Here is a 114933-nt window from a genome sequence, read left to right on the forward strand (position 1 = left end):
CAAGCAGCAGCACAAGCACAGGCAGCACAAGAGCAGGCACAAAAAGAACAAGAGCAAGCAGCAGCACAAGCACAGGCAGCACAAGAGCAGGCACAAAAAGAACAAGAGCAAGCAGCTCAGCAACAGCAACAAGCAGCTCAACAGCAGCAACAGCAGCAACAGCAGCAACAGCAGTCTCAACAGCAAGCTAGCGGCAAGTCTATGACTGTTGAAGCAACAGCTTATACAGCTAACTGTGCTGGATGCAGTGGTACAACAGCTACTGGAGTAAATTTAAAATCAAATCCAAATCAACGAGTAATTGCGGTTGATCCTAGCGTTATTCCATTAGGTTCAAAAGTATACGTTGAAGGTTATGGTCAAGCTGTAGCAGCAGATACAGGTGGCGCAATTAAAGGAAATCGAATTGATGTATTCGTTTCTTCAGATAGTGCTGCACAAGACTGGGGCAGAAGATCAGTTAAAATTACAGTTATCGACTAATACTAGTCTTATAGAATAGAAGTAAAGAGAGATGTCTTTTAGGAGACATCTCTTTTTTTATGCTTAAAATGAACGTTTGAAAAAATTAGGTCCGGGCATACTAAAATTTATAGTAGGAATTAGTTTGTTATATTAGTAATTATTTCTTGATTTATATACAATGTTTGAGTGTCCTAAAAAGCTGAAAATATGTCAGGAGTATAGAAATATGAAACTTTATAAAAAAATGGCTTTACTAATAGTGCTGGGTGTTATCGCAGGATTCTCGTATCTAGGCTATCAGGGATTATTTCAGCACGATGATCATTTGAATACGTCTGATCATAATCCTTTATCTTCTTCTAAACAGAAGCAGAATAGTATAGAAACTGTAGGGAACCCAGAATCCATTGCTGTGTTAGTAAACAAGCAAAATCTTCTTCCTGATCACTATGAACCCACTGACCTTGTATACCCGGACGTTCGGTTTATATTTAAAGAAAAAATTGAAAAGCGCCAAATGCGTACAGAAGCAGCAAAAGCATTAGAAAGGATGTTTTCAGCTGCTGAACGAGAAGGAATTTACTTAGCCGGTGTTTCTGCCTATCGTTCTCAAAGCCGTCAAGAATCTCTTTATCAAGCGTATATAAAACAAGATGGAGAAGCGGCAGCTAATCATTACAGCGCTCACCCAGGCAGCAGTGAACATCAGACTGGTTTAAGTATAGATGTATCAAGCAGCACCGGTAAGTGTGCAGCTCAAGATTGTTTTAAAGATACTCCAGAAGCCAAATGGATTGAAGCAAATTCATATAAATACGGATACATTGTTCGCTATCCAGAAGGAAAGCAGCAGATTACAGGTTATAAATATGAGCCGTGGCATATACGATTTGTCGGAAAAGAACTCGCCTCTAAAGTGTCTAAGAAAGGAATTACGTTAGAAGAATATTATAACGACTACATGCAAGTTGATAATCCGGTTAAATAAAAAAGAAGAGTGATATAAACTCTTCTTTTTTTGTATTGCTGAAATATATCCTTACTTTAAAAGGTGGAATGAGGGAAAGATGTAGAGATGAACCACGGGATGCTATATCCTATGCCTTACTAGTAAAAGAGTTAACGTTTATAAATTATAATGAATTTTGTGATAAAGAATACTCATGTTCGTTTTCATTTCCCTTCACATATTCTACAAAAAAGGGAGGTGAAAGAAAATGAGTTTTTACGGAGGTTATGGTTATGGGTACGGAGTAGGTCACGGAAGTAGCTTTGCGCTAATCGTTGTGCTATTTATTTTACTAATTATCATCGGTGCTTCATGGGCAGGGCACTATTAATAAGGTGTCCATAAATAAACTCCCTTGAAATAATTCAAGGGAGTTATCTGTTTTTATCTATAAGTAGGTAACTGTAAGTACGAAGTGCTTACATATCCTTTAAAGCCGTTGTATTCTACAAAAGCCCAATCAAATGAAAGCTTGTTATCTTTGGAGTAGCCCCAAGCTAAGAAGCTGACGCTTTTTCCTTTAGGAATAGTTGTTACAACTTTGTTGCTTGTGCTAGGCCCTGTGCGTAAATTAAGGTTAGCAGCTGTATGAACAGTAGTAGGGACTTTCATTAAATAGGAAGTACTGATATATCGGGTGCCGCCAATTATTTTAATGGCAGCCCAGTCTGCATTTACAAACTTGACTACTTCAATTTGATCTTTTTTTCTTAATGTATCAAGAATCTTTCCCTGAGTGCTAGGTTTTGAACGTATATTGAGTACGTTTGCGGTCACTTCATATACGCTAAACGGTGCGTTTATTTTTTCTGCTGCACTTGCTGTTTGCTCGTGAGTGAATGGCAGTGTTCCAGATAGAGATGAAAAAGTAAAGCCCGCTGCTAATGCTAAAACTGATATAGATTTTGTAATTGTCTTCATACAAATATCCAACTCCTTAGTGAAATAGGTAATAACTTTTCTATAACACTAAGAATAAGGGTTACTTGTTTCTAAGTTGTTACCAACATATATCCCAGTTGTAAATTTATAAAAGGTCTGTAAAAAAGTTTATTTCACCGACCTTTTAATAGTTTTATTGTTACTCCTCCTCGCGATCTTCCGTTGATTTGTAAAAAGAAAAATATACAAAAACAGATAATACTGTTCCATAAATGCTCCACAAAGCTAAAGCGAAAATAAATTCTTTCTGCAGGCAATAAATAATGGTTAAAGCAACTAGTGCAATAAAACTTATTAAAATGGTCTTTTTCATAAGCACCCCGCCTATTTAGTTTGATTACTCTATATGCTTTTTGATCTTGCTTTTACCCTATAATTATTCGACTATTGCGCTAAAGATGAAAGGAAAAAGTTAAATAAAGCCGAACGTATAATAAAAAGAAGAATGCAGGGGGCGTTTTATGTTAGAACAACATGTGTTAGAAGATATACAAAAGCTACAGTCTATTTGCGAACAAGAAGAGCACATAGAGCTGAAGCTGAATTTTGATATGTTACGAAGTCGAAAACAAAATGAAGTTAACGATTTTTTTCATTATGAAGATAATCAGCTTGTTGGGTTTATTGGTCTTTATGGGTTTGGGAATACAGTAGAAATATGCGGAATGGTCGCTCCTAGCTATCGCCGAAAAAGGATTTTTTCAAAGCTGTTTTCTCAAGCTTTACATATATGTAAGAAGCGTGGGTATACAGAGATTTTATTAAATGCTCCTGGCGATTCGGTTTCAGGCAGGAAGTTCTTAAAGCAAATTCCATGTTCATTTACTTTTTCAGAATATCAAATGAAGTGGACAAAAAAAGAATTGGAAGATGATAATCCCTTTGTTACACTTCGCTCTTCCCAATCAGATACCGATATGAAAATGGAAATGCAAGTTGATGTGGAATGCTTTGGTATGTCTTTAACAGAAGCAGCTGCTTATTATGAACAAACGAAAACGGAAGAACAGCAAAATCATTTTATCGTAGAGTACAATAGTCAAGCGGTTGGAAAGTTAAGGGTATCGTATGATAAAAGCGAAGCATGGATTTATGGATTTGGTATTTTACCTTCTTATCAAAAATTGGGAATAGGAAAAGCTGCTTTAAAACAAGTTGTTTTAAAGCAGCTTCGGCTAGGATATGATATATTTCTTGAGGTTGAAGCAAAAAACAAACGCGCTTTGCAACTCTACGAAACATGCGGTTTCAATTCATATCACGTGCAGGATTATTACGTATACAGCTTGTAAAAAACACGGAAATCTTAGATTTTCGTGTTTTTTATTTATATATTAGATGATATGTGCTTTTTTGAGTAAATAATGAGAAAGTAGAGAAAAAGTAGAGAAAAAGTGATATGCCCGTTGATAGAAACAGGGAAGGGCATACAAACATGATAGGAGCACTGCAAGCAAGGATACACGTAAGAATACCTCCAATAAATGCTTTTCTAAACAATTGATAAGCCGTATACCCCAGGCTAATACTGATAAATACATTGATGAGGCTAAGAAAAATAAAAGAAAAAAACAAATTATTTCCCCCCGTGTTTTTAATACACAATAATAAGAAATATTTTACACTTTTAATATAGCAAAAAATAAAAAAACAATAAAATTTGGATACTAAAGATGAAAAAGGAAGCGATCTGTGTTATGTATAGTAAAGTGAATGAAAGCGTTAAAAACGGAAATGAGTTAATAAGGCAATGCAGTAGAAAGAAAGGAGTAATAGGATGGAATTTGCCCATATCTTTACACTAAGTGTATCTGTTGTAACAGCTATTAATGTTTTATTAGCCGGTATTCTTATTTTCATCGAACGAAGAGATATAGGATCTACATGGGCGTGGCTTCTTATTTTATTTTTTATACCGATTGTCGGCTTTATTGTATATCTATTCTTTGGAAGACAGCTAAAACAGAAGAACTTTTATAAGTTATCATCTGATGAGCGGGAATATTTAAGATCTTCAGTAGATGAACAATTAAAAGAACTTAAAGCTACCCATGAATATCGAAATGATTTATTGATTCAACATAATAAACTGCTGTTTACTAATTTAAATTCTTCTAAGTCACTCGTGCGCACTGACAATGAAATTGATATCTTTAGTGATGGTAATCAGAAATTTGATGCATTGTTTGAGGACATTCGAAATGCTAAAAAAGAAATTAATATTCAATATTATATTATTCAACGAGATAATCTTGGCAAAAAATTAAGAGATGAGCTAACAAAAAAAGCAAAAGAAGGTATAAAGGTTCGTGTTCTTTATGATGAAGTAGGATCTAGAAAAATGACGCCATCATTTTTTAAGGAGCTTATTTCATATGGCGGCGAAGCACAGGCATTTTTCCCTTCAATTCTTCGCTTAATTAATTTCCGGATTAACAATCGAAATCATCGAAAGCTTTGTATTATTGATGGTGAAGTAGCATACATAGGAGGATTTAACGTAGGAGATGAATATTTAGGGTTAAATCCAAAAATGGGTTATTGGAGAGACACTCATTTTCGCATTAAAGGAGAGTCAGTGAACGATATTCAAGGGAGGTTCATTTTAGATTGGCATCAAGCAACAAAACAGCCAATTGAACTGGAACAATTTTTGCATCGTACAGAAACTCATTCTGGAACGGTTCCTGTACAAATTGTAGCAAGCGGGCCAAACTCGACTACTCAGCATCTGAAAAACATGTATATCTCATTGATTATGTCGGCCAAAGAAAGTGTGTACCTTCAAACGCCTTACTTTATTCCAGACGCAAGCTTTATGGATGCTTGTAAAATTGCTTTATTATCTGGAGTAGAGATTCATATTATGATTCCAAACAAACCCGATCATCCTTTTGTTTATTGGGCTACGTGGTCTCACGTAGGCGAGCTGCTGACGTATGGTGCGCATATTTATCTCTATGAAAAAGGCTTTTTGCATGCTAAAACGATTGTAGTAGATAATGAAGTGTCTTCTGTAGGAACGACGAATATTGATCCACGAAGTTTCAGCCTTAATTTTGAAGTGAATGCAGTTGTATATGACCAGCCTATTGCCAAAAAGTTGCAGAACCTGTTTCTTGAAGATGTGCAGTGCAGTTCAAAATTAACGCTCGAACGATATAAAGAGCGCTCTCTTCTTATAAAATTTAAAGAAGCGGTATCTCGCTTACTGTCACCAATTTTGTAATACAAATCATTGATATCATGAAACAGACTTGAATTTTTAGATTCAGGTCTGTTGTTTTATTGGTTTCTCCTTGTAAGGAGAGCTAGAGATAAAGTTAAAAAGTTTTACCAAAAAATCCAAGGGTATTAATACTATAACAAGCTAAAAAATGATAATACCTAGGAGGAATAGAAAATGACAAAAAATGTAGTAGGTACGTATGATTCAGAGGCAGCCGTTATTACAGCGATTCGAAATTTAAAAACACAGGGATATCCGGACAGTGCACTTTCTGTTTTGACAAACAGTGGCCTGCGTCATGAAAATACAGAAGCGATTGAGCATTCTGCAGGAATTGATGTGCAAACAGTTGATACAGATCAACACTCAAAACACCATCAATCCTTTATGGAGAAAATAAAAAATGCTTTTACTCCGTCTGAAGAAAAAATGGATCAAGATGTTAATCGAATCGAAAATCAATTAACCGAATATGGTGTACCTGCTGCAGAAGCTTCCTCATATGTATCTGATCTTAAAAAAGGAAAAGTTTTGCTGATGGTAGACGCAGTTGAGCATGATAAACACAATTCAGCTCTAGGACAAGCAGTGACACCTGCTGAAAAATCAGCTGACCCAATGAATGAAAAAATGTTATACGGCAATCACGAAAATAAAATAAGGTAATGTTGAAGTAACCAAATGCGATAATAAAAGACTGCGTTCTTAAATAAAAGCTAGTTAACGAAAGGAAGGGGACCGATGAGAAATCTAGAAAAAACGGAATATGAACTTGACTATTTAAAACAGCAGCAAGAAGTTAATCAGAAGCTCATCAAAGTTTCACAGTCTCTTGTTGCTACGTTAAAACAGTATGAAGAAGAACCAGAGAATACGGAAGTGTTAGCTGTTCTTGCTGACTTAGAAGGTCAGCAAGAACAGCTAAAAGCAAAGACCGAAAAGATATCTAAAGAGCTTGCACATTTATAGAGTGAGATGAAAGAAGTTCCTATAAAAGGGACTTCTTTTTATGTTTTATCATAAACAATCTATTGTGAGAGAAAGAGAACCTTATATAATGGAACGTAAACGTTATGGAGAGGTTTTGTTTTAGATACATATAGAGGAGAAGAAACGCGATAAGAGATTATGTAAAAATGGGAAAAGGAAGAACGGTCATTCGCTCTTCCTCCAGCCGTATTGCTTATGATAGTGATTTAGAAACGTCCGCCGCCAAGTTGCTGTTCAGCCATTTGCACAAGACGTTTTGTGATTTCGCCGCCTACTGAGCCGTTTGCGCGTGCAGTTGTGTCAGGACCAAGAGTTACGCCAAATTCGCTAGCGATCTCATATTTCATTTGATCGATTGCTTGTTGAGCACCGTGTACTGCTAATTCGTTGCTGCTCTTATTTCTGCTGTTTGCCATCATAATCAACTCCTTTTATAAGGTTAAGATTATGATTTGATTAATAGATAGTTTTTATACATAAAATAAAAAAATTTTTTCAGGGACTTATAGAATATGCTTACTGGAATAAAGAACCAAAAGTTTCCGCTAGGTAACGGAAAATAATTATGTGTAGAAAGAGAGAGGGGACAAGTAAAATAGAACACAAGTAAGCGATTACAAAATGATTAAGATAGAAGGAAAATTTTAATATTCCTATTCTATTTAAAAGGAGGAGATTTGCCATGTATCAAAGGTTAAAAAAGTCTGTACTATTGGCTATTACATTGAGTTTAGCAATTGGCATTGTACTCTCTTATGAGAAAGCAGCGCTGGCGAAGCAGACGCACGAAAAAGCTACATCCTATCGTACAGTGACAGAGATTTATGACTGGGGAGCGGCGATCACAAAAATTATTATTGACTTAGGTGAACCTGTTCCAACCAATTCACTTACAAAAGAAACGTTTAAGGTGCATGTGGCTCGAAGTGATAGTCGATTAGAACCGTCTTTATTGGAACAAGGAGATCGTACAGTAAAAAAAGCCTATGTATCCGATAAAGATGGACAACCAGCCGTACATACTGGAAAATATGCAGTTTTAGAAATGGAAGTTGGACCAGCTGTTTCATTAGGAGCACCACTAAATTATGATGAATATGGTACAGGATTAAATGCATGGGTAGACAGTCAATATACCATTACTCAGCAAAAAGACATGATAACAAATAAAGGAAAGTTGTCAGGGCTTGTAGTGAAAAAGTTTGCGGGAGAGAAAAAAGAACTCGTAGATGATTTTACAATTAAAAAAGGTATATATCAAAATATAGAATTAGCATACGCAAGTCATGCGCCGGCAAAGGATAAGAAAAAGAATCCATTAATCATTTGGCTACATGGTGGAGGAGAGGGAGGAACAGATGCAACAATTCCCTTATCTGCCAATAAAGCTGTTAGTTTTATCACAAAAGAAACTCAGGCTTATTTTGAAGGTGCCTACGTTTTAGTACCGCAAGCGCCAACAAAATGGATGGATGGTTATACGGGTAAAGCGGATGGAACTTCTATTTATAAAGAATCACTGATGGCCTTAATTGAAGAATATGTTTCTAAAAACCCTGATATTGATCCCAATAGAATCTATATCGGAGGAGCATCTAACGGCGGATATATGACTATGCTTATGATTCGTGATTATCCAAAATACTTTGCAGCAGCATTTCCAGTATGTGAAGGACTAAATGATAGATTAATTACGAATCAAGATATTGAAAAGATGAAAGAAACACCTATTTGGTTCGTAGCCGCTAAGAATGATACAGTCCTTCCGCCAACAATTAACACTCTTCCAACTTATAAACGTTTGGTGAAAAGCCATGCAAATAATGTTTATTTATCACTATTTGAGGATGTGCATGACACCACAGGCTTGTATAAAAATAATGATGGTTCACCCTATCAGTATAATGGACATTCATCTTGGATATATCTGTATAATAATGAACCCAACGCTAAAATAAACGGAAGCACAACAAGCATAATGGAATGGATGAGCAAACAATCGTTGAAAAATTAATCATTTTAAAAAAAGCTGTTGCACATTGAACAGCTTTTTTATTTCTCTTTTAAAACGAAAGATTGTATCTAAAATAAACGATTGAATACTTTCGTGATAAAATAAGGAAAGAGATCACGAAGAAAGGAACAGTGAAAGTGAAACCAACCATTTACGATGTTGCGAAAAAAGCAGGGGTATCAATAGCCACTGTATCCAAAGTAATCAATCAAACAGGCCGTATTAGTGAAAAAACGATAAAAAAAGTAAATGAAGTAATGATGGAATTAGATTATCAGCCTAGCAGTGTTGCAGCGGCGTTAACAGGAAAAAAGACGTACACGATCGGTGTTCTAGTTCCTGATATCTCCAATCCTTTTTTTGCGGAGGTAGCAAGAGCTTTTGAAAATAGTGCTAGAGCAGCGGGATACACGCTTTTTTTATGCAGTACAGATCATCAAACTGCGCGCGAGCATGAATATATAGATCTTTTATTTAAAAAACAAGTAGATGGAATCATTATCGCAACCGAACTAAATGATACGAAGCTCGTAAAGAAGATCGTGAAGCATGATGTACCGCTTGTATTGTTTTCAGTTGACCATCCTTCTATTTCAACGCATGTAGTGACAATTGATAACGTTCGCGGAGGATATATCGCAGGTACGTATTTAATAGAAAAAGGTCATCAATCGGTAACGATTATGACTGAAAAAGATAGGAAAAGCAGTGAAGGACGATTAGCGGGATTTAAACAAGCGCTCACAGAAGCAAATTTATCACTAGAAAATCAGTCCATTATCAGCTGTTATTCAACAGTAGAAGATAGCAGGAGAGCCAGTAAACAGCTGCTTTCCTTACCTAATAGGCCAACAGCAGTCTTTGCATGTACAGATCTAATTGGGGTATCGCTCATAAACGAGGCAAGGAAGCATGGGCTTTCGATCCCGGGAGATCTGTCGGTAATTGGATTCGATAATACGATTTATGCTGATATTGCTGAGCCGGGTTTGACAACGATTGAACAACCCATTTCTCAGATGGCTACTAGTACGTTTGAACAGCTGTTAAAGTCTATGAAAAAAGAAGAGTATGCGAAACAGCGAGTAACGATTATTCCCGAACTAGTAGAACGTGCGTCCGTAAAAAAGTTATAAAATAGAGAAGGTAAAAAAGCTGCAGGTGTTGAGACACCTGCAGCTTTTTCTTCTTAAGCATATTTATAGAGAGACCGGACTTTTGACTTCGTTTATTGTTTCGCCTTTAATAGTTGTCTCTGTTGGAATCGTAAGGAAACCAGTTAGAAAAGCACCAAAGAAGTACAAGCAAGCAAAGATCCAAATTACGCCGCCCGTGCCCAAAAGACCAATAAAAACGGTTACAATTAAAGGACCTACAAAAGCAGAAAGTCCAGATCCTAAGTTCAACACAGACATTGCAGCTCCCTTATTCTCCGGAGCTAAAGAAGGCACTAACGCTGTAAGAGGAACATAACCTGCTAGTGTTGCACCGTAACAGCATGCGACAATCATCATTACCCAATAATTATGTCCGACGAATTGCGGTACATAGTAGAGAGCAAGTGTTACAATTCCGCATCCAACTCCGCCAAACCATTTGATGGTATTTACCCAGCCAAACTTATCTCCAACAATACCAAAAATAATATTAAAAGCCATATTCACAAAAAACAATGTACCCCAGATTTGCAACCATTCACTCATCGTAAAATCATGTTTCATCATATATGTTGGCAAGAAAACAACAAATCCAAATTGAGCAGCAGAGTTAATAATCTTTACGATGCCGCCGATCCCTACTTTAGGGTTCTCAAATGCAATTGTAATCCCTTTCATTAATTCTTTTGTTTTATTATCGTTTACTTTTTGTACGGTAAACTTGTCTTTATTCATAATAATCGAAAAGATTCCACCGATCAAAACAAAAAGTAAACCACTCCATAAGGTAGCGATTTCGCCAATTTTTGGAACCATATAACTTGAGTAAAAGGCTCCGATTACGCTTAATCCGAGCTGGAAGACAAACCAAAACCAGCCTACTGCTTTTGAAAGCATTTCCTGGGGCGTGCGATAAGACACCCAGACCAAGAATGAGTAAGCAAATAAAGGGTAACCAAATCCTCTAAGAGCATAACAAATTAGTATAATTGTGTAATTCATAATATGAAGTCCTAAGCCTATAAATCCAATGGAACCAATAATAAAGGATATCAAGCCGAATGCCATTGCTTTTCTAGGACCCCACAGCTGAACCAGTACGCCGGAGAACCAGGAAGAAACTGAGACCGTAATGCCGTAAACAGTAAACAGTAAAGCAGCATGTTCAATGGTTAAACCTCGTTCTACAAGATAAGGAGATAACCATCCTTGTTCTAAACCATCGCCAATCATAAAAACAATAATACCTATGTATCCCCACGTTAAATGAGAAGGGATCCCAATCCTGTCTAAAGCCGTTTTTCTGGAAATAAATTCATTCATTTTCCACACCACCAGATCGATTATTTTGTGTAAAACATCAAACTAATTTGGTTAAGCGCTTAATCTATTTGATAAAAAGTATACGCTTACATTTTTTGAACGTCAATTAAAATTTTAAATATATATAATTTTCAATTAAATTATTTTAATCATAAAAATATTAGTATGTAAGGAAATAATCACTGAATTCATGATAAAAATACTTAAATATAGAGAATTTCTTTATGTTTCATCGATAAATAGATAAAAAATAAAAATAGTTTTTTATAGTATGTATTTAGATTGTTAAAAAACAAATATTCTAAAAAATCTATAAAAATTGTTTGCATTTCAGAAAACGTTATGTATAATTGGAATCAGGAAAGCGCTTAACCTATATAGAGGTTTGAGCGAATGTTTTCTTAACTTTTAATTAAAGGGGAAAATAAGATGGGGATTCTTACAATTGGAATAATTGGTGCTGGACGCATAGGGAAATTACACGTTGATAATTTAAAATTAATGCCGCAAATAAAAATTAAAGCGGTTTCAGATGTGGTAGTAGACCATTTACATGAATGGGCTGCAAGTAAAGAAATTTCGACGTTAACAACAAATTATCAAGATTTATTAGCTGATTCAGAAATTGATGCCGTTTTCATTTGTTCGCCAACGAATACGCACGCATCGATTATTAAAGAAGCAGCTCGAGCGAAAAAGCATATTTTCTGTGAAAAGCCCGTTAGTTTTTCGGTAGAAGAAACAATCGAAGCGTTAGAAGTAGTAAAAGAACATGGAGTGCAGCTTCAAGTTGGCTTTAACCGACGCTTTGATCCCAACTTTAAAAAAGTGCATGATCTTGTACAACAAGGAGAAGTAGGACAACCGCACATTTTAAAAATCACCTCCAGAGATCCTCAGCCTCCGAGTCCGGAATACGTTCGCGCTTCAGGAGGATTGTTCATGGATATGATGATTCATGATTTTGATATGGCTCGTTATGTAATGGACAGTGAAGTAATTGAAGTATCGGCTTACGGCACGACGCTCATCGATCCTGCTATTGAAGAAGCAGGGGATATAGATACGGCAATTGTATCATTAAAATTTGCAAATGGAGCTTTAGGTGTAATCGATAACAGTCGTCAAGCTGTCTACGGTTACGATCAGCGCCTTGAAGTTTTTGGTAAAAAAGGTGCAGCTGCTGCTGACAATTGCCGTCCTACTACAGTAGAAATATCAACAGGCGAAAGTGTAGTCAAAGAGAAGCCGCTGTATTTCTTTCTTGAGCGCTATACACAAGCGTACATAGCAGAAGTGACACAGTTTGCAAGAGCAATTATGGAAAAACAAAGCGTTATTTGTACAGGGAACGATGGGTTACAAGCAGAACGAATTGCTAAAGCAGCAAAAGAATCTTTACTATCCGGGCAGCCAGTGAAGATTGAACATAAAAAATACGCAGTGAATTAATGACGGTAAACGTGGGGATGAAAGAAGTTGGTCTTTCTACCCTTTTAGGAAAGCGCTTAACTAAGGAGGAATAAAGATGAATCCGCTTGTTTTTAAAGAAAATCGTGGGTTAGATTTCATCGCTGTTGGCCGTTTATGCATTGATTTAAATGCAAATGAAACACAGCGTCCAATGGAAGAGACTAAAACATTTACTAAATATGTAGGAGGCTCTCCGGCTAATATTGCGATTGGAGCAGCAAGGCTAGGCTTAAAAACCGGTTTTATCGGAAAAGTATCAGATGATCAAATGGGACGCTTCATTACGGATTATCTGCAAAAAAATAAGATTAATACAGATAGCATTGTTGTTGATAAAACGGGGGCCGTAACGGGGCTTGCTTTTACAGAAATCAAGAGCCCTACAGATTGCAGCATCTTAATGTATCGTGATAACGTAGCGGATTTAAAGCTAAGTCCTACAGAAGTATCCGAAGAATATATCAAACAGTCAAAGGCACTTTTAATATCTGGAACGGCTCTTGCGCAAAGTCCTTCTCGTGAAGCAGTGTTTTTAGCACTAGAACACGCACGCAAGCATGAAGTTGTAGTGTTTTTTGATATCGACTATCGTCCATATACATGGGAATCGGAAGCTGAAACGGCAGTCTATTTTAATTTAGCCGCTGAAAAATCAGATGTAATTATTGGTACGCGAGAAGAGTTTGACATGATGGAAAAACTTTTAAATTATAAAGAATCTAATGATCAAGTAACAGCAGAGCGCTGGTTTTCTCACCATGCTCAAATCGTCGTGATTAAGCACGGTGGAGAAGGGTCTATTGCCTATACAAGAGATGGTAAGTCTCACCGCGGAGGAATATTTAAAACAAAAGTTCTGAAAACGTTTGGCGCTGGTGATTCCTATGCTTCAGCCTTTATTTACGGATTGATGCAAGGGCTGGAAATTCCACAGGCAATGCGATTGGGGGGTGCCTCCGCTTCGATTGTCATTTCAAAACACAGCTGTTCAGATGCTATGCCGACAAGCGGTGAGCTCTTCAACTTTATGGAGACAGCAACGGAAGTTTTGCAGGAAGCTTAATAAACAAAGGAAAAATCTTGAGAGATTGCTTGAGAGATTAAAGGAATAGCAACTTATTAAAATTAGATAAAGGGAGAGATATTCTATGACACAGACAGCAGTAAAAACAGTGAAAAACTATATTGGTGGACAATGGATTGAATCAGCTACATCAAAAACGGAACCTATGTATAACCCAGCGACAGGTGAATTAATCGCACAGGTACCTCTTTCTACAAAAGAAGACGTAGATCAAGCGGTGCAAGCAGCAAATGAAGCGTTCAAAGGGTGGGCAAAAACAGCTGTGCCTAAACGTGCACGAATTTTATTCAAGTATCAGCAGCTATTAGTAGATAACTGGGATGAATTAGCAAAGTTAGTGACGGTTGAAAACGGAAAAAGCTTTAACGAAGCGCGAGGCGAAGTGCAGCGTGGTATTGAATGTGTAGAATTTGCGGCGGGTGCTCCTACGTTAATGATGGGGAAACAGCTTCCTGATATTGCAACAGACATTGAGTCTGGCATGTACCGCTACCCAATTGGTGTAATTGGGGGAATTACGCCGTTTAATTTCCCAATGATGGTTCCCTGCTGGATGTTCCCGCTTGCAATCGCTTGCGGCAATACATTTGTGTTAAAGCCTTCTGAGCGTACGCCGCTTTTAGCTGCAAGATTAGTAGAATTATTTGAAGAAGCTGGTTTGCCAAAAGGTGTATTAAACATTGTAAACGGCGCGCATGATGTGGTAAACGGTCTTCTTGAACATAAGTTAGTGAAAGCTATTTCGTTTGTAGGTTCCCAGCCTGTAGCTGAGTACGTGTACAAAAAAGGTACGGAAAACTTAAAGCGTGTTCAAGCTTTAGCCGGTGCTAAAAACCATTCAATTGTATTAAAGGATGCAGATTTGAACGTAGCAACAAAACAAATTATCGGAGCCGCTTTTGGTTCAGCAGGTGAACGTTGTATGGCAGCATCTGTTGTTACTGTACAAGAAGAAATTGCGGATCAGCTAATTGAAAGATTAGTAGAGGAAGCAAATGATATTGTAATTGGCGACGGCTTAGAAGAAAATGTCTTCTTAGGACCAGTTATTCGTGAAAATCATAAAGAGCGTACGCTCAGCTATATTGAATCAGGCGTGCAAGAAGGAGCAAAGCTTATTCGTGACGGTCGCACAGATGCAGCAGTAAATGGCAATGGCTACTTTGTCGGACCAACGATTTTTGATCATGTTACGCAAGAAATGAAAATTTGGGAAGATGAAATTTTTGCACCTGTGCTGTCCATTGTACGTGTGAAAACATTAGAAGAAGCTATTGAAGTAGCTAATAACTCTCGATTTGCAAACGGTGCTTGTATTTATACAGATAGCGGCGCAAGTGTACGTGAGTTCCGTGAAAATATTGAATCTGGTATGTTAGGAGTAAATGTAGGGGTACCGGCACCTATGGCATTCTTCCCATTCTCTGGCTGGAAAGATTCTTTTTATGGTGATCTTCATGCAAACGGTACGGACGGCGTGGAGTTTTATACAAGAAAGAAAATGGTAACAACGCGCTGGTAAGTAATTCATTAAAAATCGCATCTCATTTTAAAAGGAAGTATCAGGAATTAAAGATATTCCTTATGCTTCCTTTTTTAAAATCAGAATCTAGTACTAGAAGGGAGAAAGAAGCATGGAAACAGTTAGAATGACGACGGCACAAGCATTAGTGAAGTTTTTAAATCAGCAGTATGTTGAATTTGATGGAAAGCAGCATCAGTTTATTAAAGGGGTTTTTACAATTTTCGGGCACGGAAATGTGGTAGGTCTTGGGCAAGCTTTGGAAGAAGATCCAGGAAATCTAGATGTATATCAGGGACGTAATGAACAAGGAATGGCCAATGCAGCGATGGCTTTTGCAAAACAAAAACATCGAAAGCAAATTATGGCTTGCACATCTTCAGTGGGGCCAGGTTCAGCAAATATGGTTACAACGGCAGCCACTGCTTCAGCTAATAATATTCCAATTTTGCTGCTTCCTGGTGATGTATTTGCAACTAGACAGCCGGATCCCGTTTTGCAGCAAATTGAACAGTCATATGATTTATCTATTTCTACAAACGATGCTTTTCGACCAGTGAGTAAGTACTGGGATCGCATAAGCCGCCCTGAACAATTGATGACAGCTATGATTAATGCGATACGTGTGTTAACGAATCCTGCAGATACGGGAGCTGTAACTATTTGTTTGCCTCAAGATGTGCAGGGAGAAGCATGGGATTTTCCAGCTTATTTCTTCCAAAAGCGCGTTCACCGCATTGAGCGCCGCCTTCCGACTAGGGACAGTCTAGCAGATGCAATTCAATTAATGAAAACAAAGAAAAAGCCAATCATCATTTGCGGAGGAGGCGTTCGGTATTCAGAAGCTGCAAAAGAGTTAAAGCAATTTGCTAGTGAGTTCCATATTCCATTTGGAGAAACTCAAGCAGGGAAAAGTGCCGTTGAAAGTGACTATCGCTACAATCTAGGCGGAATAGGTGTAACAGGGAACTCAGCTGCTAATACAATCGCTAAAGCAGCAGATTTAGTAATTGGAGTAGGCACTCGATTTACTGATTTTACAACAGCATCTAAACAGCTTTTTCAACATCCCAACGTGCAATTTCTTACCATTAACACGTCTGAATTTCATGCAAATAAACTTGATGCTGTGAAACTTGTAGCTGATGCAAAAGAAGGGTTGCTTGCTCTTATGAAAGAGCTAAAATCAATTGGCTATCAGTCTGGTTATACAACAGAAATTGCAAATGCTAAAGACGCATGGGAAACAGAATTAGAGCGTCTGCATAGCATACGTTTTACTGGTGCAGATTTTGTTCCGGAAATACAAGGTCATTTAGATGAAAGCTTAGCTGAATATGTAGAATCACTTGGTACTCAATTAACGCAAACCGAAGTAATTGGAGAGGTGAATAAGCTCCTTGATGACAACTCCGTCATTGTTGGTGCAGCAGGAAGTCTTCCAGGCGACTTACAGAGAATGTGGAAGTCTATTAAACCTAATACCTATCATATGGAATATGGATATTCATGTATGGGATATGAAGTATCAGGCGCACTTGGAGTTAAGCTGGCAGAACCAGCTAAGGAAGTGTATGCGATGGTTGGAGATGGAAGCTATCAAATGCTTCATTCAGAGCTTATTACAAGCCTTCAAGAAAGAAAAAAGATAAACATTTTACTGTTTGATAACTCAGGCTTCGGGTGCATTAATAATCTTCAAATGTCAAACGGTATGGGGAGCTTTGGCACAGAGTTTCGTTATCGAAACGATGAAACAGGAAAACTAAACGGAAACGTGATGAAAATTGATTTTGCAGCCAGCGCCGCAGGCTACGGTGTAAAAACGTATCGCGTAAGTTCTCTTGAAGAATTAAAAATGGCGATAGAAGATGCACAAAAACAAGAGATTTCTACGCTAATTGATATTAAAGTGCTGCCAAAAACTATGACGAACGGTTATGAATCATGGTGGCATGTAGGAGTAGCAGAGGTATCTAAAAATCAGCATGTACAGGAAGCTTATGAAGATAAAGTGAAAAACCTTGAAATGGCAAGAGTTTATTAAGGAGCAGGAGAAAATGAGGTTGTTGAAGAGAAACATTCGATAAATATAAAAAGGTTTTAATTTCATATAAGGGAGAGGAAGAGATGTTCAAGGAAAATACGGTCAAACTGGGGATTGCTCCAATTGCTTGGACAAATGATGATATGCCTGAGCTGGGAGCTGAAAATACATTCGAGCAGTGTATCAGTGAGATGGCTTTAACCGGTTTTAGAGGAAGTGAGGTCGGAAACAAATATCCGCGAAATGTTTCAATCTTAAAAAAGGCATTATCGCTTCGGAATTTGGAAATTGCAAGTGCGTGGTTCAGTACATTTTTAACAACAAAGCCGCTGGAAGAAACGGTAACGCCATTTATTGAACATCGCGATTTTTTATACGAAATGGGAGCAAAAGTAATTGTTGTGTCTGAACAAGGACACAGCATTCAGGGGCTGATGGATGTTCCTTTATTTAAAGAAAAGCCTGTGTTCACGCCAACAGAGTGGAGCAGACTTGCAGAAGGCCTGCACCATCTTGGGAAACTGGCACGAGAAAAAGATATGCATATTGTCTATCATCACCATATGGGAACAGGTGTACAAACAACAGAAGAAATTGATCAGCTAATGGGGCTTACCAATCCGGAGCTTGTTTCTCTGCTATTTGATACCGGTCATCTTGTCTTTTCAGGAGAAGAACCTCTTTATATCTTAAAAAAATATCTGCACCGTATTAAGCATGTTCATTTAAAGGATATTCGTCAAGAAGTAGTTGATCGAGTCAAAGAACAAGACCTAAGTTTCTTGCAAGCGGTAAAAGAAGGAGCCTTTACTGTTCCAGGTGACGGAGCTATTGAATTTGATGAAGTATTCACTACGCTTGCCACTTCGGATTATAACGGATGGTTTGTCGTAGAAGCAGAACAGGATCCAGCCCTTGCTAATCCTTTTGAATATGCGTTAAAAGCAAGAAACTTTATTAAAGAAAAAAGCGGTCTTTAATTTCCATTGTAAAAGATTTTACGCCTTTTATGTGTTTATGAAAGGAAAGGAGGAGAGGAAATGAAGCCAACCATTTATAGTGTGGCTGAAGAAGCAGGTGTATCAATTTCTACGGTATCAAAAGTCATCAATCAAACCGGTCATATTAGTGAAAGAACAAGACAAAGAGTAATTGAGGTTATGGCGCAGTTGAATTACCATCCAAGCGTCGTAGCATCTGCTTTAACAGGAAAACCCACTAAAACGATTGGGCTTCTCGTACCTGACATCTCCAACCCTTTTTTTGCCGATTTGGCAAGAAGCATAGAAGACCGGAGTCATGAGCGAGGTTTCCATGTTGTAATGTGCAATACCGATAACGATGCGGAAAAAGAGAAAAAGTATCTATCGCTGTTAATACGTCAGAAAATCGACGGTTTAATTGTAGCTTCTGCTTTTCGCAATGCTAATCTTTTAAAAAATATGCTTAAGCAAGATATACCGATTAGCGTTATTGCTTCAGAAATTCCTCACATATCCGTTAATACAGTGACAGTGGATGACTACAAAGGGAGCTATTTAGCGACTGATTATTTGCTGTCTTTGCATCATAAAAAAATTGCGATTATTACAGAAAATGCAAAAAGCAATCACGCCCGTTTAGATGCTTTTCGAGAGGCTATGCAACAAAATGGAATCATCGTGCCGCCTCAGCACGTTATTACGACCGAAGCAAGTATTCAAAAAGGATATGAAAGTGCTAAGCAAATTTTTTCAATGAAGGAGAAAGTGACGGCTATTTTTGCTTGTAACGATTTACTGGCTATCGGAGTTATCCAAGCTGCAAAAGAATTCAAAATTGATGTACCGCAAGACTTATCAGTGATTGGCTTTGATAATACGGTTCTTTCTACTACCATTACGCCCATGTTGACGACAGTAGCACAGCCGACAAAAGAAATGGCCGTAAACGTAGTGGATTTGCTGGTTAGAGAAATGAAATATCCAGCGATGCATAAAGAACATTTGCTTCTTGAGCCAAAATTGATTGTTCGGAAATCAACGGCTCCGTTACAAAGGGAAGCCACAGCATCTATAAATAATTGAACACAATCAAGAATATTGCCGTTAATAAAAAATCCTCATAGTCACATATTTAAAAGAATTTAGAGAGTCTATGAAGAAAAATGAGTAATTAGTAAATTCTTATCGCGCTACTACATAAAGGAGGAATTCAAGGATGTTAGGTAAATTAGGTGAATTAAATAAAGGATACAACGTACTTACAGAAATGACCGGTCAGCACAAAGATATGCTGATGGATATTGGGATTTATAAAATGTCCCAAGGAAAACAGGAAACTTTACTAGACAGCAGCAGTGAAACGGCTATTCTTTTACTAGAAGGAAAGGTAAAGCTGGAGTGGGAAGGCCATTCGAAAGAACTTCAGCGCCAGTCCCTATTTGAAGAAGAGCCTTGGTGTTTGCACGTTTCAAAAAATGTGGAGGTCAAAATTACCGGGCTTGCCGATAGTGAAGTACTAGTTCAAAAAACGGATAATGAAAAAGAATTTTCATCAAAATTATACACGCCCGAAGATTGTCAAAACACAGTGGCTGGTGAAGGAGTATGGGAAGGTACTGCTCAGCGTGTAATCCGAACAATTTTTGACTACAATAACGCTCCTTACTCTAACCTTGTTATTGGAGAAGTTATTTCTTATCCAGGAAGATGGTCGAGTTATCCGCCTCATCATCATGACCAGCCCGAAGTGTATTACTATCGTTTTGACAAGCCACAAGGATTTGGCTGCGCAATGGTTGGAGAAGATGCGTATCGTGTAGTTGATAATAGTTTTATTACAATTCCTGGTGAATTGGATCATCCTCAAGCAACGGCTCCCGGCTATGCGATGTACTTCTGCTGGATGATTCGCCATCTCGACAATAATCCGTGGACAGACCGTATTATGGAAGAAGAGCATAAGTGGTTATTAGAGCCAGATGCAAAAATTTGGCCTGAAAAATAAATAAAGATCTCTATACGAAATAGGTTTCAAATGTTGAAAAACCTCGAATAAAAAATAATTATGCGTAAAATAATAGTTTATTTTTGTAAAATATGTTTTTATATGTTAAAATATAGCTTGTATTAATATTCAGGCGATGATATCGCTCTTTGCTGCAGATTCCTTTTTAGGAGTCTCTTTTTTTTGGGAAACTGAAGCAAAAGATACAGACGACTCGTATATAAATTAAAAAGAAAAGGAGATAAGCGTAAGCCGCTTATCTCCTTTTCTTTTTAGCGTTATCTAATGCTAAGTTCTTTTTCACTACTTTTTCTAAAGCAACTTCCACGTGAACATTTTTTTCATCGATGTCATTCACAAGCACGACGGTTCCTTTTCGTCCTTTAATCTTTAAATCATCACCCGTAGAAGGAATGTTTTCCCTCAGCTGGCTTAATAGAAGTTTTCTGTTTTCAAAAAAGTGGACAGCCACCATTTTATCTCACCTATTTTCATATGATATGTGTGATACAAAGATGTGTATATGAAATCCTTCCTATACATTATGTCGCCAGGGGTGGTTTTAGAACACATTGAATAGACAATTGTTGCATCGATATATGAAATAAATAGGATGGCATAGTTATAAATCTTCTATTCTTGGACATACTTATACTACTAATCTAAAAAGGGATGTGGATGAAAATGAAGGTGGCTATCGGATTAAGTGTATTTACGGTCGTTACAGGAGCAATTGCATTAGGGTCGGTTTACTTTTTAGCAGGTATCTTTTCATTTTTCTTAACGGTTTTTTCATAAAAAAATCCACCAAGAGGTGGATTTTTTATTTAGCAGCGGCTTTTGTTTCATGAGGCGAATTACCGATAAATCCAAATTTCCCGCCGACAACTTCTTTTACTTCGTGGATGACAATAAAAGAATTCGGGTCAATTTGCTGGATTTTCTTTTTAATTTTTAATAGCTCGTTCTTTTTAATAACAACGTAAATAATACGTTTATCTTTGTTGGCGTAGTAGCCGTATCCGTAAAAGATGGTGGCTGCATTTCCAAATTCACTGGTGATGACTTGCGCTATGTCTTTGTATTGATCGGACATAATCGTCATTGCTTTTTTGTTGTGGAAACCTTCGATAACGACATCTACGATTTTGGCACAAAGATAGACGAATATAAAAGTATAGAGCATGTTATTGACGCCAATAGCGAAAACTGATGCTAAAATAATGACACTGTCCATGTAGAACATGCTTTTAGAAATATTATAGCCTTTTGTGTAGTTTAATAAATAAGCTAAAAGAGTTGTTCCACCAGTCGATCCATCCGCTATAAAAATGAGCGCCAGTCCTGTTCCCATTAGTAAGGCGCCGAATACAATTCCTAAAATCATGTCGTGAACGTGAAAAGGAATATAGCTGACTAGACCGAGGAAAACAGATGTCATGACGGCTCCTAGAATCGTATAAAGAATCGTTTTTTTGGTTAGAAATTTATAGGCTAAGGCAATAAATATAAGGTTTACAAGAAATGTGCTGATACTTGTAGGGATATGAAATAAATAATATAAAACAAGGGCAATACCAACCGTACTTCCGTCACCTAATTTATTTGGAATGACGAAAAAATCAATGGATGCAGCAACTAAAAGTGCTCCAACAATAATTAAGATAATGTCTTTATAGATTGTTTTCAATATGCAAACCTCCTTGATTATTAGGATATTTTCATGTGGAATCTTGTTTTTACTAGTGTTTCACAAATGATAAAATAAAAAACGTCTTAGAAATTGTCTAGTTATAAAACTGATCAACTTCTAAGACGAAGAATTACGATACGTGTATAGGTCTTAATCCGGCTTTTCTATGCTTCGATGTCACCGATTATATAAACCTCTGACCGCTATGTCAACGCTGTGAGAGATGTTCAACTTTTCAAAAAATAGAAGGCGGTTTCCTACATAAAAAAAGAATCCTTTGCGATGGTGCAAAGGATTTTCAAATTTATTGGAATAGGGGGAATACGTTATTAGGATTACCATTTTCATAAATTAATATACCTTTATTTTTTAAAAAATTTATTTGTTAATGACGATTGAAAGTTTGTAATTCACATGCTGATTTAGCTCTGTCAAAAAATCATTTAGTTCTTCATTTGAATGAAATTTGCATTCTAGTAAGTAGCAGCCATCGCCGCTGATTTTAAAGTTGTTGATAACGTGCTCCTGCTGACTTTCTAAAAATGTAAGGTAGGGGTGATGATGAATGCTCTGCGTATAGATATTTAAAAATGCATGGATGGTGTAGCCGAGTGTTCGTTCATCAATGTTAATTGTATAGCCTTTGATAATGCCTTCATCTTCTAACTTTAATACTCTAGCAGAAGTGGCTTGTCCGGTTAAATGCACTTTTTCTCCTAATTCTTTCATCTTCATACGTCCATTTTTTGATAGCTCTTCGAGTATGCGTTTATCTGTATTATCTAACATCGCTACAAATCCTTTCGTATTTCAAATCAAAAGGGTTAACTACTTGATGTCACCTATGTATACTGATACGTCTTCTATTTTATACTAAAGGAAAGTAAGAAAAAAGAGCAGTCAATATGCAAGATATAGAAAGCAGCAGTAGTTTGTAAACAGCTAGTTTGACGAAAGCTTAAGCTTGCTGTATGATTCTTTGAGTGTTTACGTGGTTCGTAACCATCCCACGTTAAAAAACTAAGGAGAGAATAGTAAGATGAATATAAGAACACTTTGCGTCAACGGTCTTTTAGCTGCTATGTATATTGCTGTCAGCATGTTAATCCAGCCGTTTGGCTTCACCAATATCCAATTTCGTATATCGGAAATGTTCAATCACTTAATTGTGTTTAATAAAAAGTACGTGTACGGCATTGTGCTAGGAGTATTTCTGACGAATTTGTTTTTTTCACCAATGGTCGCTTATGATCTGGTGTTTGGGGTAGGACAATCCGTGCTATCATTACTCATTACCATTTTTTCTATGCGCTACATTAAAAATATGTGGGCTCGTATGCTTGTTAATACACTTGTATTTACGTTCACGATGTTTATTATTGCGTTTGAACTGCACTTGGCATTTGATTTACCATTTTTCTTTACATGGTTAACAACGGCCGTTGGTGAGTTCATTGTTATGCTTGTTGGAGCACCCATTATGGCTGCAATTAATAAACGTGTACAATTTAATAAGCTAGTTGGATAAAAAAGATGGGGCTGTGATAAATCTCACAGCCCCATCTTTTTTTCTTTGTTATTCTATAAGTGTAGTGATAAACCCCTTATTATTGAAGAGCTTTTCACGCATGGACAAATTACCCATATCTAGCATGTGAAAAGAGCAGGTCGCGTTTGCGATCTGCTCTTTTTGCGTAAGGCAATAGGAAGTATCCGGTTAGATTGTTTTGAAAGAAGGAGTGACAAATCTCACAGCGCATTCTTTTTTCTTTTGTTACGATATACATATAGTTGGCAAACTCCTTATCGAAAAGTTTTTCGCACAACAACACATTACCTATGCGTAGCAATTAAAAAAGCAGACCGATGAAGGTTTGCTTTTTTAATTGTGTTTTTTTACCATTAAATAACTTTTTTGAGTTATAGTTGTAAAATAACCTTTATTACTAGAGAGGGGATTGTTTTTTGAATAGAAAGTTAGGAATTCTTGTTTTATTAGCTCTAGCCATCTTATTTGCCGGGTGTTCAAAAGAAGAGGACAACCTTCCTTTAAGAGAACTAGAAAAGATAAGTATTAACGTAATCAAAGAACAAAAAATGAAGCAAGGAATTTCATATGAAATGGAATTAGTAAACAAGAGCGATTTGACCATCAAACAAAATAATGTATTTTTATCCTATCCTTTAAAAATGAAAAACGGTTATTCTGATAATAAATTTAAGGTGTTAGCAGAAGGAAATAAATTAAATATCAAGCCAAAACAAAAGGTGAAGTTAACGGCATTTCTTCCTTATAAAGGAACTAATAAAGAAGCGTTAGCTATTGATGAGCCTGACGTAAAGTGCATAGGGTATTGGAATAAGCTTGATGATTACCATCAATTTTCTTTTGGAGGATCCTTGAAGCAAGAATAATATATAACTATTTGTTAAATGGTGGAACTGAGCGTAAGGGATTGATAAAGGCGGTGAATGAACAGTGAGTGTAGACACGGATAGATTGATTAGCTTTTTTATTTTATGGGGAACACCCGTTGTTTTTAGTATAATAGAGTACTTTAAACTGAGTAAAACTGAAAAAAAAGAAGCGATACGAGACTTAATATCTTTAAAATCTATTGTAACAACAGGATTTATATTGGTTGGAGGAGTGATGGCGAGTTTAGGTAGAGTATTATCTCTGCTTCCTCTCCACGTTGTAGGTACTTTTATTTTAGCTATTGGTGGTATCGTGGGCGCTGTTGAAGCATGGAAGATAGAAAAAAAGAAAAGTATTGTTATCCTTGTTTTGATAGTGTCTATGATTGCTTTCACATTTGTAATATAAATTCTGCTTATAACAAGAGCTGCTCAAATTACGAGCAGCTCTTATCAGTTTCTTATTTATTGTGTTTCAAGATGCTGATCTCTTTTCTTTAACGTAAGAGCGAGCAGGAACGAAACGACGGCGAAAGCGATGGCTACATAATAGACGGTATGAACCCCGCTTGTCATACTGTTTATTTGTAACAGCGTTTTATTCGTTTCGTTTGAATGTTGAATAAAGTGCTGAGAAGCCATGGTCATAATACTTGTATACAAAGCGGGTCCAATCGCGCCTGAAACTTGGTTAATCGTATTTGAAATAGCTGAACCGTGGGCATGAAGCGGTTTTGGCACTTGATTTAAAGCAAGCGTCATCACGGGACCGATGCTTAAACCTACGCCAATTGTAAAGGCTGCGTATAAGATGGCTGCAGTCGTCGTGCTTGTTCCGCTTGAAATAGTAGTGAACAAACTTAAGATAATTGTTAAAAGGACTAAGCCTGTTAAAAGCAGCGGTTTAAATCCGATTTTGTCAAACAAACGTCCTCCCACCATAGCTGTTAGAGCCAGCGTTACGCCGCCAGGAAGCATAAGAAACCCTGTTTGCAAAGGAGACAGTCCCGCAGCCGTTTGGAAGTATAGCGGCAAAATTAACATCATTGAAAACTGAATCATCATAATAAGAAACATTAAGAAAATCGATCTTGAAAACACAGACGATCTAAAAGGCTTCATATTAATCATAGGAGAATTCAGCTTGCTTTGCTGTCTGACAAATAAAGCAAGAGCTATGACGCCAATTATGAGCGTAAGCCATACGATAGGATTACTCCATCCTGTCTCTTCACCAGCTGCGCTAAATCCATAAACAACTCCTCCAAACCCAATTGTAGAAAGAATCACAGATGGCATATGAATTGTTGGTCTAGATGTTTCAGAAACGTTACTGAGCTTAAAGAGAGCAAATAGGAAAATAAGCGCCGCTGCAATTAAAAGACCTAGAAATATAATTTGCCACGAATAATATTGAATAATTAATCCTGAAAGAACCGGTCCTATTGCCGGTGCAAATAAAATAGCTACGCTAAAAATCCCCATTACGGTGCCGCGTTTGCTAACAGGCACGAGTGTTAACATTGTGCTCATCACAAGAGGTAAAATAATGCCTGTCCCTAATGCTTGAATCATACGGCCCGCAAAAAGCAGAGAAAACCATGGAGTAATAAATCCAATGAAGGACCCAATTAAGTAAAAGCTCATAGCCGTCACAAACAGCTGTCTTAATGTGAATCGTTGAATTAAGAAAGCAGACACCGGAACAGAGATGCCGATTACAAGCATATATCCGGTAGTTAACCACTGAGCTGAGCTCGTTCTAATGTGAAAATCTGAAATGATACTTGGCAAGGCCACGTTCATTACCGTTTCACTAATTAAGCATAAAAAATTCCCTAGAATCAAAATGAAAAGGATAAGCTTACTTTGTGTACTCATTTTTTCTTCTGTTTGTGTCATAAGTGACCTCCTTTTACTAAATTAATTTTTGTTTGCAAACAGCTTGCCAATTTGGTCAGCTGCAATTTGCATAGGGACTGTACTATTTTTAGTTAATGAAAGAGTATAAGCCCCTTCAATCCAAGACTGTATAGCTGAACCTAGCTGTCTTGCTTCTTCTTGTTCATAACCTGAACAAACTAACTTATCTGCATAAACTTGCTCCCACTCGTTATACACGGCTTCACAGGCCATACGAAGCATTTCGTTTGATGACCATACTTCACTCGACATAGCAGCGAGAGAGATATCCGCTTCATTTTCCACTTGCTCAAACATTCGATCAGCCATCAGTTTTATATGATATTGAATAGCTGACGCGGCATCTTCATGAGAAGCGAGGGATTTTTCGATATAAGCTTTGACTCTTTCTCCCGTTTTTTGAATAGCTTCTTTTGCTAACTGTTGTTTTCCATCCGGAAAATAATAATAAATAGATCCTCTCGGAGCCCTGCTTTCTTTTGTAATTTGACTTAGACTGGTGGCGTGATAGCCTTTTTTGCGAAAAAGTTTAGCCGCTGCGCTTAAAATTTTTTCTTTTGAATTGGTTGGTTCCATGAAAACAGCTCCCTGATATAATTACTAGTTGATCGGTCAGTATAATGGTAGCAACTCTATACTGATCAGTCAATCCAGACGTCTAGGCCTTGTATATAAGTGAAGATTGATGCAAGTTTCACAGGTGTAAGCATTGATTGAAATGTTAAGAATAAGGTTACAAAGTATTTTGGACCTATACTTCTATTACTGTTAAAAAAATATGATTAAGTAATGAAATTAAAAGAAGACGAGAAGCGTATAGCATGTTACGATAGGGACGGTATAGAAATTGGCATATGTCTGTTTCTAATAGAAGAGACAAATTTTAAAATTTTTAAATGTAAGGTTGTGATTCACCTGAGACTGAATAAATTTATTAGCGAATCTGGAAAGGCGTCAAGACGCGGGGCAGATAAGTTAATTAGTGAAGGAAGAGTAACCGTTAATGGAAAGGTTGCAAAAGTCGGAGATCAAGTTAAGCCAGGCGATGATATTCGAGTAAGCGGCCAACAGCTTCGGATTGCTCGAAATAATGTATATATTGCACTTAATAAACCAGTCGGCATTACAAGTACGAGTGAAAAAAAAGTAAAGGGAAACATCATTGATTTAGTCAATCACCCTTTGCGTATTCACCACGTTGGACGACTTGATAAGGATTCAGACGGCTTAATTTTACTTACAAATGACGGCGATATTATTAATGAAATTTTACGTGCAGAAAACAAGCATGAAAAAGAATATATTGTGGGAGTAGATAAGCCAATTACACCAGAGTTTATCAAAAACATGTCTGAGGGAGTGAAAATTTTAGGCACAAAAACGCTTCCTTGTGAAGTGACACAGCTGTCTAAGTATGAGTTTCAAATTATTTTAACACAGGGTTTAAATCGTCAAATTCGCCGTATGTGTGAAGTGCTCGGATATGAAGTGTACCGCCTTCAGCGCACGCGTATTATGAATATCCATTTAAACAACTTACCTGTTGGGCAATGGAGAGATTTAACGAAAAAAGAGCGTACGCAGCTATTCAAAGAATTAGACTATGAACCTAAAGAGTGGTAAATCAAAAGACACCAGCCTGTTAGACTGGTGTCTTTTTTATTCGCATACAACTACTTGTCTAGAAAATACGCTTTTGCGCGCTACGCAGCGATCTGAAATAGAAAAGCCCGCTTCATGAATCATATGGTCAATCGTATCTACTGTAATCACGACTACTTTATCCGCAAAGCGGCGCGCGTGTTTTAAAATAGAAAGCTGATCTTCAGGCGTCGCGTGGGTGTAGAGATTGTAAGGCATGTCGATGATAGCTACATCATAGTGAGTTGTAACATCTGAAATCGGTCCAGTTTTGACATCACCGCTTAAGCCGAAATGCGCAATATTTTCACGAGATCCGTCGGTCACAAGTGGATTGATATCGCGTCCTACAATATCAATACCCATTGAAAGGGCTTCTACAAGGACTGTACCGATACCGCAGCATGGATCAATCGCTTTGATTCCTTCGGGGTTTGGAACGGCAATGTTAGCTACAGCTCTTGCAAGGCGGGTACTGAGTGCTGTAGAGTATTCACGCGGTTTTTTCAAATGATGCAGCCATACCGCTTCGCTTTTTTGATATTTCCCAAAATACCAGCGTCCTTCAAATGGAACAATGCCAAAAAAATGGTCAGGGTTATGCAAGTCTGCTTCTGCTACAAAATGCCAACCCACATCACGTTCAATAGCACGCTGACCTTTATAACTTATTTTTTGATCTTTTTCCAAGTCATTAATTTTCATAAAAATGAGTTTAAATGTTTTGTCTCCGAGGTCAATATCTTCTACTTGCTTACAAATATCTGCAAGGTCATCTGATTCATACATAATATCTAATCGCTCTTTGATAAAAGGGCTTCTGCTTGGATCAAGTTTAACAGCACTTTTTATGATAGGTTTCTCAGTTTCAATTTCAAAAAGAGAGCGTCTCTCTAATTGACATAGTGAGAGTTCCTCTTCGCTGCATGCGTATGTGTAGATATACTGAGGCAGCTGCGTATGGTTATTCAATATCGTATCATCCTTTATCGTATCTAATTATCCTTCTTCTCAAACAATAGCGAGAAAAGAAGAGAAAAGCAACGAATTTAAATATATTTGGCTGTGAATAATAAATTGAAGCGCTACATAGTCCACTTATTTGACAAAACATGCTAAAATAACTGGTGATAACCTGCATGTGCTGCTGTCTATACAAAAGAACTGGATCAAGGTTTCTCAAAAATCATTTACACACTGCTGACATTTTGATGAATAGGAGAGGCTACGTGATGTCTAAAAGTGATCATGAAAAGCAACAGATGAGTCGGGCTGATATGAAAAAACAAGCCAAAACATCCTCGCAAAACCTTGTGATGAACGTACTCATTGCCATTGTATCTGTATGTATTTTAGCTCTTATTATAAATGTTTTTGTACTAATGAAATGAGCCGTTATGCTGCTCATTTCTTTTTATTAGATTCAGCTTTTATTGAAGCGTTTGAGGTCAGCACATTGTGAATAGCATATCTTTTTTTTACAAATGATAGTTGTGATATGATGAGGCAATAATATATTAGACAAAAAGCTGGAGGTTACTTAGTATGCCATTACTTAGATTTGATGTAATAGAAGGAAGAGATGAAAAAGAGTTAAAAACATTACTAGACGCTGCTCACCGAGCGATGCTAGAAGCCTTTGGCGTCCCGGAGCGAGACCGTTATCAAATTGTACATCAGCATCCTGCTCATGAAATGATTATTGAAGATACAGGTCTTGGCTTTGAGAGAAGCAAGGATTTGGTTATTATAAGTGTAACGAGTAAACAGCGAACAGAAGAGCAAAAGCAAGCTCTTTACAGATTAATTGTAAAAGAGCTGGGAGAAAGCTGCGGCATTCAGCCAAACGACATTATGATTTCGATTGTTGAAAACGGTAATGCTGACTGGAGCTTTGGCATGGGAGAGGCTCAATTCTTAACTGGGAAATTATAAAACGGTTTATTATCTAGAGAAGCCCTTATTTCTAAGGGCTTTTTCTCATTTTGTCTCTAAAAATATTATTCTCTTAGTCACATCTTACTCAAAATTAAATACAGACATCTGTCAAATGAATGATACAATAAGCTTATATGCCGTTTTGAGTGGAAAAGCCATAAAAGAGTTCGGCGTACTAATTTTAGAACAACAATAAATTTACATAAAGATGTAAAGATTTAAAGGTTAAAAGAGAAATGTATAAAATCTGTAAAACAAAAGAACAGTTACGCGTTAAACATAGGAGTAAAAGGTTCTTCACGTGTTTTTTCGGATAAGAAGAGAAAGTAATTTTGATCATTGAGGAGGAACTTAGAATGTTTGGATTTGATGCAGATGTATCGCCACTAGTGCGAATTAAAGTAATTGGAGTCGGCGGTGGAGGAAATAACACCGTTAACCGTATGATTGAACACGGTGTACAAGGAGTAGAATTTATTGCCGTTAATACGGATGCTCAGGCGCTTAACTTATCTAAAGCAGATGTAAAAATGCAGATTGGTGCTGCATTAACGCGAGGATTAGGTGCAGGAGCTAATCCAGAAGTGGGAAGAGAAGCAGCCGAAGAAAGCAGAGAACAAATTCAAGAAGTACTGCAAGGCGCAGACATGGTATTCGTAACAGCTGGCATGGGTGGAGGAACCGGTACTGGAGCAGCCCCGGTTATTGCCCAAATTGCCCGTGAACTAAATGCTTTAACAATTGGAGTAGTCACTCGCCCATTCAAGTTTGAAGGAAATAAACGTACGAAGCAAGCAGTAGGCGGTATTACTGCGATGAATGAATCGGTAGATACCCTTATTGTGATTCCAAACGACCGCTTGCTTGAAATTGTCGATAAAAAGACGCCTATGCTTGAAGCATTCCGTGAAGCAGATAATGTTCTTCGCCAAGGTATTCAAGGTATTTCAGATTTAATCGCTGTTCCGGGGCTGATTAACCTTGACTTTGCTGATGTAAAAACAATCATGTCTAATCAAGGATTTGCGCTTATGGGTATCGGGCGAGCTTCTGGATCAGACCGGGCAATTGAAGCGGCGAAAAAAGCGATTTCTAGTCCGCTGCTAGATGCATCGATTGATGGAGCAAGAGGCGTGCTGTTGAACATTACGAGCGGCAGCAGCTTGAGTCTTTACGAAGTACAGGAAGCAGCAGATATTGTCACGTCTGCTTCTGATCAGGACTTAAATATGATTTTTGGGTCCGTGATTAATGAAGATTTAAAGGACGAAATGATGGTAACTGTTATTGCCACTGGATTTGATGATGAAGATGTTTCACCATCAGCTTCTACTTCTAGAGTTTCAAGAGCACGCTACTAAATTAAATAACCAGCTTTTATGGTGGCAATTGTTTTTCAATTGCCTTAAAAGGGAATCCGGTGCAAATCCGGAGCGGTCCCGCCACTGTAACAAGGAGCCTTATGTCAAAAAGCCACTGTCTATTCAGGGACGGGAAGGCGGTATAAGGCAATGACTTGAAGCCAGGAGACCTGCCATAAATCGCAGCACACAATAACCTACGAGGATAGGGAGGTGTTTTGGCAGAATCAAAAATAAGATAAACAAGGGATACGTTTATCTGAATTTGTATTGAAGACAAGCACTTCTTTTTAGAAGTGCTTTTTTTGTGTATTAAAATAGAAGGTGGAAAAATCAATGATAAATAATAAAAAACTCGTATCTATGATATTTCTTGTGTTACTTTGCCTCACTGCTTGTGCTCCTAATGAAGAGAGCATAAGTATAAAAGAAAAAAAGAAAACGGATAAAAGTGTGACGTTTTTATTTAATTTTACATCTGCAACGCTTGATCCTCATACGGATGATAATTATACAGCAGTTCGTGCGGGAGTAGGGGAGACGCTTGTTAAAATCAGCAATGATTTAAAAATAAAGCCCTGGCTTGCTGAAAAGTGGAAAACGGAAGATAACGGTCTTACGTGGACATTTACGATAAGAAAGAATATTACGTTTCAAAATGGTAAAGCACTAGATGCAAATGCCGTTAAGTCTTCTCTTCAAAGAACGATAGATCAAAGTTATGCGATGAAAAACGCTTTAAATATTAAAGAAATGAAAGCGAACGGTCATGCGCTGACAATTGCATTAAAAGAACCAATGCCTAAATTTCCTTCTGAGTTAGTACATCCAAACACAGCTATTATAGATGTTGATGTTTCTAATATAGCTAAGAAGCCTATTGGCACAGGTCCATTTCAAGTTTTGACTTTCGATCAAGGAAATCAAGTGAAGTTAGAAAGATATGAACATTATTGGAATGGGAAAGTAAAATTAAAAAATGCGATCTTTGCATTTAACGAAGATGCTAATGCGCGCGTTGCGGCTCTTCAGTCCGGAACAGCGGATATTATTTATCGCCCGCCTTTAGAAAGTTTGGGCACTTTACAAACAGATCCGTCTTTTAAGGTAAGTGGAGTACCCAGTGTGCGTACACATTTATTACTTTATAATCAAACCAATGACGCATTAAAAGACGAAAATGTAAGAAAAGCTATCGATACCTTACTGAACCGAAAAGAAATTGTCAGCAGCATCATGAACAATCAAGCGGCAGCAGCTCGAGGTCCATTTTTACCTCAATTTCCTTTTGCTGATAATAATGCTAATGAGCAAAGAGGTATGCCATCTGCTAAAAAATATTTAGAGAAAGCAGGCTATCAAATCAAAAATGACAAACCAATGAAAAATGGAAAGCCACTATCGCTCTCTCTTGTCACATACAGCTCTCTACCAGAACTTCCTTTGATTGCTCAGCTTATACAGTCTAATGCCAAAGAGTTAGGAATTACTATTAAGATTCATCTCGTTGAGGACAGCGATGAATATGTAATGGCAAAAGACGATTGGGATTTAGCACTGTACAGTCTTATCACTGCACCTAGAGGAGATGCAAGCTATTATTTAAGTACGAACTATTTGCCGGGCGGTGGTTTAAATGCCAGCCGAATTGATGACGATAAGCTAACAAAAATGATAGAACAGTTAAATTCAACAGTAGATGACGCAAAGCGAGATCAGTTAGCTAAGCAAGCAACCGCTTTGATTAATGAGGAAATGCTGACGTCATCGATTGTACATCCAAACATTGTTGTTGCTTATAATCAAAAAGTGAAAAACTGGACCACAAATCCAAGCGAGTATTATATGCTGACTCAGCATTTAGACGTAACGCCATAGTCAATATTGTGTTGTTCCTATAGGAAAACGAGAAAGTATACAATGATAGATAAAAGGATGTGACAGTAAACGTGCAAGAAGTACAAACGTATCAAATTAAAGAAGTAAAAGAAAAGAATGCGGAAGTGATTCAGTTTGTCATGAATATGCGGAATGAGCTATTTCCTATGATGGAAAAAAATCAGCTTCCTGTGGATTTGCTTCATTTTAATAAATATTATGTTCAAGCGAAAGGCGCTGCTTTTTTTGCAGCTGTTACGGAAAATCAACAAGTAATTGGAACAATTGGTTTATACGCTTACGATGGAAGGTTTCATGCATTAAAAAAGCGATATGAACATAAAACTGCAGCCGAGATTGTAAAATGCTATGTCGATCCAGCATATCGGCGTCTAGGCATTGGACAGCAGCTGTTAAAGGCAGTAGAACAATTTGCTCAAAGTCATTTTTATGACACGTTGTATCTGCATACTCATCCTTTTTTACCGGGGGCTATTCCATTCTGGACTTCACAAGATTTTATCGAAAGGCTTGCTGAACAGGATGAGCCATGGAATACGCTGCACATGGACAGAAAAATACAACCGGTCGTAATGTAACGATATTATACAGTAATTACCATAGAATCTAGATAAGAGCTCATGCTATAATGAGCTTACTTACATTTATAGCCTGTAGGGCAAGTCCTTACAGAAAAGAACCACGTTTCGAATTGGCTGAAACGTGGTTTTTTTCTATGAAAAACAAATAACAAAATATTTTTAAAAATATATATGAAATCGCTTTCAAAATAATGAAATATATTATATAATTACTAGTGTTGTGTTGTACTTTGTTAGTGTTAAATCAATATCCTACATGTGTGAGCCGATTGCCTTATGGTAGTCGGCTTCCTTTTTTATGGTAGAGTCTAAAGGGAGATAGCATTCGTTAAAATGGCTGTAATTGTCATCACAATAGTTGTCCCAAAGGCCCACTTGAAAAGAAACTTTTGATGCTCCCCGAAATCTACTTCAACCAGCCCAATCAGAATGAAAGTAGCAGGTACTAAAGGAGATAGGGGAAACCCAGTTGTGGAATGTCCCAATAAAGCTGCTCGTCCTATTTCTACAGGGTCTACACCAAAATTAGCTGCTGTATGGCTAATAACAGGTAAAATGCCAAAATAATAAGCATCAGGTGAAAATACAAAGCTAAGAGGAAGGCTCGTTATTGCTACAACTAAGGGAAGGTGAGAGCCCAGCCATTCAGGAGTGAGGCTGACAATGGTATTAGCCATGGCATCCATCATTTTTGTTTCTGTAAAAACGCCTGTAAAGATTCCGGCTGCAAAAACCAACGTACTAACCATTACAAAGCTGTTTGCATGACTTAAGATTCTTTCCTGCTGTTCTTTTGGATGAGGGAAATTAACAAATAAAGCAATGGCAAAAGCAATAGCAAATAAAATTGGAATAGGGAGTATGTCTATGATCAAGAGAGTCATTAAGCACAGTGTCAATAAGGCATTAAACCAAAAGAGTCTAGGTGGCTTCCCAGGGGTCTCATGAACTGAAAGCTGTTCAGCAAATGCCATTGATGCACCTTTTAAATGAATAGTTCCTAAGCGCGCTTTTTCTCTCTTTCCTAGTAGATATGCTGAAAATAAAGTCCACATCAATCCTGCTGCCATAGCTGGAATAAGAGGATTAAATAGATCTGATACTTCTAATTGCAAACTTGCTGCGGCTCTTACGAGAGGACCTCCCCAAGGAATCATATTCATAACACCTGCGCTTAAACTAATAACACAAGCCAGTATTAGTCGGTTCATTCCCAGTTTTGTGTACAAAGGAAGCAAGGCGGAAACTGTAATTAAAAATGTAGAAGAGCCGTCTCCGTCCAAGCCAACAAGCATTGTAATAACGGCAGTTGCCATTACGACTTTTAAAGGATCGCCTTTCACAATGTTTAGGATACGAGAAATCATAGGATCAAATAAACCGACGTCAATCATTAGTCCAAAATATAAAATAGCAAAAACGATCATAATGGCCGTAGGAGCTACTTTTAAAATACCATTCATCATCATATCGCCCATATCAGCACTAAAACCTCCAATTATACCAAAGAGGATAGCGACAAAAATAAAAGCAACAACCACGGACAAGCGTTTACTGATGACAAGAAATAGAAAAGTCGCAATCATTCCAAACCCTAACAAAGAAAGCATTATCCATCACCTCTTAAAAGAGTTAGAAAATTCTATTAATTTTCATTATAGCATTAGAATTACTGTTAAAGTTTGGTATTTTTAAATAAGATAGCTTCAAACTAAAACTAAAAGCTAAAAAAGCCGCCTTATAGGCGACTGGTTTAAGCTAGGTCAGCTGTTATGGACTGCTTTTGAAGGTGATCAGACAGCAGGCTGTAAGCAATAATTTTCTTTTTATACTGTTTTACGACATCGACATGATCATCATAACTGTATACGCATAATCGAACATCTTTTTTTCCTTTTTTCGTATCGATAACCAGTGGAGTTTCACTGTCTTCTAGGTGTTTATAATAGTCCTTATTTCCTTCATGGACATAATATTGTTTTAAAAATGTTGCTTTATTAAAATAATCAATCACTTGCATTTTGTCTTTGCCTTCTAAATGTTTCCCATCAACTGTGACAGTAACGTTGTGGTCATCAAGTGTTGGGTGTAATTGAAATTTAGTCATAAGCCATTTGACCACTGGAGTTGGAAGACACGTTATTAATATTTTGAGTGCACTTACAAGAATGATGGAAAGTAATACAATCCATGTCATAGTTAATCATCTCCGCTATAGTTTAAATGAAATAAGATTACATACTTATTTTACCACAGAGAACATGATTGCTTTTTGTACATTATGTGAACCTTCCTCAGTGAAAAGATGTATATGAAATGCGTTTATTTATGCACATTTAGGGAAATATAAAATTATAACAAATACTACATATAAAAAAGGAGAAAAAATTATGTTGTGGACGATTATTGGACTTTTATTTATTTTTTGGTTATTAGGATTAGTTTTTCATATTGGCGGCGGCATCATTCACATTCTTCTTGTCATTGCAGTGATTGTGCTAATCGTAAAACTTGTGAAACGAATTTAGATATAAAAGGCCTTTCCTTAGGGAAAGGCCTTTTATGTGGAGAGATTATAAAAACAAGACGTATTTTGATATAAAAAATCATATGCTTCCGTTCCAGAAACTCCTTTGAGACGTGCTATTTCCTCAACGGACTGATGTATCATTGATGGAACCGTTATCTGGTTTTGAAAAGGTCCTTCAAATGGCCACGGACCATCTGTTTCGACCATCAAGTAATCAAGAGGGTATTCCATGGCAAGCGCTTGGATTTTAGGCTTATATACAATATCAGGTGTAACTGAAATATAGTAACCGTTGTTTTTCATTCGTTCAACGGTTTTTTTAGCTCCTTTGAACCAGTGGAAGTGAGCTTTAGACACGGAATGTTTTTCTAGTAAGTCACACACAATTTCAGCGTCTTCATATACAGCGTGAAGAATTAACGGTTTTTCCCATTTTTTTGAATGAATAATAAAAGCTTCAAGCAGCTCCAAATAGGGCTCTAGAGAAAGAGTATAGGTCTGACTTAAGTAATAAGGTAGACCTACCTCACCAACAGCTATCATTTCTTCATTGTTTTGATCAATCCAGGCAAACAGCTCCGCTAATTCATTTGAAGAAGGCAGCATTTGTTCAGGATGAAATCCGTAGGCGGGTTTCACACAAGAATACAATTGGCTGATTTTTTGATTAAGTTGGCAAGACTGTAATGTGGAAGATACAGAAATAAGCGCTTGTAACGAAGGATCCTTCTCTACTATGTCTTTCCAGCTTTTCGGTTCATATTGATCGAGGTGAATATGAGCGTCAATGATTTGTTTCATAAATATCGCTCGCTCCTTTCAGCCCAATTTGTTTAGAAATAATACGTAAGAGAATGTATGATTCTGTTAGGCCTCCATTTTATTTCTTATTTGTTTTTTGTTCCCCCATTTAGCAATAGATGAAAACGTATAAACAATAAGAGCTAACCAAATAAAACTAAAAGCAATAACATGAGCTTTTGTTAGCGATTCATGGTACAGAATCACTCCTGCTAGCAGAGATAATGTTGGTGAAATATATTGAAGAATACCAAGCATTGATAATGATACTTTTTTAGCACTTTTTGTGAATAATAAGAGTGGTAAAGCTGTGACCATTCCACTTCCCATTAATAAAAGACTTGTTGAAAAAGAATCAAAAAACTGCAAGTGTGATTGAAACGTGAGGTAGCTTATATATGCTAATGCAATAGGGGAGATGACCATCGTTTCAAGAGTTAATCCGATTGTTGAGTCAGCTTTAATCTTTTTCTTTGCCAAACCATATAATCCGAAAGTAAGAGCTAAACTAAGCGAAATCCAAGGAACCACACCATAATGAAGACTGAGTGTTAATACCCCGATCGCTGCTAGTATAAATGCAAAAATTTGAGCCCCGCTTAATCTCTCTTTTAAGACAATAACACCTAATAAAACACTTGTTAGGGGGTTAATATATTGTCCAAGGCTCGCTTCTACTATTTTTCCATCAATGACAGCCCACATAAAAATGCCCCAATTTGCACTAATAAGTACAGACGCAGTAAAAAGGGACCAGAATAAGGATGGTTTTTTCATTATTTCTTTTACAAACGCAATGTATGTACGCCATTTCTTTGTGATCAATAAAAGAATAAGCATAAAAATAAAAGACCAAAAAACGCGCTGAGCTAAAATCTCCCCTGGTGCTACGTGGTGAACCAGCTTCCAATAAATTGGCGTGAGCCCCCACATAAGATAAGAAAGGACTGCATACGTTACACCATCTTTGTCATGATTTAAGTTCATTTAAAACCTTCCTTCTAACATGAGATAAATTTGGTAATAAGAGTCATAGATTAACATAAAAAAGCAGCATAAACGATTATATCACAGAGAAAAACGATTCTTCACATGTTGAATGGCTCAAAAAAGCGCTATGCGCAAGGTTATTGCTTTTCCATGTCTAAAATAAAGTCAAATTGTGTGTTTCTAACAAGGTAAGTGCTTACACAAGTGTGCATGATAAGCGCTCCTTCAGCTTTTATTCAAGTGGTTATGAAAAACAGTTGATTTCCCTATTAGAAACTGTCAAGCTTAAGGAAGAAAAAAATCTTAGAGGAAAGAATATATAGGTGACGAATATGATCGAAATAAAAGCGTCTGCGATAAGCGACGGAGAATTTAATAGAGGTGTATTTGCTAAGCAAGATATTAAAAAAGGAACGCTTATTCACGAAGCTCCTGTTATCGCTTATCCTAATAAAGAGCATGATTTTATTGAGAAAACAACACTAGCGGATTATGCTTTTGAATATGGAGTGAATCATACGGCTATTCTTTTGGGATACGGTATGCTGTTTAATCACTCGTATACACCCAATGCTACGTATGAAATTAATTTTGACAATCATACCTTTGATTTTTATGCATATACGGATATCCAAGCAGGAGAAGAAATTCTCATCAACTATAATGGAGATGAAGATGATCAAGAGCTCCTTTGGTTTGATCGTGAAGATGAAGAAGAACAAAAGTAAAAAGGTAAGCCCATCGAAAATCGATGGGCTTTTTATTATGCTTTTTTATCTGGATACATAGTCGAATTCAAACGGATGAATTGGTAAATATGCGTAATAATAACTTTTAAAACGGCATATCCAGGGACGGCTAAAATAATACCGATGATTCCGAATAAGTTTCCGGCGGTTAGAATGACAAAAATGACTGTAATCGGGTGAATGTCTAGGCTTCTTCCCATAATTTGCGGAGATATTACTTTACCTTCAAGCAATTGAACAACTGCCCAGACAATGGCTAGTTTTACAAGCATGAAAGGAGAGGTAATAAACGCAATAATAATGGCTGGGATAATGGCGATAATAGGACCAAGGTAAGGCACAACGTTGGTTACCATGGCGATAATCGCTAGAAGTAATGCATAATCTAACCCAATAATCAGATAGCCAATGAAAAGCAGTACACCTATACAAATCGCAACAAAAATTTGCCCGCGAATATATGCGCTTAATGCGTGGTTCATGTCGGCTAAAATGAATTTAGCCTCAGAACGAGAGCGGTTTGGAAGCAGTTTTACAATGTAATTAGGTAAATTTTTCCCATCTTTTAATAAGTAAAAAAGAATAAAGGGTAAAACGGCAACCGATAATATAATTTCTGTAATGGTGCCGACAAAATTCACAATACCGCTTGAAAATCCAGAAACATATTTACTCAAGTGTTTTGATGCATCTTTTGAAATCTTATCTAGGTCCGTGTTAGCCGACTGAAGACCTTGTTCGACATATCGGTTATTCGAAAGGTTCGTCACCGCATGCTGAACGTCATGCGTCAGCTCTGGGATATTATCAATAAGACGGTCAACTTGATTTTTTAGAGGCGGAATAACCGATGAAATAATAATGGCTAATGCGCCGATAATCACTATGTATAAAACAAGAATGGAAATAATTCGTTTTACACCTTTTCGTTCTAAAAAGTCAACAAGCGGATTAAATAAATAAAAGCAAATTCCTGCTAAGATAATCGGCAGTGCGATTGTTTTAATAAAAATAGAGATAGGAATTAAAATAAATCCGATTTTTGATAACGAAAAAATAGTCATGCTGAGAATAAAAATAATAATTGTATATACAACAAATTTATTATTTAAGATTTTTTCTCGGAAAAAAGTTCCTTTCTGAGGTCTAGGTTCCAAGCTGTTCAACTCCTTTTAAAAATAAATGTATAGTTATCATACCCTGATTTAGACTAATTTAAGAGGGTTTTTTACAAAGAAGTGTGCATACTAGTAGAAAATCTTCTAGAAAGAAGGGGTGAAATCATTGAAAAAAGACAAACAACCATCGTATGATGATTTCTCTACAGTAGAAAAAAGCCATGAGTATATAACCGCTGAAGAATTTCCAGACGGTCCTTTCGGTTCTCCTGTTAATCAAAAACTGGGGAAATCTACTTCATGGGAAGAAGGGCAGCGAACGTATAGCGCATTTAATTATGAAAACAAAAATCTTCATGAAAAAGCGCAAAGATTATTTCCGGGCGCTCATCCTGTACATGATAACCCAGAGGAACATGAACAAAATCCAAGTTAATGTCTTTATTATGCTCTGAATATATTGCCCTATCTTTTTGCTGAATTTTGTTGACAATAAGCAATTTAGCCTGTAATATAAAACGTAACTTATCACTGTTTCTACAGGATTCGACAAAATTTGATTTACTTAAACTTGTGATCTCAACTTCTATTTACAGCTATTAGAGCGCTGTAAGTAGAAGTTTTATTTATGTTATCGATAAAAAAAGAAAAAAGCAGGTCTGCTCAAGCAGGCCTGCTTTTTTTATTATTGAACAGCGTCAAATTTATTTACTTTCCACTGAGAATTAGATTTATAGAATGTGACAGTGCGTTTTACGCTGCCGCCATCTACAGTTGGAACTGTGAATTCATAAGAGCGAACTGTTGCTGTTTGATACACAAGCTTTGTTTTTGCTTTTGACCACTCTAACATGCTGAATCCGTCGCCGATTGGATGTGCAAGTTTGCCGTTATATGTGATATAGCCGTAATTTGTTAATCCTTTTTCTACTGCACTATTTGTAAATGTCTCAGATAAGTAGCTTGATAGCTCAGCTTTTGTATCAAATTCAGGGCAAAGATACACGTAATCAGTTCCTTTATATTCAAATGTACGTTCTGTACATGGTTTGTTTTTATAACCGTGCAGAGCACTCCAGAAATGATTGCTGGCACTAGCTGCAATTTTGACAGCATTTGCATCCGTTAGTGTTGTAGATGTTGTTTGTGCTGTAACTCCAGTGCTTAGTGTAAAGAAAATAGCGATTGATGATAAAACTAGTCCAATTTTTTTCATTTCTAACTCACTCCTAATTAATTAACCTTATTTATGTAACGATTATGTGTTTTATATTTCTTTTGTTACATTTATATTACAATAAATCTGTAATAAAAGAAAGTGTTTTGTCTTTTTTTCTTAAATTTTTTTAGTTTTTTACTAGTTTCTAAACTAGATATAGTAAGAGAATTACCAGTTAAATGTTGATTTATCAACGTTTTCAGGCGTTTCTCTCTACTTTTTAATCTTTTTGTTACAAAAAGATTGTTTGTAACAAAAATGTAATAAAAGAAGCTTAATACCTTTACGATACAGAAAAATAAAGATAAAACGGTGAAAAAGTGAATATGAAAACTGTTTTTTTTCCTTTTTTTAGGCATATTTCTTTTTCCATTTACAGCTTTTTAGTAGGGTAGATTAAGAGGAGGCGAAATGATGAAAGGCATTATACATAGTGAAAAAAGTGGAATAGCAGGCATGAAGTACAGAGATCTTCAGGAGGTGCACCCTCAAAGAGGAGAAGTAAAAGTAAGACTAAAAACAGCAGGTTTAAACCGGAGAGATTTATTCGTTATGAATAATCGAGGCAAAGGAGATAAGCCGTTTATCCCCGGTTCAGACGGTGCAGGCATTATAGAAGAATTGGGAGAAAGCGTAAAAGGTTTAAAAAAAGGAATGGAAGTAATTATTAATCCAAGTCTAGAGTGGGATTGTGTAGAACACGTTCCACTTACACCTGAAATTTTAGGCGGTCCATCACATGGAACATTTGCAGAGTATGTAATCATACAAGCGAATAACGTTGTACAAAAGCCATCTTATCTATCTTGGAAACAGGCGGGAGTTCTTTCATTATCCGCTTTAACTGCTTATAGAGCTCTATTTACAAAAGGCCAATTAAAAAAAGGAGAGCACCTCCTTATTCCCGGTATAGGAAGCGGAGTCGCGACCTATGGATTGTTATTCGCAAAAGCTATCGGAGCTAACGTAACAGTCACTTCTAGAAGTGGTGAAAAAAGAAAGCAAGCTCTAAAGCATGGAGCGAATTATGCATTAGATAGCGGAAGCAACCTAAAAGAAGAAACCAACAATAGAAAAGTAGATATCATACTTGATAGTGTGGGGGCAGCTTTATTTCCTGCTTATTTTGAAATATTAAAGCCAAATGGAAGAATTGTTAACTTTGGTGCAAGTTCTGGAAATGAAGTTGAATTACCTCTAAGAACCATTTTTTATCCTCAATTCAACATACTTGGTACGTCTATGGGAAGTCGGGAAGAATTCGTGGACATGATGGATTTTATAGAGAAATATCAAATTAAACCAATCGTCGATCGATTCTATCCGCTGTCAGAGGCAGTTGCAGCTTGCGAACGATTAGATAAAGGGAAACAATTTGGCAACATAGGTTTACTTATTTCGGAATAAAAAAACCCCCAGCGCTAACTGGGGACTTTTTTATATAATCAAACGTTTGTTTAAATGAAAGAAACACGGTAATAACAGCTTTTTAGCGCTTTTTTATCATAACCACCAAGCCAATAAAAAAGTAACAAACCCTCCTAGTATCAAAAATCCCATGCTGTATTTGAGCGTGTATTTAAACAGTTCACCTTCTTTTCCAGCCAGTCCCACTGCTCCGGCAGCGACGGCAATTGATTGAGGAGAAAGCATTTTAGCCATCACGCCGCCGGCAGTATTGGCCGCTACGAGAATAACTGGCAAGACATTAATTTGCTGAGCTGTAGTTAGCTGCAAGTTGCCGAACAGCGCATTATTTGATACGACAGACCCCGTTAGAAATACGCCGATCCAGCCAAGAAATGGAGATAAAAATGGAAAATAAGCAGCTGATGTAGCAAGCGCCAATCCAAGTGTAGAAGACTGTCCTGAATAATTTGAAATAAAAGCAAAAGCAATGACCATCATAATAGTAATAATAGGTCTTGATAATTCTTTTACGGTTTCTAAAAGAGTGGTCCATGCCACTTTTGGCGATACGTTAAGCAAGAAAACTGAAAGGATACAAGCAATAAGAATTGCTGTACCTGTTGCTGCAAATACGTCTATTTTTAAGACAGCAGCGTAAGGCGTAGGATCTTTTACTAAAGGCGCTGCTTTAATTACGTGATTGTGTAAAAATGGGACGTTAATAAGCAGGTTCATATGTTCAAGCATTATTTTGACAAAAGAAATGCTCCAAGCCGTAACGAGTATCGTTAATAGAATAAAAGGAGACCAAGCCTTTAAAATCTGTTTTGGTGACAGGCTGAAGCTTTTAGCTGCTGCCGGGCTTGTTCGTTTAATATAAAAAGCAAGAGCAAGCAAACTCACAATAGAAGATGTGATATTTGGAAGTTCAGGGCCGATGTATGTAACAGTTAAATACTGTGTCAGTGCATAGGAAACGGCTGTGATGCTCGTTGCTTTCCATACGTCTTTTAATCCTTTTATCCCATCCATAATAAAGACAAGTAAAAAAGGGATAAGAAAAGAAATAATCGGAAGCTGCGTCCCAAGAAAATGAGCAATTTCTTTTGGATCTATGCCAGATACTTGTCCTGCGACAATAACAGGAATCCCCATGGCACCAAACGCTCCTGAAGCTGTATTAGCAATTAAACATAGCGCCGCTGCTTTTAACGGTTTGAACCCAAGTCCAACTAAAAGCGCTGCTGTAATGGCAATTGGAGCCCCAAATCCCGCTGCCCCTTCTAAAAAAGCATTAAAGGAAAAAGCAACAAGCAGCATTTGCAAGCGGGGGTCATCGGTTATTGAAATAATAGATTGTCTGATGGTAGTAAACTGTCCGCTTTTGACAGTTAGCTTGTATAAGAACACCGCTCCGATAATAATATAGCTGATGGGCCAAAGTGCATACAGAAACCCATAGCCTGTGGCTCCTAAAACCATTGAGGCAGGCATATCATAAAAATAAATAGCAATAATCATAGAAAGAAGCACCGTAATACCGGCAGCAATATGTCCTTTTAATTTCAAAAGAGTTAAAGCAATAAAGAAAAAGATAATGGGGATGAGTGCAATTAGTGCAGAAAGCCAAATATTATCTAACGGATTATATACCTGAGTCCACGTCATATTCATACACCTCTACTACATATTTAAAACAAGGGAGCGGGGGAGTCCCCCGCAAAAATCTTTAGATGTTACACAAAAGCTCTGTCGCGAGTTTGCTTAAGAATGCTAGCAGAGTGCTCGAGCTGTTGCTGTTCGTGAGGAGTTAAATTCAATTCAATAATTTGACGTACGCCGTTTTTATTAATGATAGCTGGTACGCCGATATACACATCAGAAATACCGTATTGTCCTTCTAATAAAGCAGATACTGTTAAAATAGAATTTTCATCATCTAAAATAGCCTTGGTAATGCGTACAAGCCCCATTGCAATTCCGTAATAAGTCGCTCCTTTTCGATTAATAATATGGTAAGCCGCATCGCGGGTTTGTTCGAATAGATGCTGCATATCGGGTTCTTTTTCAATAGCGGCAGTATTGATAAAATGTTCGAGCTTCACACCGCCAATTTGCGCGTGGCTCCAAACAGGAAATTCCGTATCTCCATGTTCCCCCATAATATAAGCGTGGACGTTGCGAGAATCTACTTCGAAATAGTCGCTTAACAAGTAGCGGAAGCGAGCTGTGTCAAGGATCGTTCCTGAACCAATTACCCGTTCGTTTGGTAATCCTGATACTTTTTGTGTAACGTGTGCGAGAATATCAACTGGATTTGTTGCCACTAAAATGATGCCGTCAAATCCGCTGTTCATAATATCTTTTACGATGCATTCAAAAATTTTAACGTTTTTTTCAACTAGATCTAAGCGTGTTTCCCCTGGAGCTTGATTAGCGCCCGCTGTAATAACTACTAAATCAGCATCAGCACAGTCTTTATAATCTCCAGCCCAGATTTTCATCGGTGTGGCAAATGGCATTCCATGATTGATATCGCGTGCTTCACCTTCTGCTTTTTCTTTGTTCATATCGATTAACACTAATTCATTGGCAATACCTTGATTCACCATTGAAAAAGCGTAGCTTGAGCCAACAAAACCAGTTCCGATAACGGCAACTTTTCGTGTTTTTGGTGTAAATTGTGTTTTCATTTGTATCATCCTTTGAATTTTATTTTGTGATGTTTTTCACAATGTTAGTGTAACAAGAATAAATACCCTCGGCTGTGATAAAAATCACACCCTTAAAAAATAGTAAACAATTTTACAGGGCGATTTAAAAAAATGTCCTTCTACATGAAGTGCCACATTTAGAAAGATCTTAAACGTTTAAAGTGTTGAGTAAAGGCAACTTGTTTTGCAGAAAGCTAAAGAGTTTAACATTCTCTATTTGTATGTTAGCAGCCAATAATGTTTCTATAGACCCACACGAAATCCATTTGTTACACTAAGTTTGCTTATTTTGAATAAAGGAGTGGAAGGGATGGAGAATTACTATGAGCAAGCCCAAAAAGGCGCTTGGGTTAGTATCTTATCATATATCTTTTTATCGACATGTAAACTTATCATTGCGGGTATCACCGCTTCCTCTGCATTAAAAGCCGACGGTCTTAATAATGTTACAGATATTATTGCATCAATTGCCGTCTTAATCGGCTTAAAGATTTCTAAAAAACCTCGCGATAATGATCACCCCTATGGACATTCCAGAGCGGAACATATCTCTTCACTTATTGCTTCTTTTATCATGATGGTCATCGGACTAGAAGTATTGGTCGATGCGGGTCAGTCATTATTTATGGACAAATCTGAAGCGCCTAATTTACTGGCTGCTTGGGTAGGTCTTGGAGCGGCTGCTGTTATGGGTGGTGTCTACCGATATAATATTAAGCTTGCTAAAAAACTTGATAGCCAGTCTTTATATGCGGTTGCTAAAGATAATTTGTCTGATGCACTTGTGAGTATAGGGGCTGTTGTGGGAATTTTTGGCTCACAGTTCGGTCTGCCCTGGCTGGACGTGGTAGCTGCTTTTGCTGTGGGAATTATTATTTGTAAAACAGCCATCGAAATTTTTAAAGAAGCGGCTCATTCCTTAACGGACGGATTTGATGAAGAAAAGTTAGGGCACTACAAAGAAAGCATCGAGCTTGTAGAAGGTGTAAAAGAAGTAGAAGATGTGAAAGCGCGTAAGCTTGGTAACCAAGTCGTGATCGATGTAACTGTTAAAGTAGATCCCCATTTAAATGTTATCAAAAGCCATGAAATTGCTGATCAAATTGAACATATGATGAACGATGAGCATCAAATTAAAGATACGCTTGTTCATATTGAACCTGATGCATACGAAAAGCAAAAATAAAACCAGCACGTTCTTTCGTTATGAAAGGATGCGCTGGTTTTATTTTGCGGGAATTTGAAATAAATCACAAAAACTTCTTCAAAAATGAAAATAAAAAGCCGTTATTAGTAATATAAAGATTTTTGTAGAAGGGTGAGGGAATGAAGAGGTTAAGTGCAAAGCTCGTAGTATTTTTTAGTATTTTTATAGCTATTTTATTATTAGTTGTTTCAGGGGCTGTTTATCAATTTACCAAAACACAAATAGAAAAAGATGTAGAAATTCAGTCTCAAAGTCAAGTGAAAGAGTTAAAAGAAACGATTCATACGTACTTAGACATGTATAGTCGTTCTTTGCTGACGTATAGTGAAAACGATGTAATTGTTAACTTTGTTAAGCAGGAAGGAGATCAAACAAACCAAGAGAAAAATCCGTATTTTACATGGAACACAGTTCAAAAAGAGTTTACACAGTTTAAAGAAAAGTATCCAAATCTGGCACTTGAATACATAGGCACTAAAAATAAAGGAATGTATTCTGTTCCTAAACAAGAGTTTGGTTCAAACTATGATCCGACTTCAAGGGTGTGGTACAAACAAGCGGTAGAATCACCTAATGAGGTTATTTATACGGATCCATATGAAGATGCAGCAACCAAAAAGACGGTCGTGACAATTGCAAAGGCTATTTTAGATCCAGATACTAAAAATGTGCTGGGCGTTATAGCTACTGATTTAGACTTAGATGCATTAAAAAACATTGTAGGTAAAGCAGAAGTAAATCACGGTGGGTATGCATTTTTATTTGATCAAAATGGCACAGCGCTCGTTCATCCAACAGAAGCTGGAAAAAATTTAATGAATCAGCCATTTATGAAAAAAATGTACGAAGCAGACCGGAGTAGAGATTTCATGAAGTATACCTTTCAAGGTGAAGAGAGAGTGATGGCATATGATACTCTCGAAGGGACGAATTGGAAGATAGGAAATGCCTTTATTTATAATGAAATGCTCTCAAGCGCTCATCATTTACTGACTGTTATTGTCTGGATTGCGTTAATTGGCATCTTATTATCAGTAGTGTTAACCATCTTTTTCTCAAGAATCATTACTAATCCGATTCGCCGCTTGAAAAATGAAGTAGCCAAAGTAACAGCTGGCGATTTAACGGTTCAGGTGAAGACGAAGTCAAAAGATGAAATTGGTGAGCTTACTCATTTATTTAATGATATGGTAGCCAAAATGAAAACATTGATTGGCACGGTTCAGACGTCTGTTGAGACAGTAAAAACGTCTGTTGAAGACTTGAGTGCCGTATCTGAAGAAGCCACTGCATCCAGTGAGGAAATCGGCCGGGCTATCCATGAGATTGCGAGCGGTGCCACGCAGCAAGCTTCTGACGCTGACACTACTAATCATAAAACGATGAGTTTATCTTCGCAAATTGAAGAAGTCATTGAACAAAATGCACAGATTAATAAAATGACGATTGAAGCTGTAAGCATCAATGAAAAAGGTTTAAAACAGATGCAGCTCCTTCGCAACCAAACTACTGAATCGGCTCAAACGATTCATGCTGTTCAAGCTGTAATGGAAGAGTTAACAAATAAGATGAAAAAAATTGAATCTATTATTTTTACCATTAATAGTATTTCAGATCAGACAAATTTACTTGCATTAAATGCTAGTATTGAAGCAGCTCGTGCAGGAGAACATGGCAAAGGATTTGCGGTAGTAGCTGAAGAAGTGCGAAAACTCGCTGAACAGTCCTCTCAGGCCACTGAACAAGTTCGCCATACGATTGCAGCGATTCAAGGGGAAGTCGCTGCTGCACGTGAAGAATGCAACCGTACAGAAGAGCTTTCAAAGTCTCAGGACTTTGTGGTAGGAGATACAGAACGAGCTTTTCATAAAATTGCAACTACAATTGAACAAGTGGCGGCGGCTGTGGAACATGTGACAAGCAGCATGGACAGTATCGATGAGCATAAGGAAGACGTGGTAGCGGCCATTCAAAGTATAGCAGCTATTGCACAGCAATCAGCAGCGGGAACTGAAGAAATTACCGCTTCTACAGAAGAACAAATTAGAGCTATTTCTACTGTTTCTCAATCAGCTGAACATCTGCAAGAGATTAGTGAAGAATTGGCGAACTTGATTCGTCAGTTTAAAATTCAATAGAAAAAAGCTGGGACAAAAGTATTTTAGTTAAAAGAAAATCCGAACGGTAAATTGAGATTCTTGATAAAGAATTCAACTCGTTCGGATTTTTTTATTGATATGGTGAACACAGGTTTCAGGTAGGTATCTCAAGCGGTTCACCGCACTTCTTCTATTTGTTTGCCCTTAGCTAGTTGCGTCTTAACCTCTCTTTTAGTTTAATAGGAAAGCAACTTGGTGTAAGCCAAAAAGACTTGCTGAGTTGGAGGTGCAACAGCTGACACACGCTGATGTGTAAACGGGTGTATAAAAGAAAGCTTAATGGCATGTAAAGCTTGCTGCTGCTCTTTTAATCTCTTTCCTCCATAAAGAGTATCACCAAGTAACGAATAGCCGATGTGACTCATATGAACACGAATTTGGTGAGTGCGTCCGGTTTCGAGCGAAAGTTCGATAAGCGTTTCGTTTTTTGCCGTATTGCGTTTTAACACCCGATAACGTGTTTTGGCATCTTGTCCCGTTCTAGATACTCTTCTTCTTGTAGCGTGATGACGATCGCGTCCAATGGGTTCATTGATGATTCCATCCTCTTTTTTTATGATTCCTTGGACGAGGGCAATATAAGTCCGATTAATTTTACGTTCAGCCAGCAGCTGATCAAACACAGAGCTTGCTACAAAATGCTTCGTGAACAAGATAGCACCTGATGTATCGCTGTCCAAACGGTGAACGTGTCTAGGCTTTGTTTTGAGGCCTATTTTTTGAAAATAAGCAGCTACAGCATTTAAAAGAGTTTTTTGATCTTGCTCTGATGAAGGATGAGTATCTAGGTTTATTGGTTTGTTTACGATTAGTACGTGCTCATCTTCAAACAAAATCTCTATATCAACATTGTAAGGAGTGATTTCATTAGGCTCTGCTTCAAAAAAAGGAAGTGACACTTTATCATGTTCCTTAAGAGTGTTTCTCCATGGTAAAGGCTCACCGTTTATAAGCACATTTTTATTCATTCGAAACTGATGCAGCGTTTTTTTAGGAATACGCCATTTCGTTTTTAAATAATCTTCAATTGTTTGCCCTGCATCATTTTTTGCGATTTTATCTTCTAGCCATTGGCCATTTATACTCATATTTAATCCCTTCCTTACATACTAGTAAATATCCTTTAATCTTTTAAAAGAACTTGTAAATAATTAGGAGGAAATAACTACCTGAAGTTCTCGTTTTATGTTTATGTTATGCTAAATAAAGAGACATAAGTTAAGAGAAAAAAGGGGGGGGTAACCATGAAAATTGCCCAAGCAGCTCCGCCAGAAATGGAGAATTACATAGAAGAGTTGACTGAACAGCTTCGCTATGACTTGTTACCTCGGTATGTATCTGTAGATAAGCTTAATCCTGATGAATTATTAAACCCAGATTATTGTACAGACCATTTATATAATGGCTTACTCGATGAAGCATTGCAAGTCATTAGTAGCCTTCAGACAATAATTGCCGTGATTGAAGCGATCCAACATCGGCCGATTGAAGAAAGCGACTGCGAGCAATTCGAAAAAAATATTGCAATTTTAAAAAAATACGGGTTTTTATTTCCTGTTTCCATTGAGTGTTTTGCAAAAGAAAACAATTTGATTACGTATTCGTATGAATCGTTTTATAATTCATACATAAATTAAAGAAAGAGGCTGGGACAAAAGCATTTTAGACGAAGTGAAGAACGAACCATTGATCGAGATTTTTGATTAGTGGTTCGTTTTTTTGTTATGGTAAACGTAAGTTTCATTTAGTTGTGTCTCAACTTATTTCTTTTTATTGGCATATTTCAGATTTCAATTGGACATTTAAAAAGAGCTTGTGATATGGTCAAACTTGTATAAATCCATCACAAAAAACAAATAGGAGCGAAAACATGACAAAAGCAAAATTATGTTTTATAGGTGCAGGCTTTCACGCATCAACGAACATTTATCCCTCAGTTATTGAAGCAGGAGCAGAAATTAAAGCAATTTCCACACGCAGTATGGAAAGATCAAAAGCTGCTCTTCAGCGATTTGGGAGCAGCGGTACGCCATACGATGATTATAAGAAAATGCTGAAGCAGGAAAAGTGCGACGGAGTAGTAGTTGTGGCACAGCCTGAAGATCATCCTGCTTTGGTGCTTGATTGCATTCGAGCGGGAAAAAATGTTTATGTGGACAAGCCTTTGGGGATGAATGAAAGAGAAGCAAAAGAGATTTCAGATGCTGCTAGGGAAGCTGGCGTAAAAGTAATGGTAGGTTTTATGAAGCGCTATGCACCTTGCTATATAAAACTAAAAGAGCTAATTGAAGAAGGAAACCTTGGAAACGTCCGTTCATTTCAAGCGAGGTTTGCTGTAGACAGTACCCCTTTTTGTAAAGATGAAGAGCAGTTTATGAAGCTTGCTGCCATACATATTGTTGATCTTGTCCGTCACTTGTTCGGCGAAGTCGTTCACGTGACAGGGTTCAGAAATAATCATGGTGAATATATTTCAAATAGTATTTCGCTGAAGTTTGACAATGGCACTGTAGGGAGCCTGTATTTTACTGGCATGACAGCGTGGTCTCGCGAAAGCGAAAACTTATTAGTGACATTTGACAATGGCTTTGCTTTTGCTGATGAAGTAAACGCATTGACTATTCACGAATCTCAGACTTTTGATGATTTACCATGGAAGTCATTAAAAGAAAACGACCGTGTGTTTACACCTTCTGCTTCTCCAATGTCAGGAGCATATCGAGATCTTTACCTTCGTGGATTTGTTGGAGAGATGGCTCATTTCATTGAGTGTTGTACAAGTGATGAAGAAATTATTTCCAGTGGAAGTGACAATGTAAAAACGATGAAATTATGTGATCAAATACTGTCATCTTTAATGTAAAGAAAGCTTTAGAGAAAAGAATGTACGATGAATAAACTTCTGTAAATTATGTAAATCATACTAAATAATGTTATGATTAGACAGGCCGTATAGAGAAGAGCATTTATCTTTCATAAGATTACAGAACGTTTCAATCTTATTACATATGTTTAAAATTAGCCTAAATGGTTTCTTTTTACGCCTATATCATATACAATGCCCCCTAGATGATTTTTTCGAATAGCTAATAATCGTTTGGGATTATGAAAGGAGATTAATCATGAAAAAACTGATGTATACATTGCTCATTGGGTTAATTGCTGCAGCTTTAACAGCATGCGGTTCAAACGATGATGCAAAGCAATCAAAAAGTGATGATCAGAAAACTGCACAAACTGAGAAGCAAAAAGAGGCTCAGGAAAAGCAGGAAAAGCAAGCAAAAGAAATGCAGAAGAAATTAGATAAACAAAAAGTAGATGAGAAGAAAACCGTAGCGGTTGTAAACGGTAAAAAAGTTTCTGGTGAAGAATATAATGCGGCATTATCTTCATCACAAGCCCAATATCAACAAATGGGACAAGACCCAACATCTAAAGAAGCAGCTAAACAAGTAAAGCAGCAAACAATTGACAATTTAGTAGGTCAAACGCTGCTATTGCAAGAAGCTGAAAACAAAGGCTATAAAGCAACTGATGAAGAAGTAAATAAAAAGTTAAAAGAAACGAAAAAGCAGTTCAAAACAGATAAACAGTTTAAAGCGGCTTTAAAAGATGCAGGACTAACTCAATCACAATTAAAGTCTGAGCTGGCTGACAGCATTAAATATCAGCAGTACGTAGATAAAGACATCCAAACACCAGAAGTAACAGATAAAGAAATTCAAGATTATTACGATCAATTTGCAAAACAAAGCCAAAGTCAAGCAAGCGGCGGTAAAGAACAATCTCAAATGCCAAAGCTTGAAGACGTAAAGCCTCAAATTAAGCAGCAGCTTGAACAACAAAAGAAACAAGAAGCATTAGAGAAAAAAGTTGAAGAACTTAAGAAAAATGCAAAAGTTGAAGTGAAGCTTTAAATACAAATGAAATGGCCCTTTAAAGGGCCGTTTTTTTTTGTTATGTACATTTATTGCTTCTTGTCAGTAAAAAGGGGTGCGTGAAAGATTTTATTGTATTTTGACTTATAAGGTAAAAAGTGTTCTGATGGTTTGCCTTTCATCCTATACTTTTCTTATATAGATATAAGAGAAATTGGGGGAGTCAATAAATGAAAAAGGTGGCTGTTTTTTTTGTTGGGCTTATTTTTTTACTCGCGGGGATGGGTCTGACAGGCAATGCGTCTGCGGCTTCAAATCAACTTATTATTATTAATAAATCTACTAACACCCTTGCTTTTTATGATGGAGGAAAATTAGTAAGGACGTTCAAAGTTGCGACAGGGAGGCAGATGAGTTATACACCAGAGGGTACCTTCAGCATTGTGAATAAAATTAAAAACCGGCCTTATTATAAAGATAACATTCGGGGAGGAGATCCTAGGAATCCGCTAGGTGATCGCTGGCTAGGATTAAATGTGCGCGGAACATATGGAACGACGTATGCTATTCATGGAAATAATAATCCAAGTTCTATCGGGACTTACGCAAGTTCAGGGTGCATTCGTATGTATGATAAAGAGGTACGCTGGCTGTTTGACCGCGTTCAAACCGGTACAAAAGTGGTTATTGGTCAATTTCATTCTCAAAGTTTTGATTCAATCGCTGTTAAAAACAAATACAAAGTAAGCAGTGCTCCAGTCGCCCAGAATCTTTGTAAAACGAAAAAGCTCTCAAAAGGCCAAATTGGTTTTGTAACGATTCAATCACCGATGGTTTTGTTAAAAGAAGAAAAAGGAAAATGGGTAAAGATTCGTACGTTAAATCGCGGTGAACGCTATAATGTATATAAAATAAATGGCATTAAAGTCTCTTTAGGACCAGGATTTATTGAAAATTATCCTAATAAAAAAACATCCATAAAATTAGATATTTGCAAATAGAAAATGAGGCTGGGACAAAAGTATTTTAGCCTAAGTGAAAAATGAGCCATTGATCAACATGTTTGATTGGTGGTTCGTTTTTTTTTATTATGGTGAACGTAGGTTTCATCTGTTTTGTTCCTTCTAGCAGTTGTACGGAAATCAACAGCGGTGTCACAAGCTATTCATACGAGCTAATGCATCCATTTGTTCGTCTTTAGATTGGATTTATTTTGTTATGTTTCAACTTCATTTTTTGAATTTTTAATAATGTTTATTATAATAAAAAACAGGGAAACTAATTGCCTAATGAAGAGAGAGAAAGGGTTGTTTTAGCGTATGTCTACAATAGATTTATCAAAATTCGAGAAAAAAATGATTATTCGTAACATCAAACCGGACGATATAGATGAAATTTTAGCACTTCAAAAGCTATCATTCCCCGGAATGGATCCGTGGAAAAAAGAACAGCTTGAAAGTCACCTAGCCATTTTTCCAGAAGGACAAATATGTGCAGAGTACGACGGGGAAATTATCGGATCTTGTTCAAGCTTGATTGTGAACTTTGATGAGTACGATGATCAGCATACGTGGGACGATATTACAGACGAAGGATACATTACAAATCATAACCCGGAAGGCTACAATCTGTATGGAATTGAAGTAATGGTTCATCCAAAGTATCGCGGCATGAAAATAGGACGCCGCTTGTATGAAGCACGTAAAGATTTAGCACGTGAATTGAACCTGAAAAGTATCATCATCGGAGGAAGAATTCCTAATTACCATAAGCATTCAGCTGAAATGTCGCCTAGAGAATATGTAGAACAAGTTATTCATCATAAAATTTATGATCCAGTCCTATCTTTTCAGCTAATGAACGGATTTACGCTTATGCGTATAAACCCTGGTTATCTTCCTGATGATCTAGCTTCTAATAAGTATGCAACGCTGATGGAATGGAACAACGTAGATTACGTTCGCCGTTCAAAACGCCATTTTAAAACATCATTCCCAGTGCGCATTTGTGTTGTTCAGTATATGATGAAACAGATCAATTCATTTGAAGAGTTTGCAACACAGGTAGAATATTATACAGATGTTGCTTATGACGCAAAAGCCGACTTCTGCGTATTCCCGGAAATTTTCACAACTCAGCTAATGTCTTTCTTGAATGAAAAGATTCCAAGCAAAGCCGTTCAGCGCGTAGCAGAATATACGGAAGAGTATATTGAGCTATTCACTAACTTAGCGGTTAAATATAATGTAAATATTATTGGAGGATCCCACTTCGTCGAAGAAGATAATGGAGATATCTTTAATATTGCGTATCTATTCCGCCGAGATGGAACAATTGAAAAGCAGTATAAAGTGCATATTACACCTAATGAAAGAAAATGGTGGGGAATTAGCCCAGGAGATAAAGTCGAAGTGTTTGATACAGATTGCGGTAAAATTGCGATCCAAATTTGCTATGACATCGAATTTCCGGAGCTTGCTCGTATTGCTACCGATAAAGGTGCAAATATTATTTTTACGCCATTCTGTACGGAGGACCGTCAAGGCTATCTGCGCGTAAGATACTGTTCTCAGGCGCGCGCAATCGAAAACCAAATTTATACGGTTATCGCAGGTACAGTTGGTAACCTGCCTGAAACAGAAAACATGGATATTCAGTACGCTCAGTCTGCTATTTTTGCACCGTCTGACTTTGAATTTGCACGAGACGGTATTGTAGGAGAATGTAATCCTAATATTGAAATGGTGGTTATTGGAGACGTAGATTTAGAAATTCTTCGCCGCCAGCGTCAATCAGGAACGGTTCGTCAATTAAAAGACCGACGCCATGACGTTTACAATATCAAATATAAAAAATAACGCAGTTTCTAAAAACATCATGCAAATGCATGGTGTTTTTTATTTCAACTTTTGCCATAATAAAAACTATTACAATGAATTTTATGGACTAACCATGGAAAAGAGGGGAAAACATGAGTTTTCATGGACAATCGGTATTACCCGCTGTTCGAGATATGAAGCAATTGGAAAAGTTTTTAGCAAGTAATTATGAGTACGGAGTTCTTTTAGACAATCAAGTGGGCATGCTAAAAGGAATCATGAAAGAAGTCCATAAGCATGAAAAAAAGCTAATCATTCATTTAGACTTAATTCATGGCTTAAAGCACGATGAATATGCGGTTGATTTTTTGTGTCAGGAATTTAAGCCAGCAGGAATTATTTCGACAAGAACAAACGTTATTTTAAAAGCTAAACAAAGAGGGATTTATGCCATTCAACGAGTCTTTTTATTGGATAGCACGGCTTTGAAGAAAAGCTATGAGTTAATGAAGAAAGTAAAACCGGATTATATTGAGCTTCTTCCTGGAATTGTGCCCACTTTAATCCAAGAAGTTAAAGCTGAAACGGGCATTCCGGTGTTAGCTGGAGGTTTAATACGAACGGCAGAAGAAGTTCATAATGCTTTAGAAGCCGGGGCTTCGGCTGTTACAACATCAAATAGAGAACTGTGGAGTATTTCAACTTAAAAAAACTGTTTGACAACGCTTTCATCATCTAGTAAACTTCTAGATAAGTTAATAGATGTGAGGGAGAATGGGAGATCCACGGTATAGCCTTTTAATGATTTTATTAGGGGGATGTATGGTGGATTTTCTTATTTTCTTGTTGTTTTAATCGTTTTCATACAAAGGGGAGGTTATTTATATGCAAGCATTCTTAGGAGAAATAATTGGAACAATGATTTTAATTATCCTTGGCGCTGGTGTATGTGCGGGCGTCAATTTAAAAAAATCGTTTGCTGCTAATTCAGGATGGATCGTTATCACAATGGGATGGGGAATGGCGGTAGCGATGGCAGCATATGCGGTTGGTAATATGAGTGGGGCACACTTAAATCCAGCGTTAACCGTAGCGCTTGCTATTACAGGTGATTTTCCGTGGTCACAAGTACCGATGTACATTTTAGCTCAGTTTATTGGAGCCATTCTTGGTGCAACAGTTGTTTATTTACACTATCTTCCACACTGGAAAGAAACAAAAGATGCTGGTACAAAATTAGGCGTATTCGCAACGGGACCAGCAATTGCTAACCCATTTGCAAACGTTTTAAGTGAGGCAATTGGAACGTTTGTATTAGTTGTAGGAATCTTAGCAATTGGAGCAAATAAATTTACAGATGGATTAAATCCTTTAGTAGTAGGATTTTTAATCGTAAGTATTGGTTTATCATTAGGAGGAACAACAGGCTATGCAATCAACCCTGCTCGTGATTTAGGACCTCGTATTGCTCATGCTATCTTGCCGATACCTGGAAAAGGCAGCTCGAACTGGAAATACGCTTGGGTACCAGTAGTGGGTCCTTTATTAGGCGGATCAATTGGTGCAGTATTTTATCAAGCGGCATTCTTAAATAAAATGTCTAGCAGCTTATGGATTGTCTTAAGCATTGCGGTGATTGTTTTAGCTGTTATCTACGCTGTTTCTAAACAAAAGACAGCACAAATTCAATCAGCAGTAGTACCAAAAAAATGAATGCGCTTTACCATCTAACTATGTACAATAAAGAAACGACACTATACAGAGAATAGGGGATATTGATATGGAAAAATTTATTTTATCTTTAGACCAAGGAACAACCAGCTCACGAGCAATGTTATTTAATAAAAAAGGTGAAGTTGTACATGTAGCTCAAAAAGAGTTTACGCAGTACTTCCCAAAACCAGGTTGGGTAGAGCATAATGCTAGTGAAATTTGGGGTTCTATCCTTGCTGTTATTGCATCTTGTCTATCTGAGTCAGGTGTTCATGCTGATCAAATTGAAGGAATTGGAATTACCAATCAGCGTGAAACAGCAGTAGTGTGGGAAAAAGCAACAGGAAAGCCAGTATACAATGCAATCGTATGGCAGTCTCGACAAACGTCTGCCATTTGTGAAGAGTTAAAAGCAAAAGGATTAAACGATACGTTCCGCGACAAAACGGGATTATTAATTGATGCATACTTCTCTGGAACAAAAGTAAAGTGGATTTTAGATAACGTAGAAGGTGCACGAGAAAAAGCGGAAAACGGTGAATTGTTATTCGGAACAATCGATACATGGTTAATTTGGAAGCTATCAGGTGGAAAAGCGCATGTAACGGATTACTCAAACGCATCCCGTACGCTTATGTTCAATATCTACGATTTAAAATGGGATGATGAACTGCTAGATATTTTAGGAGTACCGAAATCTATGCTTCCAGAAGTAAAGCCTTCTTCTGAAGTATACGCTCATACAGTAGATTATCACTTCTTCGGTCAGAGTATTCCAATTGCGGGAGCAGCAGGAGATCAGCAAGCCGCTTTATTTGGACAAGCGTGCTATGAAAAAGGAATGGCGAAGAACACGTATGGAACAGGTTGCTTCATGTTAATGAATACGGGTGAAAAAGCAGTTAAGTCCGATCACGGTTTGTTAACTACATTAGCATGGGGGATTAACGGTAAGGTAGAATATGCGCTTGAAGGCAGTATTTTTGTAGCAGGATCTGCTATTCAGTGGCTCCGCGATGGTTTAAGAATGTTTAAAGATGCGGCTGAAACTGAAAACTATGCAACACGAGTAGAGTCTACAGACGGCGTATATATTGTGCCAGCTTTCGTAGGACTTGGAACGCCATATTGGGATAGCGATGTACGAGGAGCGATGTTTGGATTGACTCGTGGTACAAAAAAAGAACACTTTATCCGTGCAACGCTTGAATCACTAGCTTATCAAACAAGAGATGTATTAAGTGCAATGGAAGCCGACTCTGGAATTACATTAAAAACATTGCGTGTAGACGGAGGAGCAGTTAAGAATAATTTCTTAATGCAGTTCCAAAGTGATGTGTTAGACGTTCCGGTTGAACGTCCTCAAGTGAATGAAACAACGGCTCTTGGGGCAGCATATTTAGCGGGTCTAGCGGTTGGCTACTGGAAAGATTGCGATGAAATTGCGCAGCAGTGGAATATGGAAAAATCTTTCGAACCAAATATGGAAGAAGAAAAGCGTGAAGAATTATATAGCGGCTGGAAAAAAGCTGTGCATGCAACAATGGCTTTTAAGTAATTATTTGATGAAAATCCTTTAATTAAAAGTGCATGTATGATATAATTTACTCAAGTTAATAAATTGGTTGGAGAATCGGAGAGACCACAGATCCATATGTAGGCATACTATATATGTGATTTGTGGTCTCTCTTTTTGGTATATTGGAAAAATTTGATATCTTTGAAAAATGAAAGGGGAATGACGTATGTTTTCAAGTCAAACACGTTCGAATAAATTGGTAGACATGACACAAAATCAATATGATTTACTAGTAATTGGTGGGGGAATTACTGGTTCAGGTATTGCCCTTGACGCGACTCATCGAGGTATGAAAACGGCATTAGTTGAAATGCAGGATTTCGCAGCAGGAACGTCTAGTCGTTCAACGAAGCTTGTTCACGGCGGACTACGCTATTTAAAACAGTTTGAAGTTAAAATGGTAGCCGAAGTTGGTAAAGAACGTGCGATTGTATATGAAAATGGTCCTCATGTAACGACTCCGGAGTGGATGCTGTTACCTTTCCATACGGGTGGAACATTCGGTAAATTCTCAACTTCAATTGGACTGCGCGTATATGATTTCTTAGCTGGTGTAAAACGCTCAGAGCGCCGCAAAATGTTTAGCGCAGAAGAAACGCTTAGCCGCGAGCCATTGGTAAAATCTAAAGACTTAAAAGGCGGCGGTTACTACGTTGAATATAAAACAGATGATGCACGTTTAACAATTGAAGTAGCTAAAGAAGCTGCCGCAAGAGGAGCAGATTTAGTCAATTATACAAAAGTGGAAAACTTCATTTATGATAAAGGAAAAGTAGTAGGGGCTGTTGTTCGTGATCAGCTTACGAATAAAGAATATAATATCTATGCGAAAAAAATCGTCAACGCTGCAGGTCCATGGGTGGACACGCTGCGTGAAAAAGATAATTCAAAAAAAGGCAAGCAGCTTCAATTAACAAAAGGAATTCACTTAGTTATCGATCAAGAGCGCTTTCCGTTAAAACAAGCCATTTATTTTGATACACCTGATGGACGTATGGTGTTTGCAATTCCGCGTGATGGAAAAACATATGTGGGCACAACAGACACGGTCTATAAAGAAGACGCTAGACATCCGCGTATGACTGTAAAAGATCGTCAATATGTTATTGATGCGATTAACTATATGTTCCCAACGGTTGATATTACAGTAGACGATGTGGAATCAAGCTGGGCTGGTGTTCGTCCACTTATTCACGAACAAGGAAAAGACCCTTCTGAAATCTCGCGTAAAGATGAAATCTGGACATCGGAATCAGGTTTAATTACGATCGCTGGAGGGAAATTAACTGGGTACCGTAAAATGGCTGAAATTGTCGTAAATCGCGTAGCTGAAGATTTTAAAGCAGAAGGACGCGAATTTGAAAGCTGTCAAACTAAACATTTACCGATTTCTGGAGGTAATGTAGGAGGTTCAGGTGGGTTCCCAACGTTTGTAGAGCAAAAAGTCAAAGAAGGCATCAAACTAGGATTATCACGTGACGCTGCTGAAAAGCTTGTAAAACGCTATGGCTCAAACGTAGATAAAGTATACCGCTACATGATTGAACGTCCAGATCAGCTAAAAAACAGCGACCTTCCAGCTAGTGTATTTCTGCAAATTCAATATGGCATAGAAGAAGAAATGGTTTCAAAACCAGTGGACTTCTTTATTAGACGTACGGGCGCTTTATTCTTTGATATCAACTGGGTAAGAAGCTGGAAAAAACAAGTGATTGCTCATATGGCCGAAGAGTTAAAGTGGACGCCTGAGCAAACAAAAGCTTATACGGATGAATTAGAACAGCACCTTCATGACGCAGTTGTACCAGTAGATGAAAAAGTTAACCGTATGACAGGTATTTCATGATAAAATAAAAAGTACCTCAAAATTTGTCAATACAGCCATAATATAATAGCAGGAAGTCAAATTTTGACGAAGAAATATAATATGACTGTTAAAAAAAGAGAAAGACGATTACTCGTTTTTCTCTTTTCATACATATTTACATTTATATAAGGGGGCTTTTTTTTATGAGTTGGAAAGAAACGTATACATCTTGGGTTAATCATCCAAATTTAGATCCTGAATTACGTCAAAATTTAGACGCAATCAAAGGTGATGAAAAACAATTAGAAGATAGTTTTTACAAAACATTAGAATTTGGAACAGGCGGAATGCGTGGGGAAATTGGAGCGGGTACAAACCGTATGAATACGTATACAATCCGAAAAGCTTCCGAAGGCTTTGCTGAGTACATTAAACAAGCTGGCGAAGAAGCTATTAACCAAGGAGTAGTCATAGCGTATGATTCTCGCCACAAATCCCCTGAATTTGCAATGGAAGCAGCAAAAACATTAGCAAGTCACGGAATTAAAACGTATGTATTTGAAGAGCTAAGACCAACACCTGAACTTTCATTTGCAGTGCGTGAGTTAAACGCATTTGGAGGTATTGTTATTACAGCGAGCCACAATCCTCCTGAATATAATGGATACAAAGTATATGGTCCAGACGGTGGTCAGTTGCCGCCAAAAGAAGCTGATGAACTAGTTGGCTTTGTAAATGCTGTGGAAAATGAACTTGCATTAGCTGTTCAATCTGAAGCGGAGCTAAAAGAAAAAGGTCTTATTGAAATGATTGGTTCAGCGATTGACGAAGCATACAATGAGAAACTAAAAACGATTTTAATTAATCCAGAGCTAGCTTCTGAAACAGGTAAAGACTTAAAAGTGGTTTTTACACCTCTGCATGGTACAGCTAATAAGCCAGTTCGCAACGCGCTTCAATCCATCGGTTACGAAAATGTCACGGTTATTGAAGAACAAGAACTTCCTGATCCAAATTTCTCGACGGTTAAATCTCCGAATCCTGAAGAGCCGGCTGCATTTGAATATGCTGTTCGTAAAGGAAAAGAAATTGATGCAGATATCTTAATCGCAACGGATCCAGATGCAGACCGTTTAGGAATTGCTGTCAAAGATCCAAGCGGCGAATATGCGTTATTAACAGGAAACCAAACGGGTGCTTTATTGCTTCACTATTTGCTTTCTCAAAAGAAAGAAAAAGGCGTGCTGCCTGCTAATGGCGTTGTGTTAAAAACGATTGTAACGTCAGAAATCGGCGCACAAATTGCTCGTTCATTTGGACTGCAAGTTGTTGACACTCTAACAGGTTTTAAATTTATCGGTGAAAAAATTAAGCAATATGAGCAAACGGGCGAGTATACATTCCAATTCGGTTATGAAGAAAGCTATGGCTATTTAATTGGTGACTTTGCTCGTGACAAAGACGCTGTACAAGCAGCCATTCTAGCAGTAGAAGCTTGTGCTTATTATAAAAAGCAGGGCATGACACTATACGAAGCGCTTCAGCAAGTGTTTACTAAATATGGTTTCTATCGTGAAGGTCTGAAATCTTTAACGCTTAAAGGAAAAGAAGGATCTGAGCAAATTCAGCATATTTTGGCTACATTTAGAAATGAACCTCCTACTGACATTGCAGGATTAAATGTTTCGGTTGTAGAGGATTATACATTAAGTGAGCGTCAGCATATTAAAGCAGGAAAAGTAGAAGAAATTACATTACCAAAATCAAATGTATTAAAATATATCTTAGAAGACGGTTCTTGGTTCTGCCTTCGTCCGTCTGGTACAGAGCCAAAGGTGAAGTTCTATTTTGGCGTCGTGTCAGAAGATGAAGCAACAAGCATTGCTCATTTAGAAGCTGTACAAACAGCTGTAATGGGTGAAGTAGAACGTGTATTGGATAAAGTGAAAACGGTATAAAAGTAAAGCCTGCTCAAACTTGAGCAGGCTTCTTTTATGATACTTTGTTTGATTGCGTATTTGACAAGTACGAAGAAGATCGTAGGGCTTTATAAATTTTCGGAGCAAGCATAGCCCCAAGAACAGTAAAAATAAGATCCTTTACCGCAAACCACGACATAATCTTCCAAGCGGCTGCATATGTCATTGCAGGAGCTTCAAGCCAGTAATTAACTGCTGCATACATATACGTAGTACCAATTAAATAAATAACCGCAATACCAACTAGCGATGAAATTAAAAAGATAGAAAAAGTTGGCTTCCCGCGCATTTCCATAATTTTTCCTGTGATAAATGCTGCTACGATATAAGAAAGCAAAAAGCCGCCGGTGCTTCCAAATAAAATACCAATTCCTGCTTTAAATTGAGCAAATACCGGGGCGCCGGCAATGCCAATTAATACGTATACAATCATCGAAATAGAACCCATTCGGCTCCCAAGTAAAAGTCCTGCTAATATAACAAAAAAAGGCTGAAGTGAAAGAGGCACGCCGCCTACTTGTAAAAAAGGTGCCCAAGAAGTAATGTTTGCACCAATAGCCATCAGAGCCGCAAACATACCGGCTAGCGTTAAATCTAATGTGCGAAACCTTTTATTAGTACTCATATTGTTCCTCCCAGTATGTACTGAAATATCTTAGCGTATGTACTGAAGATTGTACGTCGAATTCACTTTTATGTCAACGATAAAAATAAATATGTTTACATATATTATGTGAGGTTTTTTGAAATAAAGTATGCATATTTTTAGTGCAACATAAAAAAATAAAGAAGGGAATTCATCCCTTCTTTGTCCAAGTGTGTGTATCAAAAATACTAGTACAATGATTCTTCCAGAAGCTCCGGGTTGTGCTCCGAATATTCCGTTGCATGATCAATGTAGCGTAGTAAGGAATAAAGCTCTTCTTGAATGATGCGGTAGTTTCGTTCGAAATTGTAGGCGTGCAAAAAATGTTCAATCTTTTTTGAAAGAAAATCGTCGTCTGTTCGAACCATTAAAATTAATAAGTTATCCCATTGTGAACGGTGTGTGTAATACAAAGCTCGATCATAATCAATTACATCCATTAATAACGTTCCTCCTTTTGAGGAGTTGAAATTAGTGTATGATATTTGCGGGAATTCTTACGCTGTAAATGTTGGGCAAAAGACCAGTGCATAATTAAAAGAGGTTGTAGTTATTATGCAAGAAGAATAAACGTACAGCACCTGATAAATCATAAGAAAAGCAAAGAATGATGCAGCATAACAGTTATATTACATCCATTATTTAAGACAACTAAATAAAAATCCCCTTTTCTTGAAAAAATAAAGCTTCTTTTTGATGAAAACACATGAATTGACATGTTTGTACATAGATTGAAGTAAGGAGTGAAAGGGGGAGCTGTCGTGAAAGAAGCAGATTATAAGCAATTATACCGTGCGATTGATGAAATTACGGAAATAGCTAGCGGTTTCGGCTTAGATTTTTATCCGATGCGCTATGAAATTTGCCCGGCAGATATTATTTATACGTTTGGTGCATATGGGATGCCAACTCGTTTTTCACATTGGAGCTTTGGAAAACAATTTTACAAAATGAAATTACACTACGATCTGGGATTGAGTAAAATTTATGAATTAGTTATCAATTCAGATCCTTGTTATGCATTTTTATTGGATTCCAATGCGCTTATTCAAAATAAATTAATTGTAGCTCACGTGTTAGCTCACTGTGACTTCTTTAAAAATAACAGCCGTTTTGCCAACACTAAACGGGATATGGTAGAAAGTATGGCAGCGACCGCTGATCGAATTAAAGAATACGAAGTAAAGCACGGTAAGCGTGAAGTAGAAAAGTTTTTGGATGCTGTCCTATCGATTCAGGAACATATTGATCCGTCCCTTATGCGTGCCAAGCTTTCTTGGAGCATAGATGATGTAGAATCATCGGAAGAAGAAATCATTTCTCCTTACGATGATTTATGGAATTTGGATTATAAAGAAAAGAAAAAACCAAAACCTCCAAAGTCTTTTAAAAAATTTCCGCCTCAGCCTGAAAAAGACATCTTATTATTTATCGAAGAATACAGTCCTTATCTAGAGGATTGGCAGCGGGATATTTTAACGATGATGCGAGAAGAAATGCTTTATTTCTGGCCGCAGCTTGAAACAAAAATTATGAATGAAGGCTGGGCTTCTTTCTGGCATCAGCGCATTATTCGAGAAATGGATTTAACGAGTGATGAAGCGATAGAATTCGCCAAGCTAAATGCAGGGGTTGTGCAGCCGTCTAAGACGGGAATCAATCCATATTATTTAGGTTTAAAAATCTTTGAAGACATTGAAGAACGCTACAATAATCCAACAGAAGATATGATTCGCCGGGGCGTGGAGCCGGGGTCAGGAAGAGAGAAGATGTTTGAGGTACGTGAGGTTGAATCAGATATTTCCTTTATCCGCAATTACTTAACAAAAGATTTAGTCATGCGGGAGGATATGTACTTATTCCAAAAACAAGGAAAAGACTATAAAATCGTCGACAAAGAGTGGACAGAAGTTAGAGATCAGCTTGTTAATATGCGCGTAAACGGCGGATTTCCTTATATCACAGTAACCAATGGAGACTATCTAAAAAATGGAGAGCTCTATTTAAAACACTGGTATGAAGGAATTGAATTAGATGTCAAATACTTAGAAAAAGTGGTACCGTACGTTCATCAGCTTTGGGGCCGCCCCGTTCATTTAGAAACGGTAATGGAAGGCAAGCCAATCGCCTTTACGTATGATGGAAAAACAGTGCATAGAAAACATTTGTAAAGAAGAAGACCGCTTAAACAGCGGTCTTTTTGGGCTTCTGTAACTTACCCATATAAATTGAAAAAATAAAATTACTATGCAATAATCAAATGAGAATTACTTTCATTTAGAAAGGGAGATAAGATGTTTGTTGTAAACGCAAGTTTTGAAACAGAAAAGAAATTTGAAGAACAGCTCAAGCAAAAAGCTAAGAAAAACAAAAGAGAAATTGAGGCAGCCAAAGGAAATTTATCGTTCGAATGCTGGAAAAAAGATTCCGCAGATAAAGTTGAATATGTTTTTGTATCCAAGTGGGAAGACAAGCAGTTCTTTCAAGCGTGGATCTCAAGAGAAGAACATGTGAACGAACATAAAGAAGCGAATAAAAAGAAAACGAAAGCATGTGCTGAAGCTATGGAAATCAAGAAAACGCTGCGCTTTTATGAGGCGGTAGAAGAGGACATTCTTTCCTAAAAAAGCATGCTTGACTTTCATAAATGTTGTAACTATAATGATTACAACAAAATAGGAGTGAGAGCAATGAAAATTAGCAGTCGATTCACCGTGGCCGTTCACATACTATCTTTAATTAAAGTAGATAGCAGTCATCCTAGTACTTCAGAGTGGATTGCTAGCAGTGTAAATACAAATCCTGTTGTTATAAGACGAGTAATTGGGATGTTAAAGAAAGCTGGACTCGTGGGTGTAAAAGCCGGAGCTGGCGGAGCTTATCTATTGAAAGATTTAGAAGAGATAACGTTGTTAGACGTTTATCGAGCGGTGGCGGCAGTGGAAGAAGGAGAATTGTTTCAAATGCATGAAAATCCGAATGTGGAGTGTCCTGTAGGAGCCAATATTCAAAGTGTCCTTGAATTGATTTTAAAACGTTCTCAAGATGCCATGGAACAAGTCTTAGCCGATGTGACCATGAAAGAATTAGTGACGGATTTAATAGCAAAAATAGATGCGTAATAACATGCTTCTGTTCGTAAAAAAACGGAGAAACCTAGGTTTCTCCGTTTTTTTATAGCTTCACAATTGTTCGTCCTCGAGCTTGTCCTTTTAATAAAGTCGGAAGTACCTCAGGGAGCTGTTGTAGTGAAATTTCCTGTTGAATGAAAGGTTCAAAGCTTTCAGGCTTAAAGTCACTAGCGAGTCTATTCCAAATCTCTTTTCGAGTAGGCATTGGACAGTAAACAGAATCGATACCTAATAAATTAATCCCTCTTAAAATGAAGGGGAAGACGGTTGTTGGCACTTTGCCTCCAGCTGTTAGCCCGCTGACAGCTACAGAGCCGCCGTACTGAATTTGACTGAGAACAGAAGCTAGAGGCTCTCCCCCCACAGGATCCACCGCAGCAGCCCATTTTTGTTTGCCTAATGTTTTTAATTTGCCGTTATAAACATCTTCACGCGCTACAATAGAGGAAGCGCCAAGCTCTTTCAAATAAGCTGCTTCCGAGCTTTTTCCCGTACTTGCTTCCACTGTGTAGCCTAATTTTGAAAGAATGGCAATCGCAAAGCTTCCTACACCTCCCGTAGCGCCTGTTACAAGCACAGAGCCATTAGATGGACTAGTATGGTTTTCCTCTAAGCGATGCACAGATAAAGCAGCTGTAAAGCCAGCTGTTCCGATAATCATTGCTTCTTTTAACGTTAAATTTTGAGGAAGAGGGACAATCCATTCGCTGCGTATGCGCGCATACTCACTATAGCCTCCAAAGTGTGATACGCCAATGTCATAGCTTGTTGCGATGACATGATCACCTTCTTTAAAATCAGGGCTGTCAGAAGATACAACGACGCCTGCTAGGTCGATTCCTGGGACAAACGGGCAGCTTGTCACAATATTGCCGTTTGCGATGCTGGCTAAGCTATCTTTATAATTCACTCCTGAATAATGAACGCGAATAAGTACATCGCCTTCTGGCAAATCGTTTAGCGTCAGTTCTTGGACGGACGCCTCCACTTGGTCTTCACTTTTTTTATCTACGATTAATGCTGAAAATGATTGCTCCATTTTATTTCTCCTTTCTATACTGAGATGTATACATCTATACATAGATTACCTTATTTCTATACCCATTATAGAAAATAGTAAAAGAAGTTCCTAATACTTTGATTACGAAAGAGATCATTTCATTATAAAATAGCGGTATAGCTATTAGTTAGCAATACATAGACATAGAAAAGAGGAGAAGAGAAATGAGCACAAATGTATATTTTAACCATGATGCAGGCATCGATGATTTAGTATCGCTTTTTTTACTGCTGCAAATGGATGATGTAAAAGTAACGGGAGTATCTGTTATTCCGGCTGACGGATATCTAGAGCCAGGTATCAGCGCAAGCCAAAAGATTATTGATCGTTTTGGAAGTTATGATATTGAGGTTGCTAAATCTACTTCACGCGGTATGAATCCATTTCCAAAGGAGTGGCGCATGCATACGTTTTATGTAGATGCACTGCCGATTTTAAATGAAAAAGGGGAAGTACAAACAAAAATAAGTCAGCTCCCTGCTCATGATCATTTAATCGAGACATTGCAGCACACAGCCGGGAAAACAACTTTATTGTTTACAGGACCGTTAACAGATTTAGCAAGAGCACTTGAAAAAGCGCCGGAAATAGAAGAGAAAATTGACAAGTTAGTATGGATGGGCGGTACATTTCAAGAAGTAGGAAATGTGCAGGAACCTGAACACGATGGAACGGCGGAGTGGAATGCTTTTTGGGATCCAGAAGCAGTAGCGAAACTATGGGAAAGCAAAATTAAAATTGAGATGGTTGCTTTAGAAAGCACGAATCAAGTTCCCTTAACGCCCGCTATTCGTCAAATGTGGGCTTCACTTCGAAGATATGAAGGAGTAGACTTTGTAGGGCAGTGCTACGCGGCCTGCCCGCCGCTTGTGCACGTTGAAACCAATTCAACATATTATTTGTGGGATGTACTCACAACAGCATTTACAGGGAATTCAACACTTGTGAAGGTAAAAACGGTTTCGAGTATTGTGCATACAGAAACACCGAGCCAAGGAAGAACAGAAATTTCCGAAGAGGGACGACCTGTAGATATCGTATATGATGTCACAGCTGAAGCATTCTTTACGTACATTACAGATTTGATGAAAAAAGCAGTAGCCAAATAAAGAAAAAGGTTGCACATGAAAGTGTGCAACCTTTTTAATGAATCATATTCAAGAATTGACGTGTCCGCTCTTGCTGAGGATTTAAAAATATTTGATCCGGTATCCCTCTTTCCATAATGACACCTTGATCCATAAAAATAACTTCATCCGCTACTTCACGGGCAAAGCGCATTTCATGAGTTACCACCACCATCGTCATTCCTTCTTTTGCCAAGTCTTTCATGGCTTGAAGAACGTCTCCTACAAGCTCAGGATCAAGAGCTGAAGTAGGCTCATCAAACAGCATAACTTTTGGGTCCATCGCCATTGCTCTGGCGATGCCAACACGCTGTTGTTGTCCGCCAGACAGCTGGAAAGGATAAAAGTCGAGCTTGTCTCCTAAGCCAACTCGTGTTAATAATTCTTTCCCTCTTTTTTCTGCTTCTTGAGTGGAAACACCTTTTACAATTACAGGACCTTCCATAACATTTTCAAGCGCAGTTTTATGAGGAAACAAGTTATAGTTTTGAAAGACCATACCTGTTAGGCTTCGAAATGAAGTAATGTCTTTTTTGCGAACAGGCTTGGTAAAATTCATGCTTTTTTTATCAAGTTCAATCGTGCCGTCTGTTGGGATTTCTAACAGATTTAAGCAACGTAAAAAAGTTGTTTTACCCGATCCAGAAGGGCCGATTAATACAATTACCTTGCCCTGTTCAACTTCTAAATCAATTCCTTTTAATACTTGCAAATCACCGAATGATTTATGCAAATTTTTGATATTAATCATATAAAAAACTCCTTTAGCTACTTGAAACGGTTATTTAGATACGTAACGATCTAGTCTTATTTCAATGCGTCCTTGGATAATGGATAAGATTGTGCACATAATCCAGTACAATAGAGCTGCTTCACTATAAAGAAGTAAAAACTCATAGTTAGTTGAAGCAATTTCTTGAGCTTGACGGAACATTTCAGAAACAAGAATAAGCGATGCAAGTGACGTGTCTTTAATAAGACTAATAAAAGAGTTAGATAATGGCGGAATCGATACACGTGCTGCTTGCGGTAAGATAATCCGTCTTAACGCTTGGGAATAGGTCATACCAAGTGAGTAGCCAGCTTCCCACTGTCCTTTAGGAATAGATTGAATTGCTGCTCGAATAATTTCAGATGCATACGCACCTACACTTAATGAAAATCCAATAACAGCAGAGATAAATGGATCAATTGTTATATCTAAGTTAGGTAATCCGTAGAAAATGATAAATAATTGCACAAGCAAAGGCGTTCCACGAATAATTGAGACATATACACGTGCAATCATGTTTAATACCTTACTTGACGACAAGCGAGCAAGTGCTGTTAAAACAGCTAACACAATGCCTATGGCAAAGCTTATTAATGTTAGTGGAATAGAATATTGAATAGCTCCCTTTACCATTGGTAAGAGAGATGATTGAGCGATTGAAATCAATTGATTCAATCGCTCTCCATCAGGAAAAATATTATTTAGGAGAAACATCTTCGCCAAACCATTTCTTAGAAATCTTTGCGTATGTTCCGTCTTTTTTCATATCTTTCAATGCTTTGTTTACTTTATCCACTAACTTACCGCTGTCTTTTCTAAACATAAAGCCGCTTGCAGCACCATCGGATTTTTCATCCGCGATTTTGATAGGTGCGTTAGGGTGCTTTTTCTTATAGTCAAGGAACGATAATTTATCGTTGATTGTAGCATCAACACGGTTTGCGCTCATTAGTTCTACTGCTTGAGCAAAACCTTCAGCACTCGTAATGTTTGCACCATAAGATTGAGCCATGTCTTTATAGTTACTTGTTAATGACTGCGCTGATTTTTTTCCTTTTAAATCTTTAAATGATTTGATATCTTTTTCGTCTTTACGAACAATTAATACAGCGCCTGACTGGATGTATGGATCAGAGAAATCGTATTTCTTTTGACGATCTTCACGAATACCAACTTCATTAGCAATCATGTCAAATCGTTTAGCATCTAATCCAGCAAACATGCCATCCCACTGTGTTTCTTTGAACTCAGCTTTTACGCCAAGACGTTTAGCTACTTCTTGAGCCAATTCTACATCAAACCCAGTTAGCTTTTGTTTGTCGTCATGAAAAGTGAACGGAGGGTATGTACCTTCAGTTCCAATTGTTAATACGCCATCTTTTTTCACTTTATTATATAAATCTTCTTGTGAAGATTTATTGTCTCCATTGTTTGCTTCATTTTTTGAGCTAGAACCGCATGCGGCAAGCACAACTGTGAAAGCTAATAGTAGCGACAAAAGTGCAGCAAATTTCTTCATTTTCTAAACCCCCTAGTATTCTGATAGGAAATGATACTCTGTGATACTAAACAAGAACACAGCAAAAGTCAACAAAAAAAACTTATACGATTAATGTGACTTAAAATAAGGGAAATATACCTTCTATACACGGTTTGTCATAAGGATACAGAAAGATTTTAAAATTTGGATTAAGTGGATTTTTAAGGGAGATTTGAGGAGTAAAAAGGAAGTTTCATGCGACGATTTTCTCTTTCATTTTTTCATGACTTTTGGTGCAATAAACATATAGTTAAATGTTAAGGTAGAAATAAATTCCTTATGGTACACTTAAAGAAGAATTTATGAAACGGAGCGACATGATGAAAGCCATAAACTTAATCTCAATTGCCTTTGGTGCTATCGCTGGTACATATGCACGTTATTTGCTGAATCTTTCCTTATTATATACGGGCTATCCAATAGGAACGGTAATTGAAAACCTATTAGGAAGCTTCATACTAGGCCTATTAACAGGATTTTTTGTGTGGAAAAAGCCAAAAGAATGGATAAAGCTTGGACTAGGAGTTGGCGTATGCGGCGGTTTTACAACGTATTCAACGTTTGCAGGAGACGTCATTTCTCTCACTCAGCACCATTTATTTTGGGGAGCAATTTATGTAATTGTCTCTTTAGTAGGTGGAATCTTTCTTGCTTTAGCAGGCTATCTATGCGGTGAAGCGGCAGGAAAAAATTTAGTGAAAGTACATGAGGTGAAGTAAATGAGCATAGTGAGCTTGGCACTTGGCGGGGCAGCTGGAGGAATATGCCGTTATCTTTTGGGTTTAAAAGTTACAAAAACAGTTTCAAACCCTCCTTTTCCAGTATCAATGCTGTTTGTAAACTTGCTCGGTGCGTTTGGACTTGGTCTTTTTTACGGTAGTTATTATGGAAAGGTTCCGAGTCATGCTTATGATGATTCAATATTTTTAATGATTGGCATTGGGTTTTTTGGTGCCTTTACCACTTTTTCAACGTTTAGTGTGGAAACCGTACAGTTAATTCGAGAAAAATCTTATCGGAAAATGTTGGCGTACGTGGGGATTTCAGCATTTGGAACAGTTGGTTTATTTACAGTCGGTTTACTGGCAGGGACGTTTTTATTTAAGTAAAGAGAACGTTTCTAGTAGGGAAAAACAAAAAGACGGAGAAGTAGAGAATGGATAGAAAAGCAGAAGTTTGGAAATACATTTTGTTGATTGTAGCTGTTGCAGGTCAGATCATCGGTTTTTTATTTTTATTTATAAATGTTGTGGCAGCATTTATTTTTTACGGTTTTTATATTCTAACTTTTATTATGTTACTCCTGCTGTTTATATGGGATCGGAAAAAGGAAAAAGACAAAGAAGAATTCGACGACTATACCGATTACTAACCATATAAAAAGCAGAATGATGCGGTGCGCCGAGCCTCTTAGTAAAGAAGCCTAAAAGATACCTCTATAAAAGGAAGAGAGCCGTAAGAGCATAAAGGGATATTGTATTTACATCTAGTTGTGTTATAATTTTAAGTACGAAAACAAAATCAATAAATAGCAATCACTAGGGGAGCTTTTGAAGCTGAGACGAATGTATTTCGGACCCTTTGAACCTGATCTGGTTTGGACCAGCGTAGGGAAGTGGCGATCATGTTTACATAAAGATGCATGCTAACCACTCTACGTTGTAGAGTGGTTTTTTGTATGTAATAAAGCCCTCTACACAAGATGAAGTGATTGAAATTTCTCTTTATTCTGAATGGAAAGGTTTCGATCATGTGGATATTCCTAAATTTCATGTCATTACAACAGATAAGCAGCCAATCGAAGAGCTTCAAAAAATTTTAACAGCTATCGCGCCTTTTGCGGGCGCCGTTCATATTAGAGAAAAAGAAAAAACGGCAAAGCAGATTCAATGTTTACTAGAAAGCCTGCCATTTTGTTGCTCTAAAATTATTGTGAACGATCGAGTTGATGTAGCGCATGCTTTAAAAGCAAAAGGCGTACAGCTTGCCTATCATAGTTTAGACGTTTCGTTTGTTATAGACGCATTTCCTTCTCTCATGGTCGGAAAGTCAGTTCACTCTGTGGAAGAGGCTTTAGAAGCTGAAAAAGATGGTGCTCACTACATTCTATACGGACATATTTATTCAACACATTCAAAAAAAGGATTAAGAAGTCGAGGGATAGCAGCGCTAAAAGAAGTAGTAGATGCTGTGCAGATACCGGTTATTGCCATTGGAGGAATTACACCTGTAAATGCCAAAGAGGTGCTGCAAACAGGAGCACACGGTATAGCTGTGATGTCTGGTGTCATGCTTGCGCAAGATCCCCTTAAAGCGATTAAACAATATTCTCACATATGGACATCTGGAGGTGGAGAAAATGAAGCAGCATTATGATGTACTGTTAATCGGAGGAGGTATAATCAGCTCTTCTATCGCTTATCATTTGTCAAAACAAGGAGCGTCAGTAGCTATTCTTGAACGCAATCAAATTGGTTGTGAAGCTTCAAGTGCAGCCGCTGGTATTTTAGGTGCTCAAGCTGAAATTGATGAAGAAGGTCCTCTTTTAGACCTTGCTATTAAGAGCAGAAGCATGTTTCCCGAACTGGTGAAGGAACTAAAAGAAAAAACGGCCATCGACGTAGAGCTCATTCAAAAAGGCTTATTAAAAGTTGCTGTAACTGAAGAAGATGCACACGTATTAAAGAAAAAAGCCGCTCAGCACCACCGGTGGGATGAACATGTAAGATGGATCGATGTAAAAGAAGCGCGTTTGTTAGAACCCGGGCTTTCTCCAGACATATACGGAGCCATTACAATACCGGGAGACGGCCAGCTAGCTCCGGCTAAGTTAACCCAGGCTCTTGCTCATGGAGCCTTGTATCACGGAGCAGATGTATTCGAATACTGTGACGTTCATTCTCTTATTATGGAAAATGAAACGGTAAAAGGTGTACAGACGTCCAAAGGCTCTTTTTATGGAGAAAAAGTAGTTATTGCAGCAGGCTCATGGGCTAAACGCTTTATTTCTTCTGAACATTTAGGTCAGGTGTTTCCTGTAAAAGGGGAGTGTATTGCTCTGCAAAGTCATAAGCCACTGCTTTCTAAAACGATTTTTTTAGATGAAGGTTTTTACTTAGTGCCAAAGACTGGTGGAAGAATCGTAATAGGGGCAACTAAGCTACAGCATGATTTTACCAAGACGGTTTCTGCACAAGGTATTCAATTTTTGCTGAATAAAGCTTCTGCGCTTCTGCCGGCTATTAAAGATGCTACATTTGAAAAAGCATGGGCAGGTCTTCGTCCACAAACAAATGATGGCTGGCCTTATTTAGGAGAGCATCCTGAAATAGCGAATCTACACATGGCGTTTGGCCACTACCGAAATGGTATTTTATTAAGTGCTGCAACTGGAAAAATTATGGCTGATGCTTTGTTAGGGAAAAAGCCGAATCATTCATTTTTTACATCATTTCAGCTAACTAGAGTAATGGAGGGAGTTCATTGAATCTAATCATTAATGGTAAGACCGTTACTGTTGGAGATGAAATTGAAACGGTTCAGCACTTGTTGCAGGCTCAGAACCTGCATGAACGAGTGGTAATTGTTGAGCTAAACAAGAATATTTTACAAAAAGAAGAACATAGTGATGCAAGTTTGAAAGATGGAGATGCATTAGAAGTCGTTTCATTTGTAGGAGGAGGATGAAGAGTATGTTAAAAATTGGACAATATACATTTAATTCACGTTTATTATTAGGAACAGGGAAATTTCCAGACTTTACGACTCAGCGTCAAGCGGTAGAAGAGTCGGAGACCGAAATTTTAACATTTGCTGTTAGACGAATGGATATTTTTGATCAAAATCAGCCTAATTTATTAGAAGCGCTTGATGTGAAGCGTTTCACTCTTTTGCCTAACACTGCTGGAGCAAAAAATGCAGAAGAGGCCGTACGTATTGCTAAATTAGCAAAGGCTTCTGGACTTTGTGACATGGTGAAAGTAGAAGTAATTGGATGTGATAAAACGCTGCTTCCTGATCCAGTTGAAACATTAAAAGCCAGTGAAGAACTGTTAAAAGAGGGCTTTACCGTTTTACCTTACACATCAGATGATGTTTTACTTGCGCGTCGTTTAGAGGAGTTAGGCGTACATGCCATTATGCCAGGAGCTTCGCCTATCGGTTCAGGTCAAGGTATTATTAATCCGTTGAACATGCGTTTTATCATTGAACAATCAACTGTTCCAGTAATTGTAGATGCAGGTATTGGAACGGCTTCAGACGCAGCTCAAGCTATGGAGCTAGGAGCAGATGGTGTGTTATTAAATACAGCTGTTTCAGGAGCAAAAGATCCTGTGAAAATGGCTCGTGCTATGAAGCTAGCGATTGAAGCAGGACGAGCAGCATTTGAAGCAGGACGTATTGAAAAGAAACAATATGCAACGGCAAGCAGTCCAACAGAAGGGATGAGTATCGGTTGATTAATCGTTATTCCCGCCAAGAACTGTTTCAACCTATTGGAAAAGGCGGACAGCAGCTAATTCAAGAAAAGCATGTTCTGATTGTAGGAGCAGGTGCTCTTGGAACAGGGAACGCCGAGGCTCTTGCGCGAGCGGGGGTAAAGAAAATAACGCTCATTGACCGGGACTATGTAGAGTGGAGCAACCTTCAGCGGCAGCAATTGTATAGTGAAAAAGATGCTGATAAAAGAATTCCAAAAGCAATTGCCGCTAAAAAACGGCTTCACGATATTAATCACGATGTAAAAGTAGAAGCGCACGTAGCAGACGGTACCCCTCAAGTTTTAGAACAGCTTGTTGAGGGGGTAGATGTTATGATTGATGCAACCGATAATTTTGACACACGCCTTGTAATGAATGATTTATCACAAAAATATGATATTCCTTGGATTTACGGAGCATGTGTAGGAAGTTATGGAATTAGTTATACTATCATACCAAGTGAAACACCGTGTTTATCCTGTTTGCTTGAATCTGTACCGCTTGGAGGGTTAACATGTGATACAGTGGGGATTATTAGTCCTGCTGTTCAAATGGTAGTCGCTCATCAAGTAACAGAAGTGTTAAAAATATTAGTCGGAGACTGGAATGCGCTCAGGAGGGAACTTGTTTCGTTTGACGTATGGAAAAATGAGTATACGAGCATCAATGTGAACGTGTTTCGCAAATCTGCTTGCCGCTCATGCGGCAGTGAACAAACGTATCCCTTTTTACAATATGAAAATCAAACGAAAACAGCTGTGCTATGCGGAAGAAACACAGTACAAATCCGTCCGGGCAAATCAGCCAAGCAGCCGCTGCAGTCTTTAGGTGAACGATTAAAAGAAAAAGGATATAAAATTGAACAGAATCCGTATCTGCTTTCTTTTTATGTAGATGATTACCGTTTAGTTATGTTTCAAGATGGGCGCGTCTTTGTCCATGGAACAAACGATATAGTAGAAGCAAAGTCACTTTATCATCGGTATATTGGGTAAGAAAGAGATGGAGGTTTCAAGCATGACAGTACCAAAAGCATTAACCATTGCTGGATCAGACAGCGGTGGAGGAGCAGGCATTCAAGCAGATTTAAAAACATTTCAAGAGCGTGACGTTTTTGGCATGTCTGTTATTACAGCTGTGACCGCACAAAATACAGTTGGCGTTCAAGGAGTTTATCCTTTAGAAGTAGAAGCAGTTGAAACGCAGTTAGATTCAATTGCCACTGACTTATTTCCTAATGCAGTGAAGACAGGTATGTTGTTCAGTGCTGATATTATTTACGCAGTGGCTCGTAAAATCAAACAGTACGGACTGCAAAATGTTGTAGTTGATCCCGTTATGATTGCAAAAGGCGGTCAGTCTCTTCTTCAAAGAGAAGCCGTACAGGCTCTAAAAGAATTATTGCCTCTTTGTGAAGTTATTACGCCGAACATACCGGAGGCGGAAGTCATCACGGGTAAAGAAATTCACACGATCGAAGACCGAAAAGAAGCGGCAAAACAGATTCATGAGCTAGGTGTAAAGCACGTGGTAATTAAAGGCGGACATGATCAATCTCATCAAGATATGATTGATATAGTGTATGATGGTCATACGTACGTTGAAATCACGCATGAAAAGATGAATACAAAGCATACACATGGAACGGGATGCACGTTTGCTGCTTGCGTCACAGCTGAACTAGCGAAAGGCAAAAGCGTGGTTGAAGCAGTTCAAATCGCTTCCGATTTTGTTCACTATGCGATTAAGCACACGCTTGAAATTGGTTCCGGACACGGTCCTACTAATCACTGGGCGTATGGAAAATACTTTCGTTCAAGCATATAAAAAAACGTGCCTACAATCTAGGCACGTTTTTTATGAAGAAGGAATATAGGTAGGAATCTCTCCATCGATGCCTAAATAATAATGTCTAAGGGGCTTTAAATTATCATCAAGCTCATAAACAAGCGGCACGCTTGTAGGAATATTCAAGTTCGCAATGCCATCAGGCGAAATGTTATCCAAGTACTGCATCAGAGCCCTAATCGTATTACCGTGAGCGGAAATAATAACCTTTTTGCCAGCTTTAATAGAAGGAGCAATAGTTTCGTCCCAGTATTCTAGAACCCGCTTTTCTGTATCGGCTAAGTTTTCCGTTACAGGAAATTGTCCCTTAGCTAATTCCTTATACTTAGGGTTGGAAGCTTCATAGCGAATATCTGTTGTCTCTAAAGCAGGAGGGCGTTCGTTCATCGACCTTCTCCACAAATGCACTTGCTCTTCTCCAAATTTTTTTGCGGTTTCTTCTTTGTTCAAACCTTGAAGAGCCCCGTAGTGCCGTTCATTCAGCCTCCAAGATTTATATACGGGAATCCACATGAAGTCCATTTGATGTAAGACAATCCACAGAGTGCGAATGGATCGTTTTAAAACAGAAGTATAGGCAATATCAAAAGTATATTCGTTTTTCTTTAGCACTTTTCCAGCTTCTCGCGCTTCTTGCAATCCATTTTTAGAAAGATCTACATCCGTCCAGCCTGTAAATTTATTTTCAAGATTCCACACGCTTTGTCCGTGCCGAATCAACACAAGTTTTATCATCGTGTTCTCCTTTCAACAGTGACTAAGGACTCTATTCTTTTTTATTATGAGGAGGAAAGAGTTTTTTATCCTAAAGCCGGGGAAAGGAGTTTTTATCATTTAGAAAAAGTGATGCCGAAAAGTAAAGCTTTAACTTTTTTACGCATATGATAAAAATAAAAAAGGGAAGGGAAGATAGTGAATGAGTGACCAAGAACGTCAGATTCAAGCGCTGCACGGCCAGATTGAAGATTTAAAAGAAGAAATGTATCAGATGAAGCTTGATATTAGCACATTAGAGAAAGAAAAAGGAAAGCCTGTTTTGACACCGGCTCTCGTTGGTCAAATAGGAGGTTTTGTTCTAGGTGGATTAGCTATAATCGGTATTTTCTGGATGTAGAACTTCTCGTTTTGAAAACGAAAAGTTCTCCTGATTTTTCAATAAGCAATTCCAACGCGACATTTGGAAAACTTTTGAGCCCATATCTCATGGTAGGTAAAGTGAGCGGTATCTCCCGTTGAAATTTTAACGGCATCAGCTGGTAAAATATCTTTTTCCACTCGATATGTGCCTGTTATTTCACCCTCAGGCAAGTATGTTGGGCATATAACCGTCCAGTTTAAATCACTTTCCTTCAAGTGTAAGTATCCTTTTAAATGATCTTCTGCTGCTCTCATCGTTTTACGCTTTGATTCATTTGATTGAAAACGATACTTTTCTGGTTCTGTTCGTGATTGTAAGATGCCTGCAGTTCCAATAGTAAGAATACGATGAACGCCGTAATACTTCATGCTGTTTATAATAAGCGGCATACTTTTTGAAATCGTCTCTGCACCATCTGTATTTAACGCGCTGACTACGATATCTTGGTGCTTGAGGGCAAAGTTGATATTTTCTTGATGAAGTACATCGCCTTGTAAGATATGTAGGTTTGGATGACTAACCTGTAGCTTATTGCGGTCTCTAACAAGTACAGTAACGTCGTTTTCATCTTTTAGCATCATTTTTAATAAAGACTGTCCAACTCGCCCTGTAGAGCCTAATAGTAAAATTTTCATTGGCTACACCCCTCTATAAAAGATAGTATCTATTCTTTAGGATATACAATCTGTATACTTATTCATAATAAAAAGCATGCGTAGCATAAAGTAATACAAAGTTGATGAATGAAATATTCAACAACAAAAAAATTTGATATGATAAAAAGACAGAAAAATCAAAAAATAGGAGAGTGAATGTCTTTTGGGAGACTTGCCTCTGAATCAAATGATGATATTAGTCGTTTTGCTTATGTTATCAGCTTTCTTTTCATCTGCTGAGACAGCCTTTTCAAGCGTAAATAAAATTCGTTTAAAACATTACGCTGAGAAAAAATATCGGGGAAGTAAAAAAGCGCTGCATATTGCTGAACACTTTGAGCAGACGCTATCGACAATTTTAGTAGGAAATATTGTCGTAAACATTGCTGCGTCCTCTTTGGCAGCCAAAATTGCCCTCGATATGTTTAAAGGAAACCTAGCACTTGTGATTAGTATCATCGTTATGACCATCATCATTTTGATTTTTGGTGAAGTCTTGCCAAAATCGTTAGCTAAAGAGCATGCCGAATCTTTTGCGCTGATGATTTCTTCCTTGTTATTTATTATTATTAAATTGTTAACCCCGATTTCCTTCTTATTTTTACAGGTGAAAAAAGGAACTTCTCACTTGTTAGCGTCTGCTCCTACACCAACGATTACAGAAGATGAAATTAAAGTGATGGTAGATTTAAGCGAAGAAGAAGGAACGATTAATAATATTGAAAAAGAGCTAGTTCATCGTTCACTCAATTTTAATGACATTGTGGTGGGGCAAATTTTAAAACCTAGAATAGATGTCACAGCAGTTGACGTAAATGCCGATATTGATTCGGTTTGTCAAATGTTTCTTGAAGAGAGATATTCAAGAGTCCCTGTATACGAAGATCATATTGATAATATTATTGGCATTTTATCAGAAAGAGAATTTTTAACCTGTTTAGTCCAAAGAAAAGAGATTTCTATTCGTGATTTGTTGAGACAACCTATTTTTGTAGTAGAATCCATGAAAATATCTGTTCTATTGCCAGAGCTCCAAAAAAGTAAGGTTCACATGGCAATTGTAGTTGATGAGTTTGGGGGAACGGCCGGTCTTGTGACCTTAGAGGATATATTAGAAGAAATTGTAGGAGAGATTTGGGATGAACATGATGAAGCTGTTAAGTATGTACACCAGATAGGGGAAAAGGAGTACGAATTTAACGCCGACATCCCTATTGATGAATTTTTAACCTATATAGCGGTTAGTTCTCCTGACAGTACGTGCCATACCTTAGGGGGATGGATATATGAGCAGTTTGATCATATTCCTGCTAAAGGAGACTTTTTCTCATATGAAGAGATATTGTTTACCATTAAGGAAGTAGAAAATCGACGTATTCGCAAAGTTTCCGTAAAATCATTTGCGAATAAGAATGAGGAAGCTGATTAAAAGAAACTAGAAAGCGCTCCAAGAAATCTTGGAGCGCTAAAGCCATAATATGAAATTAGTTAATATTAGTACTTGCCGCCTAGGTTTTGCTCAGCTAATTGTACTAAACGTTTTGTGATTTCGCCACCAACAGATCCGTTCGCACGAGCTGTTGCATCTGGTCCTAAGTTTACACCAAACTCACTAGCGATTTCGAACTTCATTTGATCGATAGCAGCTTGAGCACCAGGCGCTACTAACTTGTTTGATGAATTTCTGTTTGATGCGTTTTGATAATTTGCCATGTGTATTCATCTCCTCGTTAGATAAAATAGATTGTAATGGTTGAGTTAGCTGGAGTTGAACCAGCCGAGCAGATGCATCGATTAGATCTGCTTGCCTACCGCGGCGTAACTCAATGCTTGCGAGCTGTTGTGCTCGGTTGTTACTAGTATTATGGCGAAAGGGAAAAAAACATATACATAGAAATTTGTTGGTAATTTATAGAAATTTTTGTGTGGAGTTTGATAAAGAGTAAGAGAGTTTTATTCCGTGCATATTATAGGTACATATTGATCAGGTAAAGTGAGGTGTGCGGATGTCGATTTGTTCCTTATGTAATGGGTTTAGTGATGTACAAATGACGTGCAAAACATGTGGAGGAGTGCTGGGGGATATGGGCAAAGTCAGCGATTATTTTGATGATTACAGTGCTTACATGGAAATCGATCAGTTAAAAATAGAAAATGGGTATCCTAGTGATTTAGCAAATCACCAATGTATTCATCTCTTTTACTGCTCTACTTGTCACAGTGAAGAATTGAAGCAAATACAGGAATAAAAAAAGACCCCTAGGGGTCTTTTTTTATTCCTGTTCAGCACGGATGCGCTGTTCAGATTCTGCATCAAAGAAATGCGCTTTGTTCATATCTAATGCTAAGTCCAGAGACTGAAGCGGTTTAATATCTGTTCTTGAATCTACGCGTGCTACAAAATCTTGTCCGCCAAGTTTAGAATAAAGCATGGTTTCAGCTCCCATTAACTCGGATACATCGACTTTGATTGTAACTTTTGTGCCAGGTGAAGATTCAATAAATACAGGCTCATCATGGAAATCTTCAGGGCGGATGCCTAAAATAATTTGTTTGTTTAAATATCCTTGCTCGCGAAGTATTTTCATTTTACCTTCCGGAACTGCAAGAAGAGAATCCCCTACTTGAACCTTCCCGTCTTTTAACGTTCCGGTTAAGAAGTTCATAGCAGGAGAACCAATAAACCCGCCTACAAATACATTTTCAGGTTTTTCATATACTTCTTTTGGTGTACCAACCTGCTGGATAATCCCATCTTTCATAACAACCAGACGAGAAGCCATTGTCATTGCTTCGGTTTGGTCATGTGTTACGTAAATTGTCGTTGTACCCAAACGCTGGTGAAGCTTCGCAATTTCAGAACGCATTTGCACACGTAATTTCGCGTCTAAGTTTGATAAAGGTTCGTCCATTAAGAAGACCTTAGCATCACGAACGATTGCACGACCTAGAGCTACACGCTGACGCTGCCCGCCGGATAATGCTTTTGGCTTTCGCTCTAAGTATTGCTCAAGTCCTAAAATACGAGCGGCATCTTTTACGCGGCGTTCGATTTCATCTTTTGGTAATTTACGAAGTTTTAAGCCGAAAGCCATGTTGTCATATACGCTCATATGCGGATACAATGCGTAGTTTTGGAATACCATTGCAATGTCGCGATCTTTTGGAGCAACGTCATTTACACGCTTGCTGTCAATATAAAAATCACCTTTGGAAATTTCCTCTAAACCTGCAACCATACGAAGCGTTGTCGATTTTCCGCAGCCTGAAGGTCCAACAAATACAATAAATTCTTTATCTTGAATGTGAAGGTTAAAATCTTTTACCGCCGTCACATCTTTATCATACATTTTATAAATATGTTCTAAACGTAATTCAGCCATTTCCATTTCCCCCTTGTATGTACTCTGTGAAACCGTTTTCTTAACTCTAGTGTAATTTTTTTTAATGAAACGGTAAATGGCAAACATGCACAAAAAAAAGAAAGAGTTTTCGTGCACTATTTACGAAAACCCTTTCATTTTATTCTCCATCTTGCAAATTTTTTAAAGCAAGAATGGCTAAGTAAGCAGACACAGCTCCTGTGAAGTGTTTGATATCAAGGTGTGTGCGATCAATAAATTTCTCAATTCTATACTGCAAGCTATTGCGATGCATGTACAATTTCTTAGCAGCAAGAGATACGTTTAAATTACATTCTAAATAAACTTTAATCGTTTCTAAAAGATCTCCATCATCTTTTACTAAGTCAAGTAAATGTATCATATGATTTTGGATTGCTTCTGAAGACTCTTGCAGAACCAAATGGGGTAAAACGTCGGCAAAATGGATAACATGGTTTTGTTCGACTGTATGCTTAATTTGATAAAACCATTTCTTTTCACGCTCAAAAATTAATCGCGGTGAAGACGGAAAAAAGTGAATTTGTCCCTCAAAGAACTGAATCGAAGTTTCAAAATCATGACATAGCACCTCGATAGAATCTGATAAATTTTCAGTTAAGTCATTAGGATCATTAAAGGTTTCGATAACGATACCTGACTGTTTATCAATCCACAACACAGTAATCGAGGTAGAATACAAGGCGTGAAGCGCATTTTCAAACTCTATTTTTTGTTCAAACAAACGTTTAATTAAAAACTGGGTGAAGCGAAAAGAATGGTGCGTATGATGAGAGTGAATGACTTTTTCAGGTGCTTCAAATAACAGGTTTGACCAATACAATTGCTCTGGCGTCAGTAAAGAAACTTTCTCATCATAAGGGGTTAAAAAAGCAGAAAGTAACGCCTGCTCTTTTTGAGATAAAGCCGTGTGTTCAATTCCAATGAAGCCTTCATCACATGAAAACCATTTGTAACGTTCAAATTGAGAAGGGATTTTAGCCTTAATCATTTTATCCCCAAATAGTGTGTGCAGCTGTTTCATCTGTGCTCGTTCCCTTCGGTGAAAGCTTACTATTCATAAACGTGAAAAAGCATAAGCTCATGAATATAATCAATTAATTGTGTTTCATCTATTTGATTAGAAAGCGCAGTTTTCCATACAATTTGTCCATCTTTTAAATAATCAGCCTCATAATAAACCCTATTCATATAAAACGAGATGTGCCAGCCCGGCATTCGATTATTTTGATACAGTGGTTTAACCTGAAAGTGTGAAACCATAAAGAAAATCTCCTTTCTCAATTAGTTATTATAAGCTTACCATGAGAAAAGGAGATGAAAAATCATTTAATCTAAAAATTTTGTTAATTTGTAAAATATGTTGCATATGTGTTTAGCACCTTGCGTTTGAATATCTGTTTCATCAAAAATCATCGGTTTTGCATTCACTTCAAACAAATAATACTGTCCTTGGGCTGACTTTGCCATATCAAGAGAAAATTCTTCAACTAGAGGGAAGGACTTTTGAAGGACTTGCCCGCACGTATTTACAAAGGACGAAAGAAAGGAAGTATCTACTTCATCTTCAAGATCTTGAAAAGATGAAATGCTGCCGCCGTTTAACGTATGTGTTGTAATGGATTGATAGGGGCTATGTCGAATACCGACGCCGCTAATAACATATCCGCTATCTTTGTGGTGGGCTAAAATACGTAAGTCATAGCGCCTGTCTTTGAATGGTTGCGTCTCAATCGCTTCTTGAATGAGATAAGCAGACTTTGGAAGGTCAATTGCTTGTAAAGAAGAAAATTCTTCTTTGCGTTTATGATCTTGATAAATAATCGTATGCTTATGGAAAGATAATCGGAAAATTCCAGCACCTTTACTGCTGTTAATAGGCTTAAAGTAAAGGGAAGAGTGTTTTTGCAGAAGCTTAGCAATATCAATTTCTGGTGTTAAACGATAGGTTTTAGGAAGGTGAGAAGATAGCAGTGGATCCTTTGAAAATAATTGATATATTTTCCATTTTGAAAAAAAAGCGGAATTAAAAAGTGGGATGTGCTTGCCTTTAATTTTTTGATGCAAAGATGTCAACTTCTTGGTTTCTGATTTTCTTCCTGGATAACGATTATATATAACGTTTGGCAGCGGCAAGGTTGTTTTGATCCACTGCTTTTTTTCACCGTCAAAGCAATACCCTTCAAAGAAGTGATGAGACATTGTTTCTTCAGCGAATAAAGCAAGAAGCCCTCCTTTTTCTTGCAGGGTATGATGTAAGAGTTCTAATAAAGGACGCTGTTTTACATTCAGTTTTTCCAAAACAGCCTTGTTCGTTAAAACTCCCACAATAGGACCGACTTTTCCTCCTTTTAAACGAAGAAAAGCTTGAGTAGAAGAAATGTTTTGAGTAAAGGGAAGTTCAATTTCTTGAACTCCCCATGTGTAAGATGCTGAAGGGTTGTGATGAAACCACTGCTGCTTTTCTTTGTGATAGTAAATTGTAATCATATGCTGATGCCTTCAGGTGTATTTAGATAGTATCCAGATAAGTAAATCGCGTATTCTAGAGAAAGTTTTCTAGTTTGTTGATCTGCTTTTCGTAAGGCAGGGTGTGAAAAAATAGAGCGACCGGGCTTAGAGTTAGCTTCAAACAGCCATACGTTTCCTTGATAATCCACTCCAAAATCGAATCCAAGCTCTCCAATTAATCCGTTCAACTCCTGTTCAAGCACATGACTAATTGAGATAGCGGCATCTTTTAGCTTATTTTCAATTTCTTTTTTGTAAGAAGGGTTGGTGAATATTTTAGCTGTAGCTTCAATTTCTCCGCCGTAATCAAGATGCGTAGTGATGCTGTTGGGACCGGCCACTTTAGCAGCTAGAGCAGTAAGCACCCATTGGTTATTCCCGTTTTTATTCGTATGCACGCGAAAGTCTACACAGCGCTTTTCTTTTTTGATTAATGAAATACCCTGCTGAGCAATGTAGGAAGGATTAGTAAGTAAATATTCAAATTCTGATAATAGATCCTCTAAGGTTTCTTTTGCTTGAACATGAAGACCTTTTTCTCCTTTGTAAGTCAGCGTGTACATGGAATCCTTAAAAGATAGGGTATAAATGCCGCGGCCTAAGCTTCCGTTTTTCGGTTTTAAATAAACGGTTTGATGAAGAAGCAGAAGTTTTTTTATTTGCTCACACGAAGGACTTTCAACCGTATAAGGTAACAAACAGGCTGTCTGCTCGTTCAGTTTTAAAAGCTCATGAATTTCCCACTTGTTGAAAAAATCAGGATTAAAAAATGGAATGCCGTAATCAGTCATCATCTTTTCTTTAATGAACTTAAAAGGAGCTAACCCTTCTGTTTTTCGATTTGGCAAACGATTATATACAACGTTAGGAAGCGGGATTTCATGCTGTGTCCAGCCGCTTTCTTCATAAAAATAGCCGTTTATGGTCCCGGTTTCCCAGTTGATATGATGAGTTCCAAAAATAAAAGGCAGGCCCCCTGTTATACTTGCAGTAGAAAGAAGTTTAGCTAAGTGAAGGGAACGCTTTCCAATTGGCCGCAGCAGAGAACCAGTAAAACCAGCGGATAACACACCGATTAAAGGTCCTAAGTGAATGGTCTCATTCACAATAATAGGATGCATCATATGGGCGAAAGGAATTTGAAGTTTTGTCATTAGCTCAGCTGAAATCTGAATTTCTTCACGTTCTGAAGATTGTATAAGGCATGGAGCTGTCATTGTTCCAAAAGCTGCTTGTTTCAAGGAGTCTTTGTAAAGAGATGCAGGAACAGAAAGATCACAGCCTAGCTGCTCTACTACAACAAGGCGAGTAAGAGTTTTTTTCATAGCATTACTCCTTACGATACGATAGTGTGTTAGCTAAATAGACGCAGTAAGACAGGACATTTTTATACATGACTTCTTTTTGTTCAGGTGCTGTTTCCATTACTATTTTTCTTCCCGGTTTCGAATTTAAATCTAGAATCCAGATGCTGAAGTCTCTCGAGATACATAAATCAATACCTAATTCAAAAAGAGAAGGAAAGTGATCTTCCAGCACGGACGGAATCGTTTTACAAATGGTGTTGATTTCATCCATTACATATTGACGATGAACGCGAGGGATGCGAGGCAGCAAGTTTTCAAAAGGTACAATAGATGCTCCTGAACTTACATTTGTTACAATAGAGTCCCGTTCACCTTGTCTAATGCCTCTTCCAATTTCTTTCCAAGCACCATCGTTTCCTTTTTGTAATAGCAGTCTTATATCAAAAGGAGTGCGTTCATAAGGGAAAAATGAAATATGGGGCTGAGCAATATACAGTACATCACGAGTGGTTTTCGTAAACCAGCTCTTAAACTCTTGAAAAGAGGAAAATAGAATGGTGTTTACAATGTCATTTTGTTGATAAGAAGCTTCAATTTCACGTCCGCGTTGTCTTAATTTCACAATCCCTTTACCTTGTGAGCCGTTGGCAGGTTTAATCATTAGGCTATCGTTTGTTCGAAGCAGCTGGACAAGTTGCTCTACACTTTCGATTGGAGTGGTAGGAGGAATATATGAAGATAAATAGCTATCTTTTTTAATTACTTCATAGACATCTAGCTTATTGGGTAATCCATGGCCTAAAAATGTAACATCTTCCCGCTGTTTAAGCCAGTTTACAATAGGGCGAGCCTTTTTAGACAGCGAGTCTTTTCGATAAAAGCAGCGATCGTAAATAAACGAAGGAAGTAAGAAGGAATCTTCTATCCATTTCTCTTGTTGTAAATCGTAGCGGAAGCCTTCAATATTTTCGGTGTTAGGATGAATGTTAAAAGGAGTAAAACGGTATATTTCAATCGGAAACTCAGAAGCATGTTTAGCAATTTCGGTCACGTACTCCACTTCTTGCTGTGGGTGAATCGTTAAAAAGCCTAATGAAATCATCATAAATCCTCCTTGGGAAATTGAAAATTCGTTGCATGCAGACAATAATCAAGCAGTGCTTTTGTTGATGGACGTACAGAGGAAGCGCTTGAATCGGATTGTTTGGAAGGTTTGACATTTACTTCAATAATCCAAGGCTTTCCTTCTTGATCAATCGCTAAATCAATACCGAATTCGGCATAAAGTTCAGACGGATGAGAAAGCTGCGTGCAAATTTCAATTGCAATCTCTTTTAAAAGTGAAAGGATATGGCGCGTAGTTTTTGAATCATAGAGCTGAGTTAACACTTGCTGAGGAGGATGAATATCTCCTCCACGGGCAAGATTTGAGACAAAATTGCCGGGTTTTGATACACGTGTGACAATGGACGTGATTTTCCACGTCAAGTCGTCTTTTTTATGACAGAGAATGCGGAAATCAAAAGGGCACTGTTTGTATGTCTGCAGTGAAATTCCTTCTTGGATGAGGAATCCTTGCCTTTTTAATTGACTATAAAGCGTTTCAAATAAGTCATAAAGAGATTCATATTCTTTTTCATACGGCTGCGTAAATGTTGTATAGTCTAAAATATAATTCTCTTTTTTTGAAATTTTAAAAATGTTTTTTCCTTGGCTACCATGAACAGGCTTCAAAAAAACATCGTCATGAAGTTCCAAAGCGTCAAGAAGATCTTGCCGTGAACGAAGCTGATACGTTTTTGGCAAATATGGAAGCAAGTGTACGACATCTTTAAGCTGTTGAAAAACCGTCCATTTATTTAAGTAGCGTGCGTTAAAGAAAGGAACGTCATGTTCTTTTAAAAATGTTTTAAAGGTTTGAAAATCAGCGGTTTGCTCCGTTTTCCTGGCATGAATCCGGTTGTGTACGATTCCCGGAAAGGGAACGTCTGAATAAACCCATCGATCAGCGCGATAAACATATCCTTTAGGGGATAATGACTTCACGTCGCTTAATTTGCTCACATAGCAAAAACACCCTAACTCCTTGCAAGCTTGAACAAATTCCTTACAAAATACAGAAATGGAGCCAAAAAGTTCTTCATCTTCTCGAACTTCTGTTACGATGCTAACTACGGGTCCTAACCTAAACGAGTTCTCTTCATAAATGCCTCTCAGCTGATGTGTTTCATACGGAAAGCGAAAGTCTGTAAATAGAGCTTCTGACATCATGAAACAGCATTCTCGATGCTGAAACACGGTGGCTTCGACTTCTTTCGTGATGGAACCTACTGTTAACGTAAACTCGTGCTTGCACTTCACACGTGAGAACAGAGCAGAACTAATGTAAATGTCGCTGCTCATATGGTTCTCTAGTGGTTTTAGAGAAATGGTAAAAGTATTCATAAACGAATCCTCTTTTTCTTTCCTTTAGTAGGCGAATGCTGATATATACTATGAGGAATTAGCCCAATCTGTGAAGAGAATTTATCGTTTTCGGAGAAAATAAAGGTCTTAAGCTGAATTTTATATAATAATTTGTTATAGTTAGGGAAGTCAAGAAATTATAGAACTTAATTAGGAGGAACTTAACGTGTCTGTAAACTTACATGATGTAGCAAATGATTTAGAAAAAGCAATTCGTCAAAGCGACGATTACACAAACTTAAAAAACTTATATGCAGCAGTAAATGCTGATCAAGGTTCAAAACAATTATTTGAGCGTTTCCGTACAATGCAAATGGAGCTGCAACAAAAGCAAATGATGGGCCAAGAAATCACTGAAGAAGAAGTTCAGCAAGCTCAACAAACAGTTGCAATCGTTCAACAAGATCAAAATATCGCGAAGCTAATGGAAGCTGAGCAACGTATGAGCATGGTAATTGGTGAATTAAACAAAATTATCATGAAGCCACTTGAAGAACTTTACGGTGCGGCTGAATAAGAGATAGAGGAAAGAGGAAAAGAGAAATCTTTTCCTCTTTTTTTTATGCGGAAATTCCTTCTAATTGTGCAGTTCTGCTCATAAGCTTAGTAACAAGGCTACACATGCCGACTATCATGAAAAGGTCATTTATAACCGTATCCTAACGGATTAGACATCTATGAAAGAAGGGGTTCTCATATGGCTTATCGATTGCTAGCGTTGAATATTGATGGAACCATTTTAAATAGCCAAGGGCGCGTTACAAAAGAAACGAAAGACGCAATTCAATTCGTTAAAAATAAAGGGGTTTACGTTACGTTAGTAACAAACAGGCATTTTCCGTCTGCTAAAAAAATTGCTCGGTCACTTAAAGTTCATCCAGCAATGCTCATTACTCATAGCGGTGCCTTTATCGGAACATCGATAGACAAACCGATACTAGATAAGAGAATTAGCGAGGAAAAAACATTTAATCTCATTCAGCTTTTTGAAAATTTTAATTGTCATGTCCGCATTTTACATGAAAGGTTTTCAATTGGAAATCGTGTAAAGCTTCCGAATAATATTGTAGCTAAAAGCGTGTTAAAAACGGGAGAACCGCTCTTTTATCCCGTGCAGTTCGTAGATTCATTAGGAGATACGCTTCGTGATGAACCTGTTTCTACGCCAAAAATAGAAGTGTATTTTGCAGATCGTAGAGAAAAAGAATACGCCGAGCAAACAATTGCTAGTGCGGTCCCGGATATTGAATGGTTTTCGTATCCAAATGAAAATAGATGTTATATTACGCCAAAAGGAGCCACAAAAGCTGCCGGCGTTCGTTATGTAGCAAATCGCTTAGGGATACCAATGGAAGACGTAGTAGCAATTGGAAATTGCTATGATGATTTAGAAACGATTGAACATGCGGGAATGGGTGTGGCCATGGGCAATTCACCAACAGAATTAAAAATGCTTGCGGATTGGGTTACTCGTTCTAATAATGAAAATGGTGTAGCCTATATGGTGAAAGAACTATTTAGAAAGCAGCAGCGCCTTGGTTATCTTCATCAAATTGACAGCTTTCGTTTAAAATAAATAAAGGAAAAAGAGGCTAGAACAAAAGCAGTTTAGCCGAAGAAAGATCCGAACGTGAATCGAGATTCTTGATAGAGAATCCAATTCGTTCGGATTTTTTTATTGGAAGAGCGAACGTAGGTTTTATATATGTAGGTGCTTCTAGCTGTTGATTGGAGGGCAAGGCGAAGACTTCTGCGGGAAAAGCGCAAGCGACGAGAAGGCTCATTGGCCGCCTGCGGAAAGCAAAGCCTTGCGCGGAAATCAACAGAGGTGTAAGGAGTGATTCATATGAGCTCATTTATCCCATTTGTTCATCTTTAGATTGAATGAATGTAGTTATGCCTCAATCTCTTTTTCCGTTTGTTTCCTGTCCGCGCATTCCCTTGAGCTGAGCACCTTGACCGGACATACGTAGGTTTTGTAAACTGGTTACTTAGATAGAATTGATTTGAAAGGTGATTATATTGAACATTTATATAAAAGGTATAGAAGATGAGCGTTTTTTACGTCCGCTTCACCGAATTTCAGATTTGTTTTTTGAAGAAAGCAATGTCTCCTTTGAGGATGATAACGAAGCTCAGCTGAAGGTCGAAGTAGAGCTAAAAGTTCATGAAGAAATTTATGCGAAAGCAGTGCTGCATGACGCTGAAACGGACAAGGTGTTTACAGAAGAGCTTTCTAAATCGTTTATGCCGTATGAAACAGAAAAAGAAGAATTTAAGCAAATAAAAAATGTGGTGCTTCGCGTCTACTTATCTGTACTACAGGAGTATACAAGCATTGTTCAAAAATGGGGTATTTTGACCGGTATACGTCCGACGAAGCTGCTTCATATGAAACTGCAGTCAGGCAAAAGTAAAGAACAAGCGCATCGTGAGCTAAAGGAAGAATATTTAATTACCGATGACAAAATTAATTTAATGCAGCATATTGTAGATCGTCAACTAGCAGCTATTCCCGATTTACATGAGTTAAAGAATGAAGTCAGCATTTATATAGGCATTCCGTTTTGTCCGACGAAGTGTGCATACTGTACATTCCCAGCCTATGCCATTAACGGACGTCAAGGATCCGTTACGTCATTTTTAGGCGGCTTGCATTATGAAATGCGTGAAGTAGGAAAATGGCTAAAAGACAATAACGTCAAGATTACAACCGTCTATTATGGTGGAGGCACACCAACGAGCATTACCGCTGAAGAAATGGACATGCTGTATGAAGAGATGTATGAATCGTTCCCGGATGTACAAAATATCCGTGAAATTACGGTAGAAGCAGGAAGACCCGATACGATTACGGAAGAAAAGCTAGCTGTTTTGAACAAATGGAATATTGACCGGATTAGTGTAAATCCGCAGTCTTATATTCAAGAAACCTTAAAAGCTATTGGACGTCATCATACAGTTGAAGAAACTATTGATAAATTTCATCTTTCTCGAAAAATGGGGATGAATAACATTAACATGGACTTAATTATTGGGCTTCCAAATGAAGGTGTAGAAGAATTTCAGCATACGCTAGACGAATCTAAAAAATTGCTTCCTGAATCTTTAACTGTTCATACGCTATCGTTTAAACGCGCGTCTGAAATGACTCAAAATAAACGGAAATACAAAGTGGCAGATCGCTATGAAATTGGTAAAATGATGGATTTAGCAACTGAGTGGACTCAAGAACAAGGGTATGAACCTTATTATTTATATCGCCAAAAAAATATTTTAGGTAATTTAGAGAACGTTGGATATTCATTCCCTGGTCAAGAGAGCCTGTACAATATTATGATCATGGAAGAAAAGCAGACGATTATTGGTCTTGGATGCGGGGCATCTAGTAAGTTCGTGCATCCAGAAACAGGCATTATTACAAGGTTTGCGAATCCAAAAGACCCAAAATCGTATAACGATGGATTCGAGCACTACACACAAGAGAAACTCAAGATTTTAGATGAATTATTTATGAAATAAAAAGGTCACTTTTTAGTGATCTTTTTTTATTTCCGGCAGGGAAATGTCGGAATCTGTTGAATATATAAAAAAGTTGTAAGCGTTTTCTTATTATGACGATTCGAGGTGCCGCTTAATGATGAATGTACAGTTAACCGTACCATCTATGATGGAAAGAGCTGAAAAGCTGTTTAGTAAAAAAGAAGTGATTTCTAAATCTTCAAAAGGAATTCAGCGTTTAACTTATAATCAGTTAATAAAACGGACTCGGCAGCTCTCTAGTATGCTAGAACAAATTGGAGTGAAGCGAGGAGAAAGAGTCGGGACGTTTGCATGGAATCATCATAGACATCTAGAAGCTTATTTTGCCGTGCCCGGAATAGGCGCTGTTCTTCACACCATCAATATCCGGTTAGATCCTGAGCAAATTGTATACATCATTAACCATGCACGCGATAAAGTCATTTTATTTGATGAATGTTTTTTACCTTTATTTGAAAGCATTCATCAAAAGCTTCCACATGTTGAAGCCTATATCATTATGTCAGATGAAGATGAGCTGCCAGAAACAGACTTGCCAGTTTATCATTACGAAAATTGGATTAAGCAAGGAGATGCATCGCATTCTTTTGTTCAAGATTTAAACGAAGAAGAACCAGCAGGTCTTTGTTATACCTCTGCTACTACAGGAGAGCCAAAGGGCGTTGTATATTCTCATCGCGCTATTTATCTGCACTGTATGGCGCTAGGGCTTGCTGATAGTGCTGGATTATCAGAAGCTGATACCGCTATGCCTATTGTTCCAATGTTTCACGTGAACGCATGGGGAATTCCTTTTGCTGCCGTTTGGTTTGGAACAAAGCTCGTGCTGCCGGGTGCTTTTTGTACTTCAGAGACGATTGCTTCTCTGATTGAACAAGAGAAAGTAACTCTTGCTGCAGCTGTGCCTACCGTTTGGTTAAATTTTTTACAAGAGTTAGAAGAAAAACCTTACGCAGTTGATAGTTTGCGAGCTATTTTATGCGGTGGATCAGCGGCTCCAAAAAGCGTCATTCGAGAATTTCAGGAAAAATATCAAATTGAATTTATGCATGCATACGGAATGACGGAAACAAGCCCTGTGGTGACCGTCTCCCGCTTAAAAAGCTATCAGTACAGTGAAGACTTTGAGTATCAGCTCAACGTAAAAGCAAAGCAAGGTTTCTTAGTTCCTGGGGTTGAAATGAAAGTAATAGGTCAAAATGGAGAAGTTGCTTGGGATGGAGTGGAAATGGGTGAGCTATTACTAAAGGGCCCATGGGTAGCTTCTGAATATTACAAGGATAAAAGAACAGAAGATACGTTTAAAGACGGCTGGCTGTATACCGGAGATATTGTAACGGTTGACGAAGAGGGAACCATCAAAATCGTAGACCGAACAAAAGATTTAATTAAAAGCGGAGGAGAATGGATTTCATCGGTTGATCTAGAAAACGCGCTTATTGCCCATGAAGCTGTTTTTGAAGCCTGTGTCATAGCAGTCCCTCATAAGGTGTGGCAAGAGCGTCCAGTGGCTTGTGTCGTGTTAAAAGATGCATACAAAGGCATCGTTTCATCAGAAGAGCTGCTCGGATTTTTAGCGCCGCAGTTTGCAAAATGGTGGCTTCCAGATGACATTTTATTTATGAATACAATTCCAAAGACAACGGTAGGAAAATTTTTAAAACGTACGCTTCGTGAACAAGTCCTCAATCATTATCAGAAAGGGTGAGTAAGATGACCGTCGAATTAAAAGTAGTAGAACTAGTTTTGCAAGAGCGTATCGCCACAATTTCGTTTAACAGGCCGGATGCGTTAAATGCATTAAACGAAGAAGTGCTAGAGCAGTTTATTCAATGTTTAAAAGTTGTCGAAGAAAGCAAAGCGGACTTTTTAGTAGTAAAAGGAAACGGAAAAGTATTTTCAGCAGGCGGAGATATTAATATGATGATGTCACCTTCACAATCAGAACGTTTTGAGCAGGTGATGGATTTGATTAATGAAGCCGTTCTGACTTTATACAGCCTTCCTCAAATGACGATAAGTGTACTGCACGGTGCGGCAGCAGGGCTAGGGCTCAGCATTGCGCTTGCTTCTGATTATATTATTGCAGAAAGACACACAAAAATTGCGATGAACTTTATCGGTATTGCTCTAATTCCAGACGGAGGCGGTCACTTTTTACTAGAAAAGCGCATCGGTGCTCATCGTGCAAAACAGCTAATTTGGGCAGGAAAGACATTAAAAGCAGAGGAAGCTCATCAATTTGGCATAATTGATGAAATAAAAGAAGGAGATTTGGCGAAGCATGTAGAAGATTATCTCTCATATTGGCTAAAAAAACCTTCACGTGCTTTGAAGGAAACAAAGCGAATTTATGTGGAGACATCTCTTTCACAATTAAAGCAAGTGCTTGCGCTTGAGAAAAGAAGTCAGTTTGCTATGAGCCGAAGTTCGGATCATAAGGAAGGTGTACGTGCGTTTCTGGAAAAGCGAGCGCCTGTTTTTAATCAAAGTGAAAAAGATATTTCCGAAAATTAAGTGAACTAGTTTAAAAGCCAATATTTTTGTCTATCATATTGATAGAGCATGTTTAAAAGTTGCAAAACAGTGGTAACACAAGATAATGTAGAAACTAATGAGGTGATTGGAAATGAACAAAACAGATTTAGTAAACGCAGTGGCAACAAAATCAGAGTTAACAAAAGCAGATGCATCTAAAGCAGTTGATGCATTACTAGAAACAATTTCATCAACGCTAGGTGAAGGTGAAAAAATTCAGTTAATCGGCTTCGGTACATTTGAAGTACGCGAGCGTGCTGCTCGTACAGGCCGTAACCCTCAAACGGGTGAAGAAATGCAAATTCCAGCATCAAAAGTACCGGCATTTAAAGCTGGTAAAGAACTAAAAGAAGCTGTAAAGTAATATAAAACGCCGGAAAGCTAAAACTTTCCGGCGTTTTGTATTAACGATGAAACAATACAAGTTTTCCGCTAGAGCTAACGCATCGATGCGTTTTTTCTAAATAGGAAAGCTCTTCTAACTTCTTGGTGCCGATAGTCTTTGCTTCTGTATCAGAAGCTGCTTCGAAACTTTCATCTATTAATTTTTCTCCAGTCTTTTCAAAAGCGGTTAATGTGTAAGTACTCATAAAATCTACTCTCCTCTTATAGTATAATTGTAAGCGTATTCAACATATTTCTCGTCCTATTCCCTTAAATCCTGCTAAGGTTTACAGATATCATTTTTTTCCATACAATAAACATAGGTTTATTTACAAAGGAGGAATTAAATGTCTCTTTCTATCCGTGAAGTTTCAAAAAGGTACGGTGAATTTACAGCTGTAAACGAGCTATCCCTGCAAATTCCAAAAGGCGAAGTGTTTGGTTTTTTAGGTGCAAACGGTGCTGGCAAAACGACGACGTTTCGAATGATTTTAGGGCTCATTGAACCAACCTCAGGTCACATCCAGTGGAATGATAAATCTTTAACTTACAGTAGAAGTCATCTAGTTGGCTACCTTCCAGAAGAAAGGGGACTGTATCCAAAATTAAAAGTCAAAGATCAGCTTGTGTACCTTGGACGGCTGCGCGGAATGAAAAAAGCGAACGTGCTGCAAGAAATGGAGCACTGGTTATCTCGATTTAATATTCCTCAATATGCTTCCAAAAAAGTAGAAGAGCTATCCAAAGGAAATCAGCAAAAAATTCAATTTATTGCCTCCGTTATTCATCGGCCCGAGCTGCTTATTTTAGACGAACCTTTTAGCGGCTTGGATCCTGTAAACGTAGAGGTATTAAAAGAAGCGGTGCTTGATTTGAAAAAGCGCGGAACGACGATTGTTTTTTCAAGTCATCGAATGGAACATGTGGAAGAACTTTGTGAATATTTATGTATTATGCATCATGGCACGCCTGTAGTGTATGGAAGGCTCCCGGAGATCAAACGTTCATTTGGAAAGAAAAACGTTATTGTACACGGAAAAGGTCCATTTGAGAGAATTACAGAGCTTGAAGGCGTTGTAAAGGTGAAAAAAACGGTTGAAGGCATGATTGTTCAAATTCAACATGAATCCGTATCACAACTCATTTTTCAAGAACTTAAACACTTTTCATTTGTATCTAAATTTGCAGTGGAAGAGCCTTCATTAAATGATATTTTCATTGAAAAGGTAGGTGCTTCCTATGAATAAATTTTGGGTCATTGTCTTTCATACATATCTTAATAAATTAAAAACAAAATCTTTTATTATTACAACGATTATTACTGCTCTTATTCTAGTTGCTCTTACAAATATGGAGAAAATTATCGACGTTTTTAATTCAGACGATAATGGAACAAATGTGGGTGTCATCTATGAAGTGGAAAGCGTATATACATTGTTCAAACAAAATGTAAATGTCATGGATAAAGACATTCATTTAAAAGAATTTACGTCTGAGTCTAAGGCAAAACAAGCGGTAAAAAACGGGGAGCTCGATAGCTATTTACTCTTATCTTTAAACGATAAGCAGCTGCCTCAAGCTGTGTACAAAGCTAATTCTTTGGCCGAATCAAATCTTTCTTCTACCTTAGAACAGGCGGTACAGCAAACAAAAGTGGCTATGGCTACAGTAAAAATCGGTTTAGAAGAAAAGCAAATTGATCAGCTTTACAGCCCTGTTTCATTTAAAAAGAAAGCGTTAGTTGAAAATGCCAAAACAGAACAAGAGCTAAATCAAGCAAGAGGTCTTGTATATGTACTGCTGTTTGTTATTTATTTTGCCGTTATCATGTATGGGAGCATGATTGCGATGGAAGTAGCTACTGAAAAATCATCCCGCGTTATGGAGATCCTTGTATCGAGCGTATCACCTATTACACAAATGTTTGCTAAAATCATTGGAATTGCACTGCTCAGCTTAACACAGCTTGCAGTGATACTGAGCGTGGGCTACACATCGTTAAAAGCCAGTGTGGAAACAAATCATAACGGTATCTTTTCTTATCTCGGATTTAATGATGTTCCGCTGACTACATTCGTGTATGCATTTGTCTTCTTCATATTGGGGTACTTCCTTTTTGCTACGCTCGCGGCTTTTTTAGGTTCTCTTGTGAGCCGTATTGAAGATGTACAGCAAATGATTACGCCTATGACCCTTGTGATTGTGGCTGCTTTTTTAATTGCTATGTTTGGACTTGGTGATCCTGAAACCACAATCATTACGGTCACATCTTTTATCCCATTTTTTGCTCCAATGATTATGTTTTTGCGTGTAGGTATGTTAAATGTTCCTGTGTGGGAAGTGAGTGTATCGATAGGGATTTTAGTTGTGACGATTACGGCTTTAGCTATATTTGGTGCCCGTGTGTATAAAGGAGGAGTCCTTATGTATGGGCAATCTACCTCTTTTAAAGATATTAAAAAGGCGCTGCAGCTAACGAAAAAAGAAACATAAAGAAGTGAGAGGCTGAGATAAAAGTAGTTTAGTTGAAGGAAGATCCGAACGAACAACCTAGATTCTTGAGGGAGAATCCAACTCGTTCGGATTTTTTTGTTGCTATAGTGACCATAGTTTTCATATATGTGGCTGCTTCTAGCTGTGAATTGGAGAGCAAGACGAAGACTCCTGAGGGAAAAGCGGAATAGGTGAGACCCCCGCAGGAACGGAGGAGACGAGGAGGCTCAGCGCCCTCACGCAGAAAACGAAGTCTTGCACGGAAATCAACAGCGGTGTCTCGAGCAGTTCAGCTCCTTTATCCAATTTGTTCGTCTTTAGATTGCATTGATTTTGTTATGTCGCAATCTCATCTTGTATGAAAAAGCGTCTACCCGTGCATTCGGTGCCAAGCGATGGTAAAATGAAATGTAAAGAGCTGTAAATAAGCGGACGAAGCGATAAGAGATTCGTTATCAAATACATAGAATGAAGTGGTAAGGAGGAAAAGATCATGACAAAAGGAATTGCTCAATACGAAGTAGGAGAGCAAGTTGATCTTTATTTTTTAATTAAATCCTCAACGAGAGGAATTGCAAGCAATGGAAAGCCATTTTTAACGGTAATCCTGCAAGATAAAACAGGTGATATTGAAGCCAAGCTGTGGGATGCTTCCCCAGATGACGAGGAAAATTATGCTGCTCAAAAGATTGTGCGAGCTGCTGGAGAAGTAATGAATTACCGCGGACGCAACCAGCTGAAAATACGCAACATTCGGCCTGCACAGCCCCAAGACGGAGTGCGCACATCTGACTTTTTAGAAGTGGCGCCTTTATCTCAAGAAGAAATGGTCGAACACATTACAAAGAGTATATTTGAAATGAAAAATTCGAATGTCCAGCGCATTACTCGCCATTTGTTTAAAAAATATCAAACGGAATTTCTAGAATATCCGGCAGCAACTAAAAATCACCATGAGTTTGTATCGGGACTTGCCTATCATGTGGTGTCTATGCTGAAGCTGGCTGAGTCATTTTCAATCCTTTATCCAAGCTTAAACCGCGACTTGCTGTACGCTGGAGTTATTCTTCATGACCTTGGCAAAGTATTTGAACTTTCAGGTCCTGTTTCGACGATATACACAGTCGAAGGGAACCTGCTTGGCCATATTTCGATTATGGTGAATGAAATTGGAAAAGCTGCAGAAGAATTAGCGATTGAAGGAGAAGAGGTTATGCTTCTTCAGCATCTTGTGTTATCGCATCACGGTAAGGAAGAGTGGGGAAGTCCGAAAAAGCCGTTAATTAAAGAGGCTGAGATGCTTCATTTGATTGACAATGTAGACGCTAAAATGAATATGCTGGACCGAGCATTAACAAAAGTGAAGCCCGGTGAGTTTACAGAGCGTATTTTTGCACTTGATAATCGCTCATTTTATAAACCAACGATTGATTAAAAAGGTATAAGTCTTTCTTCCTTCGCATATAGTGGTTGTAAATAACTGTGATGGGGGATCAATATATGGTGACACTACCAATTTGGATTTATTTAGTTGTAGCAGGCATTTTCTTTAGTGGATTTATGGCGATTCGTGCTGCACAACATGATAAGCAAGTGGATGATTCGTTTATTGAAAAAGAAGGACAAGTCTTCATCGAAAGAATGCAAGTGGAAAAAGAAAGACGCAACAGCGATTCCATCTGATTATATAAAAGAGCCTGTCACATGAGTGACAGGCTCTTAGCATTACTGCTGAGGAGTTTCTACGCCAGATTGACTATCTGTCGCACCTTCTTCGAAAATTGGTTTTACATTTTTATCTTTGACTTCCACTTTGGCTTTATCAAGCTCTTTTTGAATCTTCTTGTTCGCTTCTGCTTGATCTACTTTTGAACGTTTGATTTGCTGCTCAAGTTCAGGTTTCTTTTTCTCAAACGATTCTACTTTCTTTTTATCGACTAGTTTAATGATATGGTAGCCGTACTCTGTTTTGATTGGTTTACTTACTTCACCTTTTTTCAGCTTGTAAGCCGCTTCTTCAAATTCTTTAACCATTTGGCCTTCACCGAAGTAGCCTAAATCGCCGCCGTTAGCTGCAGACTGCTGATCCGTTGAATATTCTTTTGCCAGACTAGCAAAGTCCTCGCCTTTTTTGATTTTCGCTTCTACTTCGTTTGCTGTTTTTTCGTCTTTTACTAAAATATGGCTTGCGCGAATTTGAGGTTTTTGAGCTTTATATTCATCATAAGCTTTTTTCAGCTCTTTGTCCGATACCTTAATGCCTGCCGTAGCAGCTTTTTCACGGAGAATATCCACTTTTAGCATATCTTTGACTTCTTTTTCGCCTTTTTGCTTAATAACTGAATCCACCTGATCACCGTATTGTTCTCTTAGAATGTTCAGCTGCTGATCAAGCTCTTTATCCGTTACTTTATATTTTTTACTCAATACTTTTTCTTCGGTAACGCTTCGTACGAGTGTATTAAATTGGTCTTGTCCGATTGTATCTTTCATTTGCTTATACAAATCACCTTGAGTGATATTGCCTGCTTTTGTTTCTACAATTACTTTTGAAGAATCGTTTGCATTTGAAGCATCATTTCCCCCACTGCATGCTGATAAAGCAACGAGGCTGGCTGCCGTTGTTAGTGCAACTAAGCTTTTTTTCATACGTAAACACTCCTACTCATCATTTTTACTTATGTAGCTTGACTCAAGATTTACTATATCACATTTCCTGATGTTAGCAAATGAAGTTAAAACCACGTAAATTTACATTTATTTTCCACTAAGCATGAAGTGATTATACGCTTATGATGGCTTTTTTATAAAGCGTTTTCAAAACAGCAGACAAACTCACAGAGTAATTTCCAAACGAGAAGCAAGAGAAATAAATTATGGAGTTTGGGCTAAAAGCCTAGACGTTTTTTGAGCTGATGCATAAGATGCAGTATTAGTAAACAAAGGGGGTGCTCAAATGAGCGGAGGCGGATATGGAGGCGGTTTTGCACTATTAGTTGTACTGTTTATCTTATTAGTCATTGTTGGTTGTGCATGTTACCACTAGGAAACAGATGAATATAAAAGGAAAGGGGCGATAGATATGGGTTCTTACGGATGCGGATACGGCAGTGGATTTGCGCTATTAGTCGTATTATTCATCTTATTAGTTATCATCGGAGCTAGCTGTTTTTGCTAAGCCTATAAAAAAGCGGTGAGACATCTCACCGTTTTTTATGTAAATGATACTTCAATATAAGATGAAACTAATAAAATGGTAATTAATACATTAATCGTACGAAAAACTTTAGGCTGTTTTTCAGCTGGAATTTCTTTTTGAATACACAATGTATTTGTTAGTGCATTGATGTAGAATAAAATGAATAGTGCAAATACAATAAAGAATATGTACATAAAAATCCCCCTAACAAAATCAGTGTGACGAAGACAAAAAGTCTTATAGTCATTTATATAGTACAGCTTTGTATGAATTTACAAATATCTATATTAACATTACCAAAAAAGCGGTAAAATAGATAGTTATATATACAGTTGAGCAAAGAATTTCAAAAGGTATTTACACAGAAATGCGGTTTTTATTTTATAAAGGGTAGTTAAGAAGTTGAGAAATAGGTTTTAAACGAAATAGCAAAGTGAATGGATAAGAAATGAGTAACAATTACCCATTGTGCAAAAGGATTGTTAAAAAGGACAGAGGGATTTATATTAATATATGCAGTGAGTACATAATCAGTATATGAAAATCTTTACACGGTGCTACTTAAACAGGAAATGTGAATGACGCAGAAAGAATTATTTGGAAGAACATGAATGAATCATGTACAATATGGAGTAGAGGTATATGAACGTTGAAGGAGTAGGGGAAGCGGATGGAAACTTTAGAATCTCGAGTATCACGTTTAGAATATTACATAAAACTGTTATCTGGGACATCTGAACAAGAAGCTAAACCATTTATTGATTTAGTGGTAAGAAATCAGCTTACAAAGAAGGAAGTAGAGGAAATTTTAATTCTGTGTGAAGATACAAAAAACGAATATATTGAGCAAAAAGCGGAAGGTCTAACAGACTTTGTTCCGCTTCTTACACAATTTGTTGGCATGCTGAATTATAAATTAACTCCCAGAGAGACGGTCGAATCGCTTCGTTATCAACCTTCTTATCAAGATGTGATGAATGAATTTTTTGAAATTATTCAATGGATAAGGGACTAACCATTAAGAGTTTGAAATAGTCTCCTGGTGGTTCTCTTTGTCTTTCTTGACGAGCTTGCCATCTTCTTCAGTGAATTCTTCTTCGATATGATGGAAAGATCGCTCGAAGATATCCATAAAATCTTCACCGTAAATTTTGCGAATGACGGTCATCAGTTCCATAAATTCAGGGAATTTGCCGTACAAGTCGCGCAACGGAAGTGCGCCGCTGAACACTGAATTATTAGAAGGTTCGTAATGTTCCATTAAATCTAATAAAATGGCCTCGCCTTTATCTGTCAGCTGAATGTACGTATTTCGCTTGTCGCTTTCTTTTTTAGAAAACTCAAGTAAACCTCGTTCTTCTAGTTTTTTGGAGAAGTTAAATGCAGTAGAAACGTGCATAACTCCAAACTTGGCAATTTCGGAAATGGAAGCCCCGTTTAAATGATATGAAATCCATAAAATATGATGCTCGTTAATATTAAGGTCATAAGGCTTAATCCATTGCTGCCAATCCTTCTCTACGGTTTTCCAAAGGGCTTTACTTAATTGGGCAATGCGTTGGCTAAATAGAAGTGCTTCTTTCAAACTGTAATCTTGATCACTAGTCTTTTTCATCTTCTCCCACCTACTTAGTCTCTTTTTTTATTTATCTTCTATTATGCCAATAAAATAAAAAATTATAAAGATGTAAATTTACAAAATTTTAAAAAATTAAAAAAGAAGGCGTTTCAACCTTCTTTTTTGTCAATTTTTTCATTGGGATTTTTAGTTGTCTGTACATGTTCCTCAAGGTTTGACAAAGAATTTTGGATTTCTTTCAAATGATGCTGAAGGGATTCCTTATGAGGGACAATTTCTTCTTTAAACTGACCAAGGGTAGTAGAAAGGTCACTTGCGATATTTTTCACTATAGTATTTCCTTCTCTGGCGGTCATTTGTACTTGTTGAGAAACAGCTTTTATTTTTGTTGAGAGCTCTTGTTGTGAAGCGTTAACTCGGTCTTTTCGAGAGCTGACACGCTGTTTAAGTTCTCGTCCTGAATATGGAGTAACAAGAAGCGTTGTAATAGCGGCTACGGTGCTTCCGATTGCTGCTCCAGCTGCTAGTTTTTTCATTCTGCTCATTATTTATTTCCTCCTATGTAGTAAAGTAATTGCTAACACTTCCTTCTGACATAATCATAAAAAAATAGCATAGATTTATACAAAAGAAGGAGGTTATCAACATGGGGTAGCTTTATTCATTCTTTTGATAATTAGCCTGAGTTTTTTTCTGGCTGCCTTTAAATGGTTTAGCCTTACGACTAGAACGGCATCATATCCACCTAAACATGTGCTGAAACAAAAGTCTCTTACATGTGCGACAGTGGCTTTTGCGAGTTTTTTATTGGCGCTTATACTTTATTATGTAACCTAGGATGGAGAACTTAAACCTTTATTACATAGTAAGTCTTCATACCTATTGTATGAGCTGCAAATGAAATTTAAGTGAAAAGCATTCTGTACCATTTCTTTTTAAACAAAAAGTTAAGAGTCGAACTGTAGATTGTTTCTAAAAGATCAGCAACATACTATAAATGAACCGTTTTATCTAAAGGTCCGCCACGCTTTGGTGGGCCTTAGCTTTTGGTGTAAAAAAAGAGCCTGATTCTCAATTAAATCAGGCTCTTGACGTTACGATAATTTTGCTTTGATGCTTGTGCGTTTTAGAACGGATTGAACAATTGGGTAAATAACGACCATAACGATTGTATTCACTACTGTTGCAGGTAATACAACCGCAGCAACAAGCGCCATGACGCTGTTTCCGCCCGGTAAGCCGACGATTAGTGCGGCAGCAGACAAGAATACGGTTCCTGATACGAGCGTGCCAACAGCTGTTAAAGCAGCGGCAACTGGTGTTTTAATGCCTGTTGCTTTTTTCACAAGCATAAATAATGCAAAGAAAACAAATGCTGTAATTGGTTTATCAATCAAGTTTGCAATTTGTCCGCCAGGAAAGCTTGTTGTTAAAGCAGAAATAACCGCTGTGGTTAAGCTAACCAATGCAACATTTTTTATGCTAGGAAACAACAGGATTGCTAAAAACATCATTGTTAACATCATATCTGGCTTCATTCCAAATAAAATAGGAGGTACCACCGTGTGGAGAACCGCTCCAATTCCGACTAATAACGCTAAAGAAACTAAAACCTTTGTATTCATTTCTCATCTCTCCTCTTCTAAGCTAAGCTCGAAATATACCAATAGTGCGTCTATGCCCATTGCATATATTTACATACTGATTGTAACATATTTATGTGAAAAAAGGATCAGTTAATTCTGCCAATTATGCGTTTGCCTGTGCAAATTCATCCATAAAGGCGGCAAGAGCTTCACACGCTTCAAGCGGTACAGCATTGTAAATAGAAGCGCGGCATCCGCCGATTGAACGGTGTCCAGCTAATCCTACGAAGCCTTTTTCTTTTGCTTGCTGTAAAAACGCAGCCGTTAACTCATCGGTTGGTAAAGTAAACGTTACGTTCATAATTGATCGGCTTTCCTCTGTAGCGTGAGGGGTATAGAAACCATTTGAACGTTCCATGCTTGTGTAGAGTAACTTAGCTTTTTTATGATTTTGGGCTTCAATTGCTTTAACGCCACCTTGTTCTTTAATCCAATCTAAAACAAGTGAAAGCATGTAAATGCCGAACGTTGGAGGTGTGTTGTAAAGAGAGTTGCTCTTTACGTGTGTCTCATAATTCAGCATTGTTGGTAAACCTTCAGGAATACGTTTAAGTAATTCTTTCTTCAAAATGACAACCGTGACACCAGATGGTCCGAGGTTTTTCTGAGCACCAGCATAAATGAGTGAGAACTTAGATACATCAATTTGACGGCAAAGAATGTCACTTGACATGTCGGCAATTAAGTCTACTCCTTCGATAGAAGGATAGTCAGCCCATTGTGTACCAAAAATGGTATTGTTGGACGTGATATGCAAGTACCCAATTTCTTCTTTTGGAAGCTTTATATCATCTAAAGCTGGAATAGAGCGGTAGTTCTCTTCTTTAGTAGAAGCAACAACTGCTGTTTTTCCAAGTTTCTTTGCTTCTTTTAATGCTTTTTCCGACCATGATCCGGTTAGTACATATGCACCCACTTGATCCGGAGATAAAAAGTTCATTGGAATCATAGAGAATTGCAGGCTTGCTCCGCCCTGCAAGAATAAAATTTCATGTGTATCTGGAATGTTAAGCAATTCCGTGAGTGTTTCTTTAGCATGTGTTAATACATCTTCAAACTCTTTGCTGCGGTGTGATAATTCCATCACAGACATACCTGTATTTTTAAAATTAACTAACTCCTCTTGAGCAAGTTGTAAGACAGGTAGGGGAAGCGCAGACGGACCTGCATTAAAATTATAAGCTCTGTTTAACGTAATCACATTAATTCCTCCTCAAATTAGTTCGAACACTCATCATACAAAATGGCTAATGACTGATGTCAGAAAGAATATCATTATACTATCATGAAAACCATTGATTGTGGAGGTAACTTTTCAAAAATTTAAATTAATCTGTAAAGAGAAAATAATAGAAAAAAGATAAATAAAAAGTATACGCAAACATGTTTTGGCAAACATGTAAATGAAATGTTTATATGCTATACTGATGGAAGAAATAATGTGGAGGAACAGAATGAGAGTATTAAAATATGCCATATTAGGGCTCTTAGATCAGAAGGAGCTCAGCGGGTATGACATTACCAGACTTTTTAAAGAAGAGGTCGGTAATTTTTGGAGTGCTAAGCACAGCCAGATTTATCCTGAGTTAAAGCGATTAACAGAAGAGGGATTTATTCGCTATGAAACCGTGATTCAAGGCAAGAAATTAGAAAAAAAGATGTATTCGATAACGGAAGAAGGAAGAGCGGAGTTAAGCAAGTGGCTCACTACGATTGATCCTATTCCTGAAACAACTAAAGATGAATTTATGTTAAAAGCTTATTTTGCTTCATCCATGTCAATAGAAGAGTTAAAGCAGCAAATAGATAATCAGCTATCAAGCAGGAAAGTGAAGCTAACTTTTTTAAAGAAACGAATGGATGACCTTTTGGAACAAGTTAATCATCACATTACCGTTTCGTCTCCTCAATTTGGTCATTATTTGGTGCTATCTCGCGCTCAAGACCGGGAGACAAGCTATATCAATTGGCTTGAACGTACGCTGAATTTAATTGAAAAAGAACAATAAGAAAAGGTGAGCGGATCATGACTTGGTGCATAAAATCATTTCAAGAGCTGACAAACGATGAGCTTTATGAAATTCTACAGGTTCGCACCGCTATTTTTGTTGTCGAACAGAAGTGTGCTTACTTAGAAGTAGATGGAAAAGACAAACTTGCTTATCACTTGTTCAAAAAAGAGAATGAGAAAATTATCGCATACCTTAGAGTTTTACCAAAAGGAATTAGCTATCAGGAAGCTTCTCTGGGGCGCATTATTGTAGAACAAGCACAGCGCGGTACAGGTCTTGGAAGAGAACTAGTAGCAAGAGGAATTGATTTTTTAGAGAATGAATTGCACGAGAAGACAATTAAAATTCAAGCTCAAAGCAGACTTCAAACATTTTATGAATCGTTTGGTTTTAGACCTATTTCCGATATTTATTCAGATGAAGGGCTTCCCCACGTAGATATGCTAAAGACACCTTAGAAACTTCACCAATTGTGTGAAGTTTTTCTATTTCTGAAACGGGTAAGGTGAAAGAAAGATGTTAGGCTTTAGTACTGCGCAGATAGAATCGATATGACTACTACTAAATTAGTAATTTATGAATAAGATAGATAATGAATTTGTTTCTTTTTACTTATTCTTTGATTTTAAGTAAGTGATATATTGAAGAAAGTAATAATATTGTATATAATGATTTTTGTAACAAAAATGTAACAATTACGTAATATTCTTAATATTTATTGAGGAAGAAATTTGTTGTACATATTGCTTGGAGGCATTTTTATGAGTGCAAAGGAAAAGAAAAATAGGTATATATATAGTTTGGATGGACTTCGAGCTTTCGCTGTTATGTCTGTCATTGCCTATCACTTAGGATTTGGATGGGCATCTGGAGGATTTCTAGGAGTTGACGTTTTCTTTGTATTATCAGGGTATTTAATTACCTCGATTTTACTCGTGCAATCTTGGGAAAATCCTTTGAAAAATTTGAAGCATTTTTGGATCAGCCGAACGAGAAGACTTCTTCCAGCTGTGTATGTGATGGTAGTATTAACTGCAGCTTGGGTTATTTTATTTAACCGGCCATTGTTAACAACGCTACGAGGCGATGCATTATCGTCTATTTTTTATATGAGTAACTGGTGGTTTATTTTTCATAAAGTTTCATATTTTGATAGTTTTGGCTCACCGTCACCATTAAAGAACTTATGGTCACTGGCTATTGAAGAGCAGTTTTATATTGTGTGGCCACTTGTTTTATTGTTGGGTTTAAAATTTATCAAAAAGAGAGGAATTCTTTCTCTATTCATTTTAGCTGGAGTAATGGCCTCAGCTATTCTAATGTCTTTTTTATATGAGCCAGGAGGAGATCCTAGCCGTATTTATTATGGAACTGACACTCGGCTGTTTGCCCTTTTAATCGGCTGTTTACTTGCATTTGCCTGGCCGATGTATCGTTTATCATCAAAAAATCTTCCAGCCGTAGGCAAGCAAGTATTAAACGCGGTAAGTATGGTGAGTTTCTTTGTATTTATTCTCTGCGTATGGAGCGTTGATGAGTATACTCATGCATCTTTTCTTTATCAAGGTGGAATGCTGCTGATTTGTTTAAACGCTGCTGTACTGGTTGCAACGATTAGTCATCCTAGTAGTTTTTTAGGAAAAGCTCTGTCGTTTAAGCCGCTTCGCTGGCTTGGTACTAGATCATACGGCATCTATTTGTGGCATTATCCGGTTATTGTTCTTACAACACCTGTATCCGAGATTGGCCGCCCGGTCTATTGGCATGCGCTGCTACAAGTAGGCCTTACATTTATCATTGCTGAACTTTCTTACCGTTACATCGAAGTGCCTATCCGCACACGCGGCTTTCGCTATTATTTCCGGCACTACCATCCGAGAGAGCTTTTTAAATGGCGTAATCTCTCTCGTTCGAGACAAGCGGTTTTGGGCAGTCTCATTTTCTTTTTGGCGCTGTTTACAGCGGATATGACAAGCTTTGCTATTAGTACGCAGCAAAAGGATGAAACGACAGCGAAAGAGACAGAGGTTAAAATTCAAACGAATCATAAAGAAAATGCTTCAACTTCTGTCAAAGACAAGAACAAAGCGGATGATAAAAAAGCAGAGAACGCGGAAAAGAGTTCCGGGGAAGAAAAATCTGATGCCAAAGAAAAACAGCAGCCGAATTCTTACAGAGATGTCCTTGCGATTGGAGACTCGGTCATGCTGGATATTGCTCCTAATCTTAAAGAGATGCCGCTTAGTATTACGATTGACGGAAAAGTAGGAAGGCAGCTCAATGAAGCACTGCAGCTAACTCCTAGCTATCAAGCATTTAATAATCCGAACAGCGCAGTGATTATTGAGTTAGGAACAAACGGCTATTTTACAAATGAAGAACTTGAACAACTGTTAAAAGCTTTTTCACACGCGGACGTTTACTTAGTGAATACGCGCGTTCCTCGTTCGTGGGAAAGCACCGTGAACAAGAACTTGAAAGCTGCTTCTGAAAAGTTTGATCACGTCACGCTCGTAGATTGGTACTCAGAGGCTTCTAAGCACCCTGAATACTTTACATCAGATGGTGTCCACTTGGTACCTGAAGGATCAAGAGCATTAACAAAATTGATTGAAGAACGTATGAATTTAGAAGTTAAGGCGGAAAGTCGTTCATAATAAGTGAAAAGCCGTACGATGTTTTATATCACAAACTGATTAAACATGTGTTAAATGAATAGATAAAACAAAAAAAGCTTACATGTGTAAGCTTTTTTTGTTTCAAGAAAGGCGAGAAGAAATATTGCCAGCGATTTCTTGAAGTTTTTCAGGCGTGTATTCGCTTGTATGCTCTTTCCATACAGCACCGAATCCATCGCCTTCCCCATAGCGAGGAATAATGTGCATATGATAATGAAACACGGATTGACCAGCTTTTTCACCATTATTATTTAAGATGTTTAAGCCGATTGGGCTGTATGTTTCTTTAATTGCATTTGCGATTTGAGGAACCACTTCAAACAAATTGCGCGCAATTTCCGGCGTTAGTTCGTGAATGTCTTTTTTATGTACTTTTGGAATCACCAGCGTATGCCCTTTTGTTACTTGACTAATGTCTAAAAAAGCTAATACATGTTCATTTTCAAATACTTTTGCACCTGGGATTTCACCGCGAATAATTTTGCAAAAAATACAGTTTTCATCATGTGTGCTCATTATATTCACCTTCCGTTACCAATATAAATGTATGGGTATACATGTACGTTTATTTTACCACAAAGTAGGAATGCAATCAGCAGACAAGAAATAGCTGCTGGCATTTTATACACAAAAACGGGATGCAAACGATTATGCATCCCGTCATGTGAAGAAGGAAAAAATAGCTTTTAATGCAGCATATGATCTTTAAGGAACACCTCATTTACGTAATTGCATTGCCTAATGAAACAGTAACTTGAAAAAGTATATTCTCTTTAACAAACACCTCATTTAAGCATTGAGCTAAAAAAATATACAATGTGAACGAAATCGTTCTTGGTCTTTGACAAACACCTCATCTACACAGTAATAAATGAACATTATTGTCTACCCATTATATATATTCTTACTACGTTCATGACTACCATCCCCTTATGAATCAAACATACATCGATTTACAATAAGGTTTTCTGAAATATGCCTGCTGTAGACACCTCATCCCAAATGTAAGAAGCTTTGTAATGATTAGTTGTAATCAATAACTTGTTTTCCTTCTTCCCTATATAGAATGTCCCGATATTTTGATTATATTCTGGAAAAATTAACCGAAAAAAATTGAAAACGATGTGAGGAAGAAAAAGATTTGGTACAATAGAGCAAATAGCGCTTGCGCTTGGAGACAAAAAAGAACAAATAAAAGGAGATCGTGATGGGTTCTTTATTGCAAATTAATAATATTACAGGGGGATATACAAAAACTCCCGTCTTAAAAGATGTATCGTTTGATGTAAATGCAGGTGAATTAGTTGGATTAATCGGCTTAAACGGAGCCGGCAAAAGTACAACGATTAAACATATCATTGGATTAATGGAAGCAAAAAAAGGAAGTGTATCCATTAATAATAAAACCTTTCAACAAGACCCAACAGGTTATCGAAGTCAGTTTACATTTATTCCAGAAACTCCTGTGCTATACGATGAACTAACATTAAAAGAACATTTAGATATGACAGCTATGGCTTATGGACTTGAGCCTCAAACATATGAAGCCCGTCTGCAGCCGCTTTTAAAAGAATTTCGTTTAGACCGGAAGTTAAAATGGTTCCCTGCGCATTTTTCAAAAGGAATGAAGCAGAAGGTTATGATTATGTGCGCTTTTTTGGTTCAGCCATCTCTTTATATTATTGATGAACCTTTTTTAGGGTTAGACCCGCTTGGTATTCAATCTTTACTTGATTTGATGACGGATATGAAAAAGCAAGGTGCAGGCATTTTAATGTCCACACACATTTTGGCGACCGCGGAACGCTACTGCGATAAATTTGTTATTTTACATAACGGAGAAGTAAGAGCGCAAGGAACGCTTAAAGACCTTCAAGAAGAATTTCAAATGCGCAATGCTACTCTTGATGAAATTTATATTGAATTAACAAAGGAAGAAGGCTATGAGTAAGATTGATGCATTATGGAAGCAACGATTTCAGCAGTATTTAGTGGATATAAGAAGATATACAAAATATATCTTAAATGACCACATTAAATTAGTGTTAATTTTTGCGATTGGCGGTTTGGCCTACTATTATCAACAGTGGTTGAGTACATTAACACCGGCGTTTCCTTCGGCTGTAGTGATTGCGATACTTATGGGATTGATTTTAACCATGGGTCAAATTCAAACGTTTTTAAAACGACCTGATTTAGTCTTTTTACTTCCTTTGGAGACGAAGCTGCAGCCTTATTTTAAAAAATCTTTTTGGTTTACCTTTACGATTCAGCTTTATATTTTATTATTTGCAACTGGTGCAGCAGCACCTCTTCAGGTAAAGGTAATGCATGATTCTTACTCAAATGTTTTTGTGTTTTTTCTGCTATTACTCATCTTGAAAGTTGTAAACTTAGGCATGTCTTGGTGGGCCGTATGGTTTGAAGAAAAGTGGGCGAAGTGGACGGATTATATCGTCAGGTTTTTCTTGAATGCAGTTTTTACGTATTTCTTATTTTCGCATGCATACGCATTCTTTACAGGAATCGTAGCGGTAATTATGATTGCGCTAGCCATTTATTATCGGTCGCTTACAAAAAGAAAGCCGATTAAATGGGAAAAGCTAATTGACTTAGAAGAAAAGCGCATGGGCTATTTTTATCGATTAGCTAATTTATTTACGGATGTTCCTCAGGTAAAAGAGCGAATTAAACGCCGTAGATATTTAGATTGGCTAGTAGCACGTATTCCATTTCGTCAAAGTGCCACTTACCATTACTTGTACACCAGAACATTTTTGCGATCAGGAGATTATTTAAGCTTGCTCGTTCGCTTAACTGTCATTGGCGGATTTTTAATTGTAGCTGCGCCGTTTCAATACGGCAATATAGTGGTTGTTTTATTTGTTGTGTACATGACGGGTTTTCAATTGCTCCCGCTTTGGAAGCAGCACAAACAGATTTTATGGCTTTCTCTTTATCCAGTTGAAGCTAAAGAACGGAAAAAGGCATTTCTGGACGTATGGAAAAAAGCGCTGTATGTACAAATTCTTGTGCTCGCCATAGCGGTGGCTTTTTCTAATCTAGTTGCTGCACTGCTTTCCGTGGCAGCAGGTGCTATATTTATTCACTTATTTATAAATGCATATGTAAATAAAAAATTAACGTAAAAAAAGCTCCGAATGGAGCTTTTTTACGTTTTTAGACTATTTTTGTGACGAAGATAATATCCGAAAGCGATAGACGTTCATCGCTACTTTTGTAAGATGATCAAGAAGCTGATAATTAGCATACGCACCTACAACAGCTCCAATTCCCGGCATCAGCTGAAACATTTTCACAACATCAATGTAGTCGCGGTATTCTTGTTGAAAAGCTTTCCAATCAAGCTCAAGAAGTTCCTCTTTCTTTTCCTCCCAGTTTTCTACTACTTCGAGCAGCTTCGTTCTATGGTCATCGCTGCAAAAAGCAAGATGAAAAATATACAGCATATAAATGCGCTCTTCTTTTTCTTTTACATCAAAACCATACGTAGCGGCAATGTCAAATAAGCACTTCATTTTTATGGAAAGAAGAAGCGGGAAATCTGCTGCACCTAAAAGGAGACCGCCTGCACCAGTACCAGCTCCTTCTACAGCAGCAGTTTTTTTGTACTTAGGTATGAGCTCCAAAATTTTTTTCTCTTTTTCTTCAAACGAAAGACCGCTGACATCTCTTTTTTTAGTAGTGAAATCGGATCCAACTAGCGTGGTTTCAACCATTTTTTTTATGCTTTCAGTCATAATCTTATGGACTTTAGCAGGGATTTTTCCATTTATTTTAAGCTGTAAAGATTTTGCGGTCCGTTGAAATTTAGAAGGTCGTTTCAACATGCTGAATTTCCAATGTTCAGCTTCTTGTAACACTTTTTCTTCATACGTATTCAACAAAATCACCTCATTTCAGTCGATATAAATACTACGTTTTAAGTGAGGAAAAGGTTCCTGAAATAAAACAACAAGCACTCGTCTGCTTATCCGTACGAATGCTTGCTGAATGATTAATTCGCTTTTATTACGTTTTTAGAAGGAGCTTGTTCTCTTAAATACTCAACAGCAGCCGTACCAAGCGTTTTAGCTGCGATAAGCATTGCTTTTTCGTTAAAATCAAATTTAGGATGATGATGAGGATACGGAGCATCTACACCTTCTGGCTGAGCTCCTGTAAAAAAGAACGTTCCTTTAATATGCTGCAAATAATAAGAGAAATCTTCCCCAGTCATGTGAGGCTCCGTTTCTTCGACTGTATGAACTTCATCGATTTGAGAAGCAGCAGAAGCAAGAAAGGCCGTTTCTTCCGGGTGGTTGACGACGGAAGGATAGCCGCGCGTATAACTCAGTTCATAAGAAGCGTCAGCTGTTAAGCATGTACCTTGGACAATTCGTTCGATTTCTTTTTCTACGTCATTTCGTACATCTTCATTAAATGTTCTTACCGTTCCAATTAGTCGAGCAGAATCAGCAATAATATTAAATGCATTTTCTGCTACAAAAGAACCTATGCTCACAACCGCTGAATCAATTGGGTTTACACGTCTGCTTACAATTTGCTGTAAATTAACAACAAGCTGAGAGGCGATGACGATTGAATCTTTTGTTTTGTGAGGCTGTGCACCGTGGCCGCCTGCTCCTTTGATCGTAATTTCAAAGCGATCAGCAGCAGCCATAATAGGGCCCGTTCGATATTGAACCACACCAGTCGGAGTTAATGACCACAAATGCGTTCCGAATATCGCGTCTACACCGTCTAAGCATCCGTCTTCAATCATGGACTTAGCGCCTCCGGGAGCGTACTCTTCAGCGTGCTGATGAATGAAGACGATTTTACCGGGGAGAGAATCTTTTATTTCAAAAAGCGCTTTAGCAAGGACTAAAAGAGTAGCCGTATGACCATCGTGACCACACGCATGCATCACACCCGGAACAGTTGATTGATATGGTACATCTTTTTCATCTTGAATAGGAAGGGCATCAAAGTCGGCTCTCAAAGCTACAGTAGGACCAGGTTTTCCTCCTTGAATGCTTGCTACAATGCCGTTTCCTCCTACATTTGCTCGGTAAGAAATACCGATTTTATCATAAAAAGATCGAATGTAGGCAGCGGTTTGAAATTCTTTAAAAGACGGTTCTGGATACTGATGCAGATATCGGCGGACTTGAACCATTTCATCAAATTTTTCTTCAAGTAAAGTATGTAGCTTGGAATTCACGTGACCATATCCTTTCTGTATAGGTTGAATAAAGTTTTGAATTTTTTGACATTTTAATCATTATATCATTATCCATAAAAAAGAAAAGAATGTAAGCGTTGTTATTGAAAAAAGTAATTGAATCATGAAATATTTTATATACATAATAGATACATAAGATGAGGAATAGGGATAAAGAATGAGTTTTTTACCAATTTTCTCATGAGATAATAGGAGGTAACGATATGGTAGATTCACAAACTGTATCTCTGTACAAAAAATTGATGTGGGTGTTTGGGGGGGCAGGTCTCGTTTTTTTAGGAGTGTTGTTTGTTGTGTCGACAGATTCTTTTCAAGGAGACCACTGGCTTGTTTCAGCTATAGATGACAGCACTGTTCTTCAGTCAGCGTCATCTGTTTTTCATGGCTTGTCTTTTTTAGCTTCAAAAGTGATGATTATGGTTCTTTTAGCTGTACTTCTCGTTTTTTTATTTTTTAAAAAGGACTATATCGGTATGATATCGGCATTTTTATTTATTTTAAGCGGTGATATTATTAATAAAGCAGTTAAAGATGCGGTAGAACGAGGGCGTCCTCTTGAAGGCATCGAAGGCTACAGTTTTCCAAGCGGCCATGCGATGATGGGAATTCTTATTTATGGTCTGATTATCTTTTTTCTCACAAAGCATATGAACAGTCAAAAGGTAGCCAAGCGGTATCAGCTTGCAATTACTTTAATTGTTTTATTAATAGGTGTGAGCCGTATTCTATTAAGAGAACATTTTTTAACAGATGTCTTAGCTGGCTACAGCTTAGGGCTTATGTGGCTTATTGTAGGCATTTTCTTCTATACGCTTGTTTATGCGTATGTAAAGCCTTCAGCGGAAAAAGAGTTTCCAAAAGGCATGTAAAAAATATATACATATGGCCCCCTTCATAAAAAGAAGGGGGCTTTTGTTTAAACTAAGAACATTGCGACAATTGTTGTAACGACTAATCCAATCGCTACAGGTTTTAAATTACGTCTGGCGAGTTCAAACGGACTGACTCCGCAAATCGCCGCAGCTGGAATCAATGCCCATGGAATCAATGTGCCTCCCCCAACCCAAATCGCAGCAATTTGCCCTAAAGCAGTTAGGGTGGCAGCGCCCGATCCTAAAGCAGATGCAAATAAATGAGAGACAGAGCCTACAAGTGAAATG

Annotated in this window: 123 protein-coding genes and 3 riboswitches (1 of these 126 only partly in view); of the genes, 77 read left to right on the forward strand and 46 right to left on the reverse strand. The window is 37.7% G+C overall.

Annotated elements, in window-relative coordinates:
- The 3 genes from ACFX40_RS24270 to ACFX40_RS24280 form a co-directional block, all read left to right on the forward strand.
- Positions 1-483: 3D domain-containing protein (locus ACFX40_RS24270; protein WP_377256768.1), on the forward strand; the 483-nt coding region annotated here is incomplete at its 5' end.
- Positions 484-691: 208 nt separating this feature from the next.
- The gene (locus tag ACFX40_RS24275; protein ID WP_377256771.1) at positions 692-1453 is read left to right on the forward strand and encodes a M15 family metallopeptidase; all 762 of its coding nucleotides are present in this window, start codon (positions 692-694) and stop codon (positions 1451-1453) included.
- 229 nt (positions 1454-1682) lie between these two features.
- On the forward strand, positions 1683-1805 hold the full coding sequence (locus ACFX40_RS24280) for a YjcZ family sporulation protein (protein WP_081085221.1): 123 nt from the start codon (positions 1683-1685) through the stop codon (positions 1803-1805).
- 53 nt (positions 1806-1858) lie between these two features.
- Here ACFX40_RS24280 and ACFX40_RS24285 read toward each other — a convergent pair whose 3' ends face one another.
- Together ACFX40_RS24285 and ACFX40_RS24290 are read right to left on the reverse strand one after the other, a co-directional pair.
- Positions 1859-2395, reverse strand: a complete 537-nt coding sequence (locus ACFX40_RS24285; protein WP_377256774.1) for an SH3 domain-containing protein — start codon at positions 2393-2395, stop codon at positions 1859-1861.
- A 160-nt stretch (positions 2396-2555) separates the two neighbouring features.
- Complete coding sequence (locus ACFX40_RS24290) at positions 2556-2729, reverse strand: hypothetical protein (protein WP_013081589.1); 174 nt, start codon at positions 2727-2729, stop codon at positions 2556-2558.
- Between the two features lie 148 nt (positions 2730-2877).
- On the opposite strand from ACFX40_RS24290, the gene ACFX40_RS24295 reads away from it, so the two are divergent.
- The 4 genes from ACFX40_RS24295 to ACFX40_RS24310 all read left to right on the forward strand — a co-directional run bounded on the left by ACFX40_RS24295 (position 2878) and on the right by ACFX40_RS24310 (position 6614).
- Entirely contained in the window at positions 2878-3708 is an 831-nt protein-coding gene (locus ACFX40_RS24295; protein WP_098334668.1) for a GNAT family N-acetyltransferase, read from the forward strand.
- Positions 3709-4193: 485 nt separating this feature from the next.
- Positions 4194-5645 carry a cardiolipin synthase gene (gene cls, locus ACFX40_RS24300; RefSeq protein WP_098250151.1) on the forward strand — a complete coding sequence of 484 codons (1452 nt, stop codon included), beginning with the start codon at positions 4194-4196 and terminating at the stop codon, positions 5643-5645.
- A gap of 174 nt (positions 5646-5819) precedes the next feature.
- Positions 5820-6311, forward strand: a complete 492-nt coding sequence (locus ACFX40_RS24305; RefSeq protein WP_028410210.1) for a YflT domain-containing protein — start codon at positions 5820-5822, stop codon at positions 6309-6311.
- Between the two features lie 75 nt (positions 6312-6386).
- Entirely contained in the window at positions 6387-6614 is a 228-nt protein-coding gene (locus ACFX40_RS24310; RefSeq protein ID WP_028410211.1) for a hypothetical protein, read from the forward strand.
- 227 nt (positions 6615-6841) lie between these two features.
- Here ACFX40_RS24310 and ACFX40_RS24315 read toward each other — a convergent pair whose 3' ends face one another.
- Positions 6842-7051 (reverse strand): alpha/beta-type small acid-soluble spore protein, encoded by a 210-nt coding sequence (locus ACFX40_RS24315; protein ID WP_016762907.1) that lies wholly within the window; start codon positions 7049-7051, stop codon positions 6842-6844.
- A 266-nt stretch (positions 7052-7317) separates the two neighbouring features.
- Between ACFX40_RS24315 and ACFX40_RS24320 the strand changes: the two genes are divergently transcribed.
- Positions 7318-8649 carry a prolyl oligopeptidase family serine peptidase gene (locus ACFX40_RS24320; protein ID WP_336063973.1) on the forward strand — a complete coding sequence of 444 codons (1332 nt, stop codon included), beginning with the start codon at positions 7318-7320 and terminating at the stop codon, positions 8647-8649.
- Positions 8650-8786: 137 nt separating this feature from the next.
- Positions 8787-9785: a LacI family DNA-binding transcriptional regulator gene (locus tag ACFX40_RS24325; RefSeq protein WP_028410213.1), complete on the forward strand. Its 999-nt coding sequence runs from the start codon at positions 8787-8789 to the stop codon at positions 9783-9785.
- Between the two features lie 63 nt (positions 9786-9848).
- Here the strand turns inward: ACFX40_RS24325 and ACFX40_RS24330 are convergent, their stop codons facing one another.
- Complete coding sequence (locus ACFX40_RS24330) at positions 9849-11129, reverse strand: MFS transporter (RefSeq protein ID WP_013055219.1); 1281 nt, start codon at positions 11127-11129, stop codon at positions 9849-9851.
- A 429-nt stretch (positions 11130-11558) separates the two neighbouring features.
- On the opposite strand from ACFX40_RS24330, the gene iolG reads away from it, so the two are divergent.
- The 7 genes from iolG to ACFX40_RS24365 all read left to right on the forward strand — a co-directional run bounded on the left by iolG (position 11559) and on the right by ACFX40_RS24365 (position 20243).
- The gene (gene iolG, locus ACFX40_RS24335; protein WP_377256778.1) at positions 11559-12581 is read left to right on the forward strand and encodes an inositol 2-dehydrogenase; all 1023 of its coding nucleotides are present in this window, start codon (positions 11559-11561) and stop codon (positions 12579-12581) included.
- 76 nt (positions 12582-12657) lie between these two features.
- The gene (gene iolC, locus ACFX40_RS24340; RefSeq protein ID WP_098433046.1) at positions 12658-13665 is read left to right on the forward strand and encodes a 5-dehydro-2-deoxygluconokinase; all 1008 of its coding nucleotides are present in this window, start codon (positions 12658-12660) and stop codon (positions 13663-13665) included.
- 85 nt (positions 13666-13750) lie between these two features.
- Complete coding sequence (locus tag ACFX40_RS24345) at positions 13751-15208, forward strand: CoA-acylating methylmalonate-semialdehyde dehydrogenase (protein ID WP_377256781.1); 1458 nt, start codon at positions 13751-13753, stop codon at positions 15206-15208.
- Positions 15209-15320: 112 nt separating this feature from the next.
- Entirely contained in the window at positions 15321-17255 is a 1935-nt protein-coding gene (gene iolD / locus ACFX40_RS24350) for a 3D-(3,5/4)-trihydroxycyclohexane-1,2-dione acylhydrolase (decyclizing) (RefSeq protein WP_377256784.1), read from the forward strand.
- Between the two features lie 83 nt (positions 17256-17338).
- Positions 17339-18235 carry a myo-inosose-2 dehydratase gene (gene iolE, locus ACFX40_RS24355; RefSeq protein WP_028410219.1) on the forward strand — a complete coding sequence of 299 codons (897 nt, stop codon included), beginning with the start codon at positions 17339-17341 and terminating at the stop codon, positions 18233-18235.
- A gap of 60 nt (positions 18236-18295) precedes the next feature.
- Positions 18296-19321: a LacI family DNA-binding transcriptional regulator gene (locus ACFX40_RS24360; RefSeq protein ID WP_377256787.1), complete on the forward strand. Its 1026-nt coding sequence runs from the start codon at positions 18296-18298 to the stop codon at positions 19319-19321.
- Positions 19322-19454: 133 nt separating this feature from the next.
- Positions 19455-20243, forward strand: a complete 789-nt coding sequence (locus ACFX40_RS24365) for a 5-deoxy-glucuronate isomerase (protein ID WP_028410221.1) — start codon at positions 19455-19457, stop codon at positions 20241-20243.
- Between the two features lie 256 nt (positions 20244-20499).
- On the opposite strand, the gene ACFX40_RS24370 is transcribed toward ACFX40_RS24365, so the two are convergent.
- From ACFX40_RS24370 to ACFX40_RS24380, 3 genes are all read right to left on the reverse strand, one after another.
- Positions 20500-20718 carry a hypothetical protein gene (locus ACFX40_RS24370; RefSeq protein ID WP_013055227.1) on the reverse strand — a complete coding sequence of 73 codons (219 nt, stop codon included), beginning with the start codon at positions 20716-20718 and terminating at the stop codon, positions 20500-20502.
- Between the two features lie 348 nt (positions 20719-21066).
- The gene (locus tag ACFX40_RS24375) at positions 21067-21933 is read right to left on the reverse strand and encodes a YitT family protein (protein ID WP_013081605.1); all 867 of its coding nucleotides are present in this window, start codon (positions 21931-21933) and stop codon (positions 21067-21069) included.
- A 381-nt stretch (positions 21934-22314) separates the two neighbouring features.
- A complete protein-coding gene (locus ACFX40_RS24380) occupies positions 22315-22725 on the reverse strand; it encodes an Lrp/AsnC family transcriptional regulator (protein ID WP_377256790.1) in 411 nt (136 codons plus the stop codon).
- Between the two features lie 196 nt (positions 22726-22921).
- A riboswitch (PreQ1 riboswitch) is annotated at positions 22922-22966 on the forward strand.
- 9 nt (positions 22967-22975) lie between these two features.
- On the opposite strand from ACFX40_RS24380, the gene ACFX40_RS24385 reads away from it, so the two are divergent.
- The 3 genes from ACFX40_RS24385 (at position 22976) to ACFX40_RS24395 (ending at position 24763) form a co-directional block, all read left to right on the forward strand.
- Complete coding sequence (locus ACFX40_RS24385; protein WP_013081607.1) at positions 22976-23464, forward strand: QueT transporter family protein; 489 nt, start codon at positions 22976-22978, stop codon at positions 23462-23464.
- Positions 23465-23901: 437 nt separating this feature from the next.
- Positions 23902-24351 (forward strand): hypothetical protein, encoded by a 450-nt coding sequence (locus ACFX40_RS24390; protein ID WP_098334674.1) that lies wholly within the window; start codon positions 23902-23904, stop codon positions 24349-24351.
- Positions 24352-24415: 64 nt separating this feature from the next.
- Complete coding sequence (locus ACFX40_RS24395; RefSeq protein WP_377256793.1) at positions 24416-24763, forward strand: hypothetical protein; 348 nt, start codon at positions 24416-24418, stop codon at positions 24761-24763.
- 56 nt (positions 24764-24819) lie between these two features.
- Here the strand turns inward: ACFX40_RS24395 and ACFX40_RS24400 are convergent, their stop codons facing one another.
- Positions 24820-26256: a DHA2 family efflux MFS transporter permease subunit gene (locus ACFX40_RS24400; RefSeq protein ID WP_028410226.1), complete on the reverse strand. Its 1437-nt coding sequence runs from the start codon at positions 26254-26256 to the stop codon at positions 24820-24822.
- 21 nt (positions 26257-26277) lie between these two features.
- Positions 26278-26853: a TetR/AcrR family transcriptional regulator gene (locus tag ACFX40_RS24405; protein ID WP_098526256.1), complete on the reverse strand. Its 576-nt coding sequence runs from the start codon at positions 26851-26853 to the stop codon at positions 26278-26280.
- A 339-nt stretch (positions 26854-27192) separates the two neighbouring features.
- Between ACFX40_RS24405 and rluF the strand changes: the two genes are divergently transcribed.
- Positions 27193-27900, forward strand: a complete 708-nt coding sequence (rluF, locus tag ACFX40_RS24410) for a 23S rRNA pseudouridine(2604) synthase RluF (RefSeq protein WP_114324560.1) — start codon at positions 27193-27195, stop codon at positions 27898-27900.
- Between the two features lie 36 nt (positions 27901-27936).
- Here the strand turns inward: rluF and ACFX40_RS24415 are convergent, their stop codons facing one another.
- Positions 27937-28890: a TRM11 family SAM-dependent methyltransferase gene (locus tag ACFX40_RS24415; RefSeq protein ID WP_028410229.1), complete on the reverse strand. Its 954-nt coding sequence runs from the start codon at positions 28888-28890 to the stop codon at positions 27937-27939.
- A 260-nt stretch (positions 28891-29150) separates the two neighbouring features.
- On the opposite strand from ACFX40_RS24415, the gene ACFX40_RS24420 reads away from it, so the two are divergent.
- The 5 genes from ACFX40_RS24420 (at position 29151) to ACFX40_RS24440 (ending at position 33694) form a co-directional block, all read left to right on the forward strand.
- Positions 29151-29309 (forward strand): hypothetical protein, encoded by a 159-nt coding sequence (locus ACFX40_RS24420; protein WP_013055238.1) that lies wholly within the window; start codon positions 29151-29153, stop codon positions 29307-29309.
- 154 nt (positions 29310-29463) lie between these two features.
- Positions 29464-29853, forward strand: a complete 390-nt coding sequence (locus ACFX40_RS24425; protein ID WP_013055239.1) for a tautomerase family protein — start codon at positions 29464-29466, stop codon at positions 29851-29853.
- Positions 29854-30212: 359 nt separating this feature from the next.
- The gene (gene ftsZ / locus ACFX40_RS24430; RefSeq protein WP_013055240.1) at positions 30213-31217 is read left to right on the forward strand and encodes a cell division protein FtsZ; all 1005 of its coding nucleotides are present in this window, start codon (positions 30213-30215) and stop codon (positions 31215-31217) included.
- Between the two features lie 2 nt (positions 31218-31219).
- Positions 31220-31410: riboswitch (cobalamin riboswitch) on the forward strand.
- A 143-nt stretch (positions 31411-31553) separates the two neighbouring features.
- Positions 31554-33095 carry a nickel ABC transporter substrate-binding protein gene (nikA, locus tag ACFX40_RS24435; RefSeq protein WP_142166841.1) on the forward strand — a complete coding sequence of 514 codons (1542 nt, stop codon included), beginning with the start codon at positions 31554-31556 and terminating at the stop codon, positions 33093-33095.
- Positions 33096-33166: 71 nt separating this feature from the next.
- Complete coding sequence (locus tag ACFX40_RS24440; protein WP_098433056.1) at positions 33167-33694, forward strand: GNAT family N-acetyltransferase; 528 nt, start codon at positions 33167-33169, stop codon at positions 33692-33694.
- Positions 33695-34005: 311 nt separating this feature from the next.
- On the opposite strand, the gene ACFX40_RS24445 is transcribed toward ACFX40_RS24440, so the two are convergent.
- Both ACFX40_RS24445 and ACFX40_RS24450 read right to left on the reverse strand, forming a co-directional pair.
- The gene (locus tag ACFX40_RS24445) at positions 34006-35307 is read right to left on the reverse strand and encodes a CitMHS family transporter (protein WP_028410232.1); all 1302 of its coding nucleotides are present in this window, start codon (positions 35305-35307) and stop codon (positions 34006-34008) included.
- A gap of 143 nt (positions 35308-35450) precedes the next feature.
- Positions 35451-35894: a YfmQ family protein gene (locus tag ACFX40_RS24450; RefSeq protein ID WP_028410233.1), complete on the reverse strand. Its 444-nt coding sequence runs from the start codon at positions 35892-35894 to the stop codon at positions 35451-35453.
- Between the two features lie 193 nt (positions 35895-36087).
- On the opposite strand from ACFX40_RS24450, the gene ACFX40_RS24455 reads away from it, so the two are divergent.
- Complete coding sequence (locus tag ACFX40_RS24455; RefSeq protein ID WP_013055244.1) at positions 36088-36225, forward strand: lmo0937 family membrane protein; 138 nt, start codon at positions 36088-36090, stop codon at positions 36223-36225.
- 32 nt (positions 36226-36257) lie between these two features.
- Here the strand turns inward: ACFX40_RS24455 and ACFX40_RS24460 are convergent, their stop codons facing one another.
- Positions 36258-37028, reverse strand: a complete 771-nt coding sequence (locus ACFX40_RS24460; protein WP_377256797.1) for a TatD family hydrolase — start codon at positions 37026-37028, stop codon at positions 36258-36260.
- A gap of 66 nt (positions 37029-37094) precedes the next feature.
- A complete protein-coding gene (gene rarD, locus ACFX40_RS24465; RefSeq protein WP_098526258.1) occupies positions 37095-38015 on the reverse strand; it encodes an EamA family transporter RarD in 921 nt (306 codons plus the stop codon).
- 335 nt (positions 38016-38350) lie between these two features.
- On the opposite strand from rarD, the gene ACFX40_RS24470 reads away from it, so the two are divergent.
- Complete coding sequence (locus ACFX40_RS24470; RefSeq protein WP_025753011.1) at positions 38351-38746, forward strand: SET domain-containing protein; 396 nt, start codon at positions 38351-38353, stop codon at positions 38744-38746.
- A 35-nt stretch (positions 38747-38781) separates the two neighbouring features.
- On the opposite strand, the gene ACFX40_RS24475 is transcribed toward ACFX40_RS24470, so the two are convergent.
- The gene (locus ACFX40_RS24475; protein ID WP_013081622.1) at positions 38782-39924 is read right to left on the reverse strand and encodes an AI-2E family transporter; all 1143 of its coding nucleotides are present in this window, start codon (positions 39922-39924) and stop codon (positions 38782-38784) included.
- 127 nt (positions 39925-40051) lie between these two features.
- On the opposite strand from ACFX40_RS24475, the gene ACFX40_RS24480 reads away from it, so the two are divergent.
- Positions 40052-40321, forward strand: a complete 270-nt coding sequence (locus tag ACFX40_RS24480; protein ID WP_028410236.1) for a hypothetical protein — start codon at positions 40052-40054, stop codon at positions 40319-40321.
- Positions 40322-40570: 249 nt separating this feature from the next.
- On the opposite strand, the gene ACFX40_RS24485 is transcribed toward ACFX40_RS24480, so the two are convergent.
- The gene (locus tag ACFX40_RS24485) at positions 40571-41101 is read right to left on the reverse strand and encodes an IseA DL-endopeptidase inhibitor family protein (RefSeq protein WP_028410237.1); all 531 of its coding nucleotides are present in this window, start codon (positions 41099-41101) and stop codon (positions 40571-40573) included.
- A gap of 417 nt (positions 41102-41518) precedes the next feature.
- Here ACFX40_RS24485 and ACFX40_RS24490 point away from each other — a divergent pair, with 417 nt between their 5' ends.
- Complete coding sequence (locus ACFX40_RS24490) at positions 41519-42511, forward strand: zinc-binding dehydrogenase (RefSeq protein ID WP_098332067.1); 993 nt, start codon at positions 41519-41521, stop codon at positions 42509-42511.
- A 96-nt stretch (positions 42512-42607) separates the two neighbouring features.
- Here ACFX40_RS24490 and ACFX40_RS24495 read toward each other — a convergent pair whose 3' ends face one another.
- Together ACFX40_RS24495 and ACFX40_RS24500 are read right to left on the reverse strand one after the other, a co-directional pair.
- Positions 42608-44188: a lactate permease LctP family transporter gene (locus ACFX40_RS24495; protein WP_025753004.1), complete on the reverse strand. Its 1581-nt coding sequence runs from the start codon at positions 44186-44188 to the stop codon at positions 42608-42610.
- 62 nt (positions 44189-44250) lie between these two features.
- The gene (locus tag ACFX40_RS24500; protein WP_013081626.1) at positions 44251-45207 is read right to left on the reverse strand and encodes an L-lactate dehydrogenase; all 957 of its coding nucleotides are present in this window, start codon (positions 45205-45207) and stop codon (positions 44251-44253) included.
- 331 nt (positions 45208-45538) lie between these two features.
- Between ACFX40_RS24500 and ACFX40_RS24505 the strand changes: the two genes are divergently transcribed.
- Both ACFX40_RS24505 and ACFX40_RS24510 read left to right on the forward strand, forming a co-directional pair.
- The gene (locus ACFX40_RS24505; RefSeq protein WP_060745381.1) at positions 45539-46414 is read left to right on the forward strand and encodes a cation diffusion facilitator family transporter; all 876 of its coding nucleotides are present in this window, start codon (positions 45539-45541) and stop codon (positions 46412-46414) included.
- 140 nt (positions 46415-46554) lie between these two features.
- A complete protein-coding gene (locus ACFX40_RS24510) occupies positions 46555-48573 on the forward strand; it encodes a methyl-accepting chemotaxis protein (protein WP_377256800.1) in 2019 nt (672 codons plus the stop codon).
- A 197-nt stretch (positions 48574-48770) separates the two neighbouring features.
- Here the strand turns inward: ACFX40_RS24510 and ACFX40_RS24515 are convergent, their stop codons facing one another.
- Complete coding sequence (locus ACFX40_RS24515) at positions 48771-49682, reverse strand: RluA family pseudouridine synthase (protein ID WP_098433060.1); 912 nt, start codon at positions 49680-49682, stop codon at positions 48771-48773.
- A gap of 156 nt (positions 49683-49838) precedes the next feature.
- Between ACFX40_RS24515 and ACFX40_RS24520 the strand changes: the two genes are divergently transcribed.
- The 10 genes from ACFX40_RS24520 (at position 49839) to ACFX40_RS24565 (ending at position 62348) form a co-directional block, all read left to right on the forward strand.
- Positions 49839-50231 (forward strand): YhcU family protein, encoded by a 393-nt coding sequence (locus ACFX40_RS24520; RefSeq protein ID WP_013081630.1) that lies wholly within the window; start codon positions 49839-49841, stop codon positions 50229-50231.
- Positions 50232-50464: 233 nt separating this feature from the next.
- Positions 50465-51457: a Gfo/Idh/MocA family protein gene (locus ACFX40_RS24525; RefSeq protein WP_377256803.1), complete on the forward strand. Its 993-nt coding sequence runs from the start codon at positions 50465-50467 to the stop codon at positions 51455-51457.
- A 259-nt stretch (positions 51458-51716) separates the two neighbouring features.
- Complete coding sequence (locus tag ACFX40_RS24530) at positions 51717-52511, forward strand: SurA N-terminal domain-containing protein (protein ID WP_013055258.1); 795 nt, start codon at positions 51717-51719, stop codon at positions 52509-52511.
- 191 nt (positions 52512-52702) lie between these two features.
- Positions 52703-53473: a L,D-transpeptidase gene (locus ACFX40_RS24535; protein WP_377256806.1), complete on the forward strand. Its 771-nt coding sequence runs from the start codon at positions 52703-52705 to the stop codon at positions 53471-53473.
- 318 nt (positions 53474-53791) lie between these two features.
- Positions 53792-55330 (forward strand): carbon-nitrogen hydrolase family protein, encoded by a 1539-nt coding sequence (locus ACFX40_RS24540; RefSeq protein ID WP_013055260.1) that lies wholly within the window; start codon positions 53792-53794, stop codon positions 55328-55330.
- A gap of 113 nt (positions 55331-55443) precedes the next feature.
- Entirely contained in the window at positions 55444-55998 is a 555-nt protein-coding gene (locus ACFX40_RS24545) for a glycerol-3-phosphate responsive antiterminator (RefSeq protein ID WP_028412593.1), read from the forward strand.
- A gap of 178 nt (positions 55999-56176) precedes the next feature.
- Positions 56177-57004: an MIP/aquaporin family protein gene (locus ACFX40_RS24550; RefSeq protein ID WP_028410245.1), complete on the forward strand. Its 828-nt coding sequence runs from the start codon at positions 56177-56179 to the stop codon at positions 57002-57004.
- Positions 57005-57071: 67 nt separating this feature from the next.
- Positions 57072-58562 (forward strand): glycerol kinase GlpK, encoded by a 1491-nt coding sequence (glpK, locus tag ACFX40_RS24555; protein WP_028410246.1) that lies wholly within the window; start codon positions 57072-57074, stop codon positions 58560-58562.
- A 187-nt stretch (positions 58563-58749) separates the two neighbouring features.
- Positions 58750-60429, forward strand: coding sequence for a glycerol-3-phosphate dehydrogenase/oxidase (locus tag ACFX40_RS24560; protein ID WP_016762944.1), 1680 nt, complete (start codon positions 58750-58752; stop codon positions 60427-60429).
- A gap of 164 nt (positions 60430-60593) precedes the next feature.
- Positions 60594-62348 carry a phospho-sugar mutase gene (locus ACFX40_RS24565; RefSeq protein ID WP_028410247.1) on the forward strand — a complete coding sequence of 585 codons (1755 nt, stop codon included), beginning with the start codon at positions 60594-60596 and terminating at the stop codon, positions 62346-62348.
- A gap of 34 nt (positions 62349-62382) precedes the next feature.
- Here ACFX40_RS24565 and ACFX40_RS24570 read toward each other — a convergent pair whose 3' ends face one another.
- Both ACFX40_RS24570 and ACFX40_RS24575 read right to left on the reverse strand, forming a co-directional pair.
- A complete protein-coding gene (locus tag ACFX40_RS24570; RefSeq protein ID WP_028410248.1) occupies positions 62383-62994 on the reverse strand; it encodes a biotin transporter BioY in 612 nt (203 codons plus the stop codon).
- Positions 62995-63203: 209 nt separating this feature from the next.
- On the reverse strand, positions 63204-63455 hold the full coding sequence (locus tag ACFX40_RS24575) for a YhdB family protein (protein WP_013055267.1): 252 nt from the start codon (positions 63453-63455) through the stop codon (positions 63204-63206).
- A 321-nt stretch (positions 63456-63776) separates the two neighbouring features.
- Between ACFX40_RS24575 and ACFX40_RS24580 the strand changes: the two genes are divergently transcribed.
- The 3 genes from ACFX40_RS24580 to ACFX40_RS24590 all read left to right on the forward strand — a co-directional run bounded on the left by ACFX40_RS24580 (position 63777) and on the right by ACFX40_RS24590 (position 66137).
- On the forward strand, positions 63777-65186 hold the full coding sequence (locus ACFX40_RS24580) for a SpoVR family protein (RefSeq protein WP_013055269.1): 1410 nt from the start codon (positions 63777-63779) through the stop codon (positions 65184-65186).
- Between the two features lie 123 nt (positions 65187-65309).
- A complete protein-coding gene (locus ACFX40_RS24585) occupies positions 65310-65639 on the forward strand; it encodes an antibiotic biosynthesis monooxygenase family protein (protein ID WP_028410249.1) in 330 nt (109 codons plus the stop codon).
- Between the two features lie 66 nt (positions 65640-65705).
- Positions 65706-66137, forward strand: a complete 432-nt coding sequence (locus ACFX40_RS24590; protein WP_013081642.1) for an Rrf2 family transcriptional regulator — start codon at positions 65706-65708, stop codon at positions 66135-66137.
- Between the two features lie 52 nt (positions 66138-66189).
- Here ACFX40_RS24590 and ACFX40_RS24595 read toward each other — a convergent pair whose 3' ends face one another.
- Positions 66190-67185: an NADPH:quinone oxidoreductase family protein gene (locus ACFX40_RS24595; RefSeq protein ID WP_377256809.1), complete on the reverse strand. Its 996-nt coding sequence runs from the start codon at positions 67183-67185 to the stop codon at positions 66190-66192.
- 185 nt (positions 67186-67370) lie between these two features.
- Here ACFX40_RS24595 and ACFX40_RS24600 point away from each other — a divergent pair, with 185 nt between their 5' ends.
- A complete protein-coding gene (locus ACFX40_RS24600) occupies positions 67371-68315 on the forward strand; it encodes a nucleoside hydrolase (protein ID WP_028410251.1) in 945 nt (314 codons plus the stop codon).
- 34 nt (positions 68316-68349) lie between these two features.
- Here the strand turns inward: ACFX40_RS24600 and ACFX40_RS24605 are convergent, their stop codons facing one another.
- Genes ACFX40_RS24605 through ACFX40_RS24615 form a run of 3 tightly spaced genes read right to left on the reverse strand, consistent with a single transcriptional unit; the run spans position 68350 to position 70624 of the window.
- Positions 68350-69084, reverse strand: coding sequence for an amino acid ABC transporter ATP-binding protein (locus ACFX40_RS24605; RefSeq protein ID WP_028410252.1), 735 nt, complete (start codon positions 69082-69084; stop codon positions 68350-68352).
- A gap of 30 nt (positions 69085-69114) precedes the next feature.
- Entirely contained in the window at positions 69115-69819 is a 705-nt protein-coding gene (locus ACFX40_RS24610) for an amino acid ABC transporter permease (RefSeq protein ID WP_034276677.1), read from the reverse strand.
- Positions 69803-70624 (reverse strand): amino acid ABC transporter substrate-binding protein, encoded by an 822-nt coding sequence (locus ACFX40_RS24615; RefSeq protein ID WP_034268043.1) that lies wholly within the window; start codon positions 70622-70624, stop codon positions 69803-69805. Before ACFX40_RS24615 ends, ACFX40_RS24610 begins: the two co-directional genes overlap by 17 nt.
- Before the next feature lie 341 nt (positions 70625-70965).
- Between ACFX40_RS24615 and ACFX40_RS24620 the strand changes: the two genes are divergently transcribed.
- The 9 genes from ACFX40_RS24620 to thiD all read left to right on the forward strand — a co-directional run bounded on the left by ACFX40_RS24620 (position 70966) and on the right by thiD (position 76953).
- Positions 70966-71364 (forward strand): fluoride efflux transporter FluC, encoded by a 399-nt coding sequence (locus ACFX40_RS24620; RefSeq protein ID WP_028410255.1) that lies wholly within the window; start codon positions 70966-70968, stop codon positions 71362-71364.
- Positions 71365-71754 carry a fluoride efflux transporter CrcB gene (crcB, locus tag ACFX40_RS24625; protein WP_028410256.1) on the forward strand — a complete coding sequence of 130 codons (390 nt, stop codon included), beginning with the start codon at positions 71365-71367 and terminating at the stop codon, positions 71752-71754.
- A gap of 47 nt (positions 71755-71801) precedes the next feature.
- Entirely contained in the window at positions 71802-72017 is a 216-nt protein-coding gene (locus tag ACFX40_RS24630) for a hypothetical protein (RefSeq protein ID WP_013055279.1), read from the forward strand.
- A gap of 158 nt (positions 72018-72175) precedes the next feature.
- A riboswitch (TPP riboswitch) is annotated at positions 72176-72276 on the forward strand.
- A gap of 121 nt (positions 72277-72397) precedes the next feature.
- Positions 72398-73021, forward strand: coding sequence for a thiamine phosphate synthase (locus ACFX40_RS24635; protein ID WP_028410257.1), 624 nt, complete (start codon positions 72398-72400; stop codon positions 73019-73021).
- Positions 73005-74132 carry a glycine oxidase ThiO gene (gene thiO, locus ACFX40_RS24640; protein WP_028410258.1) on the forward strand — a complete coding sequence of 376 codons (1128 nt, stop codon included), beginning with the start codon at positions 73005-73007 and terminating at the stop codon, positions 74130-74132. The genes ACFX40_RS24635 and thiO overlap by 17 nt, the downstream gene beginning before the upstream one ends.
- On the forward strand, positions 74129-74332 hold the full coding sequence (gene thiS / locus ACFX40_RS24645; RefSeq protein WP_028410259.1) for a sulfur carrier protein ThiS: 204 nt from the start codon (positions 74129-74131) through the stop codon (positions 74330-74332). Before thiO ends, thiS begins: the two co-directional genes overlap by 4 nt.
- 5 nt (positions 74333-74337) lie before the next feature.
- Positions 74338-75105: a thiazole synthase gene (locus tag ACFX40_RS24650; protein WP_013055283.1), complete on the forward strand. Its 768-nt coding sequence runs from the start codon at positions 74338-74340 to the stop codon at positions 75103-75105.
- Entirely contained in the window at positions 75102-76121 is a 1020-nt protein-coding gene (locus ACFX40_RS24655; protein ID WP_060745392.1) for a thiazole biosynthesis adenylyltransferase ThiF, read from the forward strand. Before ACFX40_RS24650 ends, ACFX40_RS24655 begins: the two co-directional genes overlap by 4 nt.
- 22 nt (positions 76122-76143) lie before the next feature.
- Positions 76144-76953: a bifunctional hydroxymethylpyrimidine kinase/phosphomethylpyrimidine kinase gene (thiD, locus tag ACFX40_RS24660; RefSeq protein ID WP_252124073.1), complete on the forward strand. Its 810-nt coding sequence runs from the start codon at positions 76144-76146 to the stop codon at positions 76951-76953.
- 30 nt (positions 76954-76983) lie between these two features.
- On the opposite strand, the gene gpmA is transcribed toward thiD, so the two are convergent.
- The gene (gene gpmA / locus ACFX40_RS24665) at positions 76984-77709 is read right to left on the reverse strand and encodes a 2,3-diphosphoglycerate-dependent phosphoglycerate mutase (protein ID WP_263034605.1); all 726 of its coding nucleotides are present in this window, start codon (positions 77707-77709) and stop codon (positions 76984-76986) included.
- A gap of 181 nt (positions 77710-77890) precedes the next feature.
- Here gpmA and ACFX40_RS24670 point away from each other — a divergent pair, with 181 nt between their 5' ends.
- Positions 77891-78088, forward strand: a complete 198-nt coding sequence (locus ACFX40_RS24670) for a hypothetical protein (protein WP_016762958.1) — start codon at positions 77891-77893, stop codon at positions 78086-78088.
- A gap of 38 nt (positions 78089-78126) precedes the next feature.
- On the opposite strand, the gene ACFX40_RS24675 is transcribed toward ACFX40_RS24670, so the two are convergent.
- Complete coding sequence (locus ACFX40_RS24675) at positions 78127-78747, reverse strand: NAD(P)-dependent oxidoreductase (RefSeq protein ID WP_098332964.1); 621 nt, start codon at positions 78745-78747, stop codon at positions 78127-78129.
- Between the two features lie 184 nt (positions 78748-78931).
- Here ACFX40_RS24675 and ACFX40_RS24680 point away from each other — a divergent pair, with 184 nt between their 5' ends.
- A complete protein-coding gene (locus tag ACFX40_RS24680) occupies positions 78932-80197 on the forward strand; it encodes a hemolysin family protein (protein WP_028410262.1) in 1266 nt (421 codons plus the stop codon).
- Between the two features lie 65 nt (positions 80198-80262).
- Here ACFX40_RS24680 and ACFX40_RS24685 read toward each other — a convergent pair whose 3' ends face one another.
- Positions 80263-80481, reverse strand: a complete 219-nt coding sequence (locus tag ACFX40_RS24685) for an alpha/beta-type small acid-soluble spore protein (protein ID WP_013055290.1) — start codon at positions 80479-80481, stop codon at positions 80263-80265.
- Positions 80482-80852: 371 nt separating this feature from the next.
- On the opposite strand from ACFX40_RS24685, the gene ACFX40_RS24690 reads away from it, so the two are divergent.
- Positions 80853-81017 (forward strand): hypothetical protein, encoded by a 165-nt coding sequence (locus ACFX40_RS24690; protein WP_306460673.1) that lies wholly within the window; start codon positions 80853-80855, stop codon positions 81015-81017.
- Between the two features lie 24 nt (positions 81018-81041).
- On the opposite strand, the gene ACFX40_RS24695 is transcribed toward ACFX40_RS24690, so the two are convergent.
- The 7 genes from ACFX40_RS24695 to ACFX40_RS24725 form a co-directional block, all read right to left on the reverse strand.
- Positions 81042-82151, reverse strand: coding sequence for an ABC transporter ATP-binding protein (locus tag ACFX40_RS24695; protein WP_016762961.1), 1110 nt, complete (start codon positions 82149-82151; stop codon positions 81042-81044).
- 139 nt (positions 82152-82290) lie between these two features.
- Complete coding sequence (locus ACFX40_RS24700; RefSeq protein ID WP_336117036.1) at positions 82291-83193, reverse strand: PucR family transcriptional regulator; 903 nt, start codon at positions 83191-83193, stop codon at positions 82291-82293.
- Positions 83194-83222: 29 nt separating this feature from the next.
- Positions 83223-83432, reverse strand: a complete 210-nt coding sequence (locus ACFX40_RS24705; RefSeq protein ID WP_013055294.1) for a YheE family protein — start codon at positions 83430-83432, stop codon at positions 83223-83225.
- A 66-nt stretch (positions 83433-83498) separates the two neighbouring features.
- Positions 83499-84659, reverse strand: a complete 1161-nt coding sequence (locus ACFX40_RS24710) for a YheC/YheD family endospore coat-associated protein (protein WP_136790502.1) — start codon at positions 84657-84659, stop codon at positions 83499-83501.
- Positions 84656-86005: a YheC/YheD family endospore coat-associated protein gene (locus tag ACFX40_RS24715; RefSeq protein ID WP_028410266.1), complete on the reverse strand. Its 1350-nt coding sequence runs from the start codon at positions 86003-86005 to the stop codon at positions 84656-84658. The genes ACFX40_RS24710 and ACFX40_RS24715 overlap by 4 nt, the downstream gene beginning before the upstream one ends.
- Before the next feature lie 4 nt (positions 86006-86009).
- A complete protein-coding gene (locus ACFX40_RS24720) occupies positions 86010-87092 on the reverse strand; it encodes a YheC/YheD family endospore coat-associated protein (protein ID WP_377256814.1) in 1083 nt (360 codons plus the stop codon).
- On the reverse strand, positions 87089-88432 hold the full coding sequence (locus ACFX40_RS24725) for a YheC/YheD family endospore coat-associated protein (protein WP_377256817.1): 1344 nt from the start codon (positions 88430-88432) through the stop codon (positions 87089-87091). The genes ACFX40_RS24720 and ACFX40_RS24725 overlap by 4 nt, the downstream gene beginning before the upstream one ends.
- A 187-nt stretch (positions 88433-88619) precedes the next feature.
- Here ACFX40_RS24725 and ACFX40_RS24730 point away from each other — a divergent pair, with 187 nt between their 5' ends.
- From ACFX40_RS24730 to ACFX40_RS24755, 6 genes are all read left to right on the forward strand, one after another.
- Entirely contained in the window at positions 88620-88970 is a 351-nt protein-coding gene (locus tag ACFX40_RS24730) for a YlbF/YmcA family competence regulator (protein ID WP_013055299.1), read from the forward strand.
- A 180-nt stretch (positions 88971-89150) separates the two neighbouring features.
- Positions 89151-90029, forward strand: coding sequence for a Cof-type HAD-IIB family hydrolase (locus tag ACFX40_RS24735; RefSeq protein ID WP_013055300.1), 879 nt, complete (start codon positions 89151-89153; stop codon positions 90027-90029).
- 446 nt (positions 90030-90475) lie between these two features.
- A complete protein-coding gene (locus tag ACFX40_RS24740; RefSeq protein WP_028410269.1) occupies positions 90476-91975 on the forward strand; it encodes a coproporphyrinogen III oxidase in 1500 nt (499 codons plus the stop codon).
- Between the two features lie 115 nt (positions 91976-92090).
- The gene (locus ACFX40_RS24745) at positions 92091-93704 is read left to right on the forward strand and encodes a long-chain fatty acid--CoA ligase (protein ID WP_098334693.1); all 1614 of its coding nucleotides are present in this window, start codon (positions 92091-92093) and stop codon (positions 93702-93704) included.
- 5 nt (positions 93705-93709) lie between these two features.
- Positions 93710-94513: an enoyl-CoA hydratase gene (locus tag ACFX40_RS24750; protein ID WP_098433067.1), complete on the forward strand. Its 804-nt coding sequence runs from the start codon at positions 93710-93712 to the stop codon at positions 94511-94513.
- 112 nt (positions 94514-94625) lie between these two features.
- On the forward strand, positions 94626-94898 hold the full coding sequence (locus ACFX40_RS24755; RefSeq protein ID WP_013055305.1) for an HU family DNA-binding protein: 273 nt from the start codon (positions 94626-94628) through the stop codon (positions 94896-94898).
- A 40-nt stretch (positions 94899-94938) separates the two neighbouring features.
- On the opposite strand, the gene ACFX40_RS24760 is transcribed toward ACFX40_RS24755, so the two are convergent.
- Positions 94939-95124 (reverse strand): YhzD family protein, encoded by a 186-nt coding sequence (locus ACFX40_RS24760; protein ID WP_377256820.1) that lies wholly within the window; start codon positions 95122-95124, stop codon positions 94939-94941.
- Positions 95125-95265: 141 nt separating this feature from the next.
- Here ACFX40_RS24760 and ACFX40_RS24765 point away from each other — a divergent pair, with 141 nt between their 5' ends.
- The 4 genes from ACFX40_RS24765 (at position 95266) to ACFX40_RS24780 (ending at position 99094) form a co-directional block, all read left to right on the forward strand.
- The gene (locus ACFX40_RS24765; protein ID WP_029320779.1) at positions 95266-96165 is read left to right on the forward strand and encodes an ABC transporter ATP-binding protein; all 900 of its coding nucleotides are present in this window, start codon (positions 95266-95268) and stop codon (positions 96163-96165) included.
- The gene (locus tag ACFX40_RS24770; protein ID WP_060745402.1) at positions 96158-97411 is read left to right on the forward strand and encodes an ABC transporter permease; all 1254 of its coding nucleotides are present in this window, start codon (positions 96158-96160) and stop codon (positions 97409-97411) included. Before ACFX40_RS24765 ends, ACFX40_RS24770 begins: the two co-directional genes overlap by 8 nt.
- Before the next feature lie 493 nt (positions 97412-97904).
- Complete coding sequence (gene yhaM / locus ACFX40_RS24775; protein WP_377256823.1) at positions 97905-98846, forward strand: 3'-5' exoribonuclease YhaM; 942 nt, start codon at positions 97905-97907, stop codon at positions 98844-98846.
- 65 nt (positions 98847-98911) lie between these two features.
- Entirely contained in the window at positions 98912-99094 is a 183-nt protein-coding gene (locus ACFX40_RS24780; protein ID WP_013055310.1) for a sporulation YhaL family protein, read from the forward strand.
- A gap of 42 nt (positions 99095-99136) precedes the next feature.
- Here the strand turns inward: ACFX40_RS24780 and ACFX40_RS24785 are convergent, their stop codons facing one another.
- Positions 99137-100060, reverse strand: a complete 924-nt coding sequence (locus tag ACFX40_RS24785; RefSeq protein ID WP_013055311.1) for a peptidylprolyl isomerase — start codon at positions 100058-100060, stop codon at positions 99137-99139.
- A gap of 307 nt (positions 100061-100367) precedes the next feature.
- On the opposite strand from ACFX40_RS24785, the gene ACFX40_RS24790 reads away from it, so the two are divergent.
- Both ACFX40_RS24790 and ACFX40_RS24795 read left to right on the forward strand, forming a co-directional pair.
- Positions 100368-100457: a YjcZ family sporulation protein gene (locus tag ACFX40_RS24790; RefSeq protein WP_016762973.1), complete on the forward strand. Its 90-nt coding sequence runs from the start codon at positions 100368-100370 to the stop codon at positions 100455-100457.
- A gap of 36 nt (positions 100458-100493) precedes the next feature.
- Entirely contained in the window at positions 100494-100589 is a 96-nt protein-coding gene (locus ACFX40_RS24795) for a YjcZ family sporulation protein (RefSeq protein WP_016762974.1), read from the forward strand.
- A gap of 35 nt (positions 100590-100624) precedes the next feature.
- Here ACFX40_RS24795 and ACFX40_RS24800 read toward each other — a convergent pair whose 3' ends face one another.
- Complete coding sequence (locus tag ACFX40_RS24800; protein ID WP_013055312.1) at positions 100625-100804, reverse strand: hypothetical protein; 180 nt, start codon at positions 100802-100804, stop codon at positions 100625-100627.
- Between the two features lie 476 nt (positions 100805-101280).
- On the opposite strand from ACFX40_RS24800, the gene ACFX40_RS24805 reads away from it, so the two are divergent.
- Positions 101281-101625: a DUF1878 family protein gene (locus tag ACFX40_RS24805; RefSeq protein WP_013081673.1), complete on the forward strand. Its 345-nt coding sequence runs from the start codon at positions 101281-101283 to the stop codon at positions 101623-101625.
- Positions 101626-101628: 3 nt separating this feature from the next.
- On the opposite strand, the gene ACFX40_RS24810 is transcribed toward ACFX40_RS24805, so the two are convergent.
- On the reverse strand, positions 101629-102225 hold the full coding sequence (locus ACFX40_RS24810; RefSeq protein ID WP_014461677.1) for an HTH-type transcriptional regulator Hpr: 597 nt from the start codon (positions 102223-102225) through the stop codon (positions 101629-101631).
- Positions 102226-102338: 113 nt separating this feature from the next.
- Positions 102339-102734, reverse strand: coding sequence for a YtxH domain-containing protein (locus ACFX40_RS24815; RefSeq protein ID WP_013055314.1), 396 nt, complete (start codon positions 102732-102734; stop codon positions 102339-102341).
- Positions 102735-102852: 118 nt separating this feature from the next.
- Between ACFX40_RS24815 and yhzF the strand changes: the two genes are divergently transcribed.
- On the forward strand, positions 102853-103026 hold the full coding sequence (gene yhzF, locus ACFX40_RS27605) for a membrane protein YhzF (RefSeq protein ID WP_472797451.1): 174 nt from the start codon (positions 102853-102855) through the stop codon (positions 103024-103026).
- A gap of 257 nt (positions 103027-103283) precedes the next feature.
- On the opposite strand, the gene ACFX40_RS24820 is transcribed toward yhzF, so the two are convergent.
- Together ACFX40_RS24820 and serC are read right to left on the reverse strand one after the other, a co-directional pair.
- The gene (locus ACFX40_RS24820; protein ID WP_025752938.1) at positions 103284-103814 is read right to left on the reverse strand and encodes a tryptophan transporter; all 531 of its coding nucleotides are present in this window, start codon (positions 103812-103814) and stop codon (positions 103284-103286) included.
- 124 nt (positions 103815-103938) lie between these two features.
- Positions 103939-105036 (reverse strand): 3-phosphoserine/phosphohydroxythreonine transaminase, encoded by a 1098-nt coding sequence (serC, locus tag ACFX40_RS24825; protein ID WP_034276682.1) that lies wholly within the window; start codon positions 105034-105036, stop codon positions 103939-103941.
- Positions 105037-105289: 253 nt separating this feature from the next.
- Here serC and ACFX40_RS24830 point away from each other — a divergent pair, with 253 nt between their 5' ends.
- The 3 genes from ACFX40_RS24830 to ACFX40_RS24840 all read left to right on the forward strand — a co-directional run bounded on the left by ACFX40_RS24830 (position 105290) and on the right by ACFX40_RS24840 (position 108504).
- Entirely contained in the window at positions 105290-105844 is a 555-nt protein-coding gene (locus ACFX40_RS24830; protein ID WP_025752934.1) for a PadR family transcriptional regulator, read from the forward strand.
- Between the two features lie 17 nt (positions 105845-105861).
- Positions 105862-106305 (forward strand): GNAT family N-acetyltransferase, encoded by a 444-nt coding sequence (locus ACFX40_RS24835; RefSeq protein WP_377256826.1) that lies wholly within the window; start codon positions 105862-105864, stop codon positions 106303-106305.
- Positions 106306-106608: 303 nt separating this feature from the next.
- Entirely contained in the window at positions 106609-108504 is a 1896-nt protein-coding gene (locus tag ACFX40_RS24840) for an acyltransferase family protein (RefSeq protein WP_043981713.1), read from the forward strand.
- Positions 108505-108606: 102 nt separating this feature from the next.
- Here ACFX40_RS24840 and ACFX40_RS24845 read toward each other — a convergent pair whose 3' ends face one another.
- Positions 108607-109041, reverse strand: coding sequence for an HIT family protein (locus ACFX40_RS24845; RefSeq protein ID WP_014461670.1), 435 nt, complete (start codon positions 109039-109041; stop codon positions 108607-108609).
- A gap of 691 nt (positions 109042-109732) precedes the next feature.
- Here ACFX40_RS24845 and ACFX40_RS24850 point away from each other — a divergent pair.
- Together ACFX40_RS24850 and ACFX40_RS24855 are read left to right on the forward strand one after the other, a co-directional pair.
- Positions 109733-110476: an ABC transporter ATP-binding protein gene (locus tag ACFX40_RS24850; RefSeq protein ID WP_013055321.1), complete on the forward strand. Its 744-nt coding sequence runs from the start codon at positions 109733-109735 to the stop codon at positions 110474-110476.
- Complete coding sequence (locus ACFX40_RS24855; protein ID WP_028410279.1) at positions 110469-111674, forward strand: ABC transporter permease; 1206 nt, start codon at positions 110469-110471, stop codon at positions 111672-111674. Before ACFX40_RS24850 ends, ACFX40_RS24855 begins: the two co-directional genes overlap by 8 nt.
- A gap of 36 nt (positions 111675-111710) precedes the next feature.
- Here ACFX40_RS24855 and ACFX40_RS24860 read toward each other — a convergent pair whose 3' ends face one another.
- Together ACFX40_RS24860 and ACFX40_RS24865 are read right to left on the reverse strand one after the other, a co-directional pair.
- Positions 111711-112430, reverse strand: a complete 720-nt coding sequence (locus tag ACFX40_RS24860; RefSeq protein WP_377256829.1) for an EcsC family protein — start codon at positions 112428-112430, stop codon at positions 111711-111713.
- 113 nt (positions 112431-112543) lie between these two features.
- Entirely contained in the window at positions 112544-113752 is a 1209-nt protein-coding gene (locus tag ACFX40_RS24865; protein WP_098334697.1) for a M20 family metallopeptidase, read from the reverse strand.
- A 224-nt stretch (positions 113753-113976) separates the two neighbouring features.
- Between ACFX40_RS24865 and ACFX40_RS24870 the strand changes: the two genes are divergently transcribed.
- Positions 113977-114642: a phosphatase PAP2 family protein gene (locus ACFX40_RS24870; RefSeq protein ID WP_097825009.1), complete on the forward strand. Its 666-nt coding sequence runs from the start codon at positions 113977-113979 to the stop codon at positions 114640-114642.
- 47 nt (positions 114643-114689) lie between these two features.
- On the opposite strand, the gene ACFX40_RS24875 is transcribed toward ACFX40_RS24870, so the two are convergent.
- On the reverse strand, positions 114690-114933 hold the final stretch of the coding sequence (locus tag ACFX40_RS24875) for a hypothetical protein (RefSeq protein ID WP_043981719.1). Its footprint extends 1145 nt past the window's final position; only the last 244 of its 1389 coding nucleotides appear in the window; its start codon lies off the right edge, out of view — the gene reads right to left on this strand; its stop codon occupies positions 114690-114692.

This window comes from Priestia sp. YIM B13552, from assembly GCF_042787775.1.
GTDB lineage: Bacteria > Bacillota > Bacilli > Bacillales > Bacillaceae_H > Priestia > Priestia megaterium_E.

Bases quoted from the DNA above. Each gene is read 5' to 3' on its own strand.
- ACFX40_RS24275 (WP_377256771.1), top strand. From the start codon at position 692: ATGAAACTTTATAAAAAAATGGCTTTACTAATAGTGCTGGGTGTTATC.
- ACFX40_RS24280 (WP_081085221.1), top strand. From the start codon at position 1,683: ATGAGTTTTTACGGAGGTTATGGTTATGGGTACGGAGTAGGTCACGGA.
- ACFX40_RS24285 (WP_377256774.1), bottom strand. From the start codon at position 2,395: ATGAAGACAATTACAAAATCTATATCAGTTTTAGCATTAGCAGCGGGC.
- ACFX40_RS24290 (WP_013081589.1), bottom strand. From the start codon at position 2,729: ATGAAAAAGACCATTTTAATAAGTTTTATTGCACTAGTTGCTTTAACC.
- ACFX40_RS24295 (WP_098334668.1), top strand. From the start codon at position 2,878: ATGTTAGAACAACATGTGTTAGAAGATATACAAAAGCTACAGTCTATT.
- cls (WP_098250151.1), top strand. From the start codon at position 4,194: ATGGAATTTGCCCATATCTTTACACTAAGTGTATCTGTTGTAACAGCT.
- ACFX40_RS24305 (WP_028410210.1), top strand. From the start codon at position 5,820: ATGACAAAAAATGTAGTAGGTACGTATGATTCAGAGGCAGCCGTTATT.
- ACFX40_RS24310 (WP_028410211.1), top strand. From the start codon at position 6,387: ATGAGAAATCTAGAAAAAACGGAATATGAACTTGACTATTTAAAACAG.
- ACFX40_RS24315 (WP_016762907.1), bottom strand. From the start codon at position 7,051: ATGGCAAACAGCAGAAATAAGAGCAGCAACGAATTAGCAGTACACGGT.
- ACFX40_RS24320 (WP_336063973.1), top strand. From the start codon at position 7,318: ATGTATCAAAGGTTAAAAAAGTCTGTACTATTGGCTATTACATTGAGT.
- ACFX40_RS24330 (WP_013055219.1), bottom strand. From the start codon at position 11,129: ATGAATGAATTTATTTCCAGAAAAACGGCTTTAGACAGGATTGGGATC.
- iolG (WP_377256778.1), top strand. From the start codon at position 11,559: ATGGGGATTCTTACAATTGGAATAATTGGTGCTGGACGCATAGGGAAA.
- iolC (WP_098433046.1), top strand. From the start codon at position 12,658: ATGAATCCGCTTGTTTTTAAAGAAAATCGTGGGTTAGATTTCATCGCT.
- ACFX40_RS24345 (WP_377256781.1), top strand. From the start codon at position 13,751: ATGACACAGACAGCAGTAAAAACAGTGAAAAACTATATTGGTGGACAA.
- iolD (WP_377256784.1), top strand. From the start codon at position 15,321: ATGGAAACAGTTAGAATGACGACGGCACAAGCATTAGTGAAGTTTTTA.
- iolE (WP_028410219.1), top strand. From the start codon at position 17,339: ATGTTCAAGGAAAATACGGTCAAACTGGGGATTGCTCCAATTGCTTGG.
- ACFX40_RS24360 (WP_377256787.1), top strand. From the start codon at position 18,296: ATGAAGCCAACCATTTATAGTGTGGCTGAAGAAGCAGGTGTATCAATT.
- ACFX40_RS24365 (WP_028410221.1), top strand. From the start codon at position 19,455: ATGTTAGGTAAATTAGGTGAATTAAATAAAGGATACAACGTACTTACA.
- ACFX40_RS24370 (WP_013055227.1), bottom strand. From the start codon at position 20,718: ATGGTGGCTGTCCACTTTTTTGAAAACAGAAAACTTCTATTAAGCCAG.
- ACFX40_RS24380 (WP_377256790.1), bottom strand. From the start codon at position 22,725: ATGTTAGATAATACAGATAAACGCATACTCGAAGAGCTATCAAAAAAT.
- ACFX40_RS24385 (WP_013081607.1), top strand. From the start codon at position 22,976: ATGAATATAAGAACACTTTGCGTCAACGGTCTTTTAGCTGCTATGTAT.
- ACFX40_RS24400 (WP_028410226.1), bottom strand. From the start codon at position 26,256: ATGACACAAACAGAAGAAAAAATGAGTACACAAAGTAAGCTTATCCTT.
- ACFX40_RS24405 (WP_098526256.1), bottom strand. From the start codon at position 26,853: ATGGAACCAACCAATTCAAAAGAAAAAATTTTAAGCGCAGCGGCTAAA.
- ACFX40_RS24420 (WP_013055238.1), top strand. From the start codon at position 29,151: ATGTCTAAAAGTGATCATGAAAAGCAACAGATGAGTCGGGCTGATATG.
- ACFX40_RS24425 (WP_013055239.1), top strand. From the start codon at position 29,464: ATGCCATTACTTAGATTTGATGTAATAGAAGGAAGAGATGAAAAAGAG.
- ftsZ (WP_013055240.1), top strand. From the start codon at position 30,213: ATGTTTGGATTTGATGCAGATGTATCGCCACTAGTGCGAATTAAAGTA.
- nikA (WP_142166841.1), top strand. From the start codon at position 31,554: ATGATAAATAATAAAAAACTCGTATCTATGATATTTCTTGTGTTACTT.
- ACFX40_RS24445 (WP_028410232.1), bottom strand. From the start codon at position 35,307: ATGCTTTCTTTGTTAGGGTTTGGAATGATTGCGACTTTTCTATTTCTT.
- ACFX40_RS24450 (WP_028410233.1), bottom strand. From the start codon at position 35,894: ATGACATGGATTGTATTACTTTCCATCATTCTTGTAAGTGCACTCAAA.
- ACFX40_RS24455 (WP_013055244.1), top strand. From the start codon at position 36,088: ATGTTGTGGACGATTATTGGACTTTTATTTATTTTTTGGTTATTAGGA.
- ACFX40_RS24460 (WP_377256797.1), bottom strand. From the start codon at position 37,028: ATGAAACAAATCATTGACGCTCATATTCACCTCGATCAATATGAACCG.
- rarD (WP_098526258.1), bottom strand. From the start codon at position 38,015: ATGAACTTAAATCATGACAAAGATGGTGTAACGTATGCAGTCCTTTCT.
- ACFX40_RS24470 (WP_025753011.1), top strand. From the start codon at position 38,351: ATGATCGAAATAAAAGCGTCTGCGATAAGCGACGGAGAATTTAATAGA.
- ACFX40_RS24485 (WP_028410237.1), bottom strand. From the start codon at position 41,101: ATGAAAAAAATTGGACTAGTTTTATCATCAATCGCTATTTTCTTTACA.
- ACFX40_RS24490 (WP_098332067.1), top strand. From the start codon at position 41,519: ATGAAAGGCATTATACATAGTGAAAAAAGTGGAATAGCAGGCATGAAG.
- ACFX40_RS24495 (WP_025753004.1), bottom strand. From the start codon at position 44,188: ATGAATATGACGTGGACTCAGGTATATAATCCGTTAGATAATATTTGG.
- ACFX40_RS24500 (WP_013081626.1), bottom strand. From the start codon at position 45,207: ATGAAAACACAATTTACACCAAAAACACGAAAAGTTGCCGTTATCGGA.
- ACFX40_RS24505 (WP_060745381.1), top strand. From the start codon at position 45,539: ATGGAGAATTACTATGAGCAAGCCCAAAAAGGCGCTTGGGTTAGTATC.
- ACFX40_RS24510 (WP_377256800.1), top strand. From the start codon at position 46,555: ATGAAGAGGTTAAGTGCAAAGCTCGTAGTATTTTTTAGTATTTTTATA.
- ACFX40_RS24515 (WP_098433060.1), bottom strand. From the start codon at position 49,682: ATGAGTATAAATGGCCAATGGCTAGAAGATAAAATCGCAAAAAATGAT.
- ACFX40_RS24520 (WP_013081630.1), top strand. From the start codon at position 49,839: ATGAAAATTGCCCAAGCAGCTCCGCCAGAAATGGAGAATTACATAGAA.
- ACFX40_RS24525 (WP_377256803.1), top strand. From the start codon at position 50,465: ATGACAAAAGCAAAATTATGTTTTATAGGTGCAGGCTTTCACGCATCA.
- ACFX40_RS24530 (WP_013055258.1), top strand. From the start codon at position 51,717: ATGAAAAAACTGATGTATACATTGCTCATTGGGTTAATTGCTGCAGCT.
- ACFX40_RS24535 (WP_377256806.1), top strand. From the start codon at position 52,703: ATGAAAAAGGTGGCTGTTTTTTTTGTTGGGCTTATTTTTTTACTCGCG.
- ACFX40_RS24540 (WP_013055260.1), top strand. From the start codon at position 53,792: ATGTCTACAATAGATTTATCAAAATTCGAGAAAAAAATGATTATTCGT.
- ACFX40_RS24545 (WP_028412593.1), top strand. From the start codon at position 55,444: ATGAGTTTTCATGGACAATCGGTATTACCCGCTGTTCGAGATATGAAG.
- ACFX40_RS24550 (WP_028410245.1), top strand. From the start codon at position 56,177: ATGCAAGCATTCTTAGGAGAAATAATTGGAACAATGATTTTAATTATC.
- glpK (WP_028410246.1), top strand. From the start codon at position 57,072: ATGGAAAAATTTATTTTATCTTTAGACCAAGGAACAACCAGCTCACGA.
- ACFX40_RS24560 (WP_016762944.1), top strand. From the start codon at position 58,750: ATGTTTTCAAGTCAAACACGTTCGAATAAATTGGTAGACATGACACAA.
- ACFX40_RS24565 (WP_028410247.1), top strand. From the start codon at position 60,594: ATGAGTTGGAAAGAAACGTATACATCTTGGGTTAATCATCCAAATTTA.
- ACFX40_RS24570 (WP_028410248.1), bottom strand. From the start codon at position 62,994: ATGAGTACTAATAAAAGGTTTCGCACATTAGATTTAACGCTAGCCGGT.
- ACFX40_RS24575 (WP_013055267.1), bottom strand. From the start codon at position 63,455: ATGGATGTAATTGATTATGATCGAGCTTTGTATTACACACACCGTTCA.
- ACFX40_RS24585 (WP_028410249.1), top strand. From the start codon at position 65,310: ATGTTTGTTGTAAACGCAAGTTTTGAAACAGAAAAGAAATTTGAAGAA.
- ACFX40_RS24590 (WP_013081642.1), top strand. From the start codon at position 65,706: ATGAAAATTAGCAGTCGATTCACCGTGGCCGTTCACATACTATCTTTA.
- ACFX40_RS24595 (WP_377256809.1), bottom strand. From the start codon at position 67,185: ATGGAGCAATCATTTTCAGCATTAATCGTAGATAAAAAAAGTGAAGAC.
- ACFX40_RS24600 (WP_028410251.1), top strand. From the start codon at position 67,371: ATGAGCACAAATGTATATTTTAACCATGATGCAGGCATCGATGATTTA.
- ACFX40_RS24605 (WP_028410252.1), bottom strand. From the start codon at position 69,084: ATGATTAATATCAAAAATTTGCATAAATCATTCGGTGATTTGCAAGTA.
- ACFX40_RS24610 (WP_034276677.1), bottom strand. From the start codon at position 69,819: ATGTTTCTCCTAAATAATATTTTTCCTGATGGAGAGCGATTGAATCAA.
- ACFX40_RS24615 (WP_034268043.1), bottom strand. From the start codon at position 70,624: ATGAAGAAATTTGCTGCACTTTTGTCGCTACTATTAGCTTTCACAGTT.
- ACFX40_RS24620 (WP_028410255.1), top strand. From the start codon at position 70,966: ATGAAAGCCATAAACTTAATCTCAATTGCCTTTGGTGCTATCGCTGGT.
- crcB (WP_028410256.1), top strand. From the start codon at position 71,365: ATGAGCATAGTGAGCTTGGCACTTGGCGGGGCAGCTGGAGGAATATGC.
- ACFX40_RS24630 (WP_013055279.1), top strand. From the start codon at position 71,802: ATGGATAGAAAAGCAGAAGTTTGGAAATACATTTTGTTGATTGTAGCT.
- thiO (WP_028410258.1), top strand. From the start codon at position 73,005: ATGAAGCAGCATTATGATGTACTGTTAATCGGAGGAGGTATAATCAGC.
- ACFX40_RS24650 (WP_013055283.1), top strand. From the start codon at position 74,338: ATGTTAAAAATTGGACAATATACATTTAATTCACGTTTATTATTAGGA.
- thiD (WP_252124073.1), top strand. From the start codon at position 76,144: ATGACAGTACCAAAAGCATTAACCATTGCTGGATCAGACAGCGGTGGA.
- gpmA (WP_263034605.1), bottom strand. From the start codon at position 77,709: ATGATAAAACTTGTGTTGATTCGGCACGGACAAAGCGTGTGGAATCTT.
- ACFX40_RS24670 (WP_016762958.1), top strand. From the start codon at position 77,891: ATGAGTGACCAAGAACGTCAGATTCAAGCGCTGCACGGCCAGATTGAA.
- ACFX40_RS24675 (WP_098332964.1), bottom strand. From the start codon at position 78,747: ATGAAAATTTTACTATTAGGCTCTACAGGGCGAGTTGGACAGTCTTTA.
- ACFX40_RS24685 (WP_013055290.1), bottom strand. From the start codon at position 80,481: ATGGCAAATTATCAAAACGCATCAAACAGAAATTCATCAAACAAGTTA.
- ACFX40_RS24690 (WP_306460673.1), top strand. From the start codon at position 80,853: ATGGGCAAAGTCAGCGATTATTTTGATGATTACAGTGCTTACATGGAA.
- ACFX40_RS24695 (WP_016762961.1), bottom strand. From the start codon at position 82,151: ATGGCTGAATTACGTTTAGAACATATTTATAAAATGTATGATAAAGAT.
- ACFX40_RS24700 (WP_336117036.1), bottom strand. From the start codon at position 83,193: ATGAAACAGCTGCACACACTATTTGGGGATAAAATGATTAAGGCTAAA.
- ACFX40_RS24705 (WP_013055294.1), bottom strand. From the start codon at position 83,432: ATGGTTTCACACTTTCAGGTTAAACCACTGTATCAAAATAATCGAATG.
- ACFX40_RS24710 (WP_136790502.1), bottom strand. From the start codon at position 84,659: ATGATTACAATTTACTATCACAAAGAAAAGCAGCAGTGGTTTCATCAC.
- ACFX40_RS24715 (WP_028410266.1), bottom strand. From the start codon at position 86,005: ATGAAAAAAACTCTTACTCGCCTTGTTGTAGTAGAGCAGCTAGGCTGT.
- ACFX40_RS24720 (WP_377256814.1), bottom strand. From the start codon at position 87,092: ATGATGATTTCATTAGGCTTTTTAACGATTCACCCACAGCAAGAAGTG.
- ACFX40_RS24725 (WP_377256817.1), bottom strand. From the start codon at position 88,432: ATGAATACTTTTACCATTTCTCTAAAACCACTAGAGAACCATATGAGC.
- ACFX40_RS24735 (WP_013055300.1), top strand. From the start codon at position 89,151: ATGGCTTATCGATTGCTAGCGTTGAATATTGATGGAACCATTTTAAAT.
- ACFX40_RS24745 (WP_098334693.1), top strand. From the start codon at position 92,091: ATGATGAATGTACAGTTAACCGTACCATCTATGATGGAAAGAGCTGAA.
- ACFX40_RS24750 (WP_098433067.1), top strand. From the start codon at position 93,710: ATGACCGTCGAATTAAAAGTAGTAGAACTAGTTTTGCAAGAGCGTATC.
- ACFX40_RS24755 (WP_013055305.1), top strand. From the start codon at position 94,626: ATGAACAAAACAGATTTAGTAAACGCAGTGGCAACAAAATCAGAGTTA.
- ACFX40_RS24760 (WP_377256820.1), bottom strand. From the start codon at position 95,124: ATGAGTACTTACACATTAACCGCTTTTGAAAAGACTGGAGAAAAATTA.
- ACFX40_RS24765 (WP_029320779.1), top strand. From the start codon at position 95,266: ATGTCTCTTTCTATCCGTGAAGTTTCAAAAAGGTACGGTGAATTTACA.
- ACFX40_RS24770 (WP_060745402.1), top strand. From the start codon at position 96,158: ATGAATAAATTTTGGGTCATTGTCTTTCATACATATCTTAATAAATTA.
- yhaM (WP_377256823.1), top strand. From the start codon at position 97,905: ATGACAAAAGGAATTGCTCAATACGAAGTAGGAGAGCAAGTTGATCTT.
- ACFX40_RS24780 (WP_013055310.1), top strand. From the start codon at position 98,912: ATGGTGACACTACCAATTTGGATTTATTTAGTTGTAGCAGGCATTTTC.
- ACFX40_RS24785 (WP_013055311.1), bottom strand. From the start codon at position 100,060: ATGAAAAAAAGCTTAGTTGCACTAACAACGGCAGCCAGCCTCGTTGCT.
- ACFX40_RS24790 (WP_016762973.1), top strand. From the start codon at position 100,368: ATGAGCGGAGGCGGATATGGAGGCGGTTTTGCACTATTAGTTGTACTG.
- ACFX40_RS24795 (WP_016762974.1), top strand. From the start codon at position 100,494: ATGGGTTCTTACGGATGCGGATACGGCAGTGGATTTGCGCTATTAGTC.
- ACFX40_RS24800 (WP_013055312.1), bottom strand. From the start codon at position 100,804: ATGTACATATTCTTTATTGTATTTGCACTATTCATTTTATTCTACATC.
- ACFX40_RS24805 (WP_013081673.1), top strand. From the start codon at position 101,281: ATGGAAACTTTAGAATCTCGAGTATCACGTTTAGAATATTACATAAAA.
- ACFX40_RS24810 (WP_014461677.1), bottom strand. From the start codon at position 102,225: ATGAAAAAGACTAGTGATCAAGATTACAGTTTGAAAGAAGCACTTCTA.
- ACFX40_RS24815 (WP_013055314.1), bottom strand. From the start codon at position 102,734: ATGAGCAGAATGAAAAAACTAGCAGCTGGAGCAGCAATCGGAAGCACC.
- ACFX40_RS24820 (WP_025752938.1), bottom strand. From the start codon at position 103,814: ATGAATACAAAGGTTTTAGTTTCTTTAGCGTTATTAGTCGGAATTGGA.
- ACFX40_RS24830 (WP_025752934.1), top strand. From the start codon at position 105,290: ATGAGAGTATTAAAATATGCCATATTAGGGCTCTTAGATCAGAAGGAG.
- ACFX40_RS24835 (WP_377256826.1), top strand. From the start codon at position 105,862: ATGACTTGGTGCATAAAATCATTTCAAGAGCTGACAAACGATGAGCTT.
- ACFX40_RS24840 (WP_043981713.1), top strand. From the start codon at position 106,609: ATGAGTGCAAAGGAAAAGAAAAATAGGTATATATATAGTTTGGATGGA.
- ACFX40_RS24845 (WP_014461670.1), bottom strand. From the start codon at position 109,041: ATGAGCACACATGATGAAAACTGTATTTTTTGCAAAATTATTCGCGGT.
- ACFX40_RS24850 (WP_013055321.1), top strand. From the start codon at position 109,733: ATGGGTTCTTTATTGCAAATTAATAATATTACAGGGGGATATACAAAA.
- ACFX40_RS24855 (WP_028410279.1), top strand. From the start codon at position 110,469: ATGAGTAAGATTGATGCATTATGGAAGCAACGATTTCAGCAGTATTTA.
- ACFX40_RS24870 (WP_097825009.1), top strand. From the start codon at position 113,977: ATGGTAGATTCACAAACTGTATCTCTGTACAAAAAATTGATGTGGGTG.